This window comes from Enterobacter cancerogenus (genome assembly GCF_019047785.1).
In the GTDB taxonomy this organism is placed as follows: domain Bacteria; phylum Pseudomonadota; class Gammaproteobacteria; order Enterobacterales; family Enterobacteriaceae; genus Enterobacter; species Enterobacter cancerogenus.
This window is the reverse complement of sequence record NZ_CP077290.1, coordinates 1,027,386-1,142,728: the sequence shown is the minus strand read 5'-3', so window position 1 is coordinate 1,142,728 and position 115,343 is coordinate 1,027,386. Positions and strand designations below refer to the sequence as shown.

Annotated in this window: 101 protein-coding genes and 1 CRISPR repeat array (2 of these 102 cut by a window edge); of the genes, 55 read left to right on the top strand and 46 right to left on the bottom strand. The window is 56.9% G+C overall.

What is annotated here, in order from left to right; genetic code table 11:
* From I6L58_RS05295 to iroN, 3 genes are all read left to right on the top strand, one after another.
* Window positions 1–827, top strand: the 3' portion of a protein-coding gene (locus I6L58_RS05295; RefSeq protein ID WP_058610599.1) for an efflux transporter outer membrane subunit. It extends 697 nt beyond the left edge of the window; 827 of the gene's 1,524 nt are visible here — the last part of the coding sequence; its start codon lies beyond the left edge, outside the window; the stop codon is at window positions 825–827.
* Window positions 828–930: 103 nt separating this feature from the next.
* Complete coding sequence (locus I6L58_RS05290) at window positions 931–1,971, top strand: aldo/keto reductase (protein WP_058610600.1); 1,041 nt, start codon at window positions 931–933, stop codon at window positions 1,969–1,971.
* Between the two features lie 345 nt (window positions 1,972–2,316).
* Window positions 2,317–4,491, top strand: a complete 2,175-nt coding sequence (gene iroN / locus I6L58_RS05285; RefSeq protein WP_088207629.1) for a siderophore salmochelin receptor IroN — start codon at window positions 2,317–2,319, stop codon at window positions 4,489–4,491.
* A gap of 44 nt (window positions 4,492–4,535) precedes the next feature.
* Here the strand turns inward: iroN and I6L58_RS05280 are convergent, their stop codons facing one another.
* The 5 genes from I6L58_RS05280 to I6L58_RS05260 form a co-directional block, all read right to left on the bottom strand.
* Complete coding sequence (locus I6L58_RS05280) at window positions 4,536–5,492, bottom strand: alpha/beta hydrolase (RefSeq protein ID WP_006177313.1); 957 nt, start codon at window positions 5,490–5,492, stop codon at window positions 4,536–4,538.
* An 83-nt stretch (window positions 5,493–5,575) separates the two neighbouring features.
* Window positions 5,576–6,805: an esterase family protein gene (locus tag I6L58_RS05275; protein WP_088207628.1), complete on the bottom strand. Its 1,230-nt coding sequence runs from the start codon at window positions 6,803–6,805 to the stop codon at window positions 5,576–5,578.
* Between the two features lie 101 nt (window positions 6,806–6,906).
* Window positions 6,907–10,566 (bottom strand): salmochelin/enterobactin export ABC transporter IroC, encoded by a 3,660-nt coding sequence (iroC, locus tag I6L58_RS05270; RefSeq protein WP_088207627.1) that lies wholly within the window; start codon window positions 10,564–10,566, stop codon window positions 6,907–6,909.
* Window positions 10,567–10,707: 141 nt separating this feature from the next.
* Complete coding sequence (gene iroB / locus I6L58_RS05265; RefSeq protein ID WP_088207626.1) at window positions 10,708–11,823, bottom strand: salmochelin biosynthesis C-glycosyltransferase IroB; 1,116 nt, start codon at window positions 11,821–11,823, stop codon at window positions 10,708–10,710.
* A 576-nt stretch (window positions 11,824–12,399) separates the two neighbouring features.
* Window positions 12,400–13,206, bottom strand: a complete 807-nt coding sequence (locus tag I6L58_RS05260) for a DUF1460 domain-containing protein (protein ID WP_088207625.1) — start codon at window positions 13,204–13,206, stop codon at window positions 12,400–12,402.
* 394 nt (window positions 13,207–13,600) lie between these two features.
* Here I6L58_RS05260 and I6L58_RS05255 point away from each other — a divergent pair, with 394 nt between their 5' ends.
* The 6 genes from I6L58_RS05255 (at window position 13,601) to I6L58_RS05230 (ending at window position 21,769) form a co-directional block, all read left to right on the top strand.
* On the top strand, window positions 13,601–14,788 hold the full coding sequence (locus I6L58_RS05255; RefSeq protein ID WP_088207624.1) for a macrolide efflux RND transporter periplasmic adaptor subunit EtsA: 1,188 nt from the start codon (window positions 13,601–13,603) through the stop codon (window positions 14,786–14,788).
* Window positions 14,785–16,725 carry a MacB family efflux pump subunit gene (locus I6L58_RS05250; RefSeq protein ID WP_088207623.1) on the top strand — a complete coding sequence of 647 codons (1,941 nt, stop codon included), beginning with the start codon at window positions 14,785–14,787 and terminating at the stop codon, window positions 16,723–16,725. Before I6L58_RS05255 ends, I6L58_RS05250 begins: the two co-directional genes overlap by 4 nt.
* Before the next feature lie 3 nt (window positions 16,726–16,728).
* Window positions 16,729–18,099, top strand: coding sequence for a macrolide efflux RND transporter outer membrane subunit EtsC (locus tag I6L58_RS05245; RefSeq protein WP_088207622.1), 1,371 nt, complete (start codon window positions 16,729–16,731; stop codon window positions 18,097–18,099).
* 186 nt (window positions 18,100–18,285) lie between these two features.
* Window positions 18,286–19,662: a glycoside hydrolase family 1 protein gene (locus tag I6L58_RS05240; RefSeq protein ID WP_042321087.1), complete on the top strand. Its 1,377-nt coding sequence runs from the start codon at window positions 18,286–18,288 to the stop codon at window positions 19,660–19,662.
* Between the two features lie 51 nt (window positions 19,663–19,713).
* Window positions 19,714–21,036, top strand: coding sequence for a PTS sugar transporter subunit IIC (locus tag I6L58_RS05235; protein WP_042321090.1), 1,323 nt, complete (start codon window positions 19,714–19,716; stop codon window positions 21,034–21,036).
* 16 nt (window positions 21,037–21,052) lie between these two features.
* Window positions 21,053–21,769, top strand: a complete 717-nt coding sequence (locus tag I6L58_RS05230; protein WP_006177325.1) for a GntR family transcriptional regulator — start codon at window positions 21,053–21,055, stop codon at window positions 21,767–21,769.
* Window positions 21,770–21,812: 43 nt separating this feature from the next.
* On the opposite strand, the gene ldtB is transcribed toward I6L58_RS05230, so the two are convergent.
* A complete protein-coding gene (gene ldtB / locus I6L58_RS05225; protein ID WP_006177326.1) occupies window positions 21,813–22,733 on the bottom strand; it encodes a L,D-transpeptidase in 921 nt (306 codons plus the stop codon).
* Between the two features lie 222 nt (window positions 22,734–22,955).
* Between ldtB and I6L58_RS05220 the strand changes: the two genes are divergently transcribed.
* Window positions 22,956–24,551 (top strand): ABC-F family ATPase, encoded by a 1,596-nt coding sequence (locus tag I6L58_RS05220; RefSeq protein ID WP_042321096.1) that lies wholly within the window; start codon window positions 22,956–22,958, stop codon window positions 24,549–24,551.
* Between the two features lie 90 nt (window positions 24,552–24,641).
* Here I6L58_RS05220 and I6L58_RS05215 read toward each other — a convergent pair whose 3' ends face one another.
* Together I6L58_RS05215 and I6L58_RS05210 are read right to left on the bottom strand one after the other, a co-directional pair.
* On the bottom strand, window positions 24,642–27,005 hold the full coding sequence (locus tag I6L58_RS05215; RefSeq protein WP_140418794.1) for a glycoside hydrolase family 31 protein: 2,364 nt from the start codon (window positions 27,003–27,005) through the stop codon (window positions 24,642–24,644).
* 17 nt (window positions 27,006–27,022) lie between these two features.
* Window positions 27,023–28,324, bottom strand: a complete 1,302-nt coding sequence (locus tag I6L58_RS05210) for an MFS transporter (RefSeq protein ID WP_088207620.1) — start codon at window positions 28,322–28,324, stop codon at window positions 27,023–27,025.
* A gap of 289 nt (window positions 28,325–28,613) precedes the next feature.
* Here I6L58_RS05210 and I6L58_RS05205 point away from each other — a divergent pair, with 289 nt between their 5' ends.
* Window positions 28,614–29,687 (top strand): LacI family DNA-binding transcriptional regulator, encoded by a 1,074-nt coding sequence (locus tag I6L58_RS05205; RefSeq protein ID WP_088207619.1) that lies wholly within the window; start codon window positions 28,614–28,616, stop codon window positions 29,685–29,687.
* On the opposite strand, the gene I6L58_RS05200 is transcribed toward I6L58_RS05205, so the two are convergent.
* The 4 genes from I6L58_RS05200 to I6L58_RS05185 all read right to left on the bottom strand — a co-directional run bounded on the left by I6L58_RS05200 (window position 29,684) and on the right by I6L58_RS05185 (window position 35,458).
* Window positions 29,684–30,940: a DUF1479 domain-containing protein gene (locus I6L58_RS05200; protein ID WP_088207618.1), complete on the bottom strand. Its 1,257-nt coding sequence runs from the start codon at window positions 30,938–30,940 to the stop codon at window positions 29,684–29,686. The genes I6L58_RS05205 and I6L58_RS05200 overlap by 4 nt on opposite strands.
* 149 nt (window positions 30,941–31,089) lie before the next feature.
* On the bottom strand, window positions 31,090–31,905 hold the full coding sequence (locus tag I6L58_RS05195) for a Cof-type HAD-IIB family hydrolase (RefSeq protein ID WP_042321105.1): 816 nt from the start codon (window positions 31,903–31,905) through the stop codon (window positions 31,090–31,092).
* 216 nt (window positions 31,906–32,121) lie between these two features.
* Window positions 32,122–34,554 (bottom strand): formate C-acetyltransferase/glycerol dehydratase family glycyl radical enzyme, encoded by a 2,433-nt coding sequence (locus I6L58_RS05190; RefSeq protein WP_088207617.1) that lies wholly within the window; start codon window positions 34,552–34,554, stop codon window positions 32,122–32,124.
* 4 nt (window positions 34,555–34,558) lie between these two features.
* The gene (locus I6L58_RS05185; protein ID WP_088207616.1) at window positions 34,559–35,458 is read right to left on the bottom strand and encodes a glycyl-radical enzyme activating protein; all 900 of its coding nucleotides are present in this window, start codon (window positions 35,456–35,458) and stop codon (window positions 34,559–34,561) included.
* 127 nt (window positions 35,459–35,585) lie between these two features.
* Here I6L58_RS05185 and fsa point away from each other — a divergent pair, with 127 nt between their 5' ends.
* Window positions 35,586–36,248, top strand: a complete 663-nt coding sequence (gene fsa / locus I6L58_RS05180; protein WP_006174242.1) for a fructose-6-phosphate aldolase — start codon at window positions 35,586–35,588, stop codon at window positions 36,246–36,248.
* A gap of 87 nt (window positions 36,249–36,335) precedes the next feature.
* Here the strand turns inward: fsa and moeB are convergent, their stop codons facing one another.
* Together moeB and moeA are read right to left on the bottom strand one after the other, a co-directional pair.
* On the bottom strand, window positions 36,336–37,088 hold the full coding sequence (moeB, locus tag I6L58_RS05175; protein WP_088207615.1) for a molybdopterin-synthase adenylyltransferase MoeB: 753 nt from the start codon (window positions 37,086–37,088) through the stop codon (window positions 36,336–36,338).
* 1 nt (window position 37,089) lies between these two features.
* The gene (gene moeA / locus I6L58_RS05170; RefSeq protein WP_088207614.1) at window positions 37,090–38,322 is read right to left on the bottom strand and encodes a molybdopterin molybdotransferase MoeA; all 1,233 of its coding nucleotides are present in this window, start codon (window positions 38,320–38,322) and stop codon (window positions 37,090–37,092) included.
* A 189-nt stretch (window positions 38,323–38,511) separates the two neighbouring features.
* On the opposite strand from moeA, the gene iaaA reads away from it, so the two are divergent.
* Genes iaaA through gsiD form a run of 5 tightly spaced genes read left to right on the top strand, consistent with a single transcriptional unit; the run spans window position 38,512 to window position 44,731 of the window.
* The gene (iaaA, locus tag I6L58_RS05165) at window positions 38,512–39,450 is read left to right on the top strand and encodes a beta-aspartyl-peptidase (protein WP_006174246.1); all 939 of its coding nucleotides are present in this window, start codon (window positions 38,512–38,514) and stop codon (window positions 39,448–39,450) included.
* Window positions 39,451–39,479: 29 nt separating this feature from the next.
* Window positions 39,480–41,327, top strand: a complete 1,848-nt coding sequence (gene gsiA, locus I6L58_RS05160) for a glutathione ABC transporter ATP-binding protein GsiA (RefSeq protein WP_390881725.1) — start codon at window positions 39,480–39,482, stop codon at window positions 41,325–41,327.
* Window positions 41,328–41,350: 23 nt separating this feature from the next.
* Complete coding sequence (gene gsiB / locus I6L58_RS05155; protein ID WP_088207612.1) at window positions 41,351–42,889, top strand: glutathione ABC transporter substrate-binding protein GsiB; 1,539 nt, start codon at window positions 41,351–41,353, stop codon at window positions 42,887–42,889.
* An 8-nt stretch (window positions 42,890–42,897) separates the two neighbouring features.
* Window positions 42,898–43,818 carry a glutathione ABC transporter permease GsiC gene (gene gsiC / locus I6L58_RS05150; RefSeq protein ID WP_006174252.1) on the top strand — a complete coding sequence of 307 codons (921 nt, stop codon included), beginning with the start codon at window positions 42,898–42,900 and terminating at the stop codon, window positions 43,816–43,818.
* A gap of 1 nt (window position 43,819) precedes the next feature.
* Complete coding sequence (gene gsiD / locus I6L58_RS05145) at window positions 43,820–44,731, top strand: glutathione ABC transporter permease GsiD (protein ID WP_058610376.1); 912 nt, start codon at window positions 43,820–43,822, stop codon at window positions 44,729–44,731.
* Between the two features lie 58 nt (window positions 44,732–44,789).
* Here the strand turns inward: gsiD and rimO are convergent, their stop codons facing one another.
* On the bottom strand, window positions 44,790–46,115 hold the full coding sequence (gene rimO, locus I6L58_RS05140; protein ID WP_058610375.1) for a 30S ribosomal protein S12 methylthiotransferase RimO: 1,326 nt from the start codon (window positions 46,113–46,115) through the stop codon (window positions 44,790–44,792).
* A 216-nt stretch (window positions 46,116–46,331) separates the two neighbouring features.
* On the opposite strand from rimO, the gene bssR reads away from it, so the two are divergent.
* Both bssR and I6L58_RS05130 read left to right on the top strand, forming a co-directional pair.
* Window positions 46,332–46,715: a biofilm formation regulator BssR gene (gene bssR / locus I6L58_RS05135; RefSeq protein WP_042319373.1), complete on the top strand. Its 384-nt coding sequence runs from the start codon at window positions 46,332–46,334 to the stop codon at window positions 46,713–46,715.
* A 107-nt stretch (window positions 46,716–46,822) separates the two neighbouring features.
* Window positions 46,823–47,941, top strand: coding sequence for a PQQ-dependent sugar dehydrogenase (locus I6L58_RS05130; protein WP_088207611.1), 1,119 nt, complete (start codon window positions 46,823–46,825; stop codon window positions 47,939–47,941).
* On the opposite strand, the gene I6L58_RS05125 is transcribed toward I6L58_RS05130, so the two are convergent.
* Entirely contained in the window at window positions 47,942–48,568 is a 627-nt protein-coding gene (locus I6L58_RS05125) for a glutathione S-transferase family protein (protein ID WP_088207610.1), read from the bottom strand.
* A 235-nt stretch (window positions 48,569–48,803) separates the two neighbouring features.
* Here I6L58_RS05125 and dacC point away from each other — a divergent pair, with 235 nt between their 5' ends.
* Window positions 48,804–50,009: a serine-type D-Ala-D-Ala carboxypeptidase gene (gene dacC / locus I6L58_RS05120; protein WP_088207910.1), complete on the top strand. Its 1,206-nt coding sequence runs from the start codon at window positions 48,804–48,806 to the stop codon at window positions 50,007–50,009.
* 163 nt (window positions 50,010–50,172) lie between these two features.
* On the opposite strand, the gene deoR is transcribed toward dacC, so the two are convergent.
* The 3 genes from deoR to I6L58_RS05105 form a co-directional block, all read right to left on the bottom strand.
* The gene (gene deoR / locus I6L58_RS05115) at window positions 50,173–50,931 is read right to left on the bottom strand and encodes a DNA-binding transcriptional repressor DeoR (protein WP_088207609.1); all 759 of its coding nucleotides are present in this window, start codon (window positions 50,929–50,931) and stop codon (window positions 50,173–50,175) included.
* A gap of 67 nt (window positions 50,932–50,998) precedes the next feature.
* Window positions 50,999–51,607, bottom strand: a complete 609-nt coding sequence (gene ybjG, locus I6L58_RS05110; RefSeq protein WP_058610371.1) for an undecaprenyl-diphosphate phosphatase — start codon at window positions 51,605–51,607, stop codon at window positions 50,999–51,001.
* A 7-nt stretch (window positions 51,608–51,614) separates the two neighbouring features.
* A complete protein-coding gene (locus I6L58_RS05105) occupies window positions 51,615–52,343 on the bottom strand; it encodes a phosphatase PAP2 family protein (RefSeq protein WP_088207608.1) in 729 nt (242 codons plus the stop codon).
* Window positions 52,344–52,510: 167 nt separating this feature from the next.
* Between I6L58_RS05105 and I6L58_RS05100 the strand changes: the two genes are divergently transcribed.
* Window positions 52,511–53,743 (top strand): MFS transporter, encoded by a 1,233-nt coding sequence (locus tag I6L58_RS05100; protein ID WP_088207607.1) that lies wholly within the window; start codon window positions 52,511–52,513, stop codon window positions 53,741–53,743.
* Window positions 53,744–53,779: 36 nt separating this feature from the next.
* Here the strand turns inward: I6L58_RS05100 and I6L58_RS05095 are convergent, their stop codons facing one another.
* Together I6L58_RS05095 and I6L58_RS05090 are read right to left on the bottom strand one after the other, a co-directional pair.
* Window positions 53,780–54,592: a Cof-type HAD-IIB family hydrolase gene (locus tag I6L58_RS05095; protein WP_042319388.1), complete on the bottom strand. Its 813-nt coding sequence runs from the start codon at window positions 54,590–54,592 to the stop codon at window positions 53,780–53,782.
* Window positions 54,582–55,793, bottom strand: coding sequence for an MFS transporter (locus I6L58_RS05090; protein ID WP_088207606.1), 1,212 nt, complete (start codon window positions 55,791–55,793; stop codon window positions 54,582–54,584). The genes I6L58_RS05095 and I6L58_RS05090 overlap by 11 nt, the downstream gene beginning before the upstream one ends.
* 81 nt (window positions 55,794–55,874) lie before the next feature.
* Between I6L58_RS05090 and I6L58_RS05085 the strand changes: the two genes are divergently transcribed.
* Window positions 55,875–56,438: a TetR/AcrR family transcriptional regulator gene (locus I6L58_RS05085; RefSeq protein ID WP_088207605.1), complete on the top strand. Its 564-nt coding sequence runs from the start codon at window positions 55,875–55,877 to the stop codon at window positions 56,436–56,438.
* A 19-nt stretch (window positions 56,439–56,457) separates the two neighbouring features.
* Here the strand turns inward: I6L58_RS05085 and arsC are convergent, their stop codons facing one another.
* The 4 genes from arsC to I6L58_RS05065 all read right to left on the bottom strand — a co-directional run bounded on the left by arsC (window position 56,458) and on the right by I6L58_RS05065 (window position 60,647).
* Entirely contained in the window at window positions 56,458–56,889 is a 432-nt protein-coding gene (arsC, locus tag I6L58_RS05080) for a glutaredoxin-dependent arsenate reductase (RefSeq protein WP_088207604.1), read from the bottom strand.
* Between the two features lie 9 nt (window positions 56,890–56,898).
* Window positions 56,899–58,191 carry an arsenic transporter gene (locus tag I6L58_RS05075; RefSeq protein WP_088207603.1) on the bottom strand — a complete coding sequence of 431 codons (1,293 nt, stop codon included), beginning with the start codon at window positions 58,189–58,191 and terminating at the stop codon, window positions 56,899–56,901.
* A 44-nt stretch (window positions 58,192–58,235) separates the two neighbouring features.
* Window positions 58,236–58,553: a metalloregulator ArsR/SmtB family transcription factor gene (locus I6L58_RS05070; RefSeq protein WP_088207602.1), complete on the bottom strand. Its 318-nt coding sequence runs from the start codon at window positions 58,551–58,553 to the stop codon at window positions 58,236–58,238.
* Window positions 58,554–58,961: 408 nt separating this feature from the next.
* On the bottom strand, window positions 58,962–60,647 hold the full coding sequence (locus I6L58_RS05065; RefSeq protein ID WP_006174289.1) for an aspartate:alanine antiporter: 1,686 nt from the start codon (window positions 60,645–60,647) through the stop codon (window positions 58,962–58,964).
* A 273-nt stretch (window positions 60,648–60,920) separates the two neighbouring features.
* Here I6L58_RS05065 and I6L58_RS05060 point away from each other — a divergent pair, with 273 nt between their 5' ends.
* Entirely contained in the window at window positions 60,921–61,292 is a 372-nt protein-coding gene (locus I6L58_RS05060) for an inner membrane protein YbjM (protein WP_042319396.1), read from the top strand.
* A gap of 27 nt (window positions 61,293–61,319) precedes the next feature.
* Here the strand turns inward: I6L58_RS05060 and I6L58_RS05055 are convergent, their stop codons facing one another.
* Window positions 61,320–61,589 carry a GrxA family glutaredoxin gene (locus I6L58_RS05055; RefSeq protein WP_042319398.1) on the bottom strand — a complete coding sequence of 90 codons (270 nt, stop codon included), beginning with the start codon at window positions 61,587–61,589 and terminating at the stop codon, window positions 61,320–61,322.
* Between the two features lie 185 nt (window positions 61,590–61,774).
* Between I6L58_RS05055 and nfsA the strand changes: the two genes are divergently transcribed.
* From nfsA to I6L58_RS05000, 11 genes are all read left to right on the top strand, one after another.
* Complete coding sequence (gene nfsA / locus I6L58_RS05050; protein WP_042319399.1) at window positions 61,775–62,497, top strand: nitroreductase NfsA; 723 nt, start codon at window positions 61,775–61,777, stop codon at window positions 62,495–62,497.
* 69 nt (window positions 62,498–62,566) lie between these two features.
* Window positions 62,567–63,469, top strand: coding sequence for a 30S ribosomal protein S6--L-glutamate ligase (rimK, locus tag I6L58_RS05045; protein WP_088207601.1), 903 nt, complete (start codon window positions 62,567–62,569; stop codon window positions 63,467–63,469).
* 63 nt (window positions 63,470–63,532) lie between these two features.
* Window positions 63,533–64,009, top strand: coding sequence for a YbjN domain-containing protein (locus tag I6L58_RS05040; protein WP_006174300.1), 477 nt, complete (start codon window positions 63,533–63,535; stop codon window positions 64,007–64,009).
* Window positions 64,010–64,358: 349 nt separating this feature from the next.
* Entirely contained in the window at window positions 64,359–65,471 is a 1,113-nt protein-coding gene (potF, locus tag I6L58_RS05035; protein ID WP_006174301.1) for a spermidine/putrescine ABC transporter substrate-binding protein PotF, read from the top strand.
* 98 nt (window positions 65,472–65,569) lie between these two features.
* On the top strand, window positions 65,570–66,703 hold the full coding sequence (potG, locus tag I6L58_RS05030) for a putrescine ABC transporter ATP-binding subunit PotG (protein ID WP_058610382.1): 1,134 nt from the start codon (window positions 65,570–65,572) through the stop codon (window positions 66,701–66,703).
* Window positions 66,704–66,712: 9 nt separating this feature from the next.
* Window positions 66,713–67,666 carry a putrescine ABC transporter permease PotH gene (potH, locus tag I6L58_RS05025; protein WP_088207600.1) on the top strand — a complete coding sequence of 318 codons (954 nt, stop codon included), beginning with the start codon at window positions 66,713–66,715 and terminating at the stop codon, window positions 67,664–67,666.
* The gene (potI, locus tag I6L58_RS05020; protein ID WP_088207599.1) at window positions 67,663–68,508 is read left to right on the top strand and encodes a putrescine ABC transporter permease PotI; all 846 of its coding nucleotides are present in this window, start codon (window positions 67,663–67,665) and stop codon (window positions 68,506–68,508) included. Before potH ends, potI begins: the two co-directional genes overlap by 4 nt.
* Window positions 68,509–68,550: 42 nt before the next feature.
* Window positions 68,551–69,048, top strand: a complete 498-nt coding sequence (locus I6L58_RS05015) for a YbjO family protein (protein WP_088207598.1) — start codon at window positions 68,551–68,553, stop codon at window positions 69,046–69,048.
* Between the two features lie 40 nt (window positions 69,049–69,088).
* Window positions 69,089–70,216: a 23S rRNA (uracil(747)-C(5))-methyltransferase RlmC gene (gene rlmC, locus I6L58_RS05010; RefSeq protein ID WP_088207597.1), complete on the top strand. Its 1,128-nt coding sequence runs from the start codon at window positions 69,089–69,091 to the stop codon at window positions 70,214–70,216.
* Window positions 70,217–70,337: 121 nt separating this feature from the next.
* A complete protein-coding gene (locus tag I6L58_RS05005) occupies window positions 70,338–71,045 on the top strand; it encodes a response regulator transcription factor (RefSeq protein ID WP_058610357.1) in 708 nt (235 codons plus the stop codon).
* On the top strand, window positions 71,032–72,498 hold the full coding sequence (locus tag I6L58_RS05000; RefSeq protein WP_006174314.1) for a sensor histidine kinase: 1,467 nt from the start codon (window positions 71,032–71,034) through the stop codon (window positions 72,496–72,498). Before I6L58_RS05005 ends, I6L58_RS05000 begins: the two co-directional genes overlap by 14 nt.
* Before the next feature lie 87 nt (window positions 72,499–72,585).
* Here I6L58_RS05000 and artJ read toward each other — a convergent pair whose 3' ends face one another.
* The 6 genes from artJ to I6L58_RS04970 all read right to left on the bottom strand — a co-directional run bounded on the left by artJ (window position 72,586) and on the right by I6L58_RS04970 (window position 77,110).
* The gene (gene artJ / locus I6L58_RS04995; protein WP_006174316.1) at window positions 72,586–73,317 is read right to left on the bottom strand and encodes an arginine ABC transporter substrate-binding protein ArtJ; all 732 of its coding nucleotides are present in this window, start codon (window positions 73,315–73,317) and stop codon (window positions 72,586–72,588) included.
* Window positions 73,318–73,494: 177 nt separating this feature from the next.
* On the bottom strand, window positions 73,495–74,163 hold the full coding sequence (artM, locus tag I6L58_RS04990; RefSeq protein WP_058610354.1) for an arginine ABC transporter permease ArtM: 669 nt from the start codon (window positions 74,161–74,163) through the stop codon (window positions 73,495–73,497).
* Entirely contained in the window at window positions 74,163–74,879 is a 717-nt protein-coding gene (artQ, locus tag I6L58_RS04985) for an arginine ABC transporter permease ArtQ (RefSeq protein ID WP_006174319.1), read from the bottom strand. The genes artM and artQ overlap by 1 nt, the downstream gene beginning before the upstream one ends.
* Before the next feature lie 6 nt (window positions 74,880–74,885).
* A complete protein-coding gene (gene artI / locus I6L58_RS04980) occupies window positions 74,886–75,617 on the bottom strand; it encodes an arginine ABC transporter substrate-binding protein ArtI (protein WP_006174322.1) in 732 nt (243 codons plus the stop codon).
* A 19-nt stretch (window positions 75,618–75,636) separates the two neighbouring features.
* Window positions 75,637–76,365 (bottom strand): arginine ABC transporter ATP-binding protein ArtP, encoded by a 729-nt coding sequence (artP, locus tag I6L58_RS04975; RefSeq protein ID WP_006174323.1) that lies wholly within the window; start codon window positions 76,363–76,365, stop codon window positions 75,637–75,639.
* Between the two features lie 226 nt (window positions 76,366–76,591).
* Window positions 76,592–77,110, bottom strand: coding sequence for a lipoprotein (locus I6L58_RS04970; RefSeq protein WP_006174325.1), 519 nt, complete (start codon window positions 77,108–77,110; stop codon window positions 76,592–76,594).
* A gap of 107 nt (window positions 77,111–77,217) precedes the next feature.
* Between I6L58_RS04970 and I6L58_RS04965 the strand changes: the two genes are divergently transcribed.
* From I6L58_RS04965 to I6L58_RS04955, 3 genes are all read left to right on the top strand, one after another.
* Window positions 77,218–77,541 (top strand): heavy metal-binding domain-containing protein, encoded by a 324-nt coding sequence (locus I6L58_RS04965; RefSeq protein ID WP_006174327.1) that lies wholly within the window; start codon window positions 77,218–77,220, stop codon window positions 77,539–77,541.
* Window positions 77,538–78,368, top strand: a complete 831-nt coding sequence (locus I6L58_RS04960; protein ID WP_088207596.1) for an N-acetylmuramoyl-L-alanine amidase — start codon at window positions 77,538–77,540, stop codon at window positions 78,366–78,368. The genes I6L58_RS04965 and I6L58_RS04960 overlap by 4 nt, the downstream gene beginning before the upstream one ends.
* Window positions 78,369–78,630: 262 nt before the next feature.
* Window positions 78,631–79,254 carry a helix-turn-helix domain-containing protein gene (locus I6L58_RS04955; RefSeq protein ID WP_006174329.1) on the top strand — a complete coding sequence of 208 codons (624 nt, stop codon included), beginning with the start codon at window positions 78,631–78,633 and terminating at the stop codon, window positions 79,252–79,254.
* On the opposite strand, the gene I6L58_RS04950 is transcribed toward I6L58_RS04955, so the two are convergent.
* Window positions 79,255–79,887, bottom strand: coding sequence for a hypothetical protein (locus I6L58_RS04950; RefSeq protein ID WP_088207595.1), 633 nt, complete (start codon window positions 79,885–79,887; stop codon window positions 79,255–79,257).
* A complete protein-coding gene (locus tag I6L58_RS04945; protein WP_088207594.1) occupies window positions 79,887–81,464 on the bottom strand; it encodes an ExeA family protein in 1,578 nt (525 codons plus the stop codon). The genes I6L58_RS04950 and I6L58_RS04945 overlap by 1 nt, the downstream gene beginning before the upstream one ends.
* A gap of 152 nt (window positions 81,465–81,616) precedes the next feature.
* Here I6L58_RS04945 and I6L58_RS04940 point away from each other — a divergent pair, with 152 nt between their 5' ends.
* The 16 genes from I6L58_RS04940 to I6L58_RS04865 all read left to right on the top strand — a co-directional run bounded on the left by I6L58_RS04940 (window position 81,617) and on the right by I6L58_RS04865 (window position 98,129).
* Window positions 81,617–81,814: a hypothetical protein gene (locus I6L58_RS04940; protein WP_006174335.1), complete on the top strand. Its 198-nt coding sequence runs from the start codon at window positions 81,617–81,619 to the stop codon at window positions 81,812–81,814.
* Entirely contained in the window at window positions 81,765–82,496 is a 732-nt protein-coding gene (gene gspC / locus I6L58_RS04935; RefSeq protein WP_006174337.1) for a type II secretion system protein GspC, read from the top strand. The genes I6L58_RS04940 and gspC overlap by 50 nt, the downstream gene beginning before the upstream one ends.
* 13 nt (window positions 82,497–82,509) lie before the next feature.
* A complete protein-coding gene (gene gspD, locus I6L58_RS04930; protein WP_006174339.1) occupies window positions 82,510–84,441 on the top strand; it encodes a type II secretion system secretin GspD in 1,932 nt (643 codons plus the stop codon).
* A 14-nt stretch (window positions 84,442–84,455) separates the two neighbouring features.
* On the top strand, window positions 84,456–85,934 hold the full coding sequence (gspE, locus tag I6L58_RS04925) for a type II secretion system ATPase GspE (protein ID WP_006174340.1): 1,479 nt from the start codon (window positions 84,456–84,458) through the stop codon (window positions 85,932–85,934).
* Window positions 85,934–87,142 (top strand): type II secretion system inner membrane protein GspF, encoded by a 1,209-nt coding sequence (gene gspF, locus I6L58_RS04920; protein ID WP_006174341.1) that lies wholly within the window; start codon window positions 85,934–85,936, stop codon window positions 87,140–87,142. The genes gspE and gspF overlap by 1 nt, the downstream gene beginning before the upstream one ends.
* A 3-nt stretch (window positions 87,143–87,145) precedes the next feature.
* Complete coding sequence (gene gspG / locus I6L58_RS04915) at window positions 87,146–87,595, top strand: type II secretion system major pseudopilin GspG (protein WP_006174342.1); 450 nt, start codon at window positions 87,146–87,148, stop codon at window positions 87,593–87,595.
* Entirely contained in the window at window positions 87,595–88,080 is a 486-nt protein-coding gene (gene gspH / locus I6L58_RS04910) for a type II secretion system minor pseudopilin GspH (RefSeq protein WP_006174343.1), read from the top strand. The genes gspG and gspH overlap by 1 nt, the downstream gene beginning before the upstream one ends.
* Entirely contained in the window at window positions 88,073–88,453 is a 381-nt protein-coding gene (gene gspI, locus I6L58_RS04905) for a type II secretion system minor pseudopilin GspI (RefSeq protein ID WP_006174344.1), read from the top strand. Before gspH ends, gspI begins: the two co-directional genes overlap by 8 nt.
* On the top strand, window positions 88,450–89,127 hold the full coding sequence (gspJ, locus tag I6L58_RS04900; RefSeq protein WP_088207593.1) for a type II secretion system minor pseudopilin GspJ: 678 nt from the start codon (window positions 88,450–88,452) through the stop codon (window positions 89,125–89,127). The genes gspI and gspJ overlap by 4 nt, the downstream gene beginning before the upstream one ends.
* Window positions 89,124–90,134 (top strand): type II secretion system minor pseudopilin GspK, encoded by a 1,011-nt coding sequence (gene gspK, locus I6L58_RS04895; protein WP_088207592.1) that lies wholly within the window; start codon window positions 89,124–89,126, stop codon window positions 90,132–90,134. The genes gspJ and gspK overlap by 4 nt, the downstream gene beginning before the upstream one ends.
* A gap of 15 nt (window positions 90,135–90,149) precedes the next feature.
* Window positions 90,150–91,289 (top strand): type II secretion system protein GspL, encoded by a 1,140-nt coding sequence (gene gspL, locus I6L58_RS04890; protein ID WP_088207591.1) that lies wholly within the window; start codon window positions 90,150–90,152, stop codon window positions 91,287–91,289.
* A complete protein-coding gene (gspM, locus tag I6L58_RS04885; protein ID WP_006174356.1) occupies window positions 91,286–91,771 on the top strand; it encodes a type II secretion system protein GspM in 486 nt (161 codons plus the stop codon). The genes gspL and gspM overlap by 4 nt, the downstream gene beginning before the upstream one ends.
* Window positions 91,768–92,565, top strand: a complete 798-nt coding sequence (locus I6L58_RS04880) for a prepilin peptidase (RefSeq protein WP_006174357.1) — start codon at window positions 91,768–91,770, stop codon at window positions 92,563–92,565. The genes gspM and I6L58_RS04880 overlap by 4 nt, the downstream gene beginning before the upstream one ends.
* 241 nt (window positions 92,566–92,806) lie before the next feature.
* Entirely contained in the window at window positions 92,807–95,545 is a 2,739-nt protein-coding gene (locus I6L58_RS04875) for a glycosyl hydrolase family 18 protein (RefSeq protein ID WP_006174358.1), read from the top strand.
* 133 nt (window positions 95,546–95,678) lie between these two features.
* Window positions 95,679–96,125 carry a type III secretion system invasion protein IagB gene (gene iagB, locus I6L58_RS04870; RefSeq protein ID WP_042319413.1) on the top strand — a complete coding sequence of 149 codons (447 nt, stop codon included), beginning with the start codon at window positions 95,679–95,681 and terminating at the stop codon, window positions 96,123–96,125.
* 141 nt (window positions 96,126–96,266) lie between these two features.
* The gene (locus I6L58_RS04865) at window positions 96,267–98,129 is read left to right on the top strand and encodes a glycoside hydrolase family 19 protein (RefSeq protein ID WP_088207590.1); all 1,863 of its coding nucleotides are present in this window, start codon (window positions 96,267–96,269) and stop codon (window positions 98,127–98,129) included.
* 36 nt (window positions 98,130–98,165) lie between these two features.
* Here the strand turns inward: I6L58_RS04865 and I6L58_RS04860 are convergent, their stop codons facing one another.
* The 11 genes from I6L58_RS04860 to aqpZ all read right to left on the bottom strand — a co-directional run bounded on the left by I6L58_RS04860 (window position 98,166) and on the right by aqpZ (window position 111,311).
* Entirely contained in the window at window positions 98,166–98,645 is a 480-nt protein-coding gene (locus I6L58_RS04860; RefSeq protein ID WP_042319416.1) for an Hcp family type VI secretion system effector, read from the bottom strand.
* Window positions 98,646–98,852: a hypothetical protein gene (locus I6L58_RS04855; protein WP_058610341.1), complete on the bottom strand. Its 207-nt coding sequence runs from the start codon at window positions 98,850–98,852 to the stop codon at window positions 98,646–98,648.
* Window positions 98,849–99,556 (bottom strand): hypothetical protein, encoded by a 708-nt coding sequence (locus I6L58_RS04850; RefSeq protein ID WP_088207589.1) that lies wholly within the window; start codon window positions 99,554–99,556, stop codon window positions 98,849–98,851. The genes I6L58_RS04855 and I6L58_RS04850 overlap by 4 nt, the downstream gene beginning before the upstream one ends.
* Before the next feature lie 648 nt (window positions 99,557–100,204).
* Window positions 100,205–101,218: an NAD-dependent epimerase/dehydratase family protein gene (locus I6L58_RS04845; RefSeq protein ID WP_088207909.1), complete on the bottom strand. Its 1,014-nt coding sequence runs from the start codon at window positions 101,216–101,218 to the stop codon at window positions 100,205–100,207.
* Window positions 101,219–101,310: 92 nt separating this feature from the next.
* Window positions 101,311–102,747 (bottom strand): SDR family oxidoreductase, encoded by a 1,437-nt coding sequence (locus tag I6L58_RS04840; RefSeq protein WP_088207588.1) that lies wholly within the window; start codon window positions 102,745–102,747, stop codon window positions 101,311–101,313.
* Window positions 102,748–102,761: 14 nt separating this feature from the next.
* Complete coding sequence (gene ltaE, locus I6L58_RS04835; RefSeq protein ID WP_088207587.1) at window positions 102,762–103,763, bottom strand: low-specificity L-threonine aldolase; 1,002 nt, start codon at window positions 103,761–103,763, stop codon at window positions 102,762–102,764.
* A gap of 38 nt (window positions 103,764–103,801) precedes the next feature.
* On the bottom strand, window positions 103,802–105,520 hold the full coding sequence (gene poxB, locus I6L58_RS04830; protein ID WP_088207586.1) for a ubiquinone-dependent pyruvate dehydrogenase: 1,719 nt from the start codon (window positions 105,518–105,520) through the stop codon (window positions 103,802–103,804).
* A gap of 277 nt (window positions 105,521–105,797) precedes the next feature.
* A CRISPR array of direct repeats spans window positions 105,798–106,608; the repeat unit is 28 nt; unit sequence GTTCACTGCCGTACAGGCAGCTTAGAAA.
* A gap of 99 nt (window positions 106,609–106,707) precedes the next feature.
* Window positions 106,708–107,676: an NADH oxidoreductase gene (gene hcr / locus I6L58_RS04825; protein ID WP_088207585.1), complete on the bottom strand. Its 969-nt coding sequence runs from the start codon at window positions 107,674–107,676 to the stop codon at window positions 106,708–106,710.
* Between the two features lie 10 nt (window positions 107,677–107,686).
* The gene (gene hcp / locus I6L58_RS04820) at window positions 107,687–109,339 is read right to left on the bottom strand and encodes a hydroxylamine reductase (protein ID WP_088207584.1); all 1,653 of its coding nucleotides are present in this window, start codon (window positions 109,337–109,339) and stop codon (window positions 107,687–107,689) included.
* A 143-nt stretch (window positions 109,340–109,482) separates the two neighbouring features.
* Window positions 109,483–110,382 carry a lysine exporter LysO family protein gene (locus I6L58_RS04815; RefSeq protein ID WP_088207583.1) on the bottom strand — a complete coding sequence of 300 codons (900 nt, stop codon included), beginning with the start codon at window positions 110,380–110,382 and terminating at the stop codon, window positions 109,483–109,485.
* A gap of 233 nt (window positions 110,383–110,615) precedes the next feature.
* Window positions 110,616–111,311 carry an aquaporin Z gene (gene aqpZ / locus I6L58_RS04810; RefSeq protein ID WP_088207582.1) on the bottom strand — a complete coding sequence of 232 codons (696 nt, stop codon included), beginning with the start codon at window positions 111,309–111,311 and terminating at the stop codon, window positions 110,616–110,618.
* 300 nt (window positions 111,312–111,611) lie between these two features.
* On the opposite strand from aqpZ, the gene I6L58_RS04805 reads away from it, so the two are divergent.
* Entirely contained in the window at window positions 111,612–113,270 is a 1,659-nt protein-coding gene (locus tag I6L58_RS04805; RefSeq protein ID WP_088207581.1) for an ATP-dependent endonuclease, read from the top strand.
* Here the strand turns inward: I6L58_RS04805 and I6L58_RS04800 are convergent.
* The gene (locus I6L58_RS04800) at window positions 113,267–114,223 is read right to left on the bottom strand and encodes a VirK/YbjX family protein (RefSeq protein ID WP_088207580.1); all 957 of its coding nucleotides are present in this window, start codon (window positions 114,221–114,223) and stop codon (window positions 113,267–113,269) included. The genes I6L58_RS04805 and I6L58_RS04800 overlap by 4 nt on opposite strands.
* A 160-nt stretch (window positions 114,224–114,383) precedes the next feature.
* Here I6L58_RS04800 and macA point away from each other — a divergent pair, with 160 nt between their 5' ends.
* Window positions 114,384–115,343, top strand: the 5' portion of a protein-coding gene (gene macA / locus I6L58_RS04795) for a macrolide transporter subunit MacA (protein ID WP_006174387.1). 156 nt of this gene lie beyond the right edge of the window; 960 of the gene's 1,116 nt are visible here — the first part of the coding sequence; its start codon is at window positions 114,384–114,386; its stop codon lies off the right edge, out of view.

Sequence of the window (115,343 nt, the reverse complement as noted above, 5' to 3'; positions counted from 1 at the left end):
GCGGGCTTTCACCGCAGATGGATGTGGAGAATGCCCGTGCGCAGCTGGGCAATCTGGAGGCGCAGCTGCCGCAGTATCAGGCACAGGAACGCCAGGCGATGAACGGCCTGGCCATTCTGCTCGGCAAACCGCCGGGCGCGCTGGACGCAGAGCTGCAGTCGGCACAGCCGATGCCCGCGCTGCCGGATATTGTCCAGACGGGCATTCCGTCAACGCTGGCGCGCCGCCGTCCGGACGTGCGTCAGGCAGAAGCCCAACTCCATGCGGCGACGGCGGAGATCGGCGTCTCGGTGGCGGAGCTGTTCCCGAGCTTTACCCTTTCCGGGCAGTTTGGTCTGCGCAACAGCGAAACCAACTGGCTCACCGACTGGAGCAGCCACTTTTACAGCTTTGGCCCGCAGGTTTCCATTCCCATCTTCCAGGGCGGTCGGCTGGTCTCCAGCGTGAAGGTGGCGCGCGCGCAGCAGGGCGCAGCGGTGCTGGACTATCGCCAGACGGTGCTGACCGCGCTGGGTGATGTTGAAAACGCGCTGGTGAGCTACCGCACCGACCAGCAGCGCGAAGCGGGCCTCGCGAAAACCATTGATGCGCTGCAAAACGCCTTCGACCTGGCGAGCGACAGCTATCGACAGGGGATCGCCAGCTTTATCGACGTGCTGGACGCGCAGCGTCAGCTTGCTCAGGCGCAGCAGCAGCGGGCCCAGGCGCAGGTGCAAAGCGCGCTCGACCTGGTGGCGCTGTACAAGGCGCTGGGCGGCGGCTGGGAGCCGTATCAGCAGGTGCAGCTGCCAGATTACAAGGTCTTTGGCGACGCGCCGCGGGGATAAGATTCAGAGGATTGGGCAAGAAACGGACAGGAACGCCACATTCGCGCTGGCTGAGCGGCGGGTATAACTGTTAAGCACCCAAACGAAAAGCGAGGAATGAATTATGCGTTATCAAAAACTAGGCAATACCGGTCTGTTTGTTTCTGAACTGTGCCTCGGGACCATGACCTTTGGCGGGGAAGGCGGCATGTGGGGCAAGATTGGTCAGCTTCAGCAAAGCGACGCCGAGCAGCTGGTGGGCCGCGCGCTGGACGCCGGGATCAATTTTATCGACACGGCAGATGTCTACTCGGAAGGGCGGTCGGAGGAGATCACCGGCCAGGCGCTGAAGAACCTGAAGATCCCCCGCGAGAACGTAGTGGTCGCCACAAAAGTCTTCGGTGAAACGGGAACGGCGGGGGTGAACTCGCGCGGCAGCTCGCGGTACCACATCATCAATAGCGCCAAAGAGAGCCTGCGCCGCCTGCAGCTCGATCATATCGATCTTTATCAGCTCCACGGTTTTGACCCGGCCACGCCGATCGAAGAGACGCTTTATGCGCTGGATAACCTCGTTCAGCACGGTCACGTACGCTATATCGGCGTCTCTAACTGGGCGGCATGGCAGATCGCCAAAGCGCTGGGCATTTCCGAGCGTCTGGGGCTGTCGCGATTTGCTTCGCTGCAGGCGTATTACACCCTTGCCGGGCGCGATCTGGAGCGTGAGCTGGTGCCGATGATGCAGAGCGAAGGCGTCGGGCTGATGGTCTGGAGCCCGCTGGCGGGTGGCCTGCTGAGCGGCAAGTATGACCGCAACGGACAGAGCGCATCAGGCGGACGTCGACTGGAGTTTGATTTCCCGCCCGTGAACAAGGATCGCGCTTTCGACTGCGTGGATGTGATGCGCACCCTGGCGGAAGAAAAGGGCGTGTCGGTGGCGCAAATTGCGCTGGCATGGCTGCTGCACCAGAAGGCGGTGACCAGCGTCATTATCGGGGCGAAACGGGTCGATCAGTTGGATGACAACATTGCCGCAACCAGCGTTCAGCTGAGCGACGATGAGCTGAAACAGCTGGATGCGGTCAGCGCGCTGCCGCGCGAGTATCCTGGCTGGATGCTGGAGCGCCAGGGCGAGTACCGTCGCAATCAGTTAGCGCAACAATAACCTTTCTTTCCCCGGTGGCGCTTGCGCTTACCGGGGCTACGTTCCTCTGTAATGTCATATTAACGTTATGTCACAACACGACATTCCCGTGGGCCGTTCTCTTCTTCCGCTGTTTCAGTATGCCAGCTTTACGAACGCACAGGGCGGTACCCGGGAAGAATCACTCCGGTCAATGCGTGCGTTTCGTTAATGCGCGCATCCGTGGATTAAGGATTGCCTTAATCCTTCCCAAATGATATTAATTATCATTCTTATTATAAAAATAATGGCAGTTAAAAATATCTGGCAAGGATGTGAGCTTAACGATCGATCACTTTTACGTTAAGCATGTATTAGGGAATGGGTATGAGAATTATCAAGATCTTCTGGCCGCTCACTGCGCTTCTGGCAGGGTTGAACAGTCAGGTATCACTGGCAAAATCCTCCGATGATAACGACGAGACCCTGGTGGTGGAAGCCACCGCTGAGCAGGTACTCAAACAGCAGCCGGGCGTGTCGATTATTACCAGCGAAGATATTAAAAAGAACCCTCCGGTCAACGATCTCTCCGATATTATTCGCAAAATGCCCGGTGTTAATCTGACCGGCAACAGCGCCTCGGGTACACGCGGTAATAACCGCCAGATCGACATTCGCGGCATGGGGCCGGAGAACACCTTAATTTTAATTGATGGTGTACCGGTGACGTCGCGCAACGCCGTGCGTTATAGCTGGCGCGGAGAGCGTGATACCCGCGGCGACACCAACTGGGTGCCACCGGAACAGGTTGAGCGTATTGAAGTGATCCGCGGCCCTGCGGCGGCACGCTACGGTTCGGGCGCAGCGGGCGGGGTGGTGAACATTATTACCAAACGCCCCACCAACGACTGGCACGGTTCGCTGTCGTTATACACCAACCAGCCGGAAAGCAGCGACGAAGGCGCTACGCGTCGCGCCAACTTCAGCCTGAGTGGGCCGCTGGTTGGCGATGCGCTGACCATGCGTCTGTACGGCAACCTGAATAAAACCGATGCCGACAGCTGGGATATCAACTCCCTGGCCGGTACGAAAAACGCGGCCGGGCATGAAGGGGTGCGCAACAAAGATATCAACGGCGTTGTCTCGTGGAAATTAAATCCGCAGCAAATTATCGATTTCGAAGCCGGATATAGCCGCCAGGGGAATATCTATGCTGGCGATACGCAAAACAGTTCTTCCAGTGCCGTCACTGAAAGCCTGGCGAAATCCGGTGAAGAGACGAACCGCCTGTACCGGCAGAATTATGGCGTTACGCACAATGGTATCTGGGACTGGGGTCAAAGCCGTTTTGGTGTCTATTATGAGAAAACCAATAACACCCGTATGAACGAAGGATTATCCGGCGGTGGTGAAGGGCGTATTTCAGCGGATGAAAAGTTCACGACCAATCGCCTGAGCTCCTGGCGAACCAGCGGCGAGGTTAATATTCCGTTGAATGCGCTGGTCGATCAAACGCTGACCGTTGGCGCGGAGTGGAGCCGCGATGAGCTCGACGATCCTTCCTCTACCAGCCTGACGGGGGCTGACAGTAATATCGGCGGCATTTCTGGTTCGGCTGCGGATCGCAGCAGTAAAAATCATTCCCAAATCAGTGCGCTGTATCTTGAAGATAATATTGAGCCGGTTCCCGGCACGAATATCATTCCCGGCCTGCGCTTTGATTATCTCAACGAGTCCGGCGGTAACTTCAGCCCCAGCCTGAACCTCTCGCAGGAACTGGGGGATTACTTCAAAGTCAAAGCGGGGATTGCCAGAACCTTTAAAGCACCCAACCTGTATCAATCCAGTGAAGGTTATCTGCTCTACTCGAAAGGCAACGGTTGTCCAAAAGATATTACATCGGGCGGCTGCTACCTGATCGGTAATAAAGATCTCGATCCGGAAATCAGCATTAATAAAGAAATTGGGCTGGAGTTCGCCTGGGAAGATTACCACGCCAGCGTGACCTACTTCCGCAATGACTACCAGAATAAGATTGTGGCCGGAGATAATGTTATCGGGCAAACCGCTTCCGGCGCATATATTCTCCAGTGGCAGAACGGCGGGAAAGCGCTGGTGGACGGTATCGAAGCCAGCATGGCGTTCCCGCTGGTGAAAGATCGTCTGAACTGGAATACCAATGCCACCTGGATGATCACCTCGGAGCAAAAAGACACCGGTAACCCGCTGTCGATCATCCCGAAATACACCATTAATAACTCGCTTGACTGGACCATCACCCAGGCGTTCTCTGCCAGCGTCAACTGGACGTTATACGGCAGACAAAAACCGCGTACCCATGCGGAAACTCGCAGTGAAGATACTGGCGGTCTGTCAGGTAAAGAGCTGGGCGCTTATTCGCTGGTGGGGACGAACTTTAATTACGATATTAATAAAAATCTGCGTCTTAACGTTGGTGTCAGCAATATCTTCGATAAACAGATCTACCGATCTTCCGAAGGGGCGAATACCTATAACGAGCCTGGTCGGGCTTATTATGCCGGTGTTACCGCGTCATTCTGATCGTAGTGCCAGAGGCGTACTGCCCGCGTCAAGGCGGGCAGTGTTTAGCGGCTTAATGCATGACAGCCTGCTGTGTTACCTGCGTTTTCACCACTGATATCTAACAGCGCTCCGCGAAAGGAGGCGTTGAACATCGGCCCGTGCCCCAGGTTCGGGAAATCCCAAAAGGCGGCAGTGACGCCTTTATCATCCAGCGTGGCGAGAGTGGCATGAATTTTCGTCAGCACCCCGGCAGCATGCGTTTCCCGGTTATCGCCCGGCGTCGCCGAACCTTCCATTATCATCAGGCGCCTGGCGCAGTATTGCGACGGCTCAACCGCCGTGATGCGGCTCAACAGCGCATCATGGCCTCTGCCCAACGACGGGCTGGCGCTGTAGTACGTCCGGAAATAAGAGGAGGACAGCCAGGCATCCAGCACGAACAGGCCGCCGTAGGAGTGCCCCCACAGGCCGCGGCGCTGCCGATCGATATTCAATCCCTGTTCCACCTTTGGCGCTATACGCGTTTCCAGTAACTGGCGGAAGTCGTTGCTACCCCCACTCTTACGGCTAAAACGCCCGTTGCGGGTATCCGTTTTGCCGCTTTCTGCTGCTGGCGTATAGTCGTAGGCCCTGCCGTTGAGATCGAAGGGGAGGTTGGTCTGATACCCGACAGCCACAATCACCGGCGGTGATTTTTCTGCCAGCTGTTTGAGCAGGTCGTCGTTCAGGCGGTCCATAACTGCGTTGCCGTCAAGCATATATAAAATCGGGTAGCCTGACGCCGGTGCGGCTTTATTTGGCACGGCCGTCCATACCCGATAATGGCGGCTGCCATCGGCGGAGTCGAACGAGTTGACGCTGAAATGGTAAAACGCGGAGCCTTTATCGGCGATATTTGGCCCCAGTGGCTGCATATCCGGCTTTGCAAAAGCGTGCGCACTCCAGATAAGGGTGAGACCAGAAAAAAGAGTGACAAGCGCCTTGCGTGGGCGTGTTGGGCGATACTCGCGGGCATACATCTGATGATTATTCCTTTTCCGCAGGTGACATTTTCTTTATTCAGGAAGCCTGTACAGTTGCCTGAATGTGTTCGCGGGTCAAGTCAACCCTGCAGTAAACCAAGCCCGTCAATCAGTGCGCCGCGCCACCATGCGTAATCGTGACCCCCGGTATATATTACGCAATGGCTGTCGACGCCCGCGGTAAGCAACTGCTGATGGAGCTGCTGAACGTGCGGTACCGTAGAACCTTCCAGCGATCCCACGCACAGGCGGATGCGCACGCCCTGCGGCGGGGCAGAAAGCAGATGTTCGCTCACCCATGACGTATCGGTTTCGCTGAACACGTTTGGCCGGCTGGCACCCTGTGGCGTCCACCACATCGAAGGGGAGTGGCTGAGCGCCAGACCGAACGTTTCCGGTGCGTGACGAGCGGCCATGAGCGCGCTGACCCCACCGAGGCTTTGTCCGGCCAGCACGGTGCGCGAACGGTCTGCCCACTGCCGCTGTGGGTGTTCAGCGCGGATCGTCGGCAACAACTGGCCGGCGATATCCTTTATCAGCTCGCTGCGCCCGCCGAGTATCGCAGTTCGCTCGTGTTCATCGATATTGTCGATGCCAAGTACAGCCACGGGCACGATGCGTCCATTGTTTATGGCGGCGTCAATTGCCGCGCATACGCCAAGGTGATCGAACCAGGTTTCACCATCGGGCAGCACCACCAGGCCGAGGGGCTGCGAAACATCAACGTCCGGCAGGTAGAGCCGAACCCGGCGCGATTCCCCGGCGATAGTGCGCGCCGAGGTAAGCAATTGCCCGCTGGGTGACCCGCCGCGCCATTCGGACTGGGCGGGAGCTTTATCAAGTGCCAGCACCGACTCCTGTGTGCTTCCCCGAACGTTGATCCCCGGCGTTTTGTTTAGCGGATCGGCGTGCCCGACGAGGGTAGCAAAGCGGCCTCCGGACTGTGCAATCGTCTCGGCCGGGGTGCCGGGGGGGATTTCCACCAGCGAATAGGAGCCGCAGTAGCTTGCGGGTAAACGCAGCGTCAAAGTCCAGATATCCGTTGCGGGAAGGGCGGTCATCATCCCTTTCGCCACGTGCTCTTTATCCGTCACCCGATTCAGACGCAGATAAACGCCCTGCAGAGGGTGCCTGGCGCGCCACAGAAATGTCACATCACGCTCGTCTTTCGCTCCGTCGACTGGCGTCACCAGCGGTACATTCAGCGACTCAGCGTCTCGCCAGAAGTCAGAAAGGTTAGCAATGTGGCCTGCTGCCAGCTGGCTGCGCAGCCTGACGATAGTAGAGGGATGTTGTTGCATGTTCAGCATTCACTCTCTTTGAATATGAAGGGTGTCAGTATAAATAGCTAAAGCGGCTATTCCGGGAACAGCCGCTTCAGCGCGTGTTTTTTAATGTCTTGCGCGTGCAATCACTCTTCCACGATTTCCCCCGTGATGGCGTGCTGGCGATGGGGAACAGCGCTGCCGACGCTGTCATGCCACAAGCGGGTATAGAGACCGCCGGCCGCTAACAGCTGTTCGTGGGTGCCGTATTCCGCAAGCTGCCCCTTATCGATAACGGCAATCAGATCGCAGCGCTGCGCGGTGGTCAGACGGTGCGCCACAATCAGCGCCAGGTGCTTCCCGGCGTGCGCGACGTCTGTTAAGGATGACATCAATCGCTCTTCGGATGTGCGATCCAGGCGTGACGTGGCTTCATCGAGCAACAGGATGTGAGCATTCGCCAGTTGTGCGCGGGCCAGCGCAATCAGCTGGCGCTGACCTGCGGACAGATCGGCACCGCCGTTATTCACCGGTGTCCGGAATCCCTGCGGCAGATTGCGCACCGTCTCATACAGCCCTGCCCGCTGAGAGGCAATCTCAACGTCGTCATTGGTGCTGGATGGCCGTGAGTAACGAATGTTTTCCGCAATATCACCACTAAACAACGCCACATCCTGATCGACCAGCCCAATCTGACGACGGTAATCGGCAAGCGAGGCATCATCAATCATCCGATCGCCAATGCTGATCCTGCCGTGGGTGGGGGAATACAATCCTGCGATCAGCTTAATCAGCGTTGACTTACCCGCACCGCTGCGACCAACGACCGCGACGACCCTTCCCTCAGGGATTGTCAGGGTAAGTTTGTTCAGCGCGGGTTCAGGACTGTCGGGATAACTGAATGTGACCTCATCAAGATGCAGTGCGCCGGTGGCGGGCGGTGCGGAAGAGGGCTCGATGTTCTCTGTGCCTTCGGTCGCCAGCAGTTCATTGATATGTTTACCGCTGGCCGTCGCCTGCTGCCAGGCGTCGACAATTCCTGATAACTGCTGCACTGGCCCATAGAATTGCCCCAGCAGCAGGAAGAAAGCCGCCAGCACCCCGGCGGTCATTTCGCCTTCGGCGACCCGCGATGCCCCCACCAGAAGAACGGCGGCATAGGAGGCCTCGGTGCAGAAGGTCAGGAACGGGAAATAGACGGCAAGGTATTTTTGCGCACGTACGCGGGTCGCACGGAACCGATCTGATAAGGCGCGCAACCGGGCGGCTTCCTGTTCCTGCTGGCCATGCGATTGCACAACGCGCAAGCCGGAGACTTTCTCCTGCAGGGTGCTGTTGACTTTGCCTATTTCCAGCCGCGCCTGCGCATAAGCAGGGGAGCTGAGGCGGCGATAAATCCAGGTTGCCAGTGCGACCACTGGCACTGCGCTTAATGCCGTCAGCGCCAGGAGCGGGTCGAGCCAGAACATGGCGGCGGCGATGGCGAACATCGTCACCAGGCTGGTGGCTGCACTGGCAAGGCCGTTTTGCAGAAAGCGGGCGAGCGAGTCCACATCTACGGTCATGCGGGTCAGACGCGAATCGACATGCTTTTCATGCCAGGGGAGACCAAGACGCAGCATATGGCCGAAGCTGCGCAAGCGCACCGTATGCTGGACTGACTCTGCCGCTCTGGCGGCGAAGACAGTCTGTAGTGAATAACAGCACCAGCTCACGGCCACCAGGCACAGGGCGAATAGGGCACAGAGGCCGATAGTCGACATATCGCCTGTGGCAACGCCGGAGTCAATGCCGCGCTGCAGCAGTATCAGTACCCCGACGCCTGCCGCCGAATCGAGGGCGATCAGCAGGGCGGCGATGACGAACATCCACGCCACGGGCTTCAGCAGCGACGTGACTTTGCGGCCTTTACCGGCCAGCACCTGCTGTACTGCATGTTCCGGCACGCGCGTCATACGGGCGACAAAGCCTTTATCCCCCGTCTGCGCCGCATCGTCTTGCGCCGCTGGTACGGTCGGCCACAATCCGTTAGGCCCACTGTGGGAAGGCGCGAGGAAATCGCTGTCGCCGGTCATCAGCGCGCGGAACGCCGGACAGCGCGCTTCAAGTTCTGCCTGGGTTCCGGTGTCCACCACCCGGCCTTTATCCAGCACCACAATCCGGCTGGCTAACTGAAGCGTCGAGCGGCGTCGGGCAATCACCAGCAGCATATGCTTTTCGTCAGCATAGCGACTCAGCGCGGTGTTGATCTCCGCTTCAGTACCGGCATCGACCGCCGAGGTGGTGTCATCGAGGATCAACACTTCCGGCGCGGTAATGAGCGCCCGCGCCAGCGCGATTCGCTGCCTCTGTCCGCCGGAAAGATTTGTACCGCGTTCGGTTAATTGGGTATCGAAGCCTTTCGGCAGGGCGTTGATAAAATCGCTGGCTCCTGCTGCCCTAGCTGCGAGGCGAATGTCGTCCGCCGTTGCCTGAGGGTGCCCGTAGGCGATATTTTCCGCCACCGTACCGGCAAACAGAAAAGCATCCTCAAACACAACGCCTACCCGACGACGAAGCGCCTCCAGCCTGAGATCGCGGAGGTTCTGTCGGCCTGCGCTGGTGTTGAGCCATATCTCTCCGGCGCTGGGATCGTAAAAACGCGCCAGCAGCATCAGCAGCGTGGATTTCCCGGAACCCGATGCACCCACTACCGCCACGGTTTCACCGGCGTGCAGGGAAAAGGAGACATCGCTGAGGATGCGTCTGCCGCCACGGTAGTCGAAGCTCATATTCTCCAGTTGCAGCCCGATAACCTGGCCGTTAACCGCCTCCGTCCCGTCTTCCATCTGCGAACGGGTGTCGATCAGAGCAAACACGCGCTCCACGGACGCCTGGGTGCGCTGGGCGATAACCAGAAACGATGCCAGTACACGGGTTGGCCCGGTCAGCATCGCGAGGAAGCTGGCAAACGCCACGAAGGTGCCGAGATCGATGTGCCCGTGCATGACTGACCAGCCGCCGTAGCACAGCAGGACGATTTGCCCGAGCACCGGCAGCGCCAGCATGGTGGCACCTGGCATCGCCTGCGAGATGGCCGCGCCGATGCGTACCCGCACCATCTGCCGCGACTGGCGATCCAGCCAGCGCGTTTCACGCAGCTCCGCCACGCAGGATTTTACCACTGAGATCTGCGCCAGCACCTCGCGCATATGTTCGGTGAGATTGGCCAGTCGGTCCGAGGCCAGCCCGGTTTGCGCGAAGACCCGGCGACGCGCGCGCAGCGCAGTGATAGCCAGGCATGCCAGTACGCACACGACGATGAGCGTCATGGCGGGTGACATCCACAGCATCACGGCAATGCCGGCAATGTAATAAGTGAACACCGCCAGCGGCACCGGACACATCTGCAGCAGGGTATGCACCTGCTGCAGATCGCTGTTGGTCCGTGAAATCACCTGCCCGGTGCGCAGTGCGTCCTGGCCTGCACCGTCAAGTTTTTGAATACTGTCGAATGCCCGTCCTCGCAGGGTGTGCTGCACCCAGAGCGAGAGCTCCCCGGCATAACCGCGGCGCACGTAGTTACCGATGAAATCAAAAAAGGCGATCAGCAATAGCCCGCAGGCCAGCCACGGCAGACGAGTCGGATTGCCCGCCAGCGCGTCGTTCACCGCTTGCCTTGTCAGCAACGGCGTCAGCGCGGCCAGCAGAATGGTCGAGACCGACGCTACCACCACGATGATGCTAAGTTTCTTACGTTCCCAGCACACGCGTGCCAGGCGAACTATCCAGGACCGCGCAGGAGTGGGAGAGTGAGTCGCAGGCATTAAGCCTCCTCCGTCTGTAAACAATAGGATCCGCGTCGGATCGCTGTGCAAAAAAGCGCCAGCCCGATCCGGTCCCGCATTGTTACGGGCGTATGATTCCTGGATGCGTGCTGGCGTATGATCGTCATGACGGCGCAGTGGCTACCCTTTCTGTATCCTCGCGATCAGGCTTTTCGCCACCTCGCTCGGACAGGGTTGCGCTGCCATTTCCGCCGCTACCTCTTCAGAGGCGTCGCGAAGCGCACGATTGTCAAGGAAATCATTGATCATGCTGCTCGACAGGCCGTCGTCGCCGGGGATGATCCCGCAGCCGCGTTCGACAACAGCGCGGGCATTGACCGGGCGATCGGCACCCTGGCCGAAGACGATCTGTGGAATACCGGCGTGCAGCGCCGTCAGTGTATTGCCCGCGCCACCATGATGAATGAAGCCATCTGCGCCGTTCAGGAAGGCTCCCATGGGTATCCAGTCGACCAGGCGAACATTTGACGGCAGAGAGCGCAGATCCGACCGCGCATTGGCCGAAAGATGCAGGATAATCTCGGCATCGACTTCGCTGGCGGAATCCATCACCCAGGCGATCAGGTCAAGACCGTCGACCATCGGTTTGACGGTACCGAGGCTCACCAGCAGACGTTTACGGTCGGGCGTCCTCTCCCACCACGGTTCCCACACCGCGCCGCCGTTGTACGGGACGTACTGCATGGGAATAATGGGTTCGCCGTCGTTTTCAAGAATGCTCATGCTCGGTGGTGTTACGTCGATCCAGGCCATATCGCGCGGTGCGGCCGCAACGCCGTGGCGATGATAGGCGTCCGCGAGCGAACGCGTTACGCCTTTGATATGCCAGGGCGTATGGCCGAAGCCGACGGTTTGCATTACGACCGGTATATCGTATTTGGCGGCAATCAGAGGCCCGATGACGCCGAGCGGCGGGTAGATGATGAGATCGGGCCGCCAGTGTCCGGCAAACTCCACCAGGTGGTCGGCCATCTCTTCGCTGAAGAATGAGAAGTTGCCCATTTTTGTGCCGATGTTACTTTCTTTTCGCTGTGCCTCGCGACGGCGATAGTCAGCTTCAGAATCAAAACCGGGTGCGGCGTCAAATACCACCAGCCCCGCTTCTGCCGCTTTTTGGGCGAATTTTCCTCCGCTGGCGATCAGCACTTCATGGCCGTTAACGCGAAACGCCTGTGCCAGAGACAGCACAGGATACAGCAGCCCATAGAGAGGCGGGCCTACAAACAAAATACGCATGAGAAAATCCCTCTCCGCTTGACGAACTAAATCAGGAAGTCGACGCAGTCATCTGCCAGCAGCAGGACGTTAATTTTCGTTAAGCCTGCTTTGACAGACGCCGCGTCCTTTTTGAGTTTCACCAGCCTTACGGACGGTCCTGTCGGTGACTATTCCGTGACGTAGGCGGGTGAATCGGGAATTCCTTGTCCCGGCTTCCATTAACGCTTTCGCGCCGTTGTCCTGTTGAACAGCCCAAACGGCGTCGTGCTGCCACGCCGCGGTGTTCTGATGCATTTGTTGAGTGTGAGACCGTTCAACAAACCTGGAGAGGCTTGTTTCCTGATACCTCTGTATACCTTGCCAGATAAACCATCAATGCAAATGCTAATGATAGTAATTACTATTATCATATTTGAATTGCAACTCTAATTAAACACATAATGCACAATGATTCGTTTATGGGAAAAATCGCAGGTTGGGCTCAGCAAAAGGGGACTCTGTGGATTATGCATTCACGTTCGTGCAGACATTTCGGATGGAAAATGTCATGTCTTGAGCGGAACGTGAGGGTAAGCACACAGTATGATGGGCTGGTCACTCAGCGCGCAGAACGACGATGCCCGGTTTTGCGCGCATGTATTCCAGAAACGCCGAATCCACCACTTTTCTGTTTGCATCCAGTGAGGAGGCATTTCTGAACCATACCTGACCGTCGTGGCGGACCACTATACCCACATGCGAAACGTCCAGCCCCTCAAGCGGAGAATAGACGCCGACATAATCTCCGGTTTTCAGACGGTCCAGTACCTGCTGAGTGATGGCGTTTCCAGAAATATAATTAATTTTACGGTGATGGATGCCCAGGCCGGGGATGTACTCACTCCCATCCGGTTTGCGGTTAAGCTGCTTGTCGACGACAACATAATCAGGGCTAATATCCGGCGTAACGTCCCGGGCATTGCGTGGTTGTGTGGCGAACCAGTCAGAGAAGAAGTGCCGACGGCTGAGATAGTCAACATTCCCGTGGGTGTAACGAACCTCCGCCAGATTATGCAGAAATGTTGTCTTGTCATGGCTGCGCGTCAGGGCCTCGACGTAATCCACCAAAGTAAAACAGTCCACGCCGTTGAAATTCGCGACAAGCGCTTCGGGAATGTCGGGCCCTCCGATGAGCGTGTCAGCCTGGTAAGGCGTACCGAGAAAAGCAGACGACACGCGGCTGATAATCTCCCCGTGTTTTTGACCTGAAAAAGGGATGACATCCGACCGGATTATCCGGCTGACTTTTTCCGCCGTCACGCTGTCCATGAGGGTCTGATATTTTTCTGTATGGGGTGTGGCACAGGAAGTCAGATATACCGACATCAGTAAAACTGTCCATGCTTTTATTTTCACAGTCATCTTCCTTAAAGGTGCAGGTGAGACTTTTACCTTTAAGAAAGATGATTGTAATTGAAATAAAAAATCGCTATTGGTTTATTCCCGGTTGAAAAATCAGGAACTGAATAATGAAAAATGTGAAAGCCATCATACGACCTGACGCTCTTGTGGGATCTGATCGCTCAGTGATGTCTTTATGCAAGTTGTTGTCGGAAATTTTATCGGTTCCGGCGCAGAATCCCACTCTGGCGGCGGTTTACAGGCGGACCTGGAGATTCTGCGTAATGGATTGCGGGGTGGAAAAATCCGATGACGTTATTTCACCAAATAGCGCGGTGTTTACTTCCCGTAAATACTGGCGATGTTACTATGATGCCTGATTCACTGCTGTTTATCGTTATGGAAAACCTGCGTAATGCTAACAAAATTCCCTCCCCGACGCGTATTGACCTGTGCTGCGGCTCTGCTAATTATTTTTAGCATCGCCTTGTTTTTCTTCCTGAGAAGCCCCGAGGTCCCTGAGTATGTTACCGCTCCAGTACGCATCGGCGATATTGAAAACGCCGTACTTGCTACCGGTCGAATTGATGCGATTGAGCGGGTCAACGTTGGGGCACAGGTTTCTGGCCAGGTTAAGTCGCTGAAAGTGAAGTTAGGCGATCGTGTCACTAAAGGACAGCTCATCGCTGAAATTGATGACGTGCCGCAGCGTAATGATTTACGCAACGCAGAAGCTGCTCTCAACGTGGTAAAAGCGGACCTTCAGGCTAAGCAGGCGCAGTTGAAGCAAGCCTCATTGCGTTTTAAGCGCCAGCGCCAGATGCTAAATGAGGATGCCAGCTCAAGAGAAGATTTCGAAACGGCTGAAACCACGCTGGCCAGTACTCGCGCTGAGCTATCGGCACTGAACGCCAAACTCGTCCAGGCGCAAATTGATGTCGACAAGAAAAAGGTCGATTTGGGTTATACAAAAGTTGTTGCTCCCATGGACGGCATTGTTATTGCCGTTGTCACCCAACAGGGCCAAACGGTTAACTCCAGCCAAAGTGCGCCGACCATTATCAAACTCGCACGTCTGGACGTGATGACAATTAAAGCCCAGATCTCTGAGGCGGATATCACGCGAATTTCACCGGGACAGAAAGCCAGATTCACCATTTTCTCTGAGCCGGATAAGCATTATGACGCCACGTTACGTACCGTTGAACTGGCACCTGAGTCGGTTATGAAAGATGATAGCCTGGCCAGCAGTAGCTCAGCCTCAGGGTCAGGCACGTCAAATGCTTCGGTGTACTACAACGCGCTGCTGGATGTCCCCAATCCAGAAAATCGGCTGCGAATTGCCATGACAGCACAGGTGACCTTGCTGGCTGGAGAAGCTAAAAATACGTTACTGGTGCCTATTCAGGCTGTGCACAAAGTGAGTGGCAACAAGCAGCAGGTGCAGATATTGACCAGTGATAACCGGCTGGAAACCCGTGAGGTCAAAACCGGCATTACTAACAGTGTGGATATCCAGATCCTGGACGGTGTAAAAGTCGGGGAACATGTTGTGTTATCGCAGCCGGGTGAAAAAGCGCCCGGGGAAGGGTTTGTATCTTGAGTAATATCATAGAACTCAAGGGCATCAGCCGCACCTACCGGAACGGTGGACAGGATCTCACCGTGCTTAAAGGGATTGATTTGACTATCGCTGCAGGGGAGATGGTCGCGATCATCGGCGCCTCCGGTTCCGGTAAGTCGACCCTAATGAATATTATGGGCTGTCTCGATGTCCCTGATTGTGGCGACTACTATATCAGCGGTCAAAATGCCGCCCAGCTTTCACCTGACGATCTGGCAAGGATCCGCCGTGAGCACATCGGTTTTATCTTCCAGCGTTATCATTTAATGCCCGACCTGAGCGCGTTAAGTAACGTTGAAATTCCAGCGATTTATGCCAATAGCGAGCGCGAAAAGCGCCGTCTGCGCGCGGCGACATTGCTTGGAAGACTCGGGCTGGAAGGTCGTGAACATCATAAGCCGGGAGAGCTTTCAGGCGGCCAGCAGCAGCGTGTAAGTATTGCCCGCTCGCTGATTAACGGCGGTGAAATCATTCTGGCGGATGAACCCACCGGCGCGCTGGATACGCAGTCCGGTCAGGAGGTACTGTCAATACTCAGTGAACTGAATCAGCGTGGCCATACCGTGGTTATGGTGACACATGATATGAAGGTAGCGCAGCATGCTAACCGTATTATTGAGCTGCGTGACGGTGAAATTATTTCTGATACCGGCAGTCGTGTTACCTCCGGGGTTGCCCTTAAACGACCTGACAGCGTTCAGCAAAGCTGGTGGCAAAGTATTGTTGACCGTACCCGTGAATCCCTGCACATGGCGTTAAAAGCGATGAATGCGCATCGCCTGCGCACGACGTTAACCATGACGGGCATTATTTTTGGTATCGCCGCGGTTGTTACGGTGGTGGCGCTGGGTGAAGGCGCGAAACAGCGAACCCTTGATAATATCAAGGAGCTTGGAACCAACGTGGTGAGCATCTACCCGGGAAGGGATTTCTTTGACGACAGCACCGAAGCCATTCGTACACTGGTCCCGGCAGACGCCGAAGCATTAGCAAAGCAGGGGTTTGTTGACAGCGTCAGCCCCGAAGTTAACGCTTCCGACAACATTCGCTTTCTGGGTAAATCCGCTACCGCCACGATCAACGGCGTTGGGCGCGATCATTTTCGCGTAAACGGTATTGAACTGTTGCAGGGATCAACTTTCCAGGACGATCGAAATGCCTCGCAGGAAGTCATCATTGATGAAAACGCCCGCAAGGCGTTATTTGACGATGCAGGACTCAAGGCACTTGGGCAAATCGTTTTTCTGGGTTCCGTGCCTGCACGGGTTGTCGGCATCGCCAAAGGGAACAGCCGAAGCTATGCGCCTAATCGCATTAACGTCTGGATGCCTTACAGCACGGTGATGTACCGAATGACAGGAAAACCGGTGTTGACCAGCATCAGCGTAAGGCTTAAGGATGATGTTGCCAACGAGGCAGCGGTCAGCGCTATTTCTCAGCTTCTTACCCAACGCCACGGCGTGAAAGACTTCCAGCTTTATAATTTCGAGCAGATTCGACAATCAATCGAACGGACGTCAATGACCTTTAGCATCCTGATTCTGATGGTGGCCTGCATCTCGCTGATGATCGGCAGCATTGGGGTGATGAATATCATGCTGGTGTCGGTCACGGAACGGACCCATGAGATTGGCGTGCGAATGGCGGTCGGTGCGCGTCAGGGCGATATCATGCAGCAGTTTATGATTGAGGCTGTGCTGGTATGTCTGATAGGCGGAGTGTTAGGTATTGCACTGTCGTATGCTGCCGGAGCGCTGTTCACCGCGCTGGCAGGGGGACTTTTCACCGCCATTTATTCGTGGCAGGCCGCTGCTGCCGCATTCTTCTGTTCAACGTTAATCGGCATGATCTTTGGTTATCTCCCTGCCCGCAAGGCAGCAAGGATGGATCCGGTCGTTTCACTGGCCAGCGAGTAACCCATGAAAATATTATCCCCTTTAACGGTATGCCTTGCTGTCCTGCTTAGTGCTGGCTGCGCCGACTCTCTGAAAAGCGACTATCAGCCTCCTGAGGTGAAATACCCTGCCAACTGGTATCAAGCGGATGCTGCGGAGGAGAGGATGCCGTTCGACTGGCAGGCCTTTAACGATCCAGACCTCGACGGCTGGCTGCGGCAGGTGATGGTGCGCAATAACGATGTCGCTAGAGCGGTATTGCGTGTGTATCGCGCCCGCCTGGACGAAGAGCGGATCGGCATCGCAAACGATCCGGGACTCAAAGGTTCGCTCGCGCTTGACGGTAAAAAACAGCTGAACAGCTCAGCCAACTGGAGCAGGGGCAGCGTTGCCAGTATTAATACCAGCTATGAGCTGGATCTGTGGGGCAAAATAGCGCGGCAGCGCGATGCGAAGGCGTGGGCACGTTTTGCCTCGGAAGAGGATCTGCGTTCTGCCCGCCTGACGCTGCTTTCAAATGCCAGTAATAATTACTGGCGCTTAGGCTTTATTAACCAGAAGCTGTCTGTCCTGCAACAAAGCATCGACTATGCAAAAGAGACGCTGCGCCTGGCTAACGCGCGTTATGCCGCGGGCGGTGCCTCCTCTCTGGATGTTGTGGATGCGCAGCAGGGCGTGCTTTCGCAGGAAAACAGGCTGGCGGCGTTGAAGAATGAACGTTTACAGGCGCTCAATCAGCAAGCCGTTTTGCTTGGAACCGCGCCGGGCAGCGCGATAGTCGAACCGAAAGCGTTACCAATGGGACCACTGCCGCAGGTCAGTGGAAAGATCCCGGTCAACGTGCTGCGGCATCGACCCGATATCAGCGCTAAAGAGTGGCGGGTACGGGAAGCATTGGCCACCGTTGATGTCCAGCGTACTGCATTTTATCCAGCGTTTAGTCTGACCGGCTCGCTTGGCAGCAGCAGCAGCAGCCTTATGGCCTTCCTGGAAAATCCTGTAGGCTCTGTTGGAGCAAACCTGACCCTGCCGTTCCTGGAATGGAGAGAAAGGGGCATGGACGTGAAGATTGCCCGCAACGACTACGAGCAACGGGTTCTGGAGTTTAAACAGGAACTTTACAAGGCGATGAGTAGCGTAGAAGATGCGCTTGCTTTGCGTCATCAACTCCTGGAACAGGAGACGCTTCTACGTGAAGGCCTGGAACTGGCGAAAAAATCAGAGAGGCTAAACGAAGTTCGCTACCGCCAGGGCGCGGTGCGAATTTCTTTCTGGCTTGATGCTCAGGAGAAACGCCGTCAGGCCGAACTGGCACTGTATGAAAATCGCTTTAACCAGTTAACTAATCTGGCAAAAATCTATATGGAGTTCGGCGGTTCGGTATCTTTCCCCTGAAGTGCGCAGACTCATTTACGTCTGGCAGCAAAAGGACTTGCTGCCACGGCGCAGTTCGCAAGATAAATCCCTCGTCATTATTCAAACCCATCTCACAAAAATCGTTCCTCCCCTTTGATCGAAATTTCATCTCCGGCTATATGACTAGTCATATCATTTAAATGACTAGTCATATAGGAGGCAACCATGAATCAATCACTGCCAGCAAACTTCTTATGGGGCAACTCGGTGTCGAGCATGCAGACGGAAGGGGCATGGAACGAGGGCGGAAAGGGGATGTCGGTGTACGACATTCGCGAAGCCGGTGAAAATATCTCTGACTGGAAAGTGGCGACCGACTCTTACCACCGCTACCGGGAAGACTTTGATTTGATGCAGGATCTGGGCATGAACTGCTACCGCTTTCAGATCTCCTGGAGCCGCGTCTGCCCGCAGGGTGACGGCGACTTTAACGACGAGGGTATCGCCTTTTACGACCGCTTTATCGATGATTTGATCGCCCGTGGCATTGAGCCGATGGTCTGCCTCTACCACTTCGATATGCCGCTGGCGCTGGCGCAGGAGTACAACGGATTTAACGATCGTCGCGTCGTGGAGGCGTTTATCCGCTACGGCAAAAAGATGATCGACTGCTACGGCGACCGGGTGAAGTACTGGCTGACCTTTAACGAGCAGAATATTTTCCACATGCCGATAGCCTTCCGCATCTCCGGCTATATGAAAGGGGAGGAAACCCTGCGCGAACTGTACGAAGTGCAGCATCACACCATGGTGGCGCACATGGCGCTGACCGAGTACCTGCACCAGTCCCGGCCAGGCCAGCTGATGGGCGGCATGCTGGCGCACCAGCTGATCTACCCCGCAACCTGCAAGCCGCGCGATATCTTCTGCGCCCAGCAGTACGACGAATTCCTCAACCAGAACCTGCTGCGCGTCTTTGCCGGCCAGGGCTACAGCCCGGCGGTGATGGCGGTAGTGGAGCAGCAGGGCTTTGGCGATATCTACCGCGCCGAGGATCTGGCGCTGTTCGCCCGCACCAAAAACGATTTCATGGCCTTCAGCTATTACGCCAGTAAAACGCTGGACAGCGACGCGATCCCGGAAGGTACGCCGGTTAACTATTACCTGCAGCACGGTGAAAAGAACAACCCGTATCTCAAGGCAACGGAATGGAACTGGCAGATCGACCCTATGGGCTTTCGCACCATCATCACCCGCTACGCCAACGACTGGCGCATGCCGGTGTTCCCGATTGAAAACGGCATTGGCGTCATTGAGTCCTGGGACGGCGTGAACCCGATTGAGGACACGTATCGCATCGACTATCACCGGGCGCACATCGAGGCGATGAAGGCGGCGATGTTTGAGGATGGCGCCGAGGTGATGGGCTATCTCGGCTGGGGGTTAATTGACATCCTCAGCTCGCAGGGCGATATGCGCAAACGCTACGGCGTGGTGTATGTCAACCGTGAAAACCACGACCTGAAAGACCTCAAGCGCGTGCCGAAGAAAAGCTACGCGTGGCTGAAACAGGTCATCCATACCAACGGACGCGAGATGTAAGCCGTACGCTGCCAGGCCGTTTTTGTGACTGATTGATGGGAAATATCCGCTATGTCTGAAGCAAAAATAACACCGCATATGCAGTCTTTTGTCGACAAATTTGTAGAGTTCTCGGCGCGCCTGGCAAACCAGGTGCACCTGCGCTCGTTGCGCGATGCCTTCGCCACGGTGATGCCGATTTTCATCCTCGCCGGGCTGGCGGTGCTGGTGAATAACGTGGTGTTTCCGTGGATCTTTGAAGGCGACACGTTGGCGCAGTTCAAGGTGTGGGGCGAGGCGATAATCAACGGTACGCTGAATATCGCGGCGCTGCTGCTGGCCCCGATGATTGCCTGGGCGCTGGCGCGTAACAAAGATTTCGACAATCCGGTCTCGGCAGTGGTTATCGCCGTCAGTAGCTTTATCATCATGATGCCGATGCAGCTCTCGCTCACGCCTGCAGGCAGCCAGACGGCGGTCAACGTTACCCAGGTACTGTCGTTTGGCAATATTGGCAGCACCGGGATTTTCGCCGGGGTGCTGATTGGCCTGCTGTCGACGGAAATCTTTATCGCCATTTCGCGCCTTAAGGCGCTGCACATTTCTCTGGGGGAAAATGTCCCACCTGCGGTGAGCAAATCCTTTACCGCGCTGATCCCGACGATCATCACGCTCTCTCTGTTTGCCGTGCTGGCCGCCGTGCTGGCGAATGTCCTGCACACGGACCTGATCCACCTCATTACCACCTTTATCCAGCAGCCGCTGCGCCTGATTAACACCAGCCTGCCGGGGACGATTTTTATCTACAGCTTCGGCAACTTCCTCTTCACGCTGGGTATTCACCAGTCGGTGGTCAACAGCGTGATTCTGGAACCGTTCCTGCTGATTAACACTAACGAGAACATGCTGGCCTTTGCTAACGGTCAGCCGATCCCGCATATCATCAACAACATCTTTGTCCCGACCTTTGGCATGATCGGCGGTACGGGCAGCACCATTTCGCTGCTGATCGCCATTTTCATCTTCTCGCGGCAAAAATCGGCGAAGCAGGTGGCCCGTCTGTCTCTGGCGCCCGGCCTGTTCAATATCAACGAGCCGGTTATCTTCGGCCTGCCGATTGTCTTTAACCTGCCGCTGATGATCCCGTTTGTTCTGCTGCCCGCCATCGGCATCTATTTCGCCTGGCTCTGCACCACCCTGGGGTTGATGTCGCGCTGCGTGGTGATGATCCCCTGGACCACGCCGCCGATCCTCAGCGCCTGGCTGGCAACAGCGGGGGACTGGCGTGCCGTGGTCGTGCAGTTGGCAATCATGACATTTGGTGTATTCTTCTACCTGCCTTTCCTCAAAATAGCCGAGAGAGTGGCGTTGAAAAACAGCGGGATAGAAAACTAAACAGAAGGACAGGACGATGGCGGCGAAGTACATCACCATAGCGCGGGAAATCAAGAAACGCATTATCAGCCAGCAGTACGCCGCCAATGAACCGCTGCCGGACCAGTTCGCGCTGGCGGCGGAGTTCAGCACCAGCCGGATGACCATTCAGCAGGCGATGCGCCAGCTGATTGTCGAAGGGCTGGTCTACACCCGTCAGGGGCAGGGGACGTTTATCCGCAAAAACTTCCTCCAGCTTTCGCAGTGGGATCTCTCTGGCAGCGACTACTTTGGCGCAACCAAAACCTGGGCACACCTTGGCACGGTGAGCAGCCAGGTGGTGCATTTTGAACTGCGCTTCCCCAACGAGAAAGAGCAGGCCTCGCTGATGATTAACGGCGATGCGCCGGTCTATGATTTTATCCGCCTGCGTCTGCTGAACGGCGAGCCGATGTCGCTGGATTCCACAGTCATGCCGCTGAATCTGGTGCCGGGGTTAAACAAGAGCCATCTTGAAAGTTCGGTGTTCCAGTATGTGCAGGAGACGCTCGGGCTGAAGATCATGGGGTCGTATCGGGTGGTGCGGGCGTTAAAGCCCAACGAACTGGATATGCAGCACCTGGTCTGCGAGCAAACCGACCCTGTGCTGGAGGTAGAGCAGGTAATCTATCTTGAAGACGGTACGCCGCTGGAGTACGCCCACTGCCACTATCGGTACGACCACGGCGGGATTGTTATCGTCAATAACGGATAAAAAAAAGCGGGCCTCGAGGCCCGCGTTTTTATGCGTGTTGCTATCAGTTCAGACGCACCGGCATACCGGAACGGTTCTGGATCGCCTGATCGACAACGGTCGTATCCACATCGGCCTGAGAGGTCACGGCCTGTACCGCGCTGGTCAGGGTGATTGGCACGATTTCGTTGTTGTTGATCTGGTCTTCGCTGGTGGAGAGCGGGTTGTGCACCTCAATGTAACGGCTGCCGTCTGGCTCCGTCGTCGCTTTCACCGGTTCATTGATGAACTGCACGCGCGTACCCACTGGCACGTTGTCGAACAGGAATTTGATGTCGTCGTTACGCAGACGCACGCAGCCGTGGCTGACGCGCAGGCCGATACCGAAGTTAGCGTTGGTACCGTGGATAGCGTACAGACGGCCAATGTACAGCGCATACAGACCCATTGGGTTATCCGGGCCGGCAGGGACGACGGCTGGCAGCGGCTCACCGGCAGCGATGTATTCCGCGTGCATTTTGGCGGTTGGCGTCCAGGTTGGGCCGGCTTTCTTACGCTCAACTTTGGTGGTCCAGTTCAGCGGGGTGTCTTTACCGAGCTGGCCGATACCGATTGGCAGCACGATCACGGTGTTGGTGCCTTTCGGGTAGTAGTACAGACGCATCTCCGCGCTGTTGATCACGATGCCTTCATGAACGGTGTCAGGCAGGATCAGCTGCTGAGGAATGTTCAGTACGGTGCCCGCTTTTGGCAGGTACGGGTCGACGCCCGGGTTGGCTTCCAGCATGTTAGACAGACCAAGCTGGTATTGCGCAGCGTAGTATTCCAGCGGCTGGGTGTTGCCCTCTTCAACGGTGACAACCTGGTTTTGACCTACCAGACGGCTTCCGTCTGTCGGCAGGGGATAAGTCACCGCAGAGGCGGTTTTGCAAAAACCTACGACGGCTAACGCTGCCGCAAAAAGCGTTGTTAATTTCATGTTCATGTTTTGCGAGGTATCTAAGCCATTCCGGCGATGAGTTGATAAGTCTGAATCTGTGATGGGAGCGCATTATATGTGCATTCCTGCTCACTGGGAATTCAGATGTGTACGAAATCACATTTTTTTCGAATTTGTTAAAGTTTAGTGCATTGCTGCAACACGGGATCTCAATTCGGAATTGTGGCATAATGCCGCGTTTATCACACTTTTCGCAGGAATCTCTCCGTGTTAGTTACCAGCAACGTCACTATGCAGTTTGGCAGTAAGCCGCTGTTCGAAAATATTTCCGTCAAATTTGGCGGCGGCAACCGTTACGGCCTGATTGGTGCCAACGGTAGCGGAAAATCCACCTTTATGAAGATCCTCGGCGGTGATTTGGAGCCGACGCTCGGCAACGTGTCGCTCGATCCTAACGAGCGTATCGGTAAGCTGCGTCAGGACCAGTTCGCCTTCGAAGAGTTCACCGTGCTCGACACGGTGATCATGGGACACGGAGAGCTGTGGGAAGTGAAGCAGGAGCGCGATCGCATCTACGCCCTGGCAGAAATGAGCGAAGAAGACGGCTATAAAGTGGCCGATCTCGAAGTGCTGTACGGTGAAATGGACGGCTACTCAGCCGAAGCGCGCGCGGGCGAGCTGCTGCTGGGCGTCGGTATCCCTGTTGAACAGCACTACGGCCCGATGAGCGAAGTCGCGCCGGGCTGGAAGCTGCGTGTGCTGCTGGCGCAGGCGCTGTTCTCAAATCCTGACATCCTGCTGCTCGATGAACCGACGAACAACCTGGACATCGATACCATCCGCTGGCTGGAGCAGACGCTGAACGACCGCGACAGCACCATGATCATCATTTCGCACGACCGTCACTTCCTGAACATGGTTTGCACCCACATGGCGGATCTGGATTACGGCGAGCTGCGCGTTTACCCGGGCAACTACGACGAATACATGACCGCGGCAACCCAGGCGCGTGAACGTCTGCTGGCTGATAACGCCAAGAAGAAAGCGCAGATCGCTGACCTGCAGTCCTTCGTCAGCCGCTTTAGCGCCAACGCCTCAAAATCGCGTCAGGCAACCTCGCGTGCCCGTCAGATTGACAAGATCAAGCTCGACGAAGTCAAAGCGTCAAGCCGTCAGAACCCGTTCATCCGCTTCGAGCAGGACAAGAAACTGTTCCGTAATGCGCTGGAAGTGGAAGCCCTGGCAAAAGGTTTTGAAAGCGGTCCGCTGTTTAAAAACTTCAACCTGCTGCTGGAAGTGGGCGAGAAGATTGCCATCCTCGGTGCCAACGGCGTGGGTAAATCCACAATGCTGAAAACGCTGGTGGGCGAACTGCAGCCGGACAACGGTACCGTGAAGTGGTCCGAAAACGCGCAGATCGGTTACTACGCGCAGGACCACGAGTACGAGTTCGAAAACGACCTGACGGTCTTCGACTGGATGAGCCAGTGGAAGCAGGAAGGCGATGACGAGCAGGCGGTGCGCAGCATTCTGGGGCGTCTGCTGTTCAGCCAGGACGACATCAAAAAGCCTGCCAAAGTGCTCTCCGGTGGTGAAAAGGGCCGCATGCTGTTCGGCAAACTGATGATGGAAAAACCGAATATCCTGGTGATGGATGAACCTACCAACCACCTGGACATGGAATCTATCGAATCGCTGAACATGGCGCTGGAGATGTATCAGGGTACGCTGATCTTCGTCTCTCACGACCGTGAGTTCGTGAGCTCCCTGGCGACCCGCGTGATTGAGATTACGCCAGAGCGCGTGGTGGACTTCACCGGTAACTACGAAGATTACCTGCGTAGCAAAGGTATCGACGGCTAAAAAAAGCCGGGTGGCGGCTTCGCCTTACCCGGCCTACATTCTGTTCCCTCTCCCCGTGGGAGAGGGTTAGGGTGAGGGTATCAGGCCGCACTACACCTCCCAGTCACCCCTCTCTTCACCATTTACCCGCAGCGTACGTTTTTCCCCCGCCGGTAACGACACCTTCAGCACCTTCCATGCCGGACGATAGTCGCCGCGTGCCGCAATATTCAGATGAATGCTCGCCCCGTCGCACACCATCTGCCACTCAACCCACAGCGCATTGCCCTGCTGGTAGCCCCAGCTCTCGCCGTCGTCCTCAAACAGCAGTCCCGACGTCGTCCCCACGCCTTTCACCGGAAACAGCTTCAGCTCGCGGGTATCGTCTTTTTCAGCACTCACGTGGGTAATGCGCTCGCTCAGCGGCAGACCGGCCCCGGCGCGCACCAGCAGCGGCAGGGTTTCCAGCGGCGCGTCGCGGACGATCCACTGGCCGCCAGAGAACCACTCGTGGGTGTAATAGTCATACCAGCCGGTTACGTTATCCGGCAGCCAGACGCGGCGCTCGCGCTGACCGGCGTCGACGACGCTTGCCACCAGCAGGTCACGACCGAGCAGGAAATCATCGCACTCTTCAAAGGTCTGCGGATCGTGTTCGTGGTCGAGGAAGGTCGGGCGCAGCATCGGCTCGTCGTCCGCATGCGCCTGCCACAGCAGGGTATAGAGATACGGCAGCAGGCGGTAGCGCAGCTCAATCGCGCCGCGAATGGCAGGCGTGACGCCCGGATACATCCACGGCTCGTTAACGGTGCAATCGTCATTCCATGAGTGGATGGTAAAACGCGGATGCATCACGCCGTTCTGCACCCAGCGTACGAACAGTTCGGCATCGGGCTTATCGCCGGAGAAGCCGCCCACGTCGTGACCGACGTTAAACAGTCCGGATAAACTCATGCCCAGCCCCATGCGGATGTTATAGCGCAGGGTGTCCCAGTTGGTGCGGTTATCGCCGCTCCAGGTCTGGACGTAGCGCTGCATCCCGGCGCAGCCGGAGCGGGAGATAAGATACGGGCGTTTTTCCGGGGCAAAGCGCTGCTGCGCTTCCAGCGAGGCGCGCATCATCAGTAGCGGCATCACCGGGCGAATGTGTTTGATGGCAATGTCGTTGCCAAAGCCATGACACCGCGCTTCTCCGTCCCACACTTCATACTCGTTGTTGTCGTTCCAGGTGGAATCGATGCCCATCTCCAGCAGCTGCGTGGTGACGCCGTTCTGCCACCACTGCACCGTCTGTGGGTTGGTAAAGTCGAGGTGCGAGCCTTCATCATCCCAGAAGCTGGAACGTTCTGGTGCATCGGTTTCTGAATCGCGAATGAACAGGCCTCTTTCCGCCACCTCGTTATAGCGCGGATGATCCTGCAGCAGGCACGGCTTGATGTTGGCGGCCAGTTTTAACCCGGCGTCATGGAACGCCTGGCTCATCACCTTCGGCTGCGGCACTTTGTCATGGTTCCAGTTAAAGACGTAGCGCTTGCCGTTGATCGAGGTATACCCGGACGAAAGCTGGAACGAATCGCATGGAATAGCGTGCTCCTCACACAGGCGGATAAAGTTCATCAGCTGGTTTTGTGCGTCCGGCGCGTCGGTGTAGTGCATGGTTGACCCGCTGTAGCCCAGGCTCCATTTCGGGCCGAACAGCGTTTTACCGGTCAGACGCACAAAGGCTTTGGTGACGTCCAGCACCCGCTTACCGGTGAAAATGTAGTAATCGATATCGCCTGCTTCCGCCTGCCAGCGGCGGTAGGCGGTGTGATAATTGTCTATCTCGTTGCCCAGATCCAGCCAGCAGCTGCTCAGGTTGTCGTAAAACAGGCCGTAACTTACGTCGTCGCGGCGGGTAAGGGTGAACGGAATATGCTTGTACAGCGGATCGGTGCTGACGGCGTTATAGCCCATCGCGTCGAGGTTGCGCATCTCGTAGCGTTTACCGTTGCGCTGCAGATCGCCCGCTTTTTCTCCCAGCCCGTAGAAGCGCTCGTCCTTGCGGCGGCTCAGGTAGTGCGCCACGCCGTCGCCGTGCGCGTTAAGCAGGTAGGCGCTGGTCGGACGGTCACTGACCAGCGGGTTCCATTGGCCATCGTCACTGCGGTAATGCCACTCCAGCCACAGCGGCTGGTGCACGGTGACGCGCAGTTTGTCGGTGGCCACCGTCAGCACATCGTCTTGCTGCGAAAGCGTCCAGCAGGGGCAGGTGAAGCCGCTCAGATCGTCGCGGTGGCGGCCTTCCCACGGTACGTCTTTCTCCGGCGCGATGCTCCAGGTGCGGTCCAGCGCCAGCTCGCCTTTGCGTTTAATCAGCACGCGGAACAGATTCTCTTCCAGCACGTACAGGCACAGGCGGTGCTGATTATCGACCAGCAGTTCCAGATGGTTCGCCGACTGCGTATCGACGGTCCAGTTTTTCAGGGTTTTCATATGCAATACATCCACTATCAGGCGCGCGTGGCGCGACGTTCAGCAATAAATGCCACCAGGAAAACAGCGCCAATCAGGTCAAAGAAACCCATGGCAATGAACAGCGGGTTAAAGCCAATTTTGTCGGCGGTCACCCCAATCAAAAGAGAGAACAGGAAGCTGGCGATCCACGCCGCCGAGCCGCGCATGCCGTTGACGGTCGCCATCTGGCCTTTGTCGAACGACTCCACGACCAGCGCGCTCAGCATGCAGGAGATAATCTGGTGTCCGAAGCCGCCGATGGAGATCAGCGCGATGGTGATATACGGGTCACGGGTTATTGCCACGACGGCGAGCGAGATCATCAGGAATGCGCCGGTTACGGAGCTGGCGACCACCGCGTTCACGCGTGAGCAGCCAAACAGGCGGGTGTACAGCCGGGTAAGGTAACCGCTCGCCACGCTGCCGAGATCTGCTGCCAGGAAGGGGAGCCAGGCGAACATCGCAATCTGCTTCAGGTCCATCCCGTGCTCTTTGGCGAGGTACAGCGGCACCCAGAAGCTCAGTACCGCCCAGGCAGGCTCGGCCATAAAGGCCGGAATGGCGATACCGTAAAAGCGTTTGTTCTTCGACACGGTTTTCAGTGCGGTGAGGAAGGGGAGTTTGACCGGCGGTGGCTCGTTATCCTGTTTAATAAACGCCAGCTCCTCGTTGCTGAGGTTCGGGTGCTGCTCCGGGTTGTGGTAGAACGCCCACCATAAAATCACCCACAGCAGCGCCAGCACGCCGGTAAACATAAACGCGCCCTGCCAGCCGAACGAGGCATGGGCAAAGTAGATGATGGGCGGGGCCAGCATTGCGCCGACCGAGAAGCCCACGCCCGCCCAGCCAGCCGCGACAGGACGTTCCGATTTCGGGAACCATTCGCCAATGGTTTTGGCGTTCGCGGGTGTGGCGGCCGCCTCAGAGGCGCCCATAAAGAAGCGCAGGATCGCCAGATGCAGCCAGCTTCCGGCCCCGGCATGAAAAATACACATCAGCGCCCACAGACCGGCGCACACCATAAAGCCAATCTTCAGGCCGATAACGTCAATCAGCCAGCCACACAGGGGCTGAAAAAGGGTGTAGGCAATCTGGAACGCCCCGACGATCCAGGAGTATTGTTCGGTGGTGATCCCCAGGCTCTCTTTAAGCTCGGGCGCGAGGATCCCCAGCGAGTTACGGGTGATGTAGTTAACGGTCACGCCCAGTAAAAACAGGACCAGAACGTACCAGCGCAGGTTCTTAATCACGCGGCGGGTTTTGCTTGCCGCAAGGGGTGTATTGATGTCCTGACTCATTTTGATCTCCACAAGACGGACGGCAGGATAGAGAAAGTAAGTTGTCACACACATTTTTATATTTCGCTGAATGGTAACGGTTTTATGCATTAAACCTGTTATACCAATTCAATGCGTTTTGTGTGATAACTGCACAGTAGGGGAGAAAGTGGCTGGACAACAGGGGATTTTATGCAAAACTTTTCATGATCCTTTGTGATTGATCGTTCGTGGCCTGCGAAGCTAACTTATTGAGCATTGGCGGCCATATGAAAAAATTTTCATGACACAACCGGAGCCAGATCACAAAATGGACAAAAGGTTAAAAATCACTCAAATTGCTGAGCGCACGCAGCTCTCGATCAGCACTGTTTCGCGCGTGCTGGCGGGCAAAGCCAACACCAGCGAACGTGCGCGGGCGAAAGTGCTGGCCTGCGCGCGGGAGCTGGGCGTGATGGACGGTCTGGCAGCGGGCCGTCTGCTGCTCAATGGCCTGGTGATTTTTGCCCCCCAGCGGGCGTTCGACGAGCGGTCCGATATCTTTTACTACCGCGTGATCCAGAGCATCAGCAAAGGGCTGACCTCGCACGAGGTGCGTCTGCGCTACTGCGCGCTGGAGGAAAACGACGGCGACGCTCAGCTGTTTCTGACGCGCATGAACGAGCCGGATATCCAGGCGGCGATCCTGCTGGGTATCGACGATCCGCACATTCACGATCTGGCGGTCGATGTGGGCAAACCGTGCATGCTCATCAACTGCCGTGACCGGCATATGCGCTTGCCTGCCGTTGCGCCGGATCACCGTGCGATTGGCGAAAGAGCGGCGGAGTACCTGTTCGAGATGGGGCATCGTGAGGTGATGACCGTGCTCTGTCTGCGGCGCTATACCATGGAGCTGCGTCTGTCGGGGATCCGCGATGCGTGGCGCACGCATAATCTGAGCTTCGACGACAAACGCGATCTGCTGGAGGTGCAAAGCTTCAGTGCCAAAGAGACCGAGCGCGCGGTCAGCGAATGGCTCGGGCAGCGGCAGGGAAAAGAGTTGCCCACGGCGTTTCTGGTGGGCGGTGATTTTATGGCGGCGGGCGCCATCAGTGCGCTGCAAAATCACGGGCTGCGGGTTCCGCAGGATGTTTCGGTGATGAGCATCGACGGCTTTAATCTGGCGGCGATTCAGGACGTGCCGTTAACCGCAGTCCACGTCCCGCGCGATGAGCTTGGCGTGGAGGCGGTGCACATGCTCCAGCAGCGGTTGATGCGCCCGGACGCCCCGGTCGGCACGCTATTGCTCAACGGCACGCTGACGGTAAGGGAGTCGGTACGGCGGATACGTCAGGGCAAGCGACGCACCGCCGTCGAGCGGGAAGGGCTGTACGACGACTAGGCCATGCCCAGCGCCCGTTTGCCGTGGATGTTCAGGTCGTCCAGGGTAAAGCGATCCTGCCACGTCTGTTCGTAATCCTCGCGCGGGAAATCGCCCGGCGACGCGCCGGTGTCGAGCGCGGCTTTGACCTTCTTCGCGTAGGCGAGGTTTTTCTCGCACATCGGCGCGGCGGGGATATACATCACGTTGCCCCAGCCCTGCTGGTTTTCAACCGGCGCAACGGAGTGGATCACGTCGCAGTGCCACCAGACGGAATCTCCGGCTTCCAGCGCCGGAATGCTGGTCAGCGCCTCGATAAGCAGCGGGTGCCACTTCTCTGAAACCGGCAGTACGCGTCCCGGCGCGACGCCGCACAGCTCGTCCTCAGGGACATCGTCCAGCAGCGGACGCAGCAGAATATAGGCCATCGCTTCCGGGATCGGCACCACGTGCAGCAGACCCTGACCGGGGATCATGTCCGACAGCGCCGTCCAGCCCTGGAAGGTGCGGAACACTGAACATTTGGTGGTGTTATCCACGGTATACTCTTCCACCTCGGTACGGTGCGCGGCGTTCCACGGATCGTATTGATCGACGTTGCCGTCAAACACCCGCGCGAAGACCTGCTGATAGGCCGGAAGCAGCCAGCGTTCCAGCGCGCCGGAATCGGTGTGGGCGCCCAATCCTCTCGAGGTTGTTCCCGGCGGGCGGCGGCGAATGCGGTCCGGATAAATCACGCTGACGTCCGGGTCGAACCACCGTTTGCCGTTGCTCTCGAATGTCCATAAACGGTTCAGGAACGACTGTACCTGGGCCATCTCCTCGCTCTGGCGCGCCTGCATTTGCGCCTGCGACCAATAGATCGGGTAAATCTCCGGGCGAGAGGCCGTCAGGGTCCCGAAGAAGTTATCGCCCGGCCCTTTATACACGTCGTCAAAGTGGTTGAGATCGAGGTAATCGAGCATCGATTTATCCCACGCCAGCGCCTGCTCGCGCGGGAAATGACCTTTGATCACCGCACAGCCGCGACGTTTTACCGCGTCGCGCTGTTCCGCAGTTATCGTGCCGTTTTTGACATCCGCAAACGGGATCACCGGCCAGACGCTTTCGCCTTTATTCTTCAGCGCGTTAATTTCCGCCACGCGGGTGGCAATCTTGTCGCTGAGCTTGTCGAACACCGCCTGAACGTCACCGATCTGTGCGCGTAACTCGCGTTTCAACTGACGGATCGCCGCTTTGTGGTCCGCAGGCAAAATTTCACTGGTAAACGTCATTACTGCCTCGCATCTTTCATTCGAAAGTAAAGTTATCTACAAGTGATACTCTAAGTTAAAAATAAGTTAATGCAAGTTTAAAAACTTGACCTGTGCCACAGGATGGGAAACGCGTGCGGTGCCGGAGCGATGCCCCGGCAGGAGAAGGATCAGATGTCGAACGGGGAGTGAGCGTCGAGCACGGCCTGAATAACGTTCAGCGCGCCCTGATGATTGTTATCGTCGGTGCTGTAGCGGCTAATGTCCTTGATGCTTTCAGCCGCGTTGCCCATGGCAAAGGAGTACTTCACCAGCTTCAGCATTTCCGCGTCGTTGCCGCTGTCGCCGATACCCACGCACGCCTGCGGGGAGATTTTCCAGCGCTTCAGCAGGCGGCTGATGCCGTTGGCTTTGTGCAGGCCGGGAATGATCAGATCGACAAATCCGAAACCGCTGGTGACGGGTTTCATGATGCCGTCCAGTGACACGTGCAGTTTGTCGACAAGATTCGGGATATCGCTGTCCGGCAGGTTGAGGGAGAACTTGAACAACACGTCGTCGATTTCACGGTAGTCGCCGATGCGCTTCAGACGGTGGTAGTGCTTTGACATCAGCGCCACAAACGCCTCGGGGGCGCGATCGCTCACGTAGGCGCTTTCCAGCCCGCAGGCGACAAAGTTCAGCCCTTTGTCTTTCAGCAGTTCGCCAATGACGATTTGCGCCTCGTGGCGGGTCAGCTCGCCGTGGAAAATCTGTTCGCCATGATCGAACACCAGCGCACCGTTCTCCGCCACAAAGGAGATCTGATTTTTCAGCTCCGGGAAGAAGGAGATTAGCTGGTAGTACTGGTTGCCGCTGGCGACAACAAATTCAATATCACGGGCCTTAAGCTGTTCGAATTGTGCCTGAAAGCGGTCGCGGTCGTACTGCTTGGCGTCATCCAGGAAAGTACCGTCCATATCGGTGACGATAACTTTTACGGTCATACTGTGCTCCAGAGTCACTTCGTTTTGAAACATTCTAATAACAAGGTGACGGGGAGCACAAATTTAATTTCATTCGAAAGTAAAACAAAACGGCAACCGAGGCTGCCGCTGAGTGGTTTCTCCCTCTCCCCGTGGGAGAGGGCCGGGGTGAGGGCATCTGCGTGCGCATTTCCCCCTCACCCTAACCCTCTCCCTCAAGGGAGAGGGGATAACGCGTTACAACGTGTGCTCGGTACGCGCAATGATATCGTCCTGCGCATCCGGGGAGAGGGCGGTGAAGAACGCCGAATACCCTGCGACGCGCACCACCAGATCGCGATACTGGTCCGGGTGTTTCTTCGCTTCCAGCAGCGTGTCGCGCGACACGATGTTGTACTGGATATGCCACCCCTTGTGCACCTCGAAGAAGGTGCGCAGCAGCACCATCAGCTTCTGACGATCGCTGTCGTTTTCAAGCGTCGACGGGTTCAGCTTCTGGTTGAGCAGCACGCCGCCAAGGATCGCTTCGGTCGGCAGTTTGCCCACGGAGCCAATCACCGCCGTCGGGCCGAGGTGGTCCGTGCCGGAGGCCGGGCTTGCCCCTTCCGCCAGCGGCGTATGCGCCTTACGTCCGTCCGGCGTGGCCATGGTTGCGGCACCAAACGGCACGTTGGCGGAGATAGACGATGTCCCGGCGTAGTAATTACCGCCAATCGGGCCGCGTCCATAGCGCGGGTTGTGGTACTGCTTCAGCTCTTCAATGTAGGTCTGATAAGCCCGGGTCAGCAGCATGTCCACGCTGTCATCGTCGTTGCCATACTTCGGCGCGCCGTTGATCAGACGCTGGCGCAGCTGTTCGTGCGTCAGCCCGTCGAAGTCATCCGCCAGAGCGGCGGCGAGCTGCTGCTGGCCGATGGTGCCCTGCTCGAACACCAGTTTCTTCACCGCAGCCAGGCTGTTCCCGAGGTTAGCAATGCCCACCTGCAGGCCGGATACCCAGTCATACTTCGCGCCGCCCTGTTTGATGCTTTTCGCGCGCTCGATGCAATCGTCCACCAGCGCGGAGCAGAGAATGTCGTGGACGTTCTCTTCCAGCATGGTGTCCACCACGTACTCAATCTCGATGGATTTACGGGTGTAATAACGGATCTGGGTATCCCACGCCGCCATCACCTCCTCGAAGTTATCGAAGTTGCCGGCAGAGAGCGCTTTCTCCTGCGGCAGGAATACCTTACCGCTGGTGGCGTCGCGGCCACCTTCCAGCGCGGCGAGCATCACGCGGGCAAAGTTGATAAAGCTCATGCCGGTACAGCGATAGCCCCACTTGCCGCCGACGGCGGTTTCAATACAGCCAATTGCCGCATAGTCGTAGGCATCGTCTTTCTCGACGCCGAGCTTGATAAATTCCGGAATAACGATTTCATCGTTGTTAAACGCCGGCATCCCGAAGCCGCAGCGGATCACCTGCACGCAGGCGTCGAGGAAGTCGTTGCTCATGCCCGCATGGTAACGCACGCTCAGGTTTGGCTGGGTGGAGCGCAGGCGGCCGCAGGATTCGAGAATGGCGTAAGAGAGTGGGTTCACCGCGTCCATCGGCTCGCCGTTAACCAGCGTCTGCCCGCCGATGGTGACGTTCTGGTACAGCGGGCTACCCGCCGAAGCTTTGGAGTGCGAGCCGGAGCGGATTTTGTTCACCTCCAGCAGCTTCAGCCAGCAGCTGTGCAGCAGCTCAATCGCGTGCTCGCGGTCAAGGCTCTGGTTCAGCTCCACGTCGCGGCGGTAGAACGGATAGAGATACTGGTCCATGCGGGCAAACGACACCGAGTGGCCGTTGGACTCAATCTGCAGGATCAGCTGGATGAAGTAGCACAGCTGCAGCGCCTGCCAGAAGGTGGCTGGCGGCTGGTGGGCAATCACGTCACAGTTTTCCGCTATTGCCAGCAGTTCGTCGCGGCGGCTTGCACGCGTCTCTGTCGAGGCCATATCGCGGGCCAGCGCGGCGAAGCGTTCAATGTGCAGGCTAACGGCGTCCAGCACGATATCGATCGCCTTGAGGAACTGGTCGCCGTGCAGATCGTCCAGCACCGTCAGGTTGATGCGCGAGCGGCGCTCGGCCACTTTGGCGCGCAGGCCGTCGAGGCCTTTCTCCAGCAGCAGCGGGAAGTTCACCGCCAGGTGCGCGTCACCGGAGGTCATGTTGCCTTCGGCTTTGATAATGCCGGTCTCCAGCAGGCCTTTCTGCTCGTCGGTGAACATGCCGTAGCAGCAGTCCTGTACCGTCTGGCCGCGCCACCATGGGCAGATGTCATGCAGTACGCGTTTGTTCTCTTCGCTGACCGCAAAGCCTGCGCCGGGGCGGTCGGCAAGATCGTCTATCTCTTTTTCAATCCACGAAACGGTATATTCCGGGAAAATCGGCGCGGCGCGGACCTCGCTCGCCTGGTTACCGACGATCAGCTCGTCGTGTTTGATCCAGATAGTACGCTGCGCCAGGTGATGCGCCAGCGCCAGGGCACGACGCACCGGGATCGGTTTGTCCATGTGCTGCTGGTACATTTCGGTGTAGTGCTGTGCGCGCTCGGTGCAGACCGGCGGCTTAACAATATGCACCAGGGCGGTTTTGTGCGCTTTAATTCGCTCGCTGAGGGGGGTGAGATTCAGGGTCGTCATAAGTTTATCCTCGTAAGGTCGCGGTTAACCCTTTGTGGCAGGCATACTGCTGTGCAAAGTCCAGCAGGGCAGGGTTATCCAGCGGTTTGTCAGGGGCAGAGTAAGGTTGACCGAGCAGGGTGTATTTGTTCATGCCCAGCGTGTGATACGGCAGAAAATGAATGTCGCGGACGTTGAGTTCGTCGGCGGCGAAGTTGGTGATGGCGGTAATGGACGCTTCATCAGCATTAAAGCCCTGAATCAGCGGCACGCGGATGGTGATGTTTTTCCCAGCCGCCGCCAGACGCCGGAGATTATCCAGGATCCGTTTTGCAGAGCCGTCGGTCCACTGTTTGAACACGTCGCCATCGACGTGCTTCAGGTCGGCCAGGAACAGATCGACATACGGCAGTGAGGGGGCAACAGAGTGCCAGGGGACATGCAGGCAGGTTTCTACGGCGGTATGAATGCCGTGCTCGTGGCTGGCTTTAAACAGATCGTGGGCCAGCGTCGGGTTCATGAAGGGTTCGCCGCCGGAGAGGGTAATGCCGCCGCCGCTACGGTCGTAAAAGGGTTTATCGCGCAGGACGGTAGCCATGATCTCCGCTACCGGCGGCGTGTCTCCGCAGACGGTGAGCGCCTGCGTCGGGCAACAGTCGGTGAGGGCGTCGAGCGTCTCTGCATTCAGCCTTTCCCGATGGATGACCAGCCCGTTCAGCGCACGCTCGATAATGCCCGGCGCGGACTGCTGACACAGGTCGCAACCGTCCAGGCACAGACGCGCATCAAACAGCACGTCGCGGGTGCGGGAGCGGCTTTCCGGGTTCTGACACCAGCGGCAGCCCAGCGAGCAGCCTTTCAGGAACACCACGGTTCGAATTCCGGGGCCATCATGGGTAGAGTAACGCTGAATATTGAAGATCATTTTTTAGCCCTCAGGTTGCATATGAAGATTAAATGACTTTCGAATGAAAGTTATCTTGATGCAGGTCAACTCCTGAGCAGGTTTTATCGTGATAGGTTAGGTACAGGCTAATTTTGAGGGTGACATCATGGAACTTTATCTCGACACATCTGACGTTGCGGCAGTGCGTAAACTGGCGCGTATCTTCCCGCTGGCGGGGGTGACCACCAACCCGAGCATCGTTGCCGCAGGCAAAACGCCGCTGGACGTGCTGCTGCCGGACCTGCACGACGCGCTGGGCGGCAAGGGGCGTCTGTTTGCGCAGGTGATGGCGACGACGGCCGACGGCATGGTAGAGGACGCGCGTAAGCTGCGCGCGATTGTTCACGACCTGGTGGTCAAAGTGCCGGTGACGGCAGAGGGGCTGGCCGCCATCAAGCTGCTGAAAGCGGAAGGTATCCCTGTGCTGGGGACGGCGGTGTATGGCGCGGCGCAGGGGATGTTGTCTGCGCTGGCGGGGGCGGAGTATGTGGCACCTTACGTGAACCGCGTGGACGCGCAGGGCGGGGACGGGATCCAGACCGTGATTGAGCTGCAACAGCTGCTGACCCTGCATGCCCCGCAGTCAAAAGTGCTGGCTGCGAGTTTCAAAACCCCGCGTCAGGCGCTGGATTGCCTGCTGGCGGGCTGTGAATCCATCACCCTGCCGCTGGACGTGGCGCAGCAGTTTATTACTTCACCGGCTGTGGATGCGGCGATTGTGAAGTTTGAGCAGGACTGGCAGGGCGCGTTTGGGCGGACGTCGATTTGATTCTGTTGCCGGGTGGCGCCGGCCTACGGTTTTCTACCTCTCCCTGTGGGAGAGGGCCGGGGTGAGGGCATCAGGCCGCAACAAGACTTAACCGCCGCACATCTCACATCCCGGATTGCGCATTAACTTCATCTCGCGGAACTGGCAGGTCATCGCGTCGTACATCACGATTTTCCCCGCAGCAGGCGTACCGTAATGCGCCAGCACCTTGATCGCTTCCATTGCCTGCAGCGAACCTATCACGCCGACTAACGGCGCCATCACGCCCGCTTCGACACAGGTCAGCGCATTCTCGCCAAACAGGCGGCTCAGGCAGCGGTAGCAGGGCGCGCCGTCGGCGTAGGTGAAGACGCTGATGTGGCCCTCCATGCGGATCGCCGCGCCGGAGACCAGTGGGACTTTGTGCGCAAAACAGCCTGCGTTGAGCTGGTTACGAATGGCGACGTTATCGGTACAGTCGAGAACCAGATCGTGCTGCGCAATCTGTGCGGAGAGCGCTGCGTCATCCAGCGCGGCGTCAATGAGCGTGAACTGAACGTTGGGATTAATACGCGCCAGCGCCGCCCGGGCAGATTCCACTTTCGGCTGACCCAGGGTTGCGTCGCTGTGCAGCGTCTGGCGCTGCAGGTTCGATACCGAGACGGTATCAAAATCCAGCAGCGTCATCTGGCCCACGCCCGAGGCGGCGAGATACTGTGCAGCAGCGCAGCCCAGGCCGCCGAGGCCGACCACCAGCACGCGCGCGGCCTTAAGCGCTTCCTGCCCTTCGAAGTCAAACCCGCGCAGGACGATCTGGCGGTTGTAGCGCATCATCTCCTGGTCGCTCAGTTCCACCGTCATCTTAGCCTCCGAACAGGTGGTTAAAGCGCTCGACCTCAACCCATTCGCCCGCTTCTACGTTGCCGCGCTCGCGCTCCAGCACGATAAAGCAGTTGCCCTGGCTGAAGGAGCTAAAGATGTGCGACCCCTGATGACCCGTAGTGCTCACCTCCAGCTCGCCGTCGGCACCCGCTGCCAGAATGCCGCGCTGGAAATCGAGACGGCCCGGCGACTTTTTCAGACGTGTCGCCGCCCGCACGCGCAGGCGTTCAGGCAGCGGGCGGGTATGGCTGCCAGAAAGTTTGGTCAGCAGTGGGATCACCAGCTGGTAGAAGGTGAGGGCCGCAGAGACCGGGTTGCCCGGCAGGCCGCAGAACCAGCTGTGCTCAAGCTTGCCGAAGGCGAAAGGTTTGCCCGGCTTGATAGCCAGCTTCCAGAAGGCGATTTCACCCAGTTCGTCGAGGATGGTTTTCGTGTAATCCGCTTCGCCAACCGATACGCCGCCGGAGCTGATCACCACGTCGGCGCAGTTATCTGCTTCAATAAACGCCGCGCGCAACCGATCGGGATCGTCAGGAATGATGCCAAGGTTAATCACCTCGCAGCCCAGCTGCTCCAGCATCAGGTGTACCGCCAGGCGGTTAGTGTCGTAAATCTGGCCGTCCTGCAGCGGTTGGCCCGGAAGGCGCAGCTCGTCACCGGTGGAGAACACCGCTACGCGTACCTTGCGAATCACCTCGATGTCGGCAATACCGAGCGAAGCCAGTACCGGCAGTTCGCCAGCCGTCAGCTTTTGCCCGGCGGCAAACACCGTGGCGCCAAGGGTGATGTCTTCGCCCGCGCGACGAATGTTCTGGCCGGCCCTGACGCTGGCGGTAAACCGCACGCCGTCGTCGGTCTGTTCGGTCTCTTCCTGCATCACCACGGCTTCGCAGCCTTGCGGGACCGGCGCGCCGGTCATGATCCGCACGCAGGTGCCTTCAGGCCATTCGCCGCTAAACGGCTGGCCCGCAAATGCTTTACCCGCCACCGGCAGCGCCTTGCCCGTCTGGAGATCCGCCAGGCGCACCGCATAACCGTCCATCGCAGAGTTATCGAACCCGGGCACGTTGAGTGGGGAGACGATATCGCGTGCGGCAATCCGACCGAAACAGCGCACCAGCGGCAGCGATTCTGCGTCTTGCAGCGGGGAAATGCGGTCGAGCATCTGCGTGAGTGCCGTCTCAAGCGGCATCAGTCCGGCGTTAAAATCCATGGGTGGCTCCTGCACAGTAACAACGAAAGCGTCCATTATGGCAGAAAAGTGCCGCTAACAGTATGACCCGATGGGTGTACGCTTTACATCACAGTGGCGTCTTTCTATATTCAAAAATCATCTGAAGTTTCAGCGACGATAATGATATTTATAGAAAAAGCCGCAGGTCTGGCTAACGGGTGATGGGAAATGGTCAAAGCGGTAATCGCGATTCATGGTGGCGCCGGGGCAATCACCCGCGCAATGCTCAGTCCCGAACAGGAAAAGCGGTATATTGACGCGCTTTCTGCCATCGTGGAAACCGGGCAGCACATGCTGGAAGCCGGGGAGAGCGCGCTGGATGTGGTCACCGAGGCCGTGCGTCTGCTGGAGGAGTGCCCGTTATTTAATGCGGGGATTGGCTCGGTGTATACGCGCGATGAGACGCACGAGCTGGATGCCTGCGTGATGGACGGGGTGACCCTGAAAGCGGGGGCCGTGGCGGGCGTGAGTCATCTGCGTAACCCCGTCCTGGCGGCGCGTCTGGTGATGGAGCAAAGCCCGCACGTGCTGCTGACGGGAGCAGGCGCGGAACAGTTTGCCCAGGATTGCGGGATGGAGCGGGTATCGGCCGATCTGTTCTCGACGCCGGCGCGCTACGAGCAGCTGCTGGAAGCCCGTACGGCGGGCATGACCCGGCTCGATCACGATGCGCCGCTGGACGAGCGCACCAAAATGGGCACGGTAGGTGCCGTGGCGCTCGATAAGGCGGGCAACCTCGCCGCCGCCACCTCAACTGGCGGAATGACCAACAAACTACCGGGTCGGGTAGGCGACAGCCCGCTGCCGGGTGCGGGATGCTATGCCAATAACGCGACGGCGGCGGTCTCCTGCACCGGCACCGGTGAGGTGTTTATCCGCGCGCTGGCGGCGTACGACATTACCGCTCTGATGGACTACGGCGGGCTTAGCCTGGCCGAAGCCTGCGAGCGGGTGGTGATGGAAAAACTGCCGGCGCTGGGCGGCGTCGGCGGCGTCATTGCGGTGGATCGTGAAGGCAACGTCGCGCTGCCCTTCAACAGTGAAGGGATGTATCGCGCCTGGGGTTATGCCGGTGACGAACCCAGTACGGGAATTTATCGTGAATAAGGGGGCAAAACGTGCCGCACGCTGAAGCGATGGACAGCCGGGAAGTACTGTCCGTCCATCAACTGAACATTGCGTTCCAGGAGGAGCGGCAGTTCATCCCCGCCGTGCAGAATTTATCGTTTTCGCTGAACCGCGGCGAAACGCTGGCGATTGTCGGTGAGTCCGGTTCCGGGAAATCGGTCACCGCGCTGGCGCTGATGCGTCTGCTGGAACAGACGGGCGGGCAGGTCACCAGCGACAGGCTGCTGCTGCGTCGTCGTAACCAGCAGGTGACGGATCTCAACGCCCTGAGCGCCTCGCAGATGCAGCGCGTGCGCGGGGCGGACATCGCGATGATCTTCCAGGAGCCGATGACCTCCCTGAACCCGGTCTTTCCGGTGGGCGAACAGATCGCCGAATCAATACGCCTGCATCAGGGGCTGAGCGGCGATGAGGCGCTCCTTGAGGCGAAGCGGATGCTTGACCGGGTGCGCATTCCCGAAGCGCAATCGATTTTAGGACGTTACCCGCACCAGCTCTCCGGCGGGATGCGTCAGCGCGTGATGATCGCGATGGCGCTGTCGTGCCGTCCGGCCGTGCTGATTGCCGACGAACCGACCACGGCGCTGGATGTCACTATCCAGGCGCAGATCCTCCAGCTTATTAAAGTGCTGCAGCAAGAGATGGAGATGGGGGTGATCTTTATCACCCACGATATGGGCGTGGTGGCGGATATCGCCGATCGCGTGCTGGTCATGCATCGGGGCCAGGTGGTGGAAACCGGACGCGTGGAGCAGATTTTCCACGCTCCGGCTCATCCCTACACCAAAGCGCTGCTGGCGGCGGTCCCGCGCTTGGGGGCCATGAGCGGCAGCGATTTACCGCGCCGATTCCCGCTGATTATTCAGGGCGAGGAACCGCAACCGGAAGTCGAGCAGGATACCGTGGTGGCGGGCAAGCCAATTCTGGAAGTGCGTAATCTGGTGACCCGTTTCCCGCTGCGCAGTGGCATCTTCAACCGCGTAAAACGCGAAGTGCATGCGGTGGAAAACGTCAGTTTCGACCTCTGGCCGGGCGAGACGCTGGCGCTGGTGGGCGAGTCCGGCTGCGGGAAATCCACCACCGGACGGGCGCTGCTCAGGTTGGTGGCGTCTCAGGAGGGGAGCATTACCTTTAACGGTGAGCGTATCGATACCCTTGCGGACAGCAGGCTGCAGGCGGTGCGCCGGGATATTCAGTTTATTTTCCAGGACCCGTTCGCCTCTCTCGATCCGCGCCACACGGTAGGCTATTCCATTATGGAGCCGCTGCGCGTGCATAACCTGCTCAACGGCGAAGCTGCCCAGCGTCGTGTGGCCTGGCTGCTGGAGCGCGTGGGCCTCAAGCCGGAACACGCCTGGCGTTATCCGCATGAGTTTTCCGGCGGCCAACGCCAGCGCATCTGTATTGCGCGCGCGCTGGCGCTGAACCCAAAAGTGGTGATTGCAGACGAATCCGTCTCGGCGCTGGATGTCTCAATCCGCGCGCAAATCATCAATTTGCTGCTCGATCTTCAGCGCGATTTAGGCATCGCGTTCCTGTTTATTTCTCACGATATGGCCGTGGTGGAGCGGATAAGCCATCGTGTGGCGGTGATGTACATGGGGCAAATTGTGGAGATTGGCCCGCGGCGGGCGGTCTTTGAGAACCCGCAGCACCCCTATACCCGCAAGCTGATGGCGGCGGTGCCGGTTGCCGATCCTGCCCATCGCCACGCCCGGCGCGTGCTCCTGCAGGATGAAATGCCGAGCAATATTCGTAAACGGGGTGAGCACATGGAGCGCGTGGCGCTGCGTGAGGTCGGCCCCGGACATTTTGTGGCCCCCCCGCGCCAGGACAATGCCTTCTCGCGGTTATAACTTACAACAGGCAGGAGAACACCATGGTTAAATTTGTTGCCCGGACAGGGTGGTTAGCCGCGAGCGTGGCGCTGGCACTGGCCGCCGCCCCCGCATTTGCTGCCAAAGATGTGGTGGTCGCAGTGGGGTCTAACTTCACCACGCTGGACCCGTATGACGCAAACGACACCCTGTCACAGGCGGTGGCGAAATCATTCTACCAGGGGCTGTTTGGCCTGGATAAGGATATGAAGCTGAAAAACGTGCTGGCAGAGGGGTACACCGTCTCCGATGACGGGCTGGTGTATACCATTAAGCTGCGCAGCGGCGTGAAGTTCCAGGACGGGACCGATTTCAATGCTGAGGCGGTGAAGGTCAACCTTGACCGCGCCAGCAACCCGGACAACAGCCTCAAGCGGTATAACCTGTATAAAAATATCCGCAGTACCGAGGTGGTGGATCCGACCACGGTGAAAATCACCCTGAAAGAGCCGTTCTCGGCCTTTATCAATATTCTGGCGCATCCGGCGACGGCCATGATCTCCCCGGCGGCGCTGAAAAAATATGGCCAGGAGATCGGCTTTCACCCGGTGGGCACCGGCCCGTACGAGCTGCTGACCTGGAACCAGACCGACTTTGTGAAGGTGAAGAAGTTCGACGGATACTGGCAGCCGGGCCTGCCGAAGCTCGACACCATTACCTGGCGTCCGGTAGTGGACAACAACACCCGCGCGGCGATGCTGCAAACCGGCGAGGCGCAGTTCGCCTTCCCGATCCCCTATGAGCAGGCGGCGATTTTGCAGAAAAACAGCAAGCTGGAGCTGGTTGCCAGCCCGTCCATCATGCAGCGCTACATCAGCATGAACGTGACGCAAAAGCCGTTTGATAACCCAAAGGTGCGTGAAGCCATCAACTATGCCATTAACCGTCAGGCGCTGGTGAAGGTAGCCTTCGCGGGCTTCGCCACGCCAGCAACGGGCGTGCTGCCGCCGTCGATTGACTATGCCCAACAGTACCAGCCGTGGCCTTACGATCCGGCTAAAGCGCGCGAGCTGTTAAAAGAGGCCGGCTTCCCGAACGGCTTTAGCACCACGCTGTGGTCTTCCCATAATCACAGTACCGCGCAGAAAGTGCTGCAGTTCACCCAGCAGCAGCTGGCGCAGGTGGGGATTAAGGCGCAGGTTACCGCTATGGATGCCGGACAGCGTGCGGCAGAAGTGGAGGGCAAAGGCCAGAAAGAGAGCGGGGTGCGGATGTTCTACACCGGCTGGACGGCCTCGACAGGTGAAGCCGACTGGGCGCTGTCGCCGCTGTTTGCTTCACAGAACTGGCCGCCAACGCTGTTTAACACCGCGTTTTACAGCAACCCGCAGGTGGACAAAGACCTGGCCGACGCGCTGAAAACCACCAAACCGGAGGAGAAAGCGCGCCTTTATAAAGAGGCTCAGGACACCATCTGGAAAGAGTCACCGTGGGTCCCGCTGGTGGTGGAAAAACTGGTTTCTGCGCATAACAAAGCGCTGACCGGCTTCTATATCATGCCGGACACGGGCTTTAGCTTTGATGACGCGGATTTAAAATAAGATAACCCATGTTGAATTATGTGTGTAAACGGCTGCTGGGGCTTATCCCGACCCTGTTCATCGTGGCGGTGCTGGTGTTCCTGTTTGTCCATCTGCTGCCGGGCGATCCGGCGCGGCTGATTGCAGGGCCAGAAGCCGATGCGACGGTGATTGACCTGGTGCGCAAACAGCTGGGCCTCGATCAGCCGCTGTATAAACAGTTCCTGCACTACATGGCGAACGTGCTGCAGGGTGATTTTGGTACCTCGATGGTCTCGCGCCGCCCGGTGTCGGAAGAGATTGCCAGCCGCTTCATGCCGACGTTCTGGCTGACCCTTGCCAGCATGGGCTGGGCGGTGCTGTTCGGCCTGGGGGCCGGGATTGTCGCCGCCGTGTGGCGCAACCGCTGGCCGGATAAGCTCGGCATGGCGCTGGCCGTGACGGGGATCTCCTTCCCGGCTTTTGCGCTCGGCATGCTGCTGATGCAGATTTTCTCCGTAGAGCTGGGCTGGCTCCCGACCGTCGGGGCCGATACCTGGAAGCACTATATTCTGCCCTCCCTGACCCTGGGCGCTGCCGTGGCGGCGGTGATGGCGCGCTTTACCCGCGCCTCGTTTGTTGAGGTGCTGAGCGAGGATTACATCCGCACTGCGCGGGCGAAAGGGGTGAGTGAGAAGTGGGTCATTCTTAAACACGGCTTACGTAATGCGATGATCCCGGTGGTGACGATGATGGGGCTGCAGTTTGGCTTCCTGCTGGGCGGCTCTATCGTGGTGGAGAAGGTGTTTAACTGGCCGGGGCTGGGGCGTCTGCTGGTCGACTCGGTCGACATGCGCGATTACCCGGTGATTCAGGCGGAAGTGCTGCTTTTCTCGCTGGAGTTTATTCTTATCAACTTAGTGGTGGATGTGCTTTACGCCGCCATTAATCCGGCCATCAGGTACAAATAAGATGCGATTGTTGAACTGGCGACGTCAGGCCATTTTAAACGCGATGCCGGGGGTGAAACCGGACCATATCCGCACCCCGTGGTTCGAATTCTGGCGGCGTTTTCGCCGTCAGCCCGTGGCGATGGCGGCGGGGCTGTTCGTGCTGCTGCTGATCGCGGTGGCGATCCTCGCCCCGTGGATCGCCCCCTTTGATGCGGAAAACTATTTTGATTACGACCGCCTGAACGACGGGCCGTCGATGATGCACTGGTTTGGCGTTGATTCCTTGGGGCGCGATATTTTTAGCCGCGTGCTGGTCGGAGCGCAGATTTCGCTCACCGCCGGGGTGTTTGCCGTGCTGATTGGCGCGGTTATCGGAACGGTATTAGGCCTGGTTGCCGGGTATTACGAAGGCTGGTGGGATCGCATCATCATGCGCGTGTGCGACGTGCTGTTTGCCTTCCCGGGCATTCTGTTGGCTATTGCGGTGGTCGCCATTATGGGCAGCGGCATGGCGAACGTGATCATTGCGGTGGCCGTGTTTTCCATCCCGGCCTTTGCACGCCTGGTACGCGGCAATACGCTGGTGATTAAGCAGCAGACCTTTATCGAGTCGGCGCGCAGCATGGGGGCCAGCGATGCCACGATCCTGTTCAGCCATATTCTGCCGGGCACGGTGTCGTCTATCGTGGTCTATTTCACGATGCGTATCGGGTTGTCGATTATTTCGGCGGCCAGCCTGTCGTTTCTGGGGCTGGGCGCGCAGCCGCCCACGCCGGAGTGGGGCGCGATGCTCAACGAAGCCAGGGCGGATATGGTGATTGCCCCCCACGTCGCCATCTTCCCGAGTCTGGCGATCTTCCTGACCGTGCTGGCGTTTAATCTGTTAGGGGATGGACTGCGCGACGCGCTGGATCCGAAAGTGAAAGGGTAATTCGAGAGGGATTGTGATCCCCTCTCCCGGTGGGAGAGGGGCAGGGTAAGGGCAGAAATTACACCCGGCTTCCCCACAGGTCATACTCGTCGGCGTTTTCTACTTTCACGCGAATGATATCACCCGGTTTCACGTTGGTTTCGCCGTTCAGGTAGACCGCGCCGTCGATTTCAGGGGCGTCCGCCATGCTGCGGCCAATGGCGCCTTCTTCGTCCACCTCATCGATAATGACCAGCACTTCACGGCCCACTTTCTCCTGCAGACGTTCGGCGGAGATCTGCTGTTGCAGCTGCATGAAACGGTTCCAGCGCTCCTCTTTTACCTCTTCCGGCACCTGATCTGCCAGTTCGTTAGCGGTCGCGCCGTCCACCGGGCTGTATTTGAAGCAGCCTACGCGATCCAGACGGGCTTCTTTCAGGAAGTCGAGCAGCATCTGGAAATCTTCTTCGGTTTCGCCCGGGAAGCCAACGATAAAGGTCGAACGCAGGGTCAGGTCCGGGCAGATCTCACGCCACTGCTTGATGCGCGCCAGCTGGCGGTCAACGGAGCCAGGGCGTTTCATCAGCTTCAGAATGCGCGGGCTGGCATGCTGCAGCGGAATATCCAGGTACGGCAGAATTTTGCCTTCCGCCATCAGTGGGATCACATCGTCAACGTGCGGATACGGGTAGACGTAGTGCAGACGCGTCCAGATACCCAGTTTCGCGAGCTGTTCACACAGGCCGACCATGCTGGTTTTCACCGGTTCGCCGTTGTGGAAGCCTGAACGGTGCTTGACGTCAACGCCATAGGCGGAGGTGTCCTGCGAAATCACCAGCAGCTCTTTCACGCCAGCATCGGCCAGACGTTTAGCTTCGGCCAGCACCTCGCCAATCGGACGGCTCACCAGATCGCCACGCATGGACGGAATGATGCAGAAGGTGCAGCGGTGGTTGCAGCCTTCAGAAATCTTCAGGTAGGCATAGTGGCGTGGGGTCAGCTTCACGCCCTGTTCCGGCACCAGGCTCAGGAACGGATTGTGCTTTGGTTTTGGCACATAGTGGTGCACATGTTCCAGCACCTGCTCGTAGCTGTGCGGACCGGTGATCTCAAGAACCTTCGGGTGCACTTCGCGGATTTGATCCACTTTGGCACCCAGGCAGCCGGTCACAATCACTTTACCGTTTTCCGTCAGCGCTTCACCAATGGCTTCGAGCGACTCCTGAACCGCGCTATCGATAAAACCGCAGGTATTCACAATCACCATGTCAGCGTTGTCGTAGCTTGGCACCACGTCATAGCCTTCGGTACGAAGTTCGGTCAGGATGCGTTCAGAATCCACCAGGTTTTTCGGGCAGCCGAGGGAGACGAAGCCAATCTTCGGCGGGTGCGTAACATTGCTCATAGGTTAAAAATTCATCAATTATGGAGTTATCAGGGCGGGATTTTACAGCGTATCGCGGGCGATTTATACACTCTTTGCGGGGCAGATGACGCTCCCGAACGTTGTTACATTGTAAAGAATGTTAATCAGTTACGATTTATTGATCTCATACATTACATTGTACAAAAAATAACCTTATGCTCATTATGCAACATGGCTGACAGAGGAGGAAAAAGCATGTCCGTTGACAGACTGAAGCGCGATCTGCTGAACAAGCTGATCAATGCCCGCATCGACCTTGCCGCCTATCTGCAGTTAAGAAAAGCGAAAGGCTATATGTCAGTCAGCGAAAGCGAACATCTGCGTGATAATCTGTTTGAACTGTGCAATTTCATGCGTGAAAAAGCCCCGATCCTGAAAATGGAGTACGACGAGAGCGAACTGATTGCCCTGCGTCGTGCCGCCGAAATGCTCACCGCAGCAGGGGTATGCCTGATGACCGGACGTCATGACTGCCCAACGTTTATCGCCGTTAACGCAGAGAAGCTCGAAAACTGCCTGACTACGATCTCGCTATGCATTATGTGTCTGAACGAGCACGCGAAGCTCGAACAGCACTAAGCCCCGGGGGAGGCAACTCCCCCTTCTGATTAAGCTTTTGTTAAAGTGGTAACGCGCCCGGGCGTTGTGGCTAATCTTTATGCCATATGCTGATAAAGGAGCGCGTTATGCATCGATCCTCGCTGATTTTTCTCCCTGCGTTATTTTTCCCCGTCTCGCTCCTGGCTGCGCCCAGTGCGGTTAAGGTTGAGGTGCTGCAAAACCGACTCGATCACCCCTGGTCGATGGCCTTTCTGCCCGACAACAAAGGCCTGCTTGTCACCCTGAAGGGGGGCCAGCTTAAGCACTGGCAGGCCGGGAAGGGGTTATCCGATCCCATCGTCGGTGTGCCAAAGGTATGGGCGAACGGTCAGGGGGGACTGCTGGATGTAGTGCTGGCCCCGGATTTTGACACATCGCGCCGGGTGTGGCTGAGCTACGCCGAAGCGGGTCAGGACGGAAAAGCGGGCACGGCGGTGGGCTACGGCAGGTTGAGCGACGATCTTTCGCGCATTGAAGCCTTCCAGGTGGTCTTCCGCCAGATGCCGAAACTCTCCACTGGTAACCATTTTGGTGGCCGACTGGTGTTTGACGGTAAAGGTTATTTATTCATCGGCCTTGGCGAGAACAACCAGCGCGCAACGGCGCAGGATCTCGACAAACTGCAGGGCAAAGTGGTTCGCCTGACCGAAGAGGGTAAAGTCCCGCCTGATAACCCCTTTGTGAACACCGCCGGCGCACGGCCTGAAATCTGGTCCTATGGCATTCGCAACCCGCAGGGCATGGCGATGAACCCGTGGAGCGACACGCTGTGGCTTAATGAGCACGGCCCACGCGGCGGAGATGAGATTAATATCCCGGAAAAAGGCAAAAACTACGGCTGGCCGCTGGCTACGCACGGTATTAACTATAGCGGCCTGAAGATCCCGGAGGCCAAAGGCGAGCACGTCGAAGGCACGGAAAAACCGCTGTTCGTCTGGAAAGTCTCCCCCGCGGTAAGCGGCATGGCGTTCAATAACAGCGACGTTTTCCCGCAGTGGAAAAACAGGCTGTTCATCGGGGCGCTGAAAGAGAAAGACGTTATCGTGCTGAACGTTGATGGCAACAAGGTGACGGAAGAGGGACAGATCCTGGGGGACAGAGATCAGCGTATTCGCGACGTGCGCGTCGGGCCGGATGGTTATCTGTACGTCCTGACCGACGAGACGGACGGGCAACTGCTGAAAGTCAGCCCGTCCGGCGGGTGATCAGCTTACCGGGATCATCACGGTTTTACGGTACGCCGGGCGCTCGCTGAGCTGCGCGAGCCAGCGCTCAAGGTGCGGGCGCGGCGTCCATTTAAGCCCCAGGTTGGTCAGGTTCCAGACGAACGGCGCAACGGCAATGTCGCCTGTGCCAAAGGCATCGCCGGAGAACCAGGCGTGTTGAGAAAGCTCCTCGTCCATCATGGCGAACAGCCCTTCGCAGGCATCCTGCGCGGCGTGAATGGCAGGATAATCGCGCTCGGGTTCTGGCGTGCGCACAAGGCCCATCAGGATCACGCGGTGGGTCGGGGAGAGCGTCTGGTTCGCCCAGTCCATCCATTTTTCTCCCTGCGCACGGCTGGCGGGGTTTTCAATCCACAGACGGCTCTGGCCGTACTGGGCGGCCAGATACCGCACGATAGTATTCGACTCCCAGAGCGTGACGCCGGTCTCTTCGTCGCGCAGCAACGGCACCAGGCCATTCGGGTTCATGGCGAGATACTCGGCCTCTTTATTCACCCCAAACTGTAAACCTGCCATCACCTGCTCAAACGGTAAATCCAGCTCTTCCAGCGTCCACAGAACTTTCTTCACGTTGGTCGAGTTGTTCCTGCCCCACAGCGTAATCATTGTTATTCCCCAAATAGTCAAACCTGAGAGTCGCCATGGTGAGATAAACCTAACAATTACGCAACAGAAGAGAAAAAAATCCCGTGAATCGAAGCGTATCCGTCGGGTATTGCATAAACTTTAAAAACTTTACCTGGTTGAGGTTTCCTTAACAGTTGTAGTGCGCTATTACTCATCGCTTGTTGCGACACGGTGATGTGACGTAATTTTTAGAATGGACACTCGGGTGGCATTTATGACGCTAAAAACTTCTTCTCTGCGCAGCCTGGCGGCGGGCTCTGCGCTTCTTTTCCTTTTTGCACCCACGCTCTATGCGGCGGAACAGGCGGCGCCCGAAGCGCCTCCGGTTGATGCGCGTGCCTGGATCTTAATGGATTACGCCAGTGGTAAAGTGCTGGCGGAAGGGAACGCCGACGAAAAACTGGATCCTGCCAGCCTGACCAAACTGATGACCAGCTATGTGGTGGGTCAGGCGCTGAAGGCCGGAAAAATTAAGCTCGATGACATGGTGACCGTCGGGAAAGACGCGTGGGCAACCGGTAACCCGGCGCTGCGCGGTTCATCGGTGATGTTCCTGAAACCGGGCGATCGGGTATCGGTTTCCGACCTGAACAAAGGGGTGATTATCCAGTCAGGTAACGATGCCTGTATAGCGCTGGCGGATTACGTGGCGGGCAGCCAGGACTCCTTTATCGGCCTGATGAATGGCTATGCGCAAAGGCTGGGTCTGACCAACACCACCTTCAAGACCGTTCACGGTCTGGACGCGCCGGGGCAGTTCAGTACCGCGCGTGATATGGCGCTGCTGGGCAAAGCACTGATCCACGACGTGCCGGAAGAGTACGCCATCCACAAAGAGAAAGAGTTTACCTTCAATAAGATCCGCCAGCCGAACCGTAACCGTCTGCTGTGGAGCAGCAACGTGAACGTCGACGGCATGAAGACCGGGACGACGGCAGGTGCGGGTTATAACCTGGTGGCATCCGCCACACAGGGCGATATGCGCCTGATTTCAGTCGTGCTTGGCACCAAAACCGACCGCATTCGCTTTAACGAATCGGAAAAACTGCTGACCTGGGGCTTCCGCTTCTTCGAAACCGTCACGCCAATCAAGCCGGATGCGACGTTCATCAGCCAGCGCGTCTGGTTTGGCGATAAGCGCGAAGTGAATCTTGGCGCGGGCGAAGCGGGTTCGGTGACCATTCCTCGCGGTCAGTTGAAAAACCTGAAAGCCAGCTATACCCTGACCGATCCGCAGCTGACCGCGCCGCTTAAAAAGGGCCAGGTTGTCGGGACGATTGATTTCCAGCTGAACGGTAAATCCATTGAGCAGCGTCCGCTGATCGTCATGGAGGCGGTCGAAGAGGGCGGCTTCTTCAGCCGGATGTGGGACTTTGTATTAATGAAATTCCACGGATGGTTTGGCAGCTGGTTTAGCTAAGTGTTTGCCGGGTGGCGTTGCGTTAACCCGGCCTGCATCGGCTCGAACCCAGGCCGGGTAAGGCGAAGCCGCCCCCCGGCGAACCAGAGTGCGTTGCGGCCTGATGGCCTGACCCCAACCCTCTCCCACAGGGAGAGGGGGAAAGCACGCACCCGGTAAAACCTCAATACATCAACTTCACCTGCTGCGTTTTCGCGCAGGCCACGATGTCATCATCCGGGCGGCAGTCGCTGACGATGGCGTCAAACTGTGCCAGCTCGCCCATTCTCGCCGGGCGCACCTTGCCAAATTTACTGTGATCCACCACCAGCACGTGGTACTGCGCTGCATTGAGCGCCCAGTGCTTCACCGGCAGTTCCTCCAGGTTAAAGCAGGTCGCCCCCTGGCGCACATTGACGCCCGCCGCGGAATAAAACGCGATATCCGGGCATACATTACTCAGCGTGTCGTGCAGGTTAAGCGGCTTGAAGATGGCGTTGCTGGCATGGAACTCGCCGCCGCAGAGGATAACCCGGCACTCGGGTTTCTCCTGTAACGCCAGAAAGGTGTTCAGGGAATAACAGACTGCCGTGAAGGGGATGGCGCTGTCGATGGCTTCGATGATCCACGGCGTGGTGGTGCCACAGTCAAAAAACAGGGTTTGATGCGGCTGGACCAGGGAGGCGGCAAGCCGTGCGGCCCGGCGTTTCTCTTCAACCAGACGCGTTTTTTGATCGCTTATCAGATAGTGGCTGGCGCTGCGGGGTTCCAGGACAATGTACCCGCCCAGCAGCACCACGGGCGCGCTGTTGCTGTTCAGGTCACGACGAATGGTCATCTCTGAAACGCCAAGCAGCGTGGCGGCCTCTTTGAGATGCAGCTTATCACTGCGCTTCAGCGCCTGTAGCAGCTGGGCTATGCGGTCATCGCGGCGTGTTTCCATAGATCCTCGGGCTGAAAAAGTGAACCCCCGCAGGGCGGGGGTTCAAGTGTAACCTGTCAGCGCGGGGTTAGTCACGTATCCAGCCTTTACGGATCGGCAGCGCGAAGAGGGTGCGGTACACCCCAGACAGCCCGCGATGCAGCGCCGGACCAAAGAGACTCCAGAGAATAGCCGCGCTGACGCAGCCAATCAGCCCGACCAGGAACCCGCCGACCATATCCAGCGGCCAGTGAACGCCAAGATAGACGCGAGACCAGGCGATAGCGAGCGCCATGGCCATCAGCAGCGCACCGGACCACAGGCGATGCCAGAACAGGAACGCCAGCGCAAAGGTGAAGATCACCGTGCCGTGGTCGCTCGGGAAGGAGTCGTCCGGGGCGTGATGCAGGAAGTTATAGCCGACGTGGTCGACAAACGGACGGTCGTGCGGGAAGGCGTGGCCGAGCAAATAGCTTGTCACCACGCTGACGCCGATAGCCATCGCCACTTTGATCACCAGCTGGCGCTGCGCATCGACCTGCTTGCGCGGCCCCCACAGCCACAGAATAACGGCCAGCGCGGGCACTATGCTTATCACATCGCGCGCGATAAAGGTGGCAAAATCGATCATCCACGCCGGGGAAGCGGGGGTGGCGTTAATCAGATAGAACAGACTGTAATTTAGATTTTCTAACATACCCTCGTCACTCTTTTGCAAACCAGGTAGAAACCAGCCCGTAGACGGCCACCTGAGAAAACCAAACCCACCACCCGGCCCACAGGTTGTGAGAGAAAAAATGCGCGCCGCGCATAACCTGCCCGTAGCCCATCGCCAGCCCGGCAATCACGCCCAGTGCGACACAGGCCCAGGCCAGTCGCGGACGTTCGCGCCAGAAGGCAAAAAACAGCCCCATCAGCATAAAGCCGCTCGATGCATGCCCGCCGGGGAAACAGCGCCCGGGGCCGCTGCCCTCAGGCACCGCGCTAAACAGCGGGTACGAAAGCGCTTTTCCGCCGTACTCCACCAGGTCCCACGGGCAGCTGTGGTGGCTTATGCTTTTCAGCGCACCGACCACCAGCGCACCCAGCCCCATCAGCAGGGCGGCAGTGACCAGCCGGGTATTGCGTCGCCAGGCCCCGATAATCAGCGCCAGCGCGCCAGCCGCAATCGCAATGTATTTCGCCAGCCTGTGGTTGAGCAGATCCAGCAGGTGATTTTGCTGTAGCGGAAAACCGTGTGTCGCCGCGTCATACCAAAAGCCGGTGATCCATTTGTCGAGCGTTTCATCGCGAGACAGCCAGATAAACAGCACCGCGAGGATTAACAGCACGAAAAGCTGATAACCATAAAAGCGTACCGGTAATCGGTAAAGGGATTTAGTCTTATCTGTCTGTAAGTTAGATAATTCTGAAGGGCTGACGCCGTGTGCCATAGTCAAGGTCATTAACGGGAAAAAAGGCTATCTTAAAGGGGGCAACTTAAGGAAACCTTAAACGACAACGATACGTGCTTTATTTCTGTTTCGTCTCGATTATTTACTATCTCAGGCTGCGGCAATTCATTACACTCATCGCGATTTTTTCTTTATAAAGAGATGGCATGTTAAACCGTTCTTCTTCCGGTAACCGTCTGGGTCGTCAGGCGTTACTTTTCCCTCTGTGTCTGGTGCTCTACGAATTCTCTACCTATATTGGCAACGATATGATCCAGCCCGGGATGCTCGCCGTTGTCGAACAGTACAACGCAGGTATTGAATGGGTGCCGACCTCCATGACCGCCTATCTGGCTGGCGGCATGTTTTTGCAGTGGCTGCTGGGGCCGCTGTCGGATCGTATTGGCCGCCGTCCGGTGATGTTGACCGGCGTGGTGTGGTTTATCGTGACCTGCCTCGCCACGCTGCTCGCGCAAAACATCGAGCAATTTACCCTGCTGCGCTTCCTGCAGGGGGTGAGCCTGTGCTTTATCGGCGCGGTGGGCTATGCCGCCATTCAGGAATCGTTTGAAGAGGCGGTCTGTATCAAAATTACGGCGCTGATGGCTAACGTCGCGCTGATTGCGCCGCTGCTCGGGCCGCTGGTGGGGGCGGCGTGGGTACACGTTGCACCGTGGGAAGGCATGTTTGTGCTTTTCGCCTTGCTTGCCGCCATCTCCTTCTTTGGCCTGCACCGCGCCATGCCCGAAACCGCTACGCGCCTGGGGGAGAAGCTCTCCCTGAAAGAGCTGGGCCGGGATTACAAACTGGTTCTCAAGAACGTTCGCTTTGTGGCGGGTGCGCTGGCGACGGGCTTTGTTAGCCTGCCGCTGCTGGCGTGGATTGCCCAGTCACCGGTCATTATCATCAGCGGCGAGCAGCTCAGCAGCTACGAGTATGGCCTGTTGCAGGTGCCGATTTTTGGCGCGCTGATTATGGGTAACCTGGTGCTGGCCCGCCTGACCGCGCGCCGCACCGTGCGGTCGCTGATCGTTATGGGCGGCTGGCCGATTGCGGCAGGGCTGATCGTGGCGGCGGTTGCAACGGTTGCGTCCTCCCATGCCTACCTGTGGATGACGGCGGGGCTGAGCATTTATGCCTTCGGGATTGGCCTGGCGAACGCCGGTCTGGTGCGTCTGACGCTGTTTGCCAGCGAGATGAGTAAAGGCACGGTGTCCGCCGCAATGGGCATGTTGCAGATGCTGATCTTCACCGTGGGAATTGAAGTGAGCAAGCACGCCTACGCTTTCGGCGGCAATGGGCTGTTCAGCCTGTTCAACCTCGCGAACGGTCTGCTGTGGGTGGGGCTGATGGTGGTATTCCTGAAAGATAAACGCGTCGGCAGCGCGTTACAGCCGTAAGCGAATTGCCCTCTCCGTGCAGGAGAGGGCCTCAACTCAGTTAAACGGCGCTTCCCCGTTCAACGCTTTTTCAATGATATCCAGCACGCCTTCTTCGTTGTTGTTCGGGGCTTCGTAGCGGGCGACGGCCTTGATGTGCGGTCCGGCATTGGCCATTGCAAAGCTGTAGCCCGACTGGCGCAGCATTTCCACATCGTTGCCGCTGTCACCAAAGGCCAGCACTTCGCTGTCCTCAATGCCCCAGCGCTGTTGCAGGATCCGCAAACCATTCGCCTTGTGCACGCCCGGGATAATCAGGTCGATACTGCCGTGGCCGGTGGTCACCGGCACCATAATGTCGTTGAGCTTTTCATGCAGCAGGGCCTGAATGCGCGGGATCTCGTCATCGGAGACGTTAAGCCCGAACTTGAAGAAGATATCGTTCAGGTTGCCAAAATGGCTGACCTTCTCCAGACGGTGATAGTATTTCGCCGCGATGTCGTGGAAGGCGTCGTCATACTCTTTTAGCGTATAGGCGCTGCTTTTTCCGCAGGCGATAATCTCAATCCCCACGACGTCGTTAAGCACGGCGGCGACGGTATCAAAGTGTTCTTTCGACAGTTCGCCGTTGAAGACATCTTCCCCGGCGCAGACGACCCAGCCGCCGTTCTCGGCCACAAAGGCAATCTCATGGGCGATCTCCGGGAAAAAGGAGATCAGCTGGTAGTATTGATTCCCGCTGGCCACCGCAAAGCGGATGCCCTGAGCTTTCATACGCGCATACTGCGCCAGAAAACGCGGCCGGTTATAGGTTTTGGCATCGCTCAGGAAGGTTCCATCCATGTCTACTGCAATCAGCTTAACGCTCATATCCATTCTCCAGTGTCTGTTCTGCTTCCGGTTTTGCGACCGCACGCGCCACCAGTGCGGCAATAATCACCAACCCTAACACCACCAGCATCGCGCTGCGCAACCCGTAGTGCTCACCCAGGAAGCCGAGCAGCGGCGGCCCGACCAGGAAGGCAAGATAGCCGGTTGTCGCCACCACGCTGACCCGCGTTGGCGCGTCCGGGCCGGTATCGCTGGCGGCAGAAATGGTCAGCGGGAAGCCGAGCGAGGCGCCCAGGCCCCAGAGGATAACCGAGACACCGGCAATCCAGTCGACATCCACAAAGATGATCATCGCAATGCCTAACCCGCCCAGCAGGGCGCTGGCGCAAACCACCGCCACGCGGCTGTAACGGTCGATAAACCAGCCGCCGGTAAAGCGCCCGACCGTCATGCCGAGCGTAAATCCGGCATAAATCAGCGAGCCGGAGGTGGGGCTGAAGCCGTGACCGTCAACCATCAGCAGCGGCAGCCAGTCGTTGGCGGAGCCTTCGGCGAAGGCCATGGCCAGCACCACCACGCCGATGAGCATGAGCTGAATATCGCGATAGAACGGCAGCCCTTTCGCCGCAGATTTTTGCTCCCCGGTCGAGTTCTTGCCCGTACCGTCGGGTATGGCCCGGATGCCGGTCAAAATGGGGATAATGCATACCAGCGCCGCCAGCAAAATATGCAGATTCGCCGCAATGCCAAACGCCGTCAGCGCCATGCCAACGCCCGCGCCCGCCAGCGTGCCGAGGCTGTAAAAGCCGTGCATCATCGGCAGCACCGTTTTGTTCACTTCGCGCTCAACGGCTGCCCCCTCGACGTTGATCGCCACTTCCGCCGCGCCGAAGCTGCCGCCAAAGACCGTCAACCCCAGCGCAAACATCAGCGGAGAAGCAAACCACAGCGCCACGCTCAGGACCACCATGCCCAGCACCGCGCAGCACATGGTGGTGCGGATCACCGCCCGCGTGCCAAAGCGCTTCACCAGCCAGGCGGAGCACAGAATACCGCTCATGGAACCAATCGACAGACCGAACAGTACGATGCCCATCTCCGCGGTTGAGACGGATAAGATGTCGCGGATAGCGGGCGTACGTGTCGCCCAAGAGGCCATCAGCAGCCCGGGAATAAAGAAGAACATAAACAGCGCCCACATGCGTAGCTGCAGGGCTTTACGAGGGGAGGTCAGCGTCATTGGGTTAGCACCAGAAGTACAACAATAGCGACAACACTAGCAAGTTTGTGTACATTTGTACATAAACTACATGAGGTATTTATGAGCAGACCCCCCAACGATCCTCATCGCCGCGAGAAAATCCTCCAGGCGACCCTGGATACCATTGCCGAGCACGGGATCCACGCCGTCACGCACCGTAAAATCGCCAGCTGCGCAGGCGTGCCGCTGGGGTCGATGACCTACTATTTCGACGGCAAGGAGCCGCTGCTGGAGGAGGCGTTTACGTGGTTTACGCGGAAGATGTCGCAGCAGTATCGGGATTACTTTGCCGGGGTCAGCGGGCCGGAGATGGCGTGCGAGTCCATCACAACCTTAATCCACAGTTCGGAAGTGACCACGCCGCACAACATGGCGCTGATGTACCAGCTGTACGCCTTTATGAACCGTAGCGCGGCGCTGAAAACCGTGATGCAGGACTGGATGAAAATGAGCCAGACCACGCTTGAACAGTGGTTTGATCCGGCGACGGCCCGCGCGCTGGATGCGTTTATCGAGGGGATGACGCTGCACTACGTTACCGACAGAGTACCGTTAACGCGGGAGGAGATCCGCACGATGGTGGGGAGAATTGCAGGCGAGGGGAGCCGCACGGCCCTGCGCTAAACGGCAGGGCCTGTCGGGACTATTTCCCGCGAATTTTGTTTCCCGACGCGTCGACGACCGCTTCGCCGTCCTCTTTGGTAAACGCCGCGCGCTGCGGATCGGGTAAAATATCCAGCACGCGTTCAGAAGGGCGGCACAGGCGCGTCCCCAGCGGGGTCACGACAATCGGGCGGTTGATGAGGATCGGGTATTGCAGCATGAAATCAATCAGCTGTTCGTCGCTGAACTGCCCATCGGCAAGCCCGAGTTGCGCATAGGGATCGACGTTCGTGCGCAGTAAATCCCGTACCGAGATGCCCATGTCCGCGATCAGCTTACACAGCGTTTCGCGCGACGGCGGCGTGTCGAGATACAAGACGATCTCGGGTTCATTCCCGCTGTTGCGGATCATCTCGAGAGTATTGCGCGAGGTGCCGCAGTCCGGGTTATGGTAGAGGGTGATGTGGCTCATATCGGTTACTCATTGCAGTGTAAAAGAGAGTCGTAACGCCAGCGCAGCGAGCGTCACGAACAATACGGGCACGGTCATGATGATGCCCGTTCGGAAATAATAGCCCCAGGCGATCGACATATTTTTCTGCGCCAGCACGTGCAGCCAGAGCAGCGTCGCCAGGCTGCCGATCGGTGTGATTTTGGGACCCAAATCGCAGCCAATCACGTTGGCATAAATCATCGCTTCTTTGATCACCCCGGACGCGGTGCTGCCCTCAATCGACAGGGCGCCAATCAGCACCGTCGGCATATTGTTCATCACCGAAGACATGAAGGCGGTAATAAAGCCGGTGCCCAACGCGGTGGCCCAGAGTCCATGCTGGCCCAGCATAGACAACACGCCGGATAAGGAGTCCGTCAGCCCGGCATTGCGCAGACCATAAACCACCAGATACATTCCCAGCGAGAAGACGACGATTTGCCACGGTGCCCCGCGGAGCACTTTGCCGGTATTGATCGCCTGTCCGCGTTTCGCCACGGCAAATAAAATCAACGCGCCCGACGCCGCAATGGCGCTGACGGGAATGCCGAGCGGCTCAAGCACAAAGAAGCCGATCAGCAGCAGAAGCAGCACGACCCAGCCTGTTCTGAAGGTGGCGACATCGTGGATGGCAAGGGCGGGCTGGCGAAGTTTCGCCAGCTCGTAGGTCGGCGGGATCTCTTTGCGAAAGAACAGGTGCAGCATCACCAGCGTGGCGGCGATGGCCGCGATATTCACCGGGACCATGACCGAAGCGTATTCGCTGAAGCCCAGCGTGAAGAAATCTGCCGAGACGATGTTAACCAGGTTTGAGACAATTAACGGCAGGCTTGCGGTGTCGGCAATAAACCCCGCCGCCATCACAAAGGCGAGGGTGGCCTGTTTGCTGAAGCCCAGCGCCAGCAGCATCGCGATGACGATAGGCGTTAATATCAGCGCAGCGCCGTCGTTGGCGAACAGCGCCGCCACCGCCGCGCCCAGCAGAACGATATAGGTAAAAAGCAGCCGTCCCCGGCCATTACCCCAGCGGGCGATGTGCAGCGCCGCCCACTCAAAAAAGCCGGACTCATCCAGAAGAAGGCTGATGATAATGACGGCGATAAAGGTCGCTGTCGCGTTCCACACGATATTCCAGACCACCGGAATGTCGTTAATGTGAACGACCCCGCTTACCAGCGCCAGCACGGCACCCAGCGTGGCGCTCCACCCGATACTTAGCCCTCTGGGTTGCCAGATAACCAGAACCAGCGTGAAGAGAAAAATAGCCCCTGCCAGCAACATCGTTTACTCCGTTATATATGTTTTAGTGAATGTGTGAGTTCTGCTCAACACGAGCCCGCCCTGTTTTTGAGCTTCAGGCGGGTCTCCTCTCTCAGGCAGTTCCAGCTGCTGTCGATAATGGCGGCCGCCCACGCCGGAATGGCGGGTGACAATCGGTAATAGACCCACTTGCCGTCCTTGCGATCGAGCACCAGCCGGGACTCGCGCAGCAACGCCATATGACGGGAAATTTTAGGCTGCGACTCACCGGTCACCGCGCAAAGATCGCAGACGCACAGCTCGTCCGCCTCACGCAAAAGCATCACGATGGACAGCCGCGTTTGGTCTGAAAGAGCCTTGAAAAGGTGGACGGGGTGTTGCATTGGAAGTCCTGGAGGTTGGGTGAAACATATATGGTTAAGCATATATATTTGGGCGGGGGAAGGGAAGAGGTAAGCCAGATATAAAAACGCTCGATGCCAGGAGTAGCCCTGACCGGAGGCTTGCATGTGTGATTATTTAGATAACAGACAGACTTAAATAAAAAGCCCAGGAGTAAATTGTGCTGCCATTAAGCCGCCAATGGCAATTCTGATGTATTTATAATGTTTGATTTTCATGCATAAAAAAGGCAACAAAAAACCCATCAACCTTGAACCAAAACGGCGGGGTTGATGGGCTCCACAAATTGGGGACATCAAAGAAAAGCAGTGGCAATAGTTATGACTGCCCCCTTTCTTAAAAGTTCTGCGCATCACGAAAATATTTTCGTCCTTGCGCAAACTTGAGAGTTATCCGAGTCCCGGCCAGATGATGATGATAAGCGTACCCGCCAGCGTCAGCAGGACGTTAGCGATCGCATAGGTGCCTGCGTACCCCAGTGCCGGGATATTGCTGCGCGCGGTATCGCTGATGATTTCCATCGCAGGCGCGCAGGTACGTGCGCCCATCATGGCGCCGAAGAGCAGGGCGCGGTTCATGCGCAGCACGTAGGCACCAAACAGGAAGCAGATCACCACCGGCACCAGGCTGACAATCAGGCCGGACACCAGCATTTGCCAGCCGACGGCGCCCAGGCTGTTGCCAATGCCGCTGCCCGCGCTCAGGCCAACACCGGCCATAAAGACCATCAGCCCGAACTCTTTCACCATGTTTAGCGCACCCTGCGGGATATAGCCGAAGGTCGGATGGTTGGCACGCAGGAAGCCCAGCATGATCCCGGCGAACAGCAACCCGGCGGCGTTACCGATGCCAAAGCTAAAGTTGCTGAACTGGAAGGTGATCATCCCGATCATCAGGCCCACGATAAAGAAGGCGCAGAAGGCTAGCAGGTCGGTGACCTGGCTGTGAATGGAGATAAAGCCGATACGGTCTGCAACGGTTTTCACGCGGCGCGCGTCGCCGCTCACCTGTAACACGTCACCTTTGTTGAGCACCACGTTATCGTCGATAGGCATCTCAATCTGGCTGCGGATCACGCGGTTCAGGAAGCAGCCGTGGTCGGTCAGCTTCAGCTGAGCCAGGCGGCGACCAACGGCGTTGTGGTTTTTGACCACAATCTCTTCGGTGACGATACGCATGTCCAGCAGGTCGCGGTCAAAGACCTCTTTGCCGTTACGGAAGCTCGGGTCGAGGCGCGCATGGGCATCCGGATAACCGACCAGCGCGATGTCATCGCCCATCTGCAGCACCGCGTCGCCGTCCGGGTTCGCCAGAATACCGTTGCGGCGAATACGTTCGATATAGCAGCCCGTCTGGCGGTAAATGCCCAGCTCGCGCAGGTTTTTACCGTCGGCCCAGGCTACCAGCTCTGGCCCTACGCGGTAGGCGCGGATCACCGGCAGGTAAACTTTGCGTTTGGAATCGGTATCCAGACCGCGCTCGCGGGCAATCTGCTGGGCGCTGGTCTGCAGATCCTGATGCTGGAGTTTAGGGAGATAACGCGCGCCGACGATCAGGCTCACCAGCCCAATCAGGTAGGTCAGGGCATAGCCAAGGCTCAGATGGTCGAGCGCGGTGGACAGCTGCGCTCCGGCCATCCCCGAGTGGCGCAGGGTATCACCCGCACCCACCAGAACCGGGGTGGAGGTCATCGAGCCGGCAAGCATACCCGCCGTCAGGCCAATGTCCCAGCCAAACAGCTTACCCAGGCCTAACGCAATCAGCAGCGCGCTGCCAACCATCACCAGCGCCAGCATCAGGTAATTTTTGCCGTCGCGGAAGAAAATTGAAAAAAAGTTGGGACCCGCTTCAACACCCACACAAAAAATAAACAACATAAAGCCTAAGTTGAGGGCGTCCGTGTTAATGCTGAAATGCTGCTGACCTAATAATAAAGAGACGACTAAAACGCCAATGGAATTACCAAGTTGAACCGACCCGAGGCGTAATTTTCCCAGGCAAAGGCCCAATGCCAGTACCACAAATAATAACAGGATGTAATTCCCATTTAACAAGTCTGCGACGTTTATATTCACGGAGGCTAACTTCTTGTTTACCAGTAAGTTGTTGAATGAAGTGGTTTTTTGGGCTACTGTTTTGGATGACAGGGCAGCGTTTCAGCATTTCCTGTTTCTTTCTTAATTCCCAAAAACACTAGCAGGTGGGTAGTTTAGTCGTATTAGCTAACGACGGCTACTCATTATCGCACAACGCTGTGCGAGCTTTGGCAAGGATTGCCGCAATGCTTTATCTGACTGGGCGTCCACAGGACGAAGGTGTATTTGATAGAGAAACATCAGGAGGATAGTTTGAATTTAAGGCGAAACTGGGTGGGCGCGATCAGCTGTTTTTTGCTGTTTACCGTTGTCTGCCTGTCGTTAGCGTTTAATGTAAAAGGGGCGTTTCGTGCATCCGGCCATCCTGAGCTGGGTTTGCTCTTTTTCATTCTGCCGGGCGCGGCGGCCAGCTTTCTCTCTCGCGGGGGCGAAGTGTTTAAGCCTTTGCTGGGAGCCATACTGGCGGCACCGCTGTGCCTGCTGTTGATGCGGCTGGTATTGACCTCTTCCAGAACCATCTGGCAGGAGCTGGCGTGGCTGTTAAGCGGCGTGTTCTGGTGCGCGCTGGGGGCGCTATGCTATTTATGTATCAGCAGCCTTTTGCAGCGGCGGCACAAACAATAACGCCCTCATAATGAGGGCGTTTTACGCTTACTGAGCAGCAAACAGGCCCAGGTTTTCTTTGGCGTAGGCTTCAAAATCGGTGAAGCCGCCAATGTGTTGCTGGTCGAGGAAAATCTGCGGTACGGTTTCAACCGGTTTACCCACGGTTTTTTCCAGGTCGGCTTTGCTGATCCCTTCCGCGTGGATGTCCACGTAGCGGAAGTTGAAGTCATCCCGCTCTGCGGTCAGTTTCTCAGCCAGTTCTTTTGCGCGCACGCAGTAAGGGCATCCTGGACGACCAAAAATCACTGCAAACATTTCTCTCTCCTCAAAAAACAAGCCTGACGGCGAATACGACGTATAGTGCACGATAACCTGCCGTCATGGAAAGAAGGTTTCACCTGTCGCTTTAATACCTTCGAGCTATGTTTCGCCAATTACAGCGCGCGGATCATTGCCTATACTGGCTGCGATACGTTTTAAGCAAGACAAAGAGAGACACGATGACGCCAACGATTGACCTGCTCCGTTCCCACCGTTCCATTCGCCACTTTACGGATGAACCTATTACCGAGGCCCAGCGCGAAGCCATTATCGACAGCGCGCGAGGAACGTCCAGCTCCAGCTTCCTGCAATGCAGCTCTATTATCCGCATTACCGATCCGGCGATGCGTGAAACGCTGGTGACGCTGACCGGCGGGCAGAAGCACGTAGCCCAGGCGGCGGAGTTCTGGGTCTTCTGCGCCGATTTTAACCGTCACCTGCAAATTTGCCCTGAGGCGGAACTGGGCCTCGCCGAACAGCTGCTGCTGGGCGTGGTCGATACTGCCCTGATGGCGCAAAACGCCTTCACGGCGGCGGAATCGCTGGGGCTGGGCGGGGTTTACATTGGCGGGCTGCGCAACAACATTGAAAGCGTAACCGAGCTGTTAAAGCTGCCAAAACACGTCCTGCCGCTGTTTGGCCTGTGCCTTGGCTGGCCTGCGGATAACCCGGATCTCAAACCGCGTATCCCCGCAGCGATGCTGGTGCATGAGAACCACTACCAGCCGGTCGACCAGGAGGTTCTGAATCAATACGATGAGGAGCTGGCGAACTACTATCTGACGCGCGACAGCAACAACCGCCGCGATACCTGGACTGACCATATCCGTCGCACCATCATCAAAGAGAACCGCCCGTTTATTCTCGATTATCTGCACAAGCAGGGCTGGGCGACGCGATAGTCCATTCATCCTGTGCCTCGCTGCGTGTATGATACGCAGGCTTTTACCAGGTCTTTAGAGAGGTGCAGGGTGAAAATTGCCATATTGTCCCGGGATGGAACGCTCTATTCATGCAGACGCCTGCGGGAAGCCGCGGCGAAGCGCGGGCATCAGATCGAAATCCTCGATCCGATGTCCTGCTATATGAACATCGATCCGGCGGCATCGTCGATTCATTATAAAGGCCGCAGGTTGCCGCATTTTGATGCGGTGATCCCCCGCATCGGCTCTCAGATCACCTACTACGGCACCGCCGCGCTGCGTCAGTTTGAGATGCTCGGCAGCTATCCGCTAAACGAGTCCGTCGCCATTTCGCGCGCCCGCGATAAGCTCCGCTCGCTGCAGCTCCTGGCCCGACAGGGCATCGACCTGCCCGTTACCGGCATCGCTCATTCACCGGATGACACCAGCGATTTGATCGACATGGTGGGCGGCGCGCCGCTGGTCATCAAGCTGGTGGAAGGCACGCAGGGCATTGGCGTGGTGCTGGCCGAAACGCGCCAGGCGGCGGAAAGCGTGATCGATGCCTTCCGCGGACTCAACGCCCATATCCTGGTGCAGGAGTATATCGAAGAGGCCAAAGGGCGCGATATTCGCTGCTTTGTGGTCGGCGATGAGGTGGTGGCAGCGATTGAGCGTCAGGCCAAAGAGGGCGATTTCCGCTCGAATCTGCACCGCGGCGGCGTGGCGCGTATCACAGAGATCAGCGAACGCGAGCGCGTGATTGCGGTAAAAGCGGCGCAGACGCTGGGGCTGGACGTGGCGGGTGTCGATTTGCTGCGCGCCACGCGCGGCCCGCTGGTGATGGAGGTCAACGCCTCGCCGGGGTTGGAAGGGGTTGAAAAAACCACGGGCGTGGACATTGCGGGCAAAATGATCGCCTGGATTGAACGCCACGCGACCCCGGGATTTTGCCTGAAAACGGGCGGTTAAATAGATTATCGCGCACTTTTTGCGTACTCTAAGCGAAGTTATTATTTAAGAGGCTGCACAGCGATGGATTTACAGGTCGTTCCAACACTGGATACGTTACGTCAATGGCTCGATGATGCCGGAATTACCTTCTTTGAATGCGACTCCTGCCAGGCGCTGCATCTGCCTCACATGCAAAATTTCGACGGTATTTTTGATGCCAAGATCGATCTGATTAATGACGTCATTCTTTTCTCCGCGCTGGCCGAGGTTAAACCCTCTGCGCTGCTGGCGCTGGCGTCCGATCTGTCTGCCATCAACGCCAGTTCTTTGACGGTGAAAGCATTTCTCGACATACAGGATGATAATCTGCCGAAACTGGTGGTGTGCGAGTCTTTATTCTCCGGGGCAGGGTTATCCTTCAAGCAGTTTGCCTGGTTTATGCGCATGGGCGAAGAGCAGATTTCCATGGTGATGATGGAAGCTAACGCGCATCACCTGTTGTACAGCGCCGAAGATGATGCAGAGAATAATGATGCATCTCCCACTTTTCTGCACTAACGCTGTCTGAGCATGGCGCAGTCGCTGCCACGGCGGCTGCGTAACGCCATTTTTTCTGCTGTCTTAAACCCTCCTTTCAAGATTATTTCACCTCCTCAAAGGCCATTTCGGCTTATCACATAGACATATTCTGCATAAAAAATTGATAAAAGGCGTTTTTTCGTCTGGGCTATAGCCCGGGACAAGGGCTACAGTTATTCTTGCGATGCTTACAAAAGCGAGCGGATCCTGCCGGAAAAATCTTTTATTCCTTTTCGGCCAGAGCGACAAAGTATGCATGATTCTTGCATATCGTCAGAGTGCACAGTTTTAGTTCGTGTGTTAACGAGCTTTCAGAAGGAATAACGATATGATCGCCTTGAATAAAAAATGGGTATCGGGTCTGGTTGCGGGTGCTCTGATGGCCGTCTCTGCCGGCACGCTCGCTGCGGAACAAAAAACGCTCCACGTTTATAACTGGTCGGACTATATTGCGCCGGATACCGTCGCAAACTTTGAAAAAGAGACCGGCATTAAGGTCGTGTATGACGTGTTCGATTCCAACGAAGTGCTGGAAGGTAAACTGATGGCGGGAAGCACCGGTTTTGACCTGGTGGTGCCTTCCGCCAGCTTCCTGGAGCGCCAGTTGACGGCAGGAGTGTTCCAGCCGCTGGATAAGAGCAAATTATCCAACTGGAAAAACCTCGATCCGGAAGTATTGAAGCTGGTCGCCAAACACGACCCGGACAACAAATACGCCATGCCTTACCTGTGGGCCACCACCGGCATCGGCTATAACGTCGATAAAGTGAAAGCCGTGCTGGGGAAAGACGTTAAGCTCGACAGCTGGGACGTGGTGCTCAAGCCGGAAAACCTTGAGAAGCTGAAAAGCTGCGGCGTCTCCTTCCTTGATGCGCCGGAAGAGATTTTCGCCACCGTGCTGAACTATCTGGGTAAAGATCCGAACAGCAGCAAGGCCGATGACTACACCGGCCCGGCCACCGATCTGCTGCTGAAGCTGCGCCCGAACATTCGCTACTTCCACTCCTCTCAGTACATTAACGACCTCGCCAACGGCGATATCTGTGTGGCGATCGGCTGGGCGGGCGACGTCTGGCAGGCAGCAAACCGCGCGAAAGAGGCGAAAAACGGCGTGAATGTCTCTTACTTCATTCCGAAAGAGGGGGCGTTGGCCTTCTTCGACGTCTTCGCCATGCCTGCGGATGCGAAAAACAAAGACGAAGCGTATCAGTTCCTGAACTACCTGATGCGTCCGGAGGTGATCGCCCACATCAGCGACCATGTCTATTACGCCAACGGTAACAAGGCTTCCACCCCGATGGTCAGCGAAGAGATCCGCAATAATCCGGCTATCTATCCGCCAGCGGACGTCTTTGCCAAGCTGTTCACCCTCAAAGTGCAGGACCCAAAAATTGACCGCGTGCGCACCCGTGCGTGGACCAAGGTGAAAAGCGGTAAATAAACCGCTGTCGTAGGCCGGGCAAGCGAAGCGCCCCCGGCAACAGGCGCACCGTTCTGGTGCGCCTGCACCCTGATTTGATCTTTGCCGGAGAACACCCCGTGAATGATGTGATCCCCCGCCCGCAGGCGAAAGTCCGTAAAGCGCTGACCCCGCTTCTTGAAATCCGTAATCTCACCAAATCCTTCGACGGGCAACACGCCGTGGACGACGTGAGCCTGACGATCTACAAAGGCGAAATTTTTGCCCTGCTTGGCCCGTCCGGCTGCGGTAAATCGACGTTGCTGCGCATGCTGGCCGGTTTTGAACAGCCGACCGCCGGGCAGATCGTGCTGGACGGCGTCGATCTCTCCCGCGTGCCGCCGTATCAGCGCCCGATCAATATGATGTTCCAGTCCTACGCGCTGTTCCCGCACATGACGGTTGAGCAGAACATCGCCTTTGGCCTGAAGCAGGACAAACTGCCGAAGGCGGAGATTACCGAACGCGTGGCCGAGATGCTGAGCCTGGTCCACATGCAGGAGTTCGCCAAACGTAAACCGCACCAGCTCTCCGGCGGCCAGCGTCAACGCGTGGCGCTGGCAAGAAGCCTGGCGAAACGCCCGAAGCTGCTACTGCTCGACGAGCCGATGGGGGCGCTGGATAAAAAGCTGCGTGACCGCATGCAGCTTGAGGTGGTGGACATCCTTGAGCGCGTCGGCGTGACCTGCGTGATGGTAACCCACGACCAGGAAGAGGCGATGACCATGGCCGGGCGTATTGCGATCATGAATCGCGGTAAATTCGTGCAGACCGGCGAGCCGGAGGAGATTTACGAGCACCCGACCACCCGCTACAGCGCGGAATTCATCGGCTCGGTGAATGTCTTTGAAGGGCTGCTGAAGGCGCGCGAAGACGACGGGCTGGTGATTGACTCTCCGGGGCTGGTTCACCCGCTGAAGGTTGATCCTGATAGTTCGGTGGTGGATAACGTGCCGGTGTATGTCGCCCTGCGCCCGGAAAAAATCATGCTCTGTGACGAGCCGCCAGCCGATGGCTATAACTTTGCCGTGGGTGAGGTGGTGCATATCGCCTATCTGGGCGATCTCTCTATCTACCATGTGCGTCTGCAAAGCGGGCAGATGCTCAGCGCCCAGCTGCAGAACGAACACCGCTATCGCAAGGGCCAGCCGACCTGGGGCGACGAAGTGCGCCTGTGCTGGGATGCGGACAGCTGCGTCGTGTTAACGGCATAAGGAGCGATCGTGAGTACACTTGAACCTCCAGCCCGCGTCAAACAACCGGGCGGTTTTCGCCACTGGCTGACGCGTATGCAGATGGCGCACGGGCGCAAGCTGGTGATTGCCCTGCCGTACGTCTGGCTGATCCTGCTGTTCCTGCTGCCGTTCCTGATTGTCTTTAAGATAAGCCTGGCGGAGATGGCGCGGGCGATCCCGCCGTACACCAACTTGCTGGACTGGGCCGACGGGCAGCTGACGCTCACCCTTAACCTCGGGAACTTCCTGCAGCTCACCGACGATCCGCTGTACGTGGAGGCTTATTTGCAGTCGCTGCAGGTGGCATGGATCTCGACGATCTGCTGTCTGCTGCTGGGTTACCCGCTGGCGTGGGCGGTGGCGCACAGTAAACCCTCGACGCGCAATATCCTGCTGCTGCTGGTGATTTTACCGTCGTGGACCTCGTTCCTGATCCGCGTCTACGCGTGGATGGGTATCCTGAAAAACAACGGCATTCTCAATAACTTTCTGCTGTGGCTTGGCGTCATCGACCAGCCGCTGACGATCCTGCACACCAACCTCGCGGTGTACATTGGGATCGTTTACGCCTATCTGCCGTTTATGGTGCTGCCGATCTATACCGCCCTGACGCGCATCGACTATTCGCTTGTGGAGGCCTCGCTGGATCTCGGCGCGCGTCCGCTGAAGACCTTTTTCAGCGTGATCGTCCCGCTGACCAAAGGCGGCATTATTGCCGGGTCGATGCTGGTGTTCATCCCGGCGGTAGGGGAGTTTGTGATCCCGGAACTGCTGGGTGGCCCGGACAGCATCATGATTGGCCGCGTGTTGTGGCAGGAGTTCTTTAACAACCGCGACTGGCCGGTGGCCTCGGCGGTGGCGATCGTGATGTTGCTGCTGCTGATCGTGCCGATCATGTGGTTCCACAAGCACCAGCAGAAACAGATGGGAGACCACGGATGAACAACTTACCGGTAGTGCGCTCCCCGTGGCGGATCCTGATCCTGGTGATTGGCTTCACCTTCCTGTATGCACCCATGCTGATGCTGGTGATCTATTCCTTTAACAGCTCGAAGCTGGTGACGGTGTGGGCGGGCTGGTCGACGCGCTGGTACAGCGAGCTGTTCCACGATGATGCCATGATGAGCGCGGTGGGGCTGAGCCTGACCATCGCGGCGCTGGCGGCCACGATGGCGTCGATACTCGGGACGATCGCGGCGATGGTGATGGTGCGGTTCGGGCGTTTTCGCGGCGCGAACGGTTTTGCGTTTATGATCACCGCGCCGCTGGTCATGCCGGATGTTATTACCGGGCTGTCGCTGCTGCTGCTGTTTGTCGCCCTGGCGCACGCCATCGGCTGGCCGGCAGATCGCGGGATGCTGACCATCTGGCTGGCGCACGTCACCTTCTGCACGGCCTACGTGGCGGTGGTGATCTCCTCGCGGCTGCGGGAGCTGGACCGCTCCATCGAAGAGGCGGCAATGGATCTGGGTGCCACGCCGCTGAAGGTATTCTTCATCATCACCCTGCCGATGATCATGCCGGCGGTTATATCCGGCTGGCTGCTGGCGTTCACGCTCTCTTTGGACGATCTGGTCATCGCCAGCTTTGTCTCGGGGCCTGGCGCTACCACGCTGCCGATGCTGGTCTTCTCCAGCGTACGCATGGGAGTGAACCCGGAGATCAACGCCCTGGCCTCCATCATCCTTGGGGTGGTCGGAATTTTCGGATTTATCGCCTGGTATTTGATGGCGCGCGCGGAAAAACAGCGTGTGCGCGATATCCAGCGTGCAAGACGCGGCTGAAGCATTTAAAATTTCCAGTGAAGTGCCGCGCAAGACGCGGCACTGTTTTTCAGGGAAGTAAAAACATTGGGATTCTTTCAAAAAACACGTCATACGCATGCTCGTCCGAACGTCCCTGCGCTGGTGCAGGTGGCGGCGCTCGCCATTATTATGATCCGCTGTCTGGACGTGTTGATGATCTTCAACACCCTGGGCGTGCGCGGCATGGGAGAATTTATTCACCGCAGCGTCCAGACCTGGAACCTGACGCTGGTCTTTATGAGCAGCCTGGCGCTGGTATTTATTGAAATTTACTGTGCCTTCTCGCTGGTGAAGGGGCGCAACTGGGCGCGCTGGACCTATCTGCTGACCCAGGTGACTGCCGCCACCTACCTGTGGGCCGCCTCGCTGGGCTATGGCTACCCGGAGCTGTTCAGCATCGCGGGAGGCTCTAAGCGCGAGATATTCCATTCGCTGGTGATGCAAAAACTTCCGGATGCGCTGGTGCTGTGCCTGCTCTTTGCACCCGCCGCAAGCAGGCGGTTTTTCCGTCTGCAATAATGTGTATAATCGCAGCCCCCGCCATTCTTAAGGTTTTCATATGCAGTGCGCACTCTATGACGCCGGTCGCTGCCGCTCCTGTCAGTGGATTGAACAGCCGGTCTCCCAACAACTCGCCGCCAAAATGGCCGACCTTCAGCAGCTCCTGGCTGACCATGCGGTGGGCGAGTGGTGCGCATCCGTCAGTGGACCAGAGCAGGGTTTTCGCAATAAGGCCAAAATGGTGGTCAGCGGCAGCGTGGAACGACCGCTGCTGGGCATGCTGCACCGCGACGGCACCCCGGAAGATTTAATCGACTGCCCGCTGTATCCAGAATCCTTTAAACCGGTTTTTGCGGCACTCAAGCCGTTTATCGCCCGCGCCGGGTTAACGCCCTATAACGTTGCCCGCAAGCGCGGCGAGCTGAAATACCTGCTGCTCACCGAAAGCCAGAGGGACGGCGGGATGATGCTGCGCTTTGTCCTGCGCTCAGAATCCCGGCTGGAACAGCTTCGCGCGGCGCTGCCGTGGCTGCAACAGCAGCTTCCGCAGCTAAAGGTCATCACCGTGAATATTCAGCCGGTGCATATGGCGATCATGGAGGGGGAGAAAGAGATCTTTCTTACCGGGCAGCATGCGCTGGCGGAGACCTTCAACGGCGTGCCGCTGTGGATCCGCCCGCAGAGCTTCTTCCAGACCAACCCGACGGTGGCGAGCGCGCTGTACGCCACCGCGCGCGACTGGGTTCGTGCCCTCAATATCGGCCATATGTGGGATCTGTTCTGCGGCGTGGGCGGCTTTGGCCTGCACTGCGCCACCCCGGAGATGCAGCTGACCGGGATTGAAATCTCCGCCGAGGCGATTGCCTGCGCGACGCAGTCCGCCGCCGAACTGGGGTTAACAAACCTCCACGTCCAGGCACTGGATTCCACCCAGTTTGCGACCGGGCAGGGCAACGTGCCGGAATTAGTATTGGTCAACCCGCCGCGCCGCGGCATCGGCAAACCGCTTTGCGATTATCTGAGCCAGATGGCACCGGCGTACATCGTCTATTCCAGCTGCAACGCCCGGACGATGGCGAAAGATATCGCTCACCTGCCGGGCTACCGCATTGAACGCGTTCAGCTTTTTGATATGTTCCCGCATACCGCGCATTACGAAGTGTTGACGTTGTTAGCCAAAGCGTAGGCCGGGTAAGGCGTAGCCGCCACCCGGCAACAAACCCGCACAATGTTCAACAAAATGTGAACTCTTCCCGCCCACAAAATCAGGTAAGCTTACCTCATAAGAATTGAATAAAGGCTTACCCATGAAGCAAATCCTGCTGGTGGAGGACGATCGCGATATTGCGGCGCTCCTGCGCCTCAACCTGGAAGACGAAGGCTACACCATTACCCACGAGCCTGACGGGGGCAACGCGTTACGCCTGCTTGAAAAACAGCCCTGGGACGCGGTGATCCTCGACCTGATGCTCCCCAGTGTCGACGGCCTCGAAATTTGTCGCCGCATCCGCCAGATGACCCGCTACCTGCCAGTGATCATTATCAGCGCCCGCAGCAGCGAAACCGACCGTATTACCGGCCTCGAAACCGGGGCCGACGATTACCTCGCCAAACCCTTTTCGGTGCAGGAGCTGATTGCGCGCATTAAAGCGCTGTTCCGCCGCCAGCAGGCGATGGGGCAGGCGCAGAACGACGGACACATTCACGCGCACGGCCTGACGCTCGATCCGCTGGCGCGCACGGTGCGGCTTAACGGGCAGGAGGTTGATCTCACCCCGCGCGAATTCGAGCTGCTCTACTTTTTTGCCCGCCACCCCGGAGAAGTCTTTTCGCGTCTCGAGCTGCTGGAGCAGGTCTGGGGCTATCAGCACGAAGGCTACGAGCACACGGTTAACACCCACATCAACCGCCTGCGGATCAAGATTGAAAAAGATGCCGCCGAGCCGGAGATCGTGCGCACCGTCTGGGGCAAGGGCTATAAATTTGCGGAGCTGAACGACGATGCGCCGCTTTAGCCTGAGCCAGCGTCTGACGCTGCTGTTTATCCTGCTGATGATGCTCTGCGCCGCCGTCGCCTGCGCGGTGCAGCTCTACACCAGCATGCAGTACGGTAACGCCATGGTCCAGCGCCTGTCCGGCGGGCTTGCCCAGCAAATTGTGCAGCGTGAGCCGATTCTGGATGCGCAGGGCACCGTTGACCGCAGCGCGCTGAAACCGCTGTTTGACCGGCTGATGACCTTTAATCCGAGCGTTGAGCTGTACGTTATCTCTCCCGATGGTGACGTGCTGGCCGATGCTGCGCCGCCGGGCCATATCCAGCGGCAAAAAATCGACCTTGCGCCTGTGCAGTCCTTCCTGAGCGGCGCCTCAATGCCGGTGCTGGGTGACGATCCGCGCAGCCAGAATAAGAAAGTGTTCAGCGCGACGCCGCTGCGCCAGGACGGGGAGCTGAAAGGCTATCTGTACATCATTTTGCAGGGCGAGGAGTCTAACGCGCTGGCAGGGATGGCCTGGCACAAAGCGCTCTGGAGCACCGTGCTGTGGTCGCTGCTGTGGGTGGCGCTGTTTGGCCTGCTGGCCGGCGTTCTGATTTGGTACTGGGTTACGCGTCCGGTTAAACAGCTTACGCACGAGGTGACCGGGCTTGAGCACGACAGCATCACCGCCATCAAACAGCTGGCGGCAGAGCGGCTTGAGCCGGCCCTGAACGACGAAGTCGCGATCCTGCGCAATACCTTTATCGAGCTGGCCCGCAAAATCACCTCTCAGTGGGATCGGCTGGCCGACAGCGACCGCCAGCGCCGGGAGTTTATCGCCAATATCTCGCACGATCTGCGCACGCCGCTGACCTCGCTGCTGGGCTATCTGGAGACGCTGTCGCTCAAATCCGCCACGCTGACTCCGCAGGAGCATCAGCAGTATCTCGCGACCGCCCTGCGTCAGGGGCAGAAGGTGCGTCATCTGTCGCAGCAACTGTTTGAGCTGGCGCGGCTGGAGCATGGCGGCATCAAACCCCAGCGCGAACGTTTTGCTATGGCGGAGCTGATCTCCGACGTGGTGCAGAAGTTCGAGCTGGCTGCGCGCACGCGTGAGCTGAAGCTGCATGTTGACGTGCCGGGGCCGCTGCCGCTGGTCAACGCCGATGTGTCGATGATCGAGCGGGTAGTGACCAACCTGCTGGATAACGCCATTCGCCATACGCCCACCGGTGGCGAGATCCGCCTGACGGTGTGGCAGGAGAATGGGCAGTTGCAGGTTGAGGTGGCAGACAGCGGAACGGGCGTCGATGACGCGCTGCGTGACGATCTGTTTCAGCGTCCTTCTGCGCTCAATCCACAGGCATCGCGGGAAAACCGGGGCGGGTTAGGGCTGTTGATCGTGAGAAGAATGCTGGAACTGCACGGCGGCGGGATTGGGCTGATGGAGTCGGTGAGCGGGGCCAGGTTCAGGTTTTACGTGCCACTGTGAGAAATCGCCGGGTGGCGCTGCGTTTACCCGGCCTACAGACCACCCCCGTAGACCGGGTAAGGCGAAGCCGTCACCCGGCAAAAGGAATTACTGCGGGAACCACTGATCGCTGATTTTCTGGTAAGTACCGTCAGCTTTAATCGCTTTCAGCGCGCCGTTCAGTTTCTCCAGCAGGGCTTTGTTGTCCGGACGCACGGCAATGCCCAGACCGGTGCCGAAGTACTGCGGATCGGTCACTTTCTCGGTGGCGGTACCCAGCTGCGGGTTGGTTTTCAGCCACTCGTTAACCACGGCGGTATCGCCAAAGACGCCATCGATACGGCCATTTTTCAGATCGATAATCGCGTTCTGGTAGCTGTCGTAGGCCACGGTTTTCACTTCAGGATGTTTGTCCTGCAGATATTTCTGATGCGTGGTGCCGTTTTCCATCCCAATGCGTTTGCCTTTCAGCTGATCGAAAGCGGTATAAGCGCCTTTCTTCGCAATCACCACGGCTGAGTTTGCGTAGTACGGGTCAGTGAAAGAGACCTGCTTGCTGCGCTCCGGCGTGATGTCCATCCCGGAGATCACCGCGTCATATTTTTTGAATTTCAGAGACGGGATCAGGCTGTCGAACGCGTGGTTAGTGAAGGTGCAGTCGGCCTGCATCTGTTTGCACAGCGCTTTTGCCAGGTCGATATCAAACCCGACGATCTGGTTGCTGGCATCCAGCGATTCAAACGGCGGATAGGTGGCGGAAACGCCGAAATTGATTTTATCCGCAGCGGATGCGCCAGCGGCAAAGGTTGCCAGTAATGCGGCCAGGACTAACTTTTTCATTGTACGACTCCCGTCTGTAGGTCTTATGAAAGTACAATGCCATTTAATGAATTTGTATGCAATATAAATGATTAAATATTTATATAGGGATAAAAAAAAGCGGATAACCAGAAAGTTACCCGCGTTTATTAATCACATTTATGCATTTCTTGCCGGATGGCGCTGCGCTTACCCGGCCTACGATCTGCGCTCAAACGCCAGGGCTTTACGCTCAATCAAACGCATCATCAGGGTCAGCAAACCGTTGACCACCAGATAGACCAGACCCGCCGCGCCAAACACCATCACGTCGTAGGTGCGTCCGTACAGCAGTTGTCCGTGGCCCATCACTTCCATCAGGGTGATGGTGTAGGCCAGGGAGGTACTTTTGAACACCAGCACCACTTCGTTGGAATACGAAGAGAGCGCACGCTTAAAGGCGTAGGGCAGCAGGATCGCCAGGGTGTCTTTCTTGCTCATGCCGAGCGCCCCGCAGGACTGCCACTGGCCTTCCGGGATGGCGCGAATGGCCCCGTAGAACAGCTGGGTGGTGTAGGCCGCGCTGTTGAGCGAGAGCGCAATCAGGGCGCACAGCCACGGCTCCGAGAGCAGATGCCAGATAACCGGATACTCCTGCAGCGACGGGAACTGACCCGGGCCGTAGTAAATCAGGAAGATCTGCACCAGCAGCGGCGTACCGGTAAACAGCGTGATATAGGCGCGCACAATCCACACCAGCACCGGCGTTTTCAGCGTCAGGATGATGGTGAAGATCAGCGCCAGGATCAGCGCCACCACGATGGAGGCGACGGTCAGCGTCAGGCTGGTGTGCAGCCCTTTCATCAACTCGGGTAAATAGTCAAGCATCAGCCTGGTCTCCGTTCAAAACGCGTTGCACGCAGATCAATACGCTTGAGGATGTACTGGCTAAGCAACGTGATGACCAGGTAGATAGCCGCCGCCACGATGTACCAGGTAAACGGCTCCTGGGTGCGGGTAGCGATACTCTTGGTTTGCAGCATTAAATCGTTAACGCTGATCAGGCTGACCAGCGCGGTGTCTTTGAGCAGCACCAGCCACTGGTTGCCCAGCCCCGGCAGCGCGTGACGCCACATCTGCGGCATCACCAGACGGAAGAAGATCGCCGCTTTCGACAGCCCCAGCGCCTGGCCGGACTCCCACTGGCCCTGCGGCACCGCTTTCAGCGCGCCGCGCAGGGTTTGCGAGGCGTAGGCGGAGTAGAGCAGGGAGAGGGCAATCACGCCGCACAGGAACGGGCTAACGTCGAAGTTTTCAATCTGCATCTGCACCGGGATCTGTGCAAAGCCAAGATTGATGTTAAAGCCGTCCGACAGGGTTAACAGCAGCTGTGAGGAGCCGAAATAGATAAACAGGACCACCAGAATCTCGGGTAGCCCACGCAGCACGGTTACCAGCGCGGAGCCTGCCCATGCGACGGGACGCCATTTCGCTGACTCCCACACCGCAAAGAACATCGCCAGCACGAGGCCGATAATCAATGCACAAACGGCAAGGCCGACGGTCATCCCGGCGGCGCTTGCTAAAGGAAAAATTTCATTCATCAGGAATTACTTCTGGAACCATTTTTTGTAGATGGTTTCGTAGGTGCCGTCTTTCTTCACTTTCTCCAGCGCAGCGTTGAATTTCTGCTGCAGCTCGGTGTTGCCCTGACGCACGGCAATGCCCAGGCCGGTACCGAAGTAATCTTTGTCGGTCACTTTGTCACCCACGGCGGCCAGCTTGTCGTTGGCTTTCAGCCATTCAGTGACAACTGCCGTATCCCCGAACACCGCATCGATACGACCGTTTTGCAGATCCAGCTTCGCATTCTGGTAGCTGTCATACGGCACGGTGGTGATTTCAGGATGCTTATCCATGATGAATTTCTGGTGCGTCGTGCCGTTCTGCACGCCCACTTTCTTGCCTTTCAGCAGATCAACAGAGGCGTATTTCCCTTTCTGACCGATGAACAGCGCAGAGTTGTCATAGTAAGGGGTGGTGAACAGAACCTGTTTTTCACGCTCAGGGGTGATGTCCATGCCCGCCATTACGGCGTCGATACGACGGAACTTCAGGCTTGGGATCAGGCTGTCGAAGGCCTGGTTGCTGAAGGTACAGGTCGCATCAATCTCTTTACACAGGGCGTTAGCCAGGTCCACATCAAAGCCGACAATCTTATTGTTGGCATCAATGGATTCAAACGGAGGATAAGACGCTTCAGTGGCGAAACGAATGGTCTGAGCTGCGGTAGCGGAAAGGCTGACGCTAGCGAGCAGCGCGGCAATCAATACTTTTTTCATTATCTTTTTCCCTAACACATCAGTGTGATAAGTAGTTTTTGAAGGCGTCGGTTTGCGGTTGAGTGAAACAACTCGCATCACCTTGCTCAACGATATACCCGTTTTCCATGTACACCACGCGGCTGGCGGTTTTGCGCGCCACTTCCACTTCATGGGTAACGATGACCTGCGTAATATTGGTTTCCGCCAGTTCACGAATAATGCTGACGATCTGGGCGGTAATTTCCGGGTCCAGCGCGGCGGTAGGCTCATCAAACAGCAGCACGGCTGGCTCCATCATCAGCGCACGGGCAATGGCCACGCGCTGCTGCTGACCGCCGGAAAGGTGCAGCGGATAACGATCGCTGTACGGCTTAAGGCGCAGACGCTCCAGCAGCTTTTCGGCACGCGCCATCGCCTGGTCTTTGCTTAAGCCAAGCACGCGGCACGGCGCTTCAATAAGGTTCTGCACCACCGTAAGGTGAGGCCAAAGATTGTATTGCTGGAATACCATGCCGACGTTTTGACGCAGTTCGCGGATCGCTTTATCAGAAGGCGTTTTAGCGAAATCGAAATGGTTACCGGCGATCGCCAGCGTACCTGAACGGGGCATTTCAAGCAGATTAAGGACACGCAGAAGAGAGCTTTTACCCGCGCCGCTTGGGCCAAGTAATACCAAGGTTTCGCCTTCGGGGCAGCTCAGCGTGATGTCGAACAGCGCCTGGTGTGCGCCGTAGAAGCAGTTAATGCCGTTTAGTTTAATACTCATCGGGGCAGTCTTTACTCATCCAGGCAATCTATAGCAATTGAGGCCGCAGATAGTACCGTTGACAGAATAGTTATGCAATATTTCTGCGTTAAAAGTTAAATATAACCCGTTAACTCCTCTAAACATAGCACAAAATAGCGATGCCCTAAGACCGCGAGAATAAATGTCGGCATTCCATCAGAAATGCCGGACATTTTACCGGGTTAACAGATTTCCACCGATGGGTTTAGCGGTTCTCAATCGACTGGCGAAGCGTGCCCGCCGGGGCATGAACGTTGCCGCCGATGTAGCGCACGTCGTCAACGGCCCAGCACTGGCCCTCGCGGATCATCAGCACTTCATCCTGCCAGGTCTGGGAGCCCTGGGTCAGTTTAACGCGCAGTGGAATGTTGCGCGCATCGGTGTTTGGGATGGTGGACGCGCTGGAGACCTCGGCGCTGTCCGGCAGCGTTGCACGGCTTGAGAACGGATCGGCGCTCAGCAGGGCGTTATGCTGAGGATTGCGCGACGCATCGTTAAGCAGTTTTGCCAGGCCATCGCTCAGATAAGGGCGCAGGGCAGTCATGTCGTTACCGCGATGCTGAATGCGATAATCATAGAATTGCTGCGCGACGGCATCCGGGCCACCCTCGATGCAGGGGCCGCTGCGAGTACCAATATCCTTAAAGGCGGGTGTCACCGGGGTGGTGCACGCGCTGAGCACCAGCGCGCAAGGCACTAAAAGCGTTAAAGCAGAGTAGCGCATGTTGATTTCCTTATTTATTAACTATCCTTTCAATCATAGCGTAACGAACCGATAATGCTGATGAAGTTATGGCCTAAGGCATTGAACGCTAAAGAAGGAGATTAACCATGCAATTTTCAACGACCCCAACCCTGGAAGGGCAGCCTATTACCGAATATTGCGGCGTCGTCACGGGCGAAGCCATTCTGGGTGCCAACATCTTCCGCGACTTTTTTGCCGGGATCCGCGATATCGTCGGCGGACGTTCTGGCGCGTATGAGAAAGAGCTGCGTAAGGCGCGAGAAATTGCCTTCAAAGAGCTGGGCGAGCAGGCGAAAGCCCTCGGGGCGGATGCGGTGGTCGGCATTGATATCGACTACGAAACCGTCGGCAAAGATGCCAGTATGCTGATGGTCAGCGTTAGCGGTACGGCGGTGAAAACCCGTCGATGAAACGTACGCTCTCAACGCTCCTGCTGGCGCTGATGCTGGCAGGCTGTGCCACGGAAAAAGGCATCGTTGATAAGGGTGCCTACGAGCTGGATACGCGCCATCAGGCGCAGGCGGCCTACCCGCGTATCAAGGTGCTGGTTATTCACTATACCGCCGATGATTTTGATACCTCGCTTGCCACGCTGACGGACAAAAATGTCAGTTCGCACTATTTGATCCCCGCCCGTCCCCCCGCGCCCGACGGCAAACCGCGCATCTGGCAGCTGGTCCCCGAAAGCGAGCTGGCCTGGCACGCGGGCATCAGCTTCTGGCGCGGAACCAATCGCATAAACGACACCTCGATAGGCATTGAGCTGGAAAATCGCGGCTGGCAAAAAGCGGCAGGCATGAAGTATTTCGCGCCGTTTGAACCGGCACAGATCGCCGCGCTGATCCCGCTCGCCAAAGATATTGTCGCCCGCTACAACATTAAGCCCGAAAACGTGGTGGCCCATGCGGATATCGCCCCGCAGCGCAAAGACGATCCGGGGCCGCTTTTCCCGTGGCGTGAGCTGGCGGAGCAGGGTATTGGGGCCTGGCCCGATCCGCACCGCGTCGCCTTTTACCTGGACGGACAGCCGCCTTATCAGGCGGTGGATACCGCCGCACTGCTCAGGCTGCTGGCGCGCTATGGCTACGAGGTGCCGGAAAACAGCACCGCCGCGCAGCAAAAGCGCATCATTATGGCTTTCCAGATGCATTTTCGCCCGCAGCGCTGGGACGGTGTAGCCGATCGGGAAACCATGGCGATTGCCGAAGCGCTTTTAGAAAAATACGGACAGGGGTAATCCTTCGGGATTACTCCGAACCTGGTAGTTTTACATTTACTTTCATCAGATTAATCCTAGATTCAATCTAAATTAATTTTTAGTAAATTGACTTAAATTTACCCGCATTTAATATAGACACATAGCTTGCTAAGTAATCATAAAAAATAAACAAGACGATTTTCTCTCATTTCTTTTTTGCCAGTCAGGACCTCATTTTTAGGTTTCGGTTTTCTTCCGTAACCTCATTTTATTTTAACTTTAATCTTATGCGGGTATAACAATGTTAAGTATCTACGGTAAAAAATTACGTCCTCAACAGGAAATGGAAACCATTATTTCTGCAACCTCAGGTTATGAAGAAAAAACCTTAAAGAAATGGCAAAAAATTTCCACGTCTGATTCAGGCAAAATCCATATCATCGTCAGCGGTGACGTGGAGTTCCGCCGCGAATCTGACGAGCTGTGCATGTTCTCTCTGCAAGGGCAGTGCATCTTTGGCCTGTCGTCCATTTACTATAACTCATCCCATATGTACGGCCTGGTGCGGGCCAACACGGTGGTTCGCTCCATCGACAAAGAGGAGTTTATGGCGTTAATGACCGACAAAAACCTGTGGCCGCAGCTGACAAAAGTGTTGTCCTGGTACATCTGCATGCTCAGCAAGCGTGACGATGTTCTCGTTGCCCGCAGCGCCTATTCGGTTGTACGTGAATTCCTGTTAGAAATTAATGAGCTGATTGTTCATCATCAACGCGATATTAACGTTTATGATTATATTCAGGAATACACCAACCTGGCCCGCAGTACCATCATTAAAATTCTCTCCGACCTGAAAAAAGGTCAATATATCGTGGTGGAAAAAGGACGTCTCCTGAATCTCACTACGCTGCCAGAAAAATATTAATCACTCCAGCCGATCTCCTTTTTGACTTAAAGGAGACGGCGCTTTCTCCTGATGAGTATCGTTAATATGTGATATATCCTGCGTTTCATCAATCGGTGGCGCGGGCGTTTTTCCTTGAGAATAATCTTGCTGTTGTTCTTTTAATGCCTTCATAAACAACGTCTTCAGGGACGATGAATCGTCATCGGACTCTGCGCTCGCCGCGTCATGTTCTTCCGTTCCGGGAAGGGTATCCCGCGAGGTATCGTGCTCGGGTTCTGCAACGCCGTCCGGCGCCTGCTGCCAGTCTGCATCGTCACTGTTAATCGGCACATCCTGCATCGCGGGAACATCCTCATGCACCGGGATCGGCTTAGGCTGCGGATGCGGGAACGGCTTGCTGACATATATATAATGCATATCAGACAAGATGGCTTCCGGCTTCACCGTGTTGACCTTCGTTGTGACCGGCGCAGGGTGGCGCAGGTTCCAGTAAACGTGCGCGTACAGTCCTGCGCCAATAAGGACGCACAGCACCAGCAGCCATAAGAAGGTGGTGCCAAAGATTTTTTTCAGGCCGGGGAAGCGATACGAAAACCAGACCGCTTCCCCGGTCTCGTAGCTGCGCTGGGCAGCGAGACATATCGTAGACATTATGATTTCTTCTCTTGCGTGGTCGCATCCGATCCCGACTGCGATGCCTGGATCAGCACGCTGGGGGTAGTATTGGTTTCACGCATCAACTGCATCAGCGTATCTTCGCCGGGGATGCCATCGACATGGAGATCCATTTTTTGCTGGAACTCACGGGTGCGTTTCATCATTTCAGCGGTCCAGCTCTGCGCGTGGGTTTCAGGCTCCGCAAGCGCCTGGCTCAACTGCTGATCGAGCCATTCCAGATCTTTACCGCTGCTGGCAGCGCTGATTTCGTCTTTGCCCTGCGGCGTCAGGCGATGCAGCTGGGTGTAGTTCCCCGTTGCATGCTGGCTATACCAGTTGCGGGTCACCTGCCAGGTCCGACCGTTCATTAAGAGATCCAGGGTGTTATCCCCGACGCGGGCGACAACGGCATAGTTAAGGTGGCCGCCGGTGTGCATTTCGCTGACCCACGGATACCCCTCTTTTGCCAGTTCACTCAGCGGCGCGTTGCCCTGGCGACACATCAAATTAACCTTCGACGCGTTCTGGCACAGCGCATCATCGGCGGAAGCGTCATATCCCCACATCTGATAAAGCTGATGCATGGCATCCGGCTGGTTAACCACTTCGTGGTCGATGACCGGCACAACCGGCGCCGTTTTATGCGGCGTCTGCTGTTTCCAGCTCACCGGGACGGGCAGCTGCACCGGCAATTTTGCGGTGATCGCCGAGGTCATATACCAGCCGCAGGCGGCAAACAGCACCGACGCAAATAAACCGACGGTCGCCAGGCGCGTCCCGTGTTTTTTGGCCGGTAAAATTTCGCTGGTGGCCAGACGTAAATGACGTGGACCCACCGCCGACGCACGCTCTGTCCAGGCGGCAAGCAGGGCGAGGTGGGCCAGGGCGTTGAATTTACTGATGCTGCCTTTGGTCAGCGTATGCATTTTGCGCACGCGGGCCGGGGCGAGCGGTGACGTTTCACAGCCGCTGTCTTCGCACTGGGCCTGAACATAGCCCAGGGTTTCGCGGCAGGTCATAGATCGCAGGGTGTGGTGGGTGTGGACATACTCCTGAAGGCCGGAGTGCTGCATCAGCACCGCTTCCTGCTCGGCTGACCCCATCAGCACAATCGACAAGCGAAACTCCAGCTCCTGCGCGCGGGTCAACAACATGCCCAGGACCTCACGGCAGTTATCCTTCATGGCTTCCATGTGAGAGACGATCACCACTTTGCCGGCAGGTTTGCGTGAAGAGGCGGCGTCCTGCCACTGGCGGATCACGGCGTCGATGGCCTGAATGCGGGTTTTACTCTCTTTCGTACCCGGACTGAGCTTGTACAGCAGGCTACTGGCGCTCAGTTTAGGGAAAGCGTTAATCGCAAGGACCGTCTGGCTGTGAGATTTCAGCGCATCGCTGAATTCGCCGAGCAGGGGGGCATCGTTGCAAAAGAGTCCCGTAATACCCGCCTGCTGGGTTTTTTCCTTCAACAGATTAAAGATGTCCTGATGATAAGGCACAAAAAAATCACCCGAGGCGCGAGTGACTTTTTTAAACGGCGGCTTCTGGAAATTAAAATGACTCTGATACATACGACTTACCGTCTCTTCACATGAATAGCAATAGTGCAGAAAAGTACGTTAAGCCCGTCGGGTGGTCAATTTGCCATCAGGGTAAAAATAACCTGTTGTGACCCTCTAACATCCCGTTTTTTCTCTGTCAATATTTTTCTTCATCAAAGTTAATGGCGAAGCAGGTGGTCGCTTCGCGAGCAGATAATTACTATTTATGTCACATATTGGCGCAGCACGATGCTGCTTATTATCGCTTTGCTAAAGGCCAGATGAATAATGAGGTTCTCATTTCTTCCCCGGTTGATGATGCCCTGTATTATGTTTTTGACCCTGATTTTTTGCGGTCAGCAGGGATACGTCATCTTTAAAGATTATAAAAGAGTGTCAAACAAACTGGCGAACGCGAATGTAAAACCGCAAAAAAAACGTCAGGATGAAAAAGCGTTTGCGCTTTTCACCGCCGCCGTCCGTCAGCAAAGTCTGCCAGCTGCGGCAAAAGCCCCACTGGCTGCTGAAATCGAAGGTATTGTCAGCAGCGACGAGGCGTGGCTGTCGTTTGCCGTGATTAAAACGCCTGCGGGCCAGAAAAGCTACCGGGAGGGGGAAAACCTCACCGGATTTGACGATGCGTATATCGAAGAAATTAACAGCGATAACGTGGTGGTCAACTACGCAGGCACTGAGCAGGTGCTGGCGCTCAAAAAACCAGACTACTTTAAGGGCGGCGTCGACAGCGGCCCGGTAACCAAATCGACAAAAGATCCGGGCGCGGACAGTGTGCATCTGGATGATTATCTGGTGTTAAAGCCGTTAATCGAAAAGGGCGAACTGGAGGGATATAAGATCAATCCACGCAATGCCTCTGCCTTTTATAGCCACTCCGGCCTGCAAAAAGGCGATGTGGCGGTGAAAGTCAATTCTGTCGATATGACCAAACAAGCTGAAGCAAAAAACATTATTGCCAGCTGGTCAAAAATGAAAGAAGCGGAGGTCGTTGTGAAACGTCACGCTCACCTTGAAAATATTCGGGTTAATGTTCTAAACAATTAACAAGTGTACAGACATGAAGAAATTTCCATGGGCGTGCGTGGCGCTGACCGCATTGTCGTTATATTCCGGTTCGCTGTTTGCAGCTAACTTTAGCGCAAGTTTTAAAAATACCGATATCCGTGAATTTATCGATACGGTTGGTCGTAATCTTAATAAAACGATTCTGGTCGATCCTTCCGTTCAGGGAACGGTCTCGGTCAGAACCTATAACGTGCTGTCGGAAGATGAATATTATCAGTTCTTCCTGAGCGTGCTGGACCTGTACGGCCTGTCGGTGATCCCGATGGACAACGGGATGGTAAAAGTGGTGCGCTCAAGCGTTGCACGTACTGCTGGCGTGCCGCTGGCGGACAGCAAAAACCCCGGCAAGGGCGATGAGATCATCACCCGCGTTGTGCGGATGGAAAACGTGCCGGTGCGTGAACTGGCCCCGCTGCTGCGCCAGCTTAACGACGCCTCGGGCATCGGTAACGTGGTGCATTTCGAGCCGTCTAACGTGCTGCTGTTAACCGGTAAAGCCTCGGTGGTGAACCGCCTGGTGGACCTGGTGCAGCGCGTTGACAGAGACGGCGTGCAGCGCCGTGAGATTGTGCCCCTGCGCTACGCCTCTGCCAAAGAGCTGTCGGAAATGTTGAATAACCTCAACAACGAAGAGCAAAAAGGGCAGAACGCGCCGCAGCTGGCGACCAAAGTGGTGGCCGACGACGAAACCAACAGCCTGGTGATCAGCGGTTCGGAAGATGCGCGTTCGCGCACCCGCACCCTGATCGGCCAGCTGGATCGCGAGCAGAACAACGAGGGTAACACCCGCGTGTTCTACCTGAAATATGCTAACGCCGCCAAGGTGGTTCCGGTGTTGACCGGCATCGGCGAGCAGCTGAAAGACAAACCGGGCGCGCCGAAAAGCAAAACCGCCACGGCCTCAAGCGATCTGAACATTACTGCCGACGAGTCCACCAACTCGCTGGTGATCACCGCCCAGCCTAACGTGATGAACTCGCTGGAAAAAGTGATCGACAAGCTCGATATCCGTCGTCCGCAGGTGCTGGTGGAAGCCATCATTGCGGAAGTGCAGGACGGTAACGGCATGGATCTGGGCGTGCAGTGGACCGGCAAGCACGGTGGCGTTCAGTTTGGCGCAACGGGCCTGCCTATCAGCCAGGTGAAAAACGGCACCATGAAAGGCACCGCGTTCACCGGCCTGGCGACCGGCTTCTTCAACGGCGACTTCGGTGCGCTGGTGACCGCGCTCTCCACCGGGTCGAAGAACGATATTCTCTCTACGCCGAGCGTCGTGACGCTGGATAACAAAGAAGCGTCGTTCAACGTGGGTCAGGATGTACCGGTACTGTCCGGTTCCCAGACCACCAGCGGCGACAACGTCTTTAACTCCGTGGAGCGTAAGACGGTGGGTACCAAGCTGAAGATTGTGCCGCAGATCAACGACGGCGACATGATCCACCTGAAGATTGAGCAGGAAGTGTCCAGCGTGGACGCCAGCGCCACCGAAGATGCGAGCCTCGGCCCGACCTTTAACACCCGTACCATCAATAACGAAGTGATGGTACACAGCGGCCAGACCGTGGTGCTGGGCGGCCTGATGGAGAACGTCACCAAAGAGACCGTCTCCAAGGTGCCATTGCTGGGGGATATCCCGCTGGTGGGCCAGCTGTTCCGCTACACCTCCGAGGATACCTCGAAGCGTAACCTGATGGTGTTTATCCATACCACGGTGCTGCGCGACGACGATAACTACAGCGCCGCGTCGAAGGAGAAATATGACCAGATCCGCGCGCGTCAGCAGCAGCGTCTGGAAGAGCAGAAGCTTGGGATCGTGACGAACGCCAACAACCCGGTGATGCCCGCATACCCGAGCGAGCCGTCAGTGAGCGCTGCGCCGGTGAAAGCCAGCGCAACCACGACGCGTAATCCGTTTAAACAATAAGGCGGAGGCGCAACGTGGACGAACTGAGCAAAACCCTGTGCAGCAGTAGCTACGCAAAAGACAACGGCGTGCTGTTTTATAACGATGACGTCTATGTCCGTGACGATGCGCCTGCGTTTGCGCTGCTTGAGATGCGTCGGGTGCTGGGGCGGTCCTTTGTTCCCGTCACCCTGACGCCGGAAGCGTTCGAGGAGCTGCTGGCGAAAATCTGGCAGCAGAGCAGCGGCGTGTCGCAGCAGCTGGTTGACGATATGGATGCCGACATCGACTTAATGGCGTTAACCGAGGAGATCCCCGACAACGAGGATCTGCTGGATAACGACGAAAACTCGCCGGTGATCCGCCTGATCAACGCCATTCTCGGTGAAGCGGTGAAAGAGGGGGCCTCGGATATTCATATCGAAACCTTCGAGCGCACCCTGAGCATCCGTTTTCGCGTTGACGGCGTGCTGCGCCCGGTGCTGCAACCGGCGCGCAAGCTCGCGCCGCTGCTGGTGTCGCGTATTAAAGTCATGTCCAAACTGGATATTGCGGAAAAACGCCTGCCGCAGGATGGCCGTATTTCGCTGCGCATTGGCCGCAAGGCCATCGACGTGCGTGTCTCGACCATTCCATCACAGTACGGCGAACGCGTGGTCATGCGTTTGCTGGATAAAAGCAACCTGAAGCCGGATATCAACAAGCTCGGGCTGATTGATGAGGAGCTGGAAAAGTTAAAAGGGCTGATCGACCGCCCGCACGGCATTATCCTGGTCACCGGGCCGACAGGCTCCGGTAAAAGTACCACGCTGTACGCCATACTGTCGGCGCTGAACGGCCATGAACGCAACATCCTGACCGTTGAAGACCCGATTGAATATGAGCTGGAAGGGGTGGGACAGACGCAGGTTAACCCGCGCGTGGACATGACCTTTGCCCGCGGGCTGCGCGCCATTTTGCGCCAGGACCCGGACGTGGTGATGATCGGGGAAATCCGTGACGGTGAAACCGCGCAAATCGCGGTGCAGGCGTCACTGACCGGTCACCTGGTCATGTCTACGCTGCACACCAACAGCGCCGCGGGCGCGATTACGCGTCTGCGCGACATGGGGCTGGAGTCGTTTTTAATTGGATCATCGTTGCTCGGTGTCATTGCCCAGCGTCTGGTGCGTCGGCTGTGTACCCACTGTCGCACCACCAGTCCGCTGGATGACAATGAAAAGGCGCTGTTCAGCTTTATGCCCACGCCACCGAAGGCGATTTATCGTGCGGTTGGCTGCGAACATTGCCGCCAGAGCGGCTATCAGGGGCGAGCGGGTATCCACGAGTTCCTGGTTGTTGATACGCCGATGCGCCGCGCCATTCACGAAGATAAAGACGAAATGTCCATCGAAACGCAGCTCTTTAAGCAGGCCTACAGCCTGCGTGAAAACGGGCTGCTGAAGGTGATTAGCGGCGTGACCTCCCTTGAAGAGGTGATGCGCGTCACCGCCGAACGCGGGGGAGACGTCTGATGGCCTTCTACGCATGGACGGCTACGGACGCGGCGGGCAAAAGCCAGCGCGGCACGCTGCAGGCGGAAGGGCAAAAGCAGGTTCGCCAGTGGCTACGTGAGCAAAAGCTGATGCCGGTGAGCATCAGCGAAACGCGCGAAGCGGCGGTGGCCGGAAAAGCCAAAACCGGGACGAAGCTTTCCACGCCGGTGCTGTCGATGTTCACCCGTCAGCTTTCGACGCTGGTCAACGCGGCGCTGCCGCTGGAGAGCGCGCTCAAAGCGATTTCCAAACAGACGGAAGACAAAAAGCTGGCGGCGATGGTGGTGGAGATCCGCGAGAAGGTGGTGGAAGGGCATACGCTGTTTGACGCATTCAGCCAGTTCCCGCGCACCTTCGACAAGCTTTACTGCACCCTGGTGATGGCCGGTGAAAAAACCGGTCACCTGGGCGACGTGCTGGAAAAGCTGGCCGAGTACAACGAGCAGCGTCAGAAGATGAAAAGCAAGCTGACGCAGGCGATGGTCTACCCGATCACCCTGACGGTGGTCGCCATCGCGGTGATCAGCATTCTGCTGGTGGCGGTGGTGCCGCAGGTGATCGAACAGTTCACCCACATGAAGCAGCAGCTGCCGATCACCACCCGCACGCTGATTGCAGTGAGCGATTTTTTGCAGGCTTACGGTATTTATATCGCGGGCGGCATCGGCGGGGGGATTGTCGGCTTCAAAGCCTGGGTCAGAAACGTCAAAAATCGTTTTCGCTGGCACAGCTGGCTGGTTAACGGTTCGCCGATTAAAAAGCTGGTCTGCGCCATTAACAGCGCGCGCTATATCCGCACGCTGAGCATCCTGCAGGCCAGTAGCGTCCCGCTGCTGGAAGGGATGTACATCGCGATGGACGGGATTGAAAACCTCTATGCCCGGCAGGTGCTGGAGCAGGCGGCGGATACCGTACGTCAGGGGGCCTCGCTGTATGCCGCGCTGGAACAGGCGAAGCTTTTTCCGCCGACCATGCTGTATATGATCGCCTCCGGTGAGGAGAGCGGCGAATTAGGCAATTTGATGGACCGCGCGGCGGAAAACCAGGAGTCGGCGCTGCAGCATCGAATTACGTTAACACTGTCGGTATTTGAACCGGCGCTGGTGGTCAGTATGGCGACAATTGTTTTATTCATTGTGCTGTCCATATTACAACCGCTTCTGCAACTTAATAACATGGTAGGGTAAATAATGGCTGTAAAACGTAAAAACCTGGCTCGCCAGGCGGGCTTCACATTGCTCGAATTAATGGTGGTAATTGTTATTCTCGGCGTGCTGGCGAGTATGGTGGTGCCGAACTTAATGGGCAATAAAGAGAAAGCTGACTCGCAAAAAGCGACCAGCGATATTGTCGCGCTCGAAGGCTCTCTGGATATGTATAAGCTGGATAACCACCGTTATCCGACCACCGAACAGGGCCTGCAGGCGCTGGTCACCAAACCTGAAATTGCGCCAATTCCGAACGGCTATCGCGCTGACGGCTATATTCGCCGCCTGCCGCAGGACCCGTGGGGCAGCGACTATCTGATGGTCAGCCCGGGCGAACATGGCGCGGTTGACGTATTTTCCGCAGGCCCTGACGGTGAAGCCAATACCGCAGATGATATTACTAACTGGTCTCTCGATAAAAAAGAGAAATAATGAATAAGCAACGCGGGTTTACGCTGCTGGAAATTATTCTGGCGCTGGTGATATTTGCCAGTTGCGCCATGATGGTGGTGTCGACAATACCTTCACGTAGCGGTGCGGATATATTTGGCCAGCAGTTAAAAGCCCTCGTTGATTATGGTTCTGACCGTGCGGTGATGGATGGAAATATCGTTGGGTTAGTGATTACCGCGGATAAATACCAGCTGGTGACGCTTGACGTTAAAAGCGCAGAACAGCGCTGGGTGCCGTTAACCGCAGGGCGTATTACGACCAAAGGTGATTTCCCCGAAGAGATGCACGTTTCTCTGTCGCCGCAGCGTCTGGCCGCCACGATCGATGCCGATCCGCAGATTGTGTTTTTACCTGACGGCGAGATTGGCCGCTTCACGCTGTCGCTGCAAAGTTATGACAAGCAGCACCGCTTCCGCGTGGTGTCGCAGGGTGCCGCTCCGGTATCGGTAGAGAACGATGACTAAAGGCAAGAGAACGCAAAAGGGGATGACCCTGCTGGAGGTGATGGTCGCGCTGGTCATCTTCTCTACCGCCGCGCTGGCGCTGATGAACTCGGTGTCGCTTAACGTGCGTTTCACCCAGGGTCTGGGCGAAACGCTGCAGGCCAGCTGGGTGGCGGAAAACCAGTTAGCGGAAGCGCAGCTCACGCGATCCGATTTCCCCGACGCCGAACAGCAGGGAACCGAGACCATGGGCGGGCGCAGCTGGAACTGGCGCAAGCAGCGTATCAAGAAGGCCGATGGTGTATGGGCCAATGAGATCCGCGTCTATGCCGAAGGCGACGAAAGCCAGCCGGCCATCACGCTGCAGATTATTCCGCCGGGAGAGATCAAGTGAACAACACGCGACGCCAGCGCGGTTTTACCCTGCTGGAGATCATGATTGCCCTGACCATCTTTGCGGTGATCAGCACGCTGGCCTGGCAAATTCTCGACGGTGCCATGCGGACCAGCTCCGCGACCGACGCCAGTGCGGCAAAGCTTAACCAGCTCCAGCGCGCCTGGAGCCTGATGGAGCGCGACTTCTTTCAGCTTCAGGCGCGCGCGCCGCGCAACGAGCCGGATCTGTTTCGCCAGGATGACAACGGCCTGGAGATGACCACGCTCAACGGCGTGAGCGGCACGGTTCAGCTGGAACGCGTGCGCTGGCGGCTGGAGGAGGGGCGGCTGTATCGCGACGTCTGGCCCGCGATTGACGGCCCGGCGGACGTCAAGCCGGAAGCGGTGCCGATCGTCAACGAGGTGAAATCCCTGGAGTGGCGCTTCTACCGCAACGGCTGGCTGAAAAGCTGGACGGATGCAGGCCATCAGCCTGATGGCGTGGAGGCGACGCTGACAATGGAGAATGGCGATACCTGGCGCTGGGTGTTTACTACCCCGGGGGATCTGCCTGCGCCACAAGTCGCGCCAAAAGAGGGCGGCGAAACGCCTGCTCCGACAGGTGACAAGGTTCCTGCAAACGGCGCAACGCCGCCGGTCGCGCCACAGCCTGTGCCCGGGAGCAAACCATGAATCGCATCGCTAAACAGAAAGGGGTTGCGCTGCTGGTGGTGCTGATCCTGCTGGTGATGATGTCGGCGCTCGCCGCCAAAATCAGCCAGCAGTTCTGCCGCAACCTGCAAAAAACCCATTATCAGGTGGGCCAGCAGCAGATCCGCTGGGCCATTCAGGCGCAGGAAAAAGAGATAAAAGACCGTTTGCAGACCGATGCGAGCGGCGAAAGTAAAGCGCTGGCACCCGACGGTGACTGGCATCAGCCGCTGGAAACCCAGGGCGATGACTACACCGTGGTGGGCCAGGTCGAGGACGCGCAGGACTGCTTTAACGTCAATACCCTGCTGGCGGCGGAGAAAACCCCCGCCGCGACGGATGCGGCCGCCGTGCCGGAAAAACCGCGCAGAGAGAAGAGCCTTGAGCAACTCCTCACCGAAAGCGGCTTAAGCCAGGCGAACGCCGAAGAGGTGTATCAGCAGCTGGTGGATTATCTCGACGGTGACGCGACCACGATGAAAGAGGGCGCGGAGAGCGACGCCTGGGCTGGGGTGATACCCGCCCGGCAACCGGCAAACCAGATGATGCGCACCATTGCGGAAATAAAGCAGCTGCCGGCGTTTCCTGCCGCCGCGTGGCCAAAGGTCAGCAAACTGCTCTGTGCGCTGCCGGATACGGCCACCAAAGTGGACATCAACACCCTTGATCCGGCGCGGGCTGCGGTAGTCGCGGCGCTCTTCCCCGGGAAATTAACCGAAGAAGAGGCCCGGCGTCTGATTGAGGCCCGTCCGGAAGAGGGATGGGAAAGCATGGAAACGTTCAGCAAAGCGCTGGAACAGAATTTTCCGCAGCTAAAAGATGATTTGCCCCAGGTGGCTGAACTGATAGCCATTAATAGCCGATATTTCCGCGTCAACTATACCGGCAACACTGACGAGCTAACGCTTCGCGTGGTGAGCCAGCTTCAGGTCAATAACGAAGCCGGTGAGATCGTGACGTGGCAACGTCGTTACCGAATGATTGAATAACCAAAGTCGAACTCTATGAAACAGGTGCTTTTTATTCGTCCCGACAGCCGCAAGGACGGGAAAATATGGTGGTGCGGATCCGGTAGTCAGGAGGTGGGTACTCTGGACAGCCTGGAGGCGCTTGCCACCCTGGCGGATCATCCTCTGGCGGCGCGCGTCTGCCTGCTGCTGCCCGCCAGCGACATGATCTTCCGCCACTTTACGCTGCCAAAGAAGATGGCCTCGCAGGCGACGGCGTTCTCCTGGATGGCGGAAGAGACGCTGATTGGTGACGTGGATAATCTCCACTGGACGGTGCTGCACAAAAAAGGGCGCGAAGTGGATGCGGTGGCGATAGACGCCACGCGTCTGCGTCACTGGCTGACCCGCTGCCGCGACGCCGGGCTTCAGGTGATCCAGGCGCTGCCGGATGCCTGGCTGCTGCCCGTTTCAGCGGGCGGCAGTACGCTGGTTTCGCTGGACGATAACTACTGGCTGCGGCTTAGCGACCACACCGCAACGGAGGTGGATGCCACCCTCGTTTCGCTGCTGATGCAAAAAGCGGGCGAGGGGGAGATCTGCTGTTACGGCGACGCCCCTGCCGGCGTTGACGCAGACACGCTGCCCTGGGTGCACCCGCTGGTGCTGATCCAGCCCCTGTGGGAGAAATGCCGCATCACGCTTCTGCACGGCGAGTTCAGCGACGCAGCCGCCAGTGCGAAAGTGGAAAAAAGCCTCAGAAGAGCGATGGTGGCGATGGGCATTCTGTCGCTCGGCCTGCTGTTAGGGCCGCGCGTGGGGATGGCATGGATACTGGTGCAGCAGGAAAACCGCGTGCAGCAGGAGATTGTGGAGGTTTATCAGCACCACTTCCCGAGCATGCGCCAGCAAACCAACATCAAGTACCACTTTGGTCAGAATCTTAAGAAGCAGCGCAAAGGATTCTTCCTGCAGCTCGACGAGCTGGCGCAGATTAAGCAGACAGTCCCGGCGATGGAAATTGACGTGCTGGAATATGACAGCAATCAGGATGCATTAACGCTGAGCGTCAGCGCGCAAAACCAGCCAGCGTTACAGGAATTTATTAATCAGGCGAATACGAAATTTGATTTTACCTTACAGCCTATTTCGAAGGACGCGCCATACACCGCCATGATAACAGGGAAATTTAAATGAAAGAGCGAATTGCGCAGCTGAAATCACGTTATCAAAACTATTCAGCTCGCGAAAAAACATTATTTAAGGCCGGAGCGATAACCCTGTTCTGCGCCGTGGTTTATTATGCAGGAGTTACCCCGTTGGATAATATTATTCAAAATAGCCGATCAACGCTGGCGCGCCAGCAGGAAACGCTGAACTGGATGCGCACTGAAATTGATAAAAACCATCTTCAGGTGCAGCAGATTAAAACCAATAATCCCCGCAGCGTAATTGAAAGCAGCGCGCATGAGATTGATCTCTCCCTGACGGAGCTGCATCAGGATGGGCAGTCGCTGGCGTTTGTGGTGCCCCGGGTGAACGTGTATGAGCTTAAAAACTGGCTGCGGGAAATCAACCAGACCTCCGGCGTCCGGCTGGAAAAGATGACGCTGAAACCTGTCGATCATCTTAGCGACGTGCGGGCAGAGATTCAGCTTACCTGGAAAAAGAACGCATGATGACGCTCCTGCCAATCCGGGAGGTTTACCCGATTGGGTTTGCGGCGATGAGTACCGCGTTAGGCGCGATAGTCGGGAGTTTTCTCGGCGTGGTGGCCGAGCGCGTCCCGGCGATGGTGCTGGAGGAGGACGGGAGCGGCAATTTGCTTTTTCCCGCCTCGCACTGCCCGGACTGTCAGCACGCCCTGGCGGCCTGGGAAAACATTCCGCTGGTAAGCTGGCTTCTGCTGCGCGGACGGTGCAGCCAGTGTCGACGCCCCATCCCGCTGCGCCTCTTTTTCATTGAACTGATTACCGCACTCTTTTTCGGCACCACCGCCTGGGCCGTTCCTGGCCTTCAGGACCTGTTTTCACTCTGGCTGATGGCGGCGTTTTTGCTGCCGTTAGCGATGATCGACTGGCGCTATCAGCTGTTGCCAGACTGCCTGACGCAGCCGCTGCTGTGGGCCGGATTGCTGGTCCATGCCTGCGGAACGGGCCTGCCGCTGCGTGATGCGCTCTTTGGCGCCGTAGCGGGGTATCTGTCGCTGTGGCTGCTGTACTGGGCGTTTCGTCTGACGACCGGCCGGGAAGGGCTGGGATACGGTGACTTTAAGCTGCTGGCGGCGCTGGGTGCCTGGTGCGGCTGGCAGGCACTGCCAACAATTGAATTACTGGCCGCGCTCAGCGGTATTATTGGGTATCTCGTATTTGCTGCGCAGAATAAAAATACCCAAACAATTGCTTTCGGACCTTATTTAGCGTTCGCCGGCATTGCCGTTATGGCAGGACAAATTTTCTCTGTCACTTTCTAAAAAAACGGTCAAGTTTTTTTTAAATCTTTTTCGATAAGCAAACAGAAGGAATCTGTTTTGCCTTATGTGTATCGTAAAGAACATAAGCTACACGGAATTGCGGCTTGTGTTTTTTTATGGAGGAATACAGCACATTATTATTGTTTTTGGTAACGGGTCGTTTAGTTGTAAATAAAGTATGCCATGTTTTAAGGAAGACATGGTGAATTACGTTCACGAATGAATTTATCAGGAAATAAAAATGAAATTTTTGAAGCCTAAATATCTGGCGCTCTTTGTTGCTGCCGCAACAAGCTCAGTATTTGCAGCTGCTCCGGGCACACCGTCTCTTACCAGCGGCAACGACAAATTTGCGCTGGTTGAAGTTGACCAGGCCGCACAGGACTACAACAGCCTGCTTAAAGTCCACAAAGACGGCGTAGACGTGAAAGTTGAGTGGAACGTCTGGAGCGGCGATGCGCCTACCTCTGCGAAAGTTCTGCTGGACGGCAAAACCGTCTGGACCGGTGCAGGCAGCACCGCAGGCTCTGCGACCTTTAAAGTGAAAAAAGGCGGCCGTTATCAGGAGCAGGTTGAACTCTGTAACGACAGCGGTTGCACCAAAAGCGCCAGCAAGTTGATCATCGTTGCGGATACCGACGGTGCCCACCTGCTGCCGCTTACCACGACGCTGCAGGAAAACAACAAAGCCTTCGCCACCCACACTAACAAAGTGGTTGCCGCCTACTTCCCTGAGTGGGGCGTGTACGATCGTGGTTTCCCGGTTGATAAAATCCCGGTTGATAACCTGAACCACATCATTTACGGCTTCATCCCAATGTGTGGCGACAACATTAACGCCAGCGCGGCTTCTTCCGGCGCCCTGGAATCCCTGAAGCGCGCGTGTGCTGGCCGCCAGGACTACACCGTGGCGATCCACGATCCGTGGGCTGCGCTGCAGATGCCACAGAAAGGCGTGACCAACTGGGACGACCCGTACAAAGGGACCTACGGTCAGATGATGGCGCTGAAAAAAGCGCATCCGGGCCTGAAAATTCTGCCATCCATCGGTGGCTGGACACTTTCTGACCCGTTCTTCCAGCTGCACGACAAAGTGCTGCGTGACCGTTTCGTTGGCTCCGTTAAAGAATTCCTGCAGACCTGGAAATTCTACGACGGCGTGGATATCGACTGGGAATTCCCTGGCGGCGGCGGTGAGAACGCGACCCTCGGCAACCCACAGGTTGATAAAGAGACCTACACCCTGCTGATGCACGATCTGCGCCAGATGCTGAACGGCCTCTCCGCTGAAACCGGTCGTCAGTACGAGCTGACCTCTGCTATCGGCTCCGGCTGGGACAAAATTGAAGACGTAGACTACAAAGCTGCTCAGCAGTACATGGACTACATCTTCCTGATGAGCTACGACTTCTACGGCGCGTGGAGCAACACCGACCTGGGCCACCAGACGGCGCTGTATGCACCGTCCTACAAGCCTGACACAGCGTACACCACCGACAACGCGGTTAAAGCGATGCTGGCGCAGGGCGTACAGCCAGGCAAGATCGTGGTGGGTGCGGCAATGTATGGCCGCGGCTGGACGGGCGTTCACGGTTACACCGGCGACAATCCGTTCACCGGCACTGCAACCGGCGCAATCAAAGGCACGTGGGAAAACGGCATCGTTGACTACCGCAACATCGTAAACGACATGAAGGGCAAACCAGGCTGGGAGTACAAATACGATACTACCGCTGAAGCGCCATACCTGTTCAACAAGTCTACCGGCGAGCTGGTGACGTACGATGACGCGCGTTCCGTTAACGCTAAAGGTAAGTATGTCCTGAACAAAGATCTCGGCGGCCTGTTCGCATGGTCCATCGAATCTGACAACGGCGACATCCTGAACGCCATGAACGAAAGCCTGCTGGGCAGCTCTTCCGGTTCCGATGAACCTGTGGTGACCAACCATGCGCCAGTGGCTTCTGCGTCTGACGTGACCGTGACAGGCCCGGCAACCGTGACGCTGGACGGCTCTGCCTCCACCGATCCGGACGGCGATGCGCTGACCTACAAATGGACCCAGATTTCTGGTTCTACGGTCACGCTGACCAACAGCACCAGCAAGAAAGCGACCTTCAACGTCCCTGCGGTGACCAGCAACCAGTCCATGGCCTTCCGCCTGACGGTGAAAGATCCGAAAGGCCTGACCAGCACTGCTGACGTTCAGGTTGTGAACAAAGCGCCTAAAGCGAACCAGGCACCGGTGATCAACCAGATGGAAAACGTGACCCTGGAAGCGGGCCAGTCTCTGTCCCTGCACGCTCAGGCTGCGGATCCGGACGGCGATGCACTGACCTACTCCTGGAGCATTCCGGCTGATATGAACGCGACCGGTACCGACACCGCGAACGCCACTATCACCGCGCCAGAAGTGAGCTCTGAATCGTCTTACACCCTGAGCGTTGTCGTCTCTGACGGCAAAACCAGCGTGCAGTCAAACGTCCAGGTCACCGTAACGCCTAAAGCCGCTCCGGCTCCGGCGGATGAAGATACCAACCCGTCTGACGAAGGCACCACGCCAGCTGACGAAGGGACGACCCCATCTGATGAAGGTACTACGCCAGCAGATGAAGGGACGACCCCGGCAGACGAAGGTTCCGCAACCGGCAGCTGTGATGCACCTGTTGATGCCAATGCCAGCAAATATGCAGCATGGAGCGCAAGCACCGTGTACAACGGCGGCGATACCGTCAGTTCTGACAACCTGGTCTGGAAAGCGAAGTACTGGACTCAGGGCGACAAACCTGGCTTCGGTTCAGAAGCCTGGGAACTGGTCAGCAACGTGAAGTTCAACTGGCGTGCGGAAGTCGTTTATAACGGCGGCGAAACCACTACCTACCAGGGTTCTGTATACCGTGCGAAATGGTGGACGCAGGGCGACAAACCTGGCAACAGCGATGTATGGGTGAAAGAAGGCGCAGCAACAGACTGCAAATAATCTTCTGAACCTTAAATTGCGGGCGTGACGTTCGCCCGCAATGACTGGCTGTTCCCGCTTTGGGTGCAGCCAGTTCTTTAAAGTCAGCAGGTACGCGCAAGGAGAAGAGAGTACATATCAAGCGAGTGAAATAATGAAACGCCTAATATTGTTGTTGATGATTTTTAGCCAAAGTGTATTTGCGAACTGCTGGGATACCGCTGCACATCATTATCACGTCGATCCCTATTTATTATACGCCATCGCAAAAGTTGAATCGGGAATGAATCCCTACGCCGTCGGCAAAAATCATGACGGAACCCGCGATGTGGGGTTGATGCAAATAAACAGCTCGCACTTTAGTGAACTTGAACGCCGCGGTATAGATGAGCGACGCCTGATGGCTGAGCCTTGTACCTCGATTATGGTCGGCGCATCCATTTTATCCGGCATGATCAAAGTTTATGGATATAACTGGGAAGCCGTTGGAGCCTATAACGCCGGGCTTAAAAAAGAGAATTATCCGCAGCGCATGATCTATGCCCATAAAGTATGGCGTAAATATCAGCAGATTAAAGCGAGCCGATATTATCAGGATTGATTTTTATTTTTTGAAGCGTGCCGTCAGGCGCGTTTCAAAAAGTGAAAAAGACCGCATCTCCAGGTTTATTTATTAAAGGACTAATACATAAGCCGGAAATGTAATTCTCATTGTTGCTGAAAATAAACAGGACTATTTAAGATGACCAAAAGGACATTACTGAGCGTACTGGTTGCTGGGGCATGTATTGCTCCATTCATGGCTCAGGCAACGATGCTGCAGGAAACCAGCAGCGAGCCATACACCATCAAAGCCAGCGACCTGGCAAAAAAAGAGCAGGAACTGACCAACTTTCCCCTGATGCAGTCGGTGAAAGCGACCATCCGCACCCTGGATAACAGCCTGGTGGAGCAGATTGAACCGGGTAAAGCCACTAACCCTGCTAACGTGAAGCGCGTTGAAAGCATTCTCAAAGAGAGCGACTGGGAATACCTGTTCCCACTGCGCGCCAAAGAGTATAGCTACAGCAACTTCCTGAAGGCCGTGGGTAAATTCCCGGCGCTGTGCGATACCTACAATGATGGCCGCGACAGCGACGCCATCTGTCGTAAAGAGCTGGCGACCATGTTTGCTCACTTCGCGCAGGAAACCGGCGGTCACGAAAGCTGGCGTCCGGAAGCCGAATGGCGTCAGGCGCTGGTCTACGTGCGTGAGATGGGCTGGAGCGAAGGGCAGAAGGGCGGCTATAACGGCGAATGTAACCCGGACGTCTGGCAGGGTCAGACCTGGCCGTGCGGTAAAGACAAAGACGGCGACTTCGTGAGCTACTTTGGCCGCGGCGCGAAGCAGCTGTCTTACAACTACAACTACGGTCCGTTCTCCGAATCCATGTTCGGCACCGTGCGTACTCTGCTCGACAAACCTGAGCTGGTGGCGGACACCTGGCTGAACCTGGCGAGTGCGATCTTCTTCTTCGCCTATCCACAGCCGCCAAAACCAAGCATGCTGCAGGTTATCGACGGAACATGGCAGCCGAACGATCACGATAAAGCGAACGGCCTGGTGCCGGGCTTCGGCGTGACCACGCAGATCATCAACGGCGGCGTTGAGTGCGGCGGCCCGACTGAGATTGCCCAGTCGCAGAACCGTATCAAATACTACAAAGAGTTCGCCAACTACCTGAAAGTGCCGGTCCCGGAAAACGAAGTACTGGGCTGCGCTAACATGAAACAGTTCGATGAAGGCGGCTCCGGCGCGCTGAAAATCTACTGGGAGCAGGACTGGGGATGGAGCCCGGATACGCCAAGCGGCTCAACCTACGCGTGCCAGCTGGTGGGCTACCAGACGCCATTCAGCGCCTTCAAAGCGGGCGACTACACCAAGTGCGTGCAGAAGTTCTATAAAGTTAACATCGTTAACGACGACGGCACCCCGGCTGATGGCAGCGTAACGCCGACACCAGCACCAACGCCGACGCCATCTGAAGATGTGACGCCTGCTCCAGTGCCGTCTGAAGACGTGACGCCAGCGCCATCCGACGATACCACGCCATCTGAAGACACCACCCCGGCGGTTGTCAATCACGCGCCTGTCGCGCAGATTGCTGGCCCAATCGGTGCGGTAGAAGCCGGTGCGCAGGTTTCCCTGAGCGCGGAAGGGTCCACCGATGAAGACGGTAACAAACTGACCTACACCTGGCGCTCCCAGGATGGCCAGACCGTGACCGGTGATGACAAAGCAGTCGTAACCTTTACCGCGCCAGAAGCGGCGACGGCGAAGCAGTATGAAGTTAGCCTGACCGTGAGCGACGGTGAACTGAGCAGCACCACGTCTTACCTGCTGAACGTGAAAGCGAAAGCGGCGACGCCATCTGATGAAGGCACATCCGGTTCTTACCCAGGCTGGAGTGCGAACGATAAGTACAAGGAAGGGGATATCGTGAACAACCACGGTAAACTGTTCCAGTGCAAACCGTTCCCGTACAGCGGCTGGTGTAACAACTCTCCGACGTACTATGAACCAGGTGCAGGCCTGGCATGGTCCGACGCCTGGACGGCTCTGTAATCACAAACGGCAACCTTCGGGTTGCCGTTTTTAATTTTATGCTGTCACTCTTTCGTTCCACGAATCCTTGTACAGTATATTTCCGTCGGTGTATTTCCATTCAATTGATTCATAACGGATCTCAATTTCTTCCATATGTTTACTTGCGATCCCTAATGGAAATAAAACGGGAGAAATCTTTGTGATTTTCACATTCTCCAGGGTTATATTAAAATATTCCACCTCTATCCCTGCGTCATTAATCCTGTACATTTTGATTATCGCCTCTTTAAATATTCTACCCTGGCATAAACCCCGAAATAAAATTGGTGTGAGGCGATCAATTTCTTTTTCAAATGTGACAGGAACATGAAGTCGTGTTCCAGTAAGTTTCCCTGTATTATGATCGGCAGGAATCCATACGGAGTGATTGAATGATTTAAGCTCAGTGGAACCCAATCGTGTCGGCATTAAACATTCACCAGTTAAAGGGGAGTTATTTTCATCGGTAAGCCAGATATGTGCTGGTATAGACATTTATTTTTTTCTCTCATAAAAAAATGAAAAATAGAGAACAACTACGACAATTAATCCAACTACTCTCATGGCGACTACAGGATCATCTATAAACTTAACAGGTATAAATGATAATAAAATGATAAGAACTACCGTTAAAAGTGCTTTCAATTGCTGCTTAAAATCTTCAATAATTAGCCTGCAAATTTCTTTTATAAATCTTTTCATTTTCCAGCCATTTTTCTAAAAATATCTATTATATCGTCATTTGATGCTGTGCTTATATTTAGATAACCTGCTCTCAAAACTATTGGTTCTATTAAGAAGTACATCATTTCCAGATTTTCAACATATAAAGCATTATAAAATTGCGGGAGAAAATATTTTAAGTTATTCGCACTTTCAGAGGCTTTCTGAACAAACCCGTATGTACTCAGTACAAAAAGCCCTGTGCCTGTTCTTCCCGCAATTTTTTTCATAAGCGCACTTTGTATAGCCGCATTCATTGTGTTGCCATAACAAATATATTTAACAACAGAATAGATTAGTGCTAGTCTGGAAGTTTGCATTACTGAATAGTGCGTTGTGATTGGAACCAATTTCTTATATATATAATTTACTTCACTTTCGTCTTTATTTTTAAGTGTTAATAAAACATATATTTTTATCATTCTAAATATAATATCTCTATGGGTGACAAGTTCATATGCACCCAGTAAAAAACGCCTATCCTCAAGGTAAAGCCGATTACAAACATCTGTATAATTATCTGTAAAGCAGGATGTGTAATAAAGCAGTCTTGTTGCTCCATCACCAAGATTATTTAGGTAATCGATAAAACCATCTTTTACTCCGGACATTGCTTTATCTAATCTGATAGCCAAATCTTTGTCTGACCCAATTTTATTTATAATATCGTCACTATAATACATACTACGCTCCTGGAAATTAATAAGATTATCATCTTATAAGGAATGCTATAATCATAGTGATCTTGCTCCCACTTATAAAAAAGAAAATTAAAAAGGCCGCCTATTTATAATTATTATAAATAGGCGGCCCCAGTTAAATTCGCCAAATAAATATTTCGATGTATCAATTGTTATTCATTATTTCTTTTAACTTATTTCCCTATTTCAAAAGGGCTTCCAGTTTTTCATCATTATAATCATATCTGTCATAATGCACGCTCGAAGTATCATTCATTGCATGATTCTGTATTCTGTCACGAATTTCTTTTGTTATTTTATTTTGACATCCTTTCCTTGTGGGAGAGGGTGAGGGAATCAGGCCGCAATGTGCCGTATTTTGCCGGGTGGCGGCTTCGCCTTACCCTGCCTACAGGTTCGTGCATGAGGGCAGGGGGGAGGGAATCAGGCCGCAATGCGCTGTATTTTGCCGGGTGGCGGCTTCGCCTTACCCGGCCTACGGGTTCGTGCATGAGGGCAGGGGGGAGCATCAGGCCGCAATGCGCCGTATTTTGCCGGGTGGCGGCTTCGCCTTACCCGGCCTACGGGTTCGTGCATGGGGGTTGGGGGGAGGGCATCAGGCCGCAATATGCTGTATTTTGGCCTACCCGGCTAGCGGTGCAATTTCCCGTGATCCCGCAGCCACGCGGCTGTACGCACAATCCCTTCATCCAGCGACACCACCGGCTTATAGCCCAGTTCACGCTCGGCGCGGGAAATATCCAGCGTAAAATCAAAGTTCAGCTTTGATACGCCATAGTGCGTCAGCGCCGGCTCTCTGGCCGATTTATTGCCAAAGCGCTCCATGCTGCGGGCGATCATATCCAGCATCGGATACGGCACCGAGCGAATGCGGCAGTGGATGTTTAGCTCATCGATCAGGCGCTGAACAATGCTGCGCAGCGTTTGCGGTTCGCCGTTGGTGATGTTATAGGCCCGGCCTGACACCAGCTTATCGCAGTCAGGCTGGCTGGCCAGCCACATGGCGTGGACGGCGTTTTCATAGTAGGTCATGTCTACCAGCGCATCGCCCCCGCGCGGGAGCAGCACGCTGCCATAGTGGTGCATCATCTGCGCCAGTCGCGGGATAAATACCTTGTCGTGCGGCCCGAAAAGGCTCTGCGGACGCAGGACGGTGAAGCGGGTATGCGGGTTTGACTGCGCCAGCAGGTCGATCACCTCTTCGCTGGCAGCCTTGCTGCGGGCAAATTCACAGGCAAAGCGCGCCGGACGGAAATCTTCCTGAATATCGCGGTGGTGATGATAATCAAAATAGAGCGACGGCGAAGAGATATGAATGAAGTTACGCACGCCCCAGGCGACGGCCCATTCACCCAGACGGCGCGTGGCGCGCACGTTGGCGAGGTCGAACGCTTCCTGCGTTCCCCACGGGGAGGTAAAACTGGAGCAGTGCCACAGCGTATCAATACCGGCCAGCATCACTTTGGCCTGAGAGGAGACCAGCTCCGTCAGGTCGGCATGGACAAATTCAGCGCCCATTTTTTGCAGCAGCTTGCCCATCGCTTCGTTGCGACCGGTCGCCCTGACGCTGATGCCTTTGTTGCGCAGAAATTCGACCGCATTTCGGCCTAAGCCGCTGGTCGCCCCGGTCACCAGTACCTTCATATCAATCCACTGTGTTGAAAAGAATTTCGTGCGCATTCTTTCGTGAATTACGGCCGTATGCAATGGGAAACGTGAAAGAATAAGCGTTTTATTTAGATCTTTTCCCGCTTTGCTTCTGCAATTTGCGCAATGCGCTTCGCCATGCCGCGGAAGATAAACAGGTGCGCCGGGATCATAAACAGCCAGTAGAACAGCCCCGGCATACCGTGCGGATGCCACCAGGCACGGACGTCGAGTTCACGGCGATCGCCCTTGTCTTTCAGCGTAAAGCAGAGCCGCCCAAGCCCCGGCGCTTTCATGCCAAACAGCAGCGCCAGCTGCTTTTCAGGCTCAACGATAATCACCTTCCAGCTGTCGACCGTATCCCCCACCTTAAGCCAGGGATGAGCCGGGCGGCCTTTCGCCAGCCGATGACCGACCAGCAGATCCAACGCGCCCCGCGTTTGCCAGAGAATATTGCCGAAGAAATAGCGCTCTTTGCCGCCAATCTGGTTGATGGTTTCCCACAGCGATGCCAGGCTCGCCTGGGTGGTGACGGTAAAGCCGGCCTGCTTCGGGTAGTAACCGTACTCGGGGCGCCAGCGGGCAAAAGCCTGCGCGTCGTAGCCCCAGTCGCTGGAGTTGACCAGCTTCTCTTCCTCTTTCAGGGTGTGGCGCACGGCGTCGTCAAAGCGGATCAGATCCTGCGGGATGAGGGCGCGTAGCGCGCGATCGTCGGATAACAGATCGTGTTTCAGCCCCTGAATCAGCGCCTTCGCGGTGGTTGGCGGCACGGAGGTGATGACGTTTAAAAACCACACCGAGATCCAGCGGGTCGGGAAGGGGATCGGCACCAGCCAGCGGCGGCGTCCGCTTACGCGCATAAAATGCTCGAACTGCTCCTGATAGCTCAGCACCTCCGGGCCTGCGGCTTCCAGCACACGATGCTGCTCGCCCGGATGGTCCAGCAGTGCAACCAGATAGTGCAGCAGGTTCTCCAGCGCGATGGGGGTGGTGCGCGAGCGCACCCAGCGTGGCGGCGTCAGGATCGGAAGGTTATAGACCATGTCGCGCATCACTTCGAAGGCGGCAGAACCGGCACCGACGATGATCCCGGCGCGCAGTTCGGTGACCGGGATGGCGGCGCTGCGCAGGGTCTCTGCCGTCAGCTGGCGGGCGCGAAGATGGTCGGACTGCTCGCTTTCAGGGGCCTGCAGCGAGCTTAAAAAAATCACCTGTTTTACCGGCGTTTGCAGCAGGGCGTCGCGAACGTTCATCGCCACCTGACGCTCGTGAGCGATGAAGTCGCCGCCTTCGCCCATGCTGTGAACCAGGTAATAAAGCGTATCAACCCCTTCCAGCAGCGCGGGCAGCTCTTTTGGCCAGGTCAGGTCGACGCTGTGACAGGTGACGCCGGGCAGGTTTTGCTTTTGCAGGCGCTCAACGCTGCGTGCCACCGCCAGCACCTGATGCCCCTGCTGGCTTAACGCGACGGTCAGATGCTGGCCGATATAACCGCTGGCGCCGAGCACCAGAATACGTTGTGGCACGTTGCTCTCCTTAATTAACGCTGTAGAAACGCCTGCCAGTGTTTGACCACGTCCGTGAGCTGCTCGCGGTTGACGTCGAGATGCATGACCAGGCGTACCACCGGTGAGGCGTTGATCAGCACGCCACGCGCCTTCATAAATTCACCCAGCGCCGCAGCGTGCTCGTCGCCCACGCGGACAAACAGCATGTTGGTGTCGTGGCGCATGACGTCCGCACCAATCTCACGCAGCTGTGCCGCCATCCACGCGGCGTTCTCGTGGTCGTCCTGCAGGCGTGCAACGTTGTTGTTCAGCGCATATAGCCCGGCTGCCGCCAGGATCCCGGCCTGACGCATGCCGCCGCCGGTCATCTTGCGCCAGCGATTCGCACGCTTGATGTAGTCCGCGCTGCCGACCAGCAGGGAGCCAACCGGCGTGCCTAACCCTTTGGAGAGGCAAATGGTGAACGAGTCACAATATTGGGTGATGGCTTTCAGCTCGCAGCCGTACTCGACCACCGCGTTGAAAATGCGCGCGCCGTCAACGTGCAGGCCCAGCCCGCGCTCACGGGTGAATTCCCACGCCGCTTTCAGGTATTCGCGCGGCAGGACTTTGCCGTTATGGGTATTTTCGAGACTCAGCAGCTTAGTACGGGCAAAGTGGATGTCATCGGCTTTGATTTTCGCAGCGACTTTATCCAGGGGAAGGGAGCCGTCCGGCGCGGCGTCAATCGGCTGCGGCTGAATGCTGCCGAGCACCGCTGCGCCGCCGGCTTCGTACAGATAGTTATGCGCACCCTGGCCGACAATGTACTCTTCGCCGCGCTCGCAGTGGCTGAGCAGCGCCACCAGGTTGGCCTGGGTTCCGGTCGGCAGGAACAGCGCCGCCTCTTTACCGCTCAGCTCTGCGGCATAGCGCTGCAGTTCGTTAACCGTCGGATCATCACCGTAGACGTCATCCCCGACCGGGGCGGCCATCATTGCATCAAGCATGGCGCGGCTCGGCCGGGTGACGGTATCACTGCGTAAATCAATCATCTCACATCCCTATAGTTAAAAAGGTAATGTGAGATGTTTTACCTGAGCCAGTTGGTTTTTGCCAGTTCCATCACCTCGTCACCGCGTCCGCTGATAATGGCGCGCAGCATATAGAGGCTAAAGCCTTTGGCCTGCTCCAGCTTGATCTCCGGTGGGATCGCCAGCTCGTCTTTGGCGACGACGACGTCCACCAGCACCGGACCGTCGATGGAGAATGCGCGCTGCAGAGCTTCATCAACCTCTGAGGCTTTCTCCACGCGGATGCCGGTGATACCGCAGGCTTCGGCGATGCGGGCAAAGTTGGTATCGTGCAGGTCGGTGCCGTCCGTCAGGTAGCCGCCAGCCTTCATCTCCATCGCCACGAAGCCCAGCACGCTGTTGTTGAAGACCACGATTTTGAGCGGGAGCTTCATCTGCACCACTGACAGGAAATCCCCCATCAGCATGCTAAAGCCGCCGTCGCCGCACATCGCCACCACCTGACGTTCCGGTGCGGTAGCCTTCGCGCCCAGCGCCTGCGGCATGGCGTTTGCCATCGAGCCGTGGTTGAACGAGCCGAGCAGGCGGCGTCTGCCGTTCATCTTCAGATAGCGTGCTGCCCAGACGGTCGGCGTGCCGACGTCGCAGGTGAAGATGGCGTCATCGTCCGCGAAGCGGCTGATCTGCTGAGCCAGATACTGCGGGTGAATTGCTTTGTCGCTTGGCTTCGCGAGGTCGTCCAGATCCTTGCGCGCATCGCGGTAGTCGCTCAGCGCTTTGTCGAGGAATTTACGGTCGGTTTTCTCTTCCAGAAGCGGCAGCAGGGCGCTAAGCGTGGCCTTGATGTCGCCTATCAGCGCCATATCGACCTTACAGTGCGACCCGATGCTGCCTGGGTTGATGTCAATCTGGATGATTTTGGCATCCGTCGGGTAAAACGCGCGGTACGGGAATTGGGTGCCGAGCAGCACCAGCGTATCGGCGTTCATCATGGTGTGGAAGCCGCTGGAGAAGCCGATCAGCCCGGTCATGCCGACGTCGAACGGGTTGTCGTACTCGACGTGCTCTTTGCCGCGCAGGGCGTGGACAATCGGCGCTTTAAGCTTTTCAGCAAACGCCAGCAGCTCCTGGTGCGCACCCGCACAGCCGCTGCCGCACATCAGGGCGATGTTGCTGGAGTAGCGCAGCAGTTGCGCCAGCTTTTTCAGCTCCTCTTCGGCAGGCGTGACCACCGGCTGCGGTGCGTGATACCAGTGGCTGCTGGCACCCTCCGGCGCGGCCTTGAGCGCCACGTCACCAGGCAACACGACAACCGAAACGCCGCGGTTCAGCACGGCTTTGCGCATTGCAATCGCCAGCACCTGCGGGATCTGCTCCGGGGATGAAACCAGCTCACAGTAGTGGCTGCATTCACGGAACAGCTCCTGCGGATGCGTCTCCTGAAAATAGCCGCTGCCGATTTCGCTCGACGGGATATGGGCGGCAATTGCCACCACCGGAACATGGTTACGGTGGCAGTCGAACAGGCCGTTAATCAGATGCAGGTTGCCCGGCCCGCACGATCCCGCACAGACCGCCAGTTCACCCGTAAGCTGCGCTTCTGCGCCTGCGGCAAAGGCGGCAACCTCCTCATGGCGGGTCGGCATCCATTCGATGGTTTTCATCTTATTGAGGCTGTCGCTGAGTCCGTTCAGGGAATCGCCGGTGACGCCCCAGATACGTTTTACGCCAGCCTGTTCAAGGGTTTTCGCTATGTAAGCAGCCACGGTTTGTTTCATGGGTGTCCTTCTCCTTTTTGTGATATCGCTTACAAGCTTAGAAGAAAGTCGGCGCATTGCCCGTTAAATCCCCCGTTGCGCACAGCGATTTGCGTGGGCGTGGTGGGTGTTGTTCATGGGGAACTGCTGCGCCAGTGCGGGTGAAAACCCTTTTTTTTAGAGCATGTGTAACTTGTTGATTTTTCATGGGGCTGTGGAAGTGCCTGGAAAAAGGGTGTGCAGAAGAAAGTGAGGGGATAAGATTTATTTTACAAAGAGATAGGTGTAGATTGTGTGAGTTCACTGCCGTACAGGCAGCTTAGAAACGAGGACCGGTTAAACATGGATCGCTGAATGTGTTCACTGCCGTACAGGCAGCTTAGAAAATGAGGAAAGCCGGTTCATCTTGAACGGCAATGTTCACTGCCGTACAGGCAGCTTAGAAAAAATTCAGCTCTTAATTTCGCGTTCAGGCTAAGTTCACTGCCGTACAGGCAGCTTAGAAAATATGGAAGTTGGTTTGCGCTTCAGTACCATCGTTCACTGCCGTACAGGCAGCTTAGAAAGGAAGGCGCGGCGGCTGACAGTTTGCGAGGTTGTTCACTGCCGTACAGGCAGCTTAGAAAATTCAGCAAAACCGGCAAAACAAAGGCGAAAGGTTCACTGCCGTACAGGCAGCTTAGAAAGCGTGTGCCTGAGCTACGACCAGCGTGATACCGTTCACTGCCGTACAGGCAGCTTAGAAAAGTGCGATGCGGCGCTTAACGGTCTTATATAGTGTTCACTGCCGTACAGGCAGCTTAGAAACAGTACAAATTGCCTGTTTCGTTAATTGCGATATTCACTGCCGTACAGGCAGCTTAGAAAGCTACGACATACCAGGGCCGTTCGTACGAACACGTTCACTGCCGTACAGGCAGCTTAGAAAAGAGGAAATTTATATATCCATCGGGTATTTGAGTTCACTGCCGTACAGGCAGCTTAGAAATTCTGGTCCCCATTCACTCGTACTGGTCTGATGTTCACTGCCGTACAGGCAGCTTAGAAAACCGTTCAGGTTAACGCGCGAGCCCCTGGGTCGGTTCACTGCCGTACAGGCAGCTTAGAAATCCCCCCGCACTCCCCGTAGGTCGGGTAAACGAAGTGCCACCCGACAAAAAAGCCCGGTGCGCTAACGCTTACCGGGCCTGTGAGCGAACCTTTACGTTTTATGCGAGGACAAGATCGCCCTGCGGATGACAGGAGCAGGCCAGCACGTAACCGTCGGCGATTTCTGCGTCCGTCAGCGTCATGGTGCTGCTCACGGTGTACTCGCCGGAAACCACCTTCGTCTTACAGCAGCCGCACACGCCAGCGCGACAGGCCGCGACTACCGGCACCTTGTTGCTTTCCAGCGCTTCCAGCAGCGTGGTGCCCACGCGGCCAAAGAAGGTTTGCGCAGGTTGCAGCTTAGTGATCTTGATCCCGCTGGTTGCCGCTTCGGCGACAGGCGTGAAGAACTGCTCTTTAAAGAAGCGGGTCACACCCAGCGCTTTAACCTCTTTTTCCACGATATCCATGTACGGCGCAGGGCCGCAGGTCATCACGGTGCGGGAGGCAATATCCGGCACGCTTTGCAGCAATTCCCGGCTTAAACGACCAGAGACAAAACCGTGGGTAGCGTTATTTTCCGCTACCAGCGTGACCGGGTAGTTACGCCACTCCTCGGCAAAAATCACATCGTCTGGCGAGCGGACGCTGAAGATCACCTGCACGTCGGCCTGCGGGCGATTTTTCGCCAGCCAGCGGCGCATTGACATTACGGGCGTCACGCCGCAGCCGGCGGCCAGCAGCAGGAATTTATCATCGGCTTTATCGTCACAGGTAAACTCGCCCTGCGCGTCTGAAAGCCAGATGTAATCCCCACGCTTCACGTCGCGGGTCAGCCATTCGGAACCTGCACCCTCATCAATGCGACGGATGGTAAGCGTAATGTACTCGCTCACGCCCGGCGTGGAGGAGAGGGTGTAGGCGCGCAGGGTGTCCGCAGAGTTGCGGACACTGACCAGCGCATACTGACCTGCACGGTACGGATAGTAGTCATGGCACAGCAGTGACAGCGTCCACACATCCGGCGTCTCCTGATGGATGTGATGAACCTGCATCCGCCACGGACATTGTGAGGTTGGCATGGTCATGAATCTCTCCTTACGCGCTCAGTAGCTCTTTCATATCTTCTTCAACGGTGGTCACGGAACGCAGACCAAATTTCTCGTTCAGCACGGCCAGCAGGTCCGGCGTCAGGAAGCCAGGCGCGGTCGGGCCGGTCACGATGTTGGTCACGCCCAGTGAGAGCAGGGTCAGCAGGATGACAATCGCTTTTTGCTCGAACCAGGAGAGCACCAGTGACAGCGGCAGGTCGTTTACGCCGCAGCCCAGTTTCTCTGCGAGGGTAACGGCCAGAATGATGGCTGAGTAGGCGTCGTTACACTGACCGGCATCGACCAGACGCGGCAGGCCTTCGATGTTGCCGAAGTCCAGCTTGTTGAAACGGTATTTCCCGCACGCCAGCGTCAGGATCAGGCAATCATCCGGTACGCTGGTGGCGAAATCGGTGAAGTAGTTACGTTCGCCGCGCGCGCCGTCACAGCCGCCAATCAGGAAGATGTGGCGCAGTTTTTCACGGCTCACCAGGTCGATGAGAGAATCCGCCGCACCCAGCAGGGTTTCGCGGCCAAAGCCCACGGTGATCAGGTGTTCAATTTCGCTGTAAGGGAAGCCAGCCATCTGCTGCGCCTGGGCGATAACCGGGCCGAAATCGTCGCCTTCGAGGTGGCTCACGCCCGGCCAGCCGACGATGCTGCGGGTCCAGATGCGGTCATCATACGCGCCCACGGTAGGGTCGATGATGCAGTTAGAGGTCATCACGATTGGGCCAGGGAAGCGGGCAAATTCAACCTGCTGGTTCTGCCAGCCGCTGCCGTAGTTCCCGACCAGGTGTTTGAATTTACGCAGCTCCGGGTAGCCGTGTGCAGGCAACATTTCGCCGTGGGTATAGACGTTAACGCCGGTGCCTTCGGTTTGCTTCAGCAGGTTGTAGAGATCTTTCAGGTCATGCCCGGAGATCAGGATACATTTGCCTTCGGTCGCTTTAACGTTGACCTGGGTTGGCGTTGGGTGGCCGTAGGTGCTGGTTTCACCGGCATCCAGTATGCTCATCACCTTGAAGTTCATCTGGCCGATTTCCATTGAGCACTCCAGCAGAGCGTTCATGTCGGAAGGCCAGGTGCCGAGCCATGCCATGATTTTGTGGTACTGGGCATAGATGTCGTTGTCGTACTGGCCGAGAACGTGCGCATGTTCCATATAGGCCGCGGCACCTTTCAGACCGTACAGGCACAGCAGACGCAGGCCGAGAATGTTCTCGCCAATCGCCGCTTTGTCTTTGTTCGGGGTAAATTCCGCCGCCTGACGCTGCAGGTCGCCCAGGTCGTCGCTCACCAGCTGCAGCTCGGCCATTGGGTTATCCACGCGCGCGCTGGCGTCGGCGTTCAGGCACTGGGCCTTCAGCGCTTCACGCAGGGCAATGGCTTCGCGGGCATAGCCGACGATGCGAGGAGAATCAAAGTTAACGTTGGTCAGCGTGGAGAAAAATGCGCGTGGCGCGAAGCTGTCGACGTAGTGGTCGATAATACCGTATTCGCGGGCTTTGAATGCCCATGCGGAAAGCCCTTGCAGGGAAGCGATCAGCAGATCCTGCAGGTCTGACGTTTCGGCGGTTTTACCGCACATCCCCTGCGCCCAGGAGCAGCCATTGCCTGCCGGAGTACGGATGGTTTGTTCACATTGCACACAAAACATAATCACACCTGTTAAAGTTATATTTGATATACATGTTTAAGGTTATGCCTGTGCCACAGCGGAGAAAAGGGGTTTCTTCTACAAAATAGAGGGATATTGATTTAGCGCAATTTTGGCGGCCTGAATCGGCCGCCTCGTGACGATCAGGCGGAGAAAAAGGCCATCAAAACAGGGACCAGCAGGCTTAGAATAAACCCGTGTACGATGGCGGCAGGGACCATCTCAAGGCCACCTGAACGCTGCAGGACCGGCAGGGTGAAGTCCATCGACGTGGCACCGCACAGGCCGAGCGCGGTGGAGCGGCTACGGCGCACCAGACCGGGGATCAGCATGATGGCAATCAGCTCGCGCGCCAGATCGTTAAAGAACGCCGCGCTGCCAATGACCGGGCCGAACGATTCGGTCAGCAGAATGCCGGACAGCGAATACCAGCCAAACCCCGAGGCCATCGCCAGCCCGGTTTTCAGCGGCAGGCCAAGAATAAAGGCGTTAATGACGCCCGCCACCAGGGAACTGACCACCACGATCACCGCCACCATCATGCCGCGACGATTAAGGACAATCTGTTTTAAGGTCATGCCGTTATTGCGCAGCTGAATGCCAATCAGGAACAGCAGGAAAATCAGGGTATATTCGCTGGCCTCGGTGGCATGCTGTAAAAAAGACCATCCGGACAGTCCCAGCAGAAAACCCAATACCACGACACCGCATAATTTTAACGATTCGAGCGCCATGGCAATACGGGACGGCAATTTTTCCTGATGGTGGGTATTTTTCCATGGAATAGATCGTTCCAGCCAGAAGAGGGCGGCAATATTACAGGCTAAAATAACCACCGCCGTCACGGCAGAATAATGCAGGATGGAAAGTAAATTGGTCGCCAGGTTATCCAGGAACGCCAGGCTGATCCCCATAAAGAAAAGAATAACGTAGACAATCCAGCTGAGAAAACGGTTGATGAGCCTTAAGGCTGATTCACGACGCAGCGGAATGAGGTAGCCCACAATCAGGGGCAGCAGAATGATGAGGAGTCCTGAAAACATGAACAGCCGGTCCTTATGGGGTATTTGTTAAGCGCCAAAGACACTACCCAATAACGGCTGCCCAGTAAAGCCACAAAAAAAAGCCGGGAGAGACCCGTAGGCCGGGTCAGGCGAAGCCGCCACCCGGCACAATACCGCGCGTTGCAGTCTGATGCCCTCACCCCAGCCCTCTCCCACGGGGAGAGGGAGAAAACACGCATTCTCTGCCACAGGGAGAGGGAAAGAGAAAAACGTTAATCGCGTTTTTCCAGCAGGGTGCGGTAGAGCAGGCCGCCCAGAATACCGCCGACGATCGGCATCACCCAGAACAGCCACAGCTGCTCAAGCGCCCAGCCGCCCTGGAAAATGGCGACCGCGGTGCTGCGCGCCGGGTTAACGGATGTGTTGGTGACGGGAATGGAGATCAGGTGGATAAGCGTCAGCGCCAGGCCAATGGCAATGGGGGCAAAACCTGCGGGCGCATGTTTATCCGTTGCGCCGTGGATCACCAGCAGGAAGCCTGCGGTAAGGACAATCTCAATCACAATTGCAGACAGCATAGAGAAGCCGCCTGGCGAGTGCGCACCGTAGCCGTTAGAGGCGAAACCGCTGGCTGCGGCGTCAAAGCCCGCTTTACCGCTGGCAACAACGTACAGCACTGCGGCGGCAATAATACCGCCCACAACCTGAGCAATAATATAACCAAGGATATCTTTCGCCGGGAAACGACCGCCTGCCCATAAACCTAAGGTTACCGCCGGGTTAAAATGACCGCCGGAAATAGGGCCGACGGCATAGGCCATGGTTAATACGGTCAAACCAAAAGCCAGCGCCACACCGACAAAACCAATGCCTAATTCCGGAAATGCGGCTGCAAGAACGGCGCTACCGCAACCACCAAACACCAGCCAGAATGTACCAAAACATTCTGCCGCCAATTTTCTAAACATAACCACCTCAAATAATAAACTACCGCACACGTATTGCCGCGCGCGGGGGATATCGTCAAAAAAGGATGACGATTTAAAGAGCCGCTATTTTAAAAACCCATTCCATACCTTCGCCACTCAAATAAATTCGTTTAATTTGATTTAAGGCAAGGTGTTGTGAATCCTTGCTTCGGATTGACCTTACACAGGTAATGGGTATTTCTTGACAAGACTATTCATATATTGCGGTGTTCCGAAAGGGTGCATCCCGCTATACTGCTGATAACTTGAAGGAAAAAGTGGCCATCTCGCGGGGGATTTATGCTTCTCGAACGTGTGGAAATTGTCGGGTTTCGCGGTATTAACCGTTTGTCGCTGCAGCTTGAACAGAACAACGTCCTGATCGGTGAGAACGCCTGGGGTAAATCCAGCCTGCTGGACGCGCTGACGCTGCTGCTTTCGCCTGAAGAAAAGCTCTACCATTTTGTTCATGATGACTTCTGGTTCCCGCCGGGCGATGTGACTGGCCGCGAGAAACACCTGCATATTATTCTGACCTTCCGTGAGTCCGAGCCGGGGCGGCATCGCGTGCGCCGGTTCCGCCCCATGTCGCCCTGCTGGGTACCGTGCGCTGATGACTATCACCGCATTTTCTACCGTCTGGAAGGAGAGCTGGCCGGGACGGATAGCGTGTTAACCCTGCGCGAGTTCCTGGATGAGAAAGGCAACTCTATTCCGCTGGAGAATATTGACGAGCTTGCTCGCCATCTGAACCGACTGATGCCCGTGCTCCGGTTGCGCGACGCGCGTTTTATGCGCCGTATCCGCAACGGCACGGTTCCGGATATGCCGGACGTTGAAGTCACCGCCCGCGAGCTGGATTTTCTGGCGCGCGAGCTGGTCTCCCGGCCACAGAATCTTACCGACGGGCAGATCCGCCAGGGACTTTCGGCCATGGTACAGCTGCTGGAGCACTATTTCTCCGAGCAGGGGATGTCGCCTTCTCGCCACCGGCTGATGCGCCGCCGCTCCCACGATGAACAACGCAGCTGGCGCTACCTGGATATCATCAACCGGATGATCGACAGGCCCGGCGGGCGCACCCATCGGGTTATTCTGCTGGGGCTGTTCTCAACGCTGCTGCAGGCGAAAGGCACCGTCCGTCTGGACCGCGATGCGCGGCCGCTGCTGCTGGTGGAAGACCCCGAAACCCGTCTGCATCCGATCATGCTCTCCGTGGCGTGGCATCTGCTCAATTTGCTGCCTCTCCAGCGCATAACGACCACCAACTCCGGGGAACTGCTCTCCCTTACGCCGGTCGAATACGTCTGTCGCCTGGTGCGCGAATCATCCCGCGTCTCCGCTTACCGGCTGGGGCCGGGCGGCTTAAATGCCGAGGACGGGCGGCGCATTGCCTTTCATATTCGCTTTAATCGCGCCTCCTCGCTTTTTGCGCGCTGCTGGCTGCTGGTAGAAGGGGAAACGGAGACCTGGGTGATCAACGAGCTGGCGCGCCAGTGCGGCCATCACTTTGACGCCGAAGGGATCAAAGTGATTGAGTTTGCCCAGTCCGGGTTAAAACCGCTCATTAAATTTGCCCGCCGGATGGGCATTCAGTGGCATGTGCTGGTAGACGGTGACGAGGCGGGGAAAAAGTACGCCTCCACCGTGCGCAGCTTGCTGAACAATGACCGGGAAGAAGAGCGCGATCATTTGACCACGCTGCCCGCGATGGACATGGAACACTTTATGTATCGTCAGGGTTTCGATGATGTGTTTCACCGCGTGGCCATGGTGCCGGTGGATGTTCCGATGAACATGCGTCGGGTCATCGCCAAAGCCATTCACCGTTCGTCAAAACCGGATCTGGCGATTGAGGTGGCAACGGAAGCGGGAAGACGCGGCGTGGAGTCGGTGCCGACGCTGCTGCGCAAAATGTTCTCCCGCGTGCTGTGGCTGGCACGCGGGAGAGCGGATTAACTGCGGCTGGCCTGGGTCACCTGGGCGATCAGGCTGTCGAGCAGTTCATAGCGGCGACGGTATTCTGAGCGTTTTTTGCTCGCTATCTCTTCCATTGGTTTGCGTGGCATGGTCAGCGGCAGGGCAAAATTGCCGTCGTCCTGCGGTTGGCCGCCAATTGAGCGCCAGAAGCTGTCGTAATCGGCCAGCAGTTTTCCCTCTTTTTTCTTGCGGTAGCGCCAGCTGCGATAGATATGGGTAGCGTTACTCACCGCGATAATCTGCTCTACCGGGAAGGCCGCGCCAAGCGTCATGGCCGCTTCCACCAGCAGGCGTTTCGGGAATAACCCGTGGCAGGCTTTGGTCGCACCCTGAATCAGATCGTGCGGGACGTGCGCTTTGGCGCCCTGAAGCCCGCCAATAAAGAGGGTGGATTTTCCGTTAAACTCGCATAACGTGAAGGTCATCTCGGCCAGCACGGTATGTTGATGGTCGCAAAAGGCGAGAGTCGCTTCGCCTTCTTTATCCAGGAACGCGTCTGCGCACAGGCGAACGGTAAACTGCTGTTCATCTTTACCGGTTAAGGTCAGCAGCGTCGCACCCTGATTTGACAGATAACCGTTGAGCAGCGCAGCAGGAAGATGACGACTCATGGCCTGATAGTGCCAGTTAATTGACGCCAGCGCGTGCGCGCGGTCCATATTGACGGTCAGCCACGGGCGATGCAGGCGGCACGGCAGGCCGGGCTGTACCCGAAGCATTTGCATCAGACGCGGTTGCTTTGCCAGGTCTGCCAGCAGCCGGGCGGTGCTGAAAGGCGTGGCAAGCGAACGTAACAGGAATTTACGCCGATAGGCCGGGTTTTGCCACGCCATGCCCGGGGTGATGTTCCCGAGCGCCAGGCATTTAAAAAGCTGCCAGCCGGATTTGGGTTGTGGCAGGTGTGAATAAGGTGTATCGACGATGGAAGACATGATAGATCCTGCTTCTTAGGGAATAGCGCTATTTCAGCAGGGGATTTATCAACATCTCGTCAACAAATTCCGACGTTGTCAGGAAAGAGGGGGTTTCGTTGACGAGTGGTTTAGATAGAATCAGCAGTTATGATTGCCAGAACATTTATTTGGAATATTTATGAACCTCAAGGGAAAACGCGGAAAACTGTTTCTGCTGTTGGCGGTAGTGGTGTTAGCGGGTGGATTCTGGCTATGGCAGGTGCTTAACGCGCCTGTACCTCAGTATCAAACGTTGATCGTTCGTCCAGGCGAGCTGCAACAAAACGTGCTGGCGACGGGCAAGCTTGATGCCCTGCGCAAAGTTGACGTCGGCGCGCAGGTTAGCGGCCAGCTGAAAACGCTGTCGGTCGAGATTGGCGATAAGGTCAAAAAAGGCCAGCTTCTGGGGGTAATTGACCCGGAGCAGGCAGAAAACCAGATCCGTGAAGTGGAAGCCACGCTGATGGAGCTGCGCGCCCAGCGTAGCCAGGCGCTGGCCGAGCGCAATCTTGCGCAGGTCACGCTGACGCGCCAGCAGGCGCTGGCAAAAACACAGGCGATCTCAAAGCAGGATCTGGACACGGCGGCCACCGAGCTGGCGGTAAAGCAGGCGCAGATCGGCACCATTGATGCGCAGATCAAACGCAACCAGGCCTCGCTGGATACGGCGAAAACCAACCTCGATTACACCAAAATCGTCGCGCCAATGGCCGGGGAAGTCACCCAGATCACCACGCTCCAGGGGCAAACGGTGATTGCGGCGCAACAGGCACCGAACATTCTGACGCTGGCGGATATGAGCACCATGCTGGTCAAAGCACAGGTGTCCGAGGCGGATGTGATCCATCTCAAGCCGGGTCAAAAAGCCTGGTTCACGGTGCTGGGCGACCCGCAGACCCGCTATGAAGGGGTGTTGAAAGATATCCTGCCGACGCCTGAAAAGGTTAACGACGCTATCTTCTACTACGCCCGTTTCGAGGTGCCGAACCCGCAGGGCGTTCTGCGTCTGGACATGACCGCTCAGGTGCATATCCAGCTGACCGCCGTGAAAAACGTGCTGACCGTTCCGCTCTCTGCGTTGGGTGAAGCGGCAGGCGAC

Bases quoted from the DNA above. Each gene is read 5' to 3' on its own strand.
- I6L58_RS05085 (WP_088207605.1), top strand. From the start codon at position 55,875: ATGAGCAGACCCCCCAACGATCCTCATCGCCGCGAGAAAATCCTCCAG.
- artQ (WP_006174319.1), bottom strand. From the start codon at position 74,879: ATGAATGAAATTTTTCCTTTAGCAAGCGCCGCCGGGATGACCGTCGGC.
- I6L58_RS05205 (WP_088207619.1), top strand. From the start codon at position 28,614: ATGGACAAAAGGTTAAAAATCACTCAAATTGCTGAGCGCACGCAGCTC.
- I6L58_RS04955 (WP_006174329.1), top strand. From the start codon at position 78,631: ATGTTAAGTATCTACGGTAAAAAATTACGTCCTCAACAGGAAATGGAA.
- ybjG (WP_058610371.1), bottom strand. From the start codon at position 51,607: ATGTTAGAAAATCTAAATTACAGTCTGTTCTATCTGATTAACGCCACC.
- gspM (WP_006174356.1), top strand. From the start codon at position 91,286: ATGAAAGAGCGAATTGCGCAGCTGAAATCACGTTATCAAAACTATTCA.
- I6L58_RS04850 (WP_088207589.1), bottom strand. From the start codon at position 99,556: ATGTATTATAGTGACGATATTATAAATAAAATTGGGTCAGACAAAGAT.
- I6L58_RS05235 (WP_042321090.1), top strand. From the start codon at position 19,714: ATGTCTGAAGCAAAAATAACACCGCATATGCAGTCTTTTGTCGACAAA.
- I6L58_RS05210 (WP_088207620.1), bottom strand. From the start codon at position 28,324: ATGAGTCAGGACATCAATACACCCCTTGCGGCAAGCAAAACCCGCCGC.
- I6L58_RS05245 (WP_088207622.1), top strand. From the start codon at position 16,729: ATGAAAATATTATCCCCTTTAACGGTATGCCTTGCTGTCCTGCTTAGT.
- gsiD (WP_058610376.1), top strand. From the start codon at position 43,820: ATGCGATTGTTGAACTGGCGACGTCAGGCCATTTTAAACGCGATGCCG.
- potI (WP_088207599.1), top strand. From the start codon at position 67,663: ATGAACAACTTACCGGTAGTGCGCTCCCCGTGGCGGATCCTGATCCTG.
- I6L58_RS05100 (WP_088207607.1), top strand. From the start codon at position 52,511: ATGTTAAACCGTTCTTCTTCCGGTAACCGTCTGGGTCGTCAGGCGTTA.
- fsa (WP_006174242.1), top strand. From the start codon at position 35,586: ATGGAACTTTATCTCGACACATCTGACGTTGCGGCAGTGCGTAAACTG.
- artP (WP_006174323.1), bottom strand. From the start codon at position 76,365: ATGAGTATTAAACTAAACGGCATTAACTGCTTCTACGGCGCACACCAG.
- iroN (WP_088207629.1), top strand. From the start codon at position 2,317: ATGAGAATTATCAAGATCTTCTGGCCGCTCACTGCGCTTCTGGCAGGG.
- iagB (WP_042319413.1), top strand. From the start codon at position 95,679: ATGAAACGCCTAATATTGTTGTTGATGATTTTTAGCCAAAGTGTATTT.
- I6L58_RS05005 (WP_058610357.1), top strand. From the start codon at position 70,338: ATGAAGCAAATCCTGCTGGTGGAGGACGATCGCGATATTGCGGCGCTC.
- I6L58_RS05040 (WP_006174300.1), top strand. From the start codon at position 63,533: ATGGATTTACAGGTCGTTCCAACACTGGATACGTTACGTCAATGGCTC.
- gsiA (WP_390881725.1), top strand. From the start codon at position 39,480: ATGGACAGCCGGGAAGTACTGTCCGTCCATCAACTGAACATTGCGTTC.
- I6L58_RS04965 (WP_006174327.1), top strand. From the start codon at position 77,218: ATGCAATTTTCAACGACCCCAACCCTGGAAGGGCAGCCTATTACCGAA.
- I6L58_RS04805 (WP_088207581.1), top strand. From the start codon at position 111,612: ATGCTTCTCGAACGTGTGGAAATTGTCGGGTTTCGCGGTATTAACCGT.
- I6L58_RS05095 (WP_042319388.1), bottom strand. From the start codon at position 54,592: ATGAGCGTTAAGCTGATTGCAGTAGACATGGATGGAACCTTCCTGAGC.
- I6L58_RS05240 (WP_042321087.1), top strand. From the start codon at position 18,286: ATGAATCAATCACTGCCAGCAAACTTCTTATGGGGCAACTCGGTGTCG.
- I6L58_RS04950 (WP_088207595.1), bottom strand. From the start codon at position 79,887: ATGTCTACGATATGTCTCGCTGCCCAGCGCAGCTACGAGACCGGGGAA.
- I6L58_RS05070 (WP_088207602.1), bottom strand. From the start codon at position 58,553: ATGCAACACCCCGTCCACCTTTTCAAGGCTCTTTCAGACCAAACGCGG.
- gspC (WP_006174337.1), top strand. From the start codon at position 81,765: ATGTTTTTGACCCTGATTTTTTGCGGTCAGCAGGGATACGTCATCTTT.
- I6L58_RS04960 (WP_088207596.1), top strand. From the start codon at position 77,538: ATGAAACGTACGCTCTCAACGCTCCTGCTGGCGCTGATGCTGGCAGGC.
- hcr (WP_088207585.1), bottom strand. From the start codon at position 107,676: ATGACCATGCCAACCTCACAATGTCCGTGGCGGATGCAGGTTCATCAC.
- I6L58_RS04815 (WP_088207583.1), bottom strand. From the start codon at position 110,382: ATGTTTTCAGGACTCCTCATCATTCTGCTGCCCCTGATTGTGGGCTAC.
- I6L58_RS04860 (WP_042319416.1), bottom strand. From the start codon at position 98,645: ATGTCTATACCAGCACATATCTGGCTTACCGATGAAAATAACTCCCCT.
- gsiB (WP_088207612.1), top strand. From the start codon at position 41,351: ATGGTTAAATTTGTTGCCCGGACAGGGTGGTTAGCCGCGAGCGTGGCG.
- gspL (WP_088207591.1), top strand. From the start codon at position 90,150: ATGAAACAGGTGCTTTTTATTCGTCCCGACAGCCGCAAGGACGGGAAA.
- I6L58_RS05290 (WP_058610600.1), top strand. From the start codon at position 931: ATGCGTTATCAAAAACTAGGCAATACCGGTCTGTTTGTTTCTGAACTG.
- poxB (WP_088207586.1), bottom strand. From the start codon at position 105,520: ATGAAACAAACCGTGGCTGCTTACATAGCGAAAACCCTTGAACAGGCT.
- I6L58_RS04865 (WP_088207590.1), top strand. From the start codon at position 96,267: ATGACCAAAAGGACATTACTGAGCGTACTGGTTGCTGGGGCATGTATT.
- I6L58_RS04800 (WP_088207580.1), bottom strand. From the start codon at position 114,223: ATGTCTTCCATCGTCGATACACCTTATTCACACCTGCCACAACCCAAA.
- moeA (WP_088207614.1), bottom strand. From the start codon at position 38,322: ATGGATTTTAACGCCGGACTGATGCCGCTTGAGACGGCACTCACGCAG.
- aqpZ (WP_088207582.1), bottom strand. From the start codon at position 111,311: ATGTTTAGAAAATTGGCGGCAGAATGTTTTGGTACATTCTGGCTGGTG.
- I6L58_RS05230 (WP_006177325.1), top strand. From the start codon at position 21,053: ATGGCGGCGAAGTACATCACCATAGCGCGGGAAATCAAGAAACGCATT.
- gspH (WP_006174343.1), top strand. From the start codon at position 87,595: ATGAATAAGCAACGCGGGTTTACGCTGCTGGAAATTATTCTGGCGCTG.
- rlmC (WP_088207597.1), top strand. From the start codon at position 69,089: ATGCAGTGCGCACTCTATGACGCCGGTCGCTGCCGCTCCTGTCAGTGG.
- nfsA (WP_042319399.1), top strand. From the start codon at position 61,775: ATGACGCCAACGATTGACCTGCTCCGTTCCCACCGTTCCATTCGCCAC.
- I6L58_RS05055 (WP_042319398.1), bottom strand. From the start codon at position 61,589: ATGTTTGCAGTGATTTTTGGTCGTCCAGGATGCCCTTACTGCGTGCGC.
- I6L58_RS05255 (WP_088207624.1), top strand. From the start codon at position 13,601: ATGCTAACAAAATTCCCTCCCCGACGCGTATTGACCTGTGCTGCGGCT.
- deoR (WP_088207609.1), bottom strand. From the start codon at position 50,931: ATGGAAACACGCCGCGATGACCGCATAGCCCAGCTGCTACAGGCGCTG.
- artJ (WP_006174316.1), bottom strand. From the start codon at position 73,317: ATGAAAAAGTTAGTCCTGGCCGCATTACTGGCAACCTTTGCCGCTGGC.
- I6L58_RS05280 (WP_006177313.1), bottom strand. From the start codon at position 5,492: ATGTATGCCCGCGAGTATCGCCCAACACGCCCACGCAAGGCGCTTGTC.
- I6L58_RS04945 (WP_088207594.1), bottom strand. From the start codon at position 81,464: ATGTATCAGAGTCATTTTAATTTCCAGAAGCCGCCGTTTAAAAAAGTC.
- I6L58_RS05200 (WP_088207618.1), bottom strand. From the start codon at position 30,940: ATGACGTTTACCAGTGAAATTTTGCCTGCGGACCACAAAGCGGCGATC.
- I6L58_RS05105 (WP_088207608.1), bottom strand. From the start codon at position 52,343: ATGGCACACGGCGTCAGCCCTTCAGAATTATCTAACTTACAGACAGAT.
- arsC (WP_088207604.1), bottom strand. From the start codon at position 56,889: ATGAGCCACATCACCCTCTACCATAACCCGGACTGCGGCACCTCGCGC.
- I6L58_RS05125 (WP_088207610.1), bottom strand. From the start codon at position 48,568: ATGATTACGCTGTGGGGCAGGAACAACTCGACCAACGTGAAGAAAGTT.
- gspG (WP_006174342.1), top strand. From the start codon at position 87,146: ATGGCTGTAAAACGTAAAAACCTGGCTCGCCAGGCGGGCTTCACATTG.
- rimO (WP_058610375.1), bottom strand. From the start codon at position 46,115: ATGAGCAATGTTACGCACCCGCCGAAGATTGGCTTCGTCTCCCTCGGC.
- I6L58_RS05185 (WP_088207616.1), bottom strand. From the start codon at position 35,458: ATGATCTTCAATATTCAGCGTTACTCTACCCATGATGGCCCCGGAATT.
- artM (WP_058610354.1), bottom strand. From the start codon at position 74,163: ATGCTTGACTATTTACCCGAGTTGATGAAAGGGCTGCACACCAGCCTG.
- dacC (WP_088207910.1), top strand. From the start codon at position 48,804: ATGACGCTAAAAACTTCTTCTCTGCGCAGCCTGGCGGCGGGCTCTGCG.
- gspK (WP_088207592.1), top strand. From the start codon at position 89,124: ATGAATCGCATCGCTAAACAGAAAGGGGTTGCGCTGCTGGTGGTGCTG.
- I6L58_RS05195 (WP_042321105.1), bottom strand. From the start codon at position 31,905: ATGACCGTAAAAGTTATCGTCACCGATATGGACGGTACTTTCCTGGAT.
- I6L58_RS05260 (WP_088207625.1), bottom strand. From the start codon at position 13,206: ATGACTGTGAAAATAAAAGCATGGACAGTTTTACTGATGTCGGTATAT.
- iaaA (WP_006174246.1), top strand. From the start codon at position 38,512: ATGGTCAAAGCGGTAATCGCGATTCATGGTGGCGCCGGGGCAATCACC.
- ltaE (WP_088207587.1), bottom strand. From the start codon at position 103,763: ATGATTGATTTACGCAGTGATACCGTCACCCGGCCGAGCCGCGCCATG.
- gspD (WP_006174339.1), top strand. From the start codon at position 82,510: ATGAAGAAATTTCCATGGGCGTGCGTGGCGCTGACCGCATTGTCGTTA.
- I6L58_RS05090 (WP_088207606.1), bottom strand. From the start codon at position 55,793: ATGACGCTGACCTCCCCTCGTAAAGCCCTGCAGCTACGCATGTGGGCG.
- gspF (WP_006174341.1), top strand. From the start codon at position 85,934: ATGGCCTTCTACGCATGGACGGCTACGGACGCGGCGGGCAAAAGCCAG.
- I6L58_RS04855 (WP_058610341.1), bottom strand. From the start codon at position 98,852: ATGAAAAGATTTATAAAAGAAATTTGCAGGCTAATTATTGAAGATTTT.
- moeB (WP_088207615.1), bottom strand. From the start codon at position 37,088: ATGACGGTGGAACTGAGCGACCAGGAGATGATGCGCTACAACCGCCAG.
- I6L58_RS05000 (WP_006174314.1), top strand. From the start codon at position 71,032: ATGCGCCGCTTTAGCCTGAGCCAGCGTCTGACGCTGCTGTTTATCCTG.
- potF (WP_006174301.1), top strand. From the start codon at position 64,359: ATGATCGCCTTGAATAAAAAATGGGTATCGGGTCTGGTTGCGGGTGCT.
- hcp (WP_088207584.1), bottom strand. From the start codon at position 109,339: ATGTTTTGTGTGCAATGTGAACAAACCATCCGTACTCCGGCAGGCAAT.
- I6L58_RS04970 (WP_006174325.1), bottom strand. From the start codon at position 77,110: ATGCGCTACTCTGCTTTAACGCTTTTAGTGCCTTGCGCGCTGGTGCTC.
- I6L58_RS05190 (WP_088207617.1), bottom strand. From the start codon at position 34,554: ATGACGACCCTGAATCTCACCCCCCTCAGCGAGCGAATTAAAGCGCAC.
- I6L58_RS04880 (WP_006174357.1), top strand. From the start codon at position 91,768: ATGATGACGCTCCTGCCAATCCGGGAGGTTTACCCGATTGGGTTTGCG.
- I6L58_RS05130 (WP_088207611.1), top strand. From the start codon at position 46,823: ATGCATCGATCCTCGCTGATTTTTCTCCCTGCGTTATTTTTCCCCGTC.
- iroC (WP_088207627.1), bottom strand. From the start codon at position 10,566: ATGCCTGCGACTCACTCTCCCACTCCTGCGCGGTCCTGGATAGTTCGC.
- bssR (WP_042319373.1), top strand. From the start codon at position 46,332: ATGTCCGTTGACAGACTGAAGCGCGATCTGCTGAACAAGCTGATCAAT.
- I6L58_RS05215 (WP_140418794.1), bottom strand. From the start codon at position 27,005: ATGAAAACCCTGAAAAACTGGACCGTCGATACGCAGTCGGCGAACCAT.
- I6L58_RS04875 (WP_006174358.1), top strand. From the start codon at position 92,807: ATGAAATTTTTGAAGCCTAAATATCTGGCGCTCTTTGTTGCTGCCGCA.
- ldtB (WP_006177326.1), bottom strand. From the start codon at position 22,733: ATGAACATGAAATTAACAACGCTTTTTGCGGCAGCGTTAGCCGTCGTA.
- gspI (WP_006174344.1), top strand. From the start codon at position 88,073: ATGACTAAAGGCAAGAGAACGCAAAAGGGGATGACCCTGCTGGAGGTG.
- I6L58_RS04845 (WP_088207909.1), bottom strand. From the start codon at position 101,218: ATGAAGGTACTGGTGACCGGGGCGACCAGCGGCTTAGGCCGAAATGCG.
- iroB (WP_088207626.1), bottom strand. From the start codon at position 11,823: ATGCGTATTTTGTTTGTAGGCCCGCCTCTCTATGGGCTGCTGTATCCT.
- artI (WP_006174322.1), bottom strand. From the start codon at position 75,617: ATGAAAAAAGTATTGATTGCCGCGCTGCTCGCTAGCGTCAGCCTTTCC.
- I6L58_RS05275 (WP_088207628.1), bottom strand. From the start codon at position 6,805: ATGCTGAACATGCAACAACATCCCTCTACTATCGTCAGGCTGCGCAGC.
- gsiC (WP_006174252.1), top strand. From the start codon at position 42,898: ATGTTGAATTATGTGTGTAAACGGCTGCTGGGGCTTATCCCGACCCTG.
- I6L58_RS04940 (WP_006174335.1), top strand. From the start codon at position 81,617: ATGGCGAAGCAGGTGGTCGCTTCGCGAGCAGATAATTACTATTTATGT.
- I6L58_RS05075 (WP_088207603.1), bottom strand. From the start codon at position 58,191: ATGTTGCTGGCAGGGGCTATTTTTCTCTTCACGCTGGTTCTGGTTATC.